Origin of the sequence: Sphingobacterium olei (genome assembly GCF_005048855.1) — a bacterium.
Lineage (GTDB): Bacteria > Bacteroidota > Bacteroidia > Sphingobacteriales > Sphingobacteriaceae > Sphingobacterium > Sphingobacterium olei.
This window is the reverse complement of the sequence record NZ_SUME01000001.1, coordinates 862,632-977,974: the sequence shown is the minus strand read 5'-3', so window position 1 is coordinate 977,974 and position 115,343 is coordinate 862,632. Positions and strand designations below refer to the sequence as shown.

Here is a 115,343-nt window from a genome sequence, read left to right as displayed (position 1 = left end):
CGCTTTTGCGGGAACAGCCAATACCGGGGTTTTGATGTTTCGAATTACATTGACCGTATTCGATCCAATAAATTCTTTTCTAAAGCCGCTTGCACCATGTGTTCCCATAACGACTAGTGCAATATTTTCTTGCTGTACTGATTTCTTTACAGCCGCTACTACAGTCCCCTCCTCAAACAAAAAAACCATTTTGGAGTGATCTAAATTATGTTCTTGTGCCAGGTCATGTAATTGCGGAATTTGCTTTTTATAATAATCAAATTTTGTTAATTCAATTTGTTCATACACCTGTCCTAATAATTCAGGTTGACCGGCATGTGTGGCAGATAATACTGGAGAAATATAGGAATATAAGACATACAATTTGGTGTCCAATTGATTAGCTAATTGCAATGCATATAGAAAGGCATTGTTGGCTCCGTCAGAAAAGTCCGTTGAAAATAATATATTTTTCATCTGTATAAAATTGTTTTAAAGGTGATGAAGCTATCATGATTTTATTTATTCCACTATGTGATTTATTCGTGTTCGATGAATACTTGTTCATACTCATGGGTACTAACGGGGTTTGAAAAATCTTGATGGTTTCATGGCTCAAGGTTTTATTTTAGCTAAAAATACAAAAAATGAGAGATAAATAAGATGATTATTATCACCTAAAATAATAACAAAAATGATTAGACGTGTGTAGCAAAACGGCAAACAAACTCGTTTTCTGAAAAATATTATAGATTGTATGGTGATAATTTCGGCTATTGAGCATAAATTGCTTAACTTAAATCAATGAACGGATAATACCCGAGTGAAGATTTTGCCAAAATACTTGAAAAAAAACACACCGTTGTCTTTAAAGAAGGCCTTGGAGGAGTGCGTTGTGTCGGATACAGAACGGAGCAAATCTTTTATTTATAAAAAGTTTTACGGTTATTTGATGGCCGTGGCCCTCCGATATATACAAGAAGAAATGGACGCGGAAGATATAGTAAATGAGTCTTTTGTGAAAGTCTTCAGAAAGTTAAATGCTTTTAGTTTTCATGAAGAGGAGGAGGTTTTGGAAAAAACATTTAAAGCTTGGATAGCCCGAATTACTGTAAATACCTCAATCGATAAGTTGAGAGCAAAAAAAGAAATAGAGTCTATAGATGACGTTTCTGATAAAGAGCTGGTCCATCATGCTGTAATGGTGTCTACTAAACTCGAAGAACAAGACATACTGAAGCTACTTTACGAACTGCCCGAAATTCAACGTTCTATTTTCAATTTATATGAAATAGAAGGTTATTCGCATGAAGAGATCGGGAAATTACTCAATGTCCCGGAAAGTACTTCCCGGACTTATTTGACTCGTGCGAAAAGCAAATTACGAAAACTATACATGGATCAAGTGAGTGAATTACAAAATATACATCATTCTTAATATAATAATAGAATGAAAGAAAATAAAGATATAATAGATGAAATTGTAAATCGTTTACGATCCCAAAGGGATTACGATTACAAAGAGGGGGCTTGGGAGAAATTTCAAAGCAACCAACAACTCACGTCGGTTTCAAAAATGAGCGTGTACTATCGGTTAAGTGCTGCTGCTGCACTTATTATACTGGGCATTGGTGCTGTCTTATGGTTGAGAACTGCCCCCCCCGTTGCAGTAGACACGATTAATACAGTTGCAATGCAGCAGGATAATAATCTTACGGACATCCCGCTTACAAATAATACAACGTCAACACCAAAAGAGGCATTAGGTAATTTAGAAAATACCACACAAACTTATAGAGACAACGCATATAGTCTATCGGAGCCGGATGGCTTTGAGGGTAATAATAAACTAGTTTATATCCCTCAGCAGTATGAAGAACGGATTGAAAATATAATCGATGGAATCGATTATAAACATTTACCGAATACAGATTTGAACATAAAGTCGATTTCATATAATAGCAAAGAATTTAGTTCGAGTAGTTCTGTACCTACAGATAATATGATATTAGTATCGTCGTCCGCTCCACTCATAAATCTAAGTTTAAAGGAAGTTGAGAACAGACCTAATCAATCTTTCATGCGACTCAACGAAAGATTTGATTTGGGATTATTTGTCTCTCCAAATTCTACTGCGGATAAAATGAATGTAGGTGGAGGTTTGTTGGTGGCCTATAACTTAAATAAAAAGATAAGTCTTCGTACGGGAGCATCTTATAATACGTATGAAATGGGGGTTTTAAAAAATCCTACTGTTGAAAGTAGTGCGGAAACCGTTGCAGTAAGTGAAGAGAAGAATTCATTAGCCGGAGCGAGTCAATCCAGTTTACAAAGAAGCGTGGTTCTTCCTAATGTGAATGCCGTCACCGGAAAAGTCCAATCTTTAGATATTCCAGTGGAATTGAAATATAATTTTAATACTTCTTTATATGCAGCCGCGGGCGTTTCTTATTCTGCTATCTTGAATCAGGAACGTAGTGCGCATTATGTAGAAAATATTAATAACGAGACATTTGCTAATGGTTATCCGGAAAATAGAGAACAGATTTCCAAAAGTACACAAGCGGTGACACGCACCGTCAAATCTGCTGAAACGAATGTGAATTCCAACGGTTTTAATGGGTTTGTGATTATGTCTGTCGGCAAGAAAGTAAATATCGGCAACAAATTTGGTGTCTCTGTAGAACCATATTTCAAAATTCCGGTTGGCGAATACCGTCGTGCGGATATGGACTACACCAATGGTGGAATCCGATTAATGACAACGTTTTAAATTTGATCGATTCGGACCCAGCTCATTCCTGCGGCGATAGCACCCTGTACTCCAGGATCACCGTCTTCCAAGACGATACAGTTTTCGGGTGCTATACCTAGATTTTGTGCTGTGAGGGTAAAAGGTTGATGGGAGGGTTTCCCCAAAGAGGTATCACCTGCACATACTAAAGTTTCATATCGACCGACTACATCAATTACATCTAACGTAATCGCTAATGTGCTACGCGTTCCCCCGGATACTATTCCAATTTTTTTAGTATGCTCAAAATCCAATAATATTTGGCGAACAAACTCAATCGGTTTAGTTTTTGAAACGTATCTTTCGATGAAAATGGCCGATTTTCTCTTGGCAAATACAGCAAAGTCAAAATCTACACCATACCGAACTGATATTTCTTTTGCGACAGCTATAGTCGGCCATCCTGCCGTTTCATCAATTAAATCCGGATCAAGAATAAGTCCGTATTCAAGTGCTGCAGCGACATAGGACGCCTTATGGGCATCTATATTATCCGCTAATGTGCCATCTACATCAAATAAGAGTGCTTCATAGGGTTCAACGATTTTTTTTAGGGTATTGTACTTTTCTATTTCCTGGTGTGTCATGTAATACTATTTTTTGTGTCAATGCCTCTAAACCTTAAGATTGCCGCGCCCTCGCTTCTCGGGCTCGCAATGACGCTACCGTTAATACTAACACGTCACTGCGAGGAGGCACGACGCGGCAGTCTCCACCCACCTGGTAAATGTTATTTCGTTGTACTACGGCGTTTCTTTTCTTTTATAATCAAGCTAAGTTCTCTACCAGTTTGACCTTTGGCAGATGAATTTTCCTGTGCTCTCCTAAATAAATAAGGCATTACGGATTTCACCGGTCCATAAGGCATATATTTTGCGACATTATAATTTGATGCCCCTAAATTAAAAGATAGATTATCGGACATACCCAACAATTGGGCAAAAAACACATTGGGATGATTATGAGGGATATGACGTTTATCCATTTCTTCGGCTAATAGCAAACAGCTCGCATCGTTATGTGTGCCGGCCATTAATCCTATACGATCAATATGATCAAGGCAGAATAGGATTGCTTGGTTATAATCTATATCACTCGCTTCTTTTGTTGGTTGAATAGGAGAAGGGTACTCTTTTTCTGTGGCACGTTCTCTTTCGATTTCCATATAAGCTCCTCGTACTATTTTGGCTCCAATATGAAAATTTTGTACCTCAGCATATGCAAAATCAGCTTTCAGCGATGCAAGTTTGTCGTGTCTATACAATTGGTATGTGTTGTATACGATGGCATTTTGTTTATTGTATTTTTCCATCATATCGCGTGCGATATCGTCGATGGTATCTTGTATCCAGGAATGCTCTGCATCTATTAATACCCGAATACCAGCTTCATAACAAGCTTTACATATTTGATCGCATCTATTTAATAATCGTCTATATTCAGCAGTTTCTTCCAAATTTAATGTCTCTTTAGCATCTATTTTTGCTAATAAATCAAATCTTCCTACACCTGTTGGCTTGAATACGCAAAATGATATCAGTGGATTTTGTTTAGCATACGCTACTGTTGATAAAATTTCCTGACAGGTTGCATCAAAATTTTCTTCTGATTCTTCACCCTCTACAGAATAATCTAGAATTGTCGTTACATTTCCTTTTCCCAATTCCTGGATTGAATCTGCACAACCGCGAATAGTTTCACCTCCACAAAATTGTTTATAAATTGTATTTCGGATAATTCCTTGAATAGGAAGACCGATACGCAAAGAAAAATTTGTTATTGGTGTTCCTATTTTTATAAGCGTACTATTGGCGACCATTTTAAAAAGCCAGTATGCTCTTTCTAAATCTTTATCACTCTTATTTTTAAAAGCGATTTCGGTATTATCGAAATTCAGTTTCGCCTTGTTTTCTTGCGCTATCATTATGAGTATAGATTATTTTGCAAAAGTATGGATTTATCATCTTAATATTTCTTAAAAAAGCATTTTTTATACGATATAAGTGTACTTTTGTCTATGCAAACGTTTACATTAGAAGGGGAATTTATTCCGCTGATTCAATTATTAAAAGCGCTCAATTGGGTAGAACACGGAGGAATGGCTCAACGCATGGTGGAAGAAGGGCTTGTAAAGTATAATGGAGAAGTTGATTTTCGAAAAAGACTGAAGGTCCGTCGCGGAGATGTGATCGAATTCGAAGGTAGGCAAGTTGAAATCATTTAAAAATTATATCTTTATCGCTCAATTTTAATTTATGCAAACTTTAGAAAGTTTAGGTTATACAGTTTTTTTTGAAGAGGATCTTTCTTCTTTAGAAAATTTCATTTTTCAACGTCAATATTCTCAGATACTCATCTTAGTAGATCGGAATACGAATGATCATTGTTTACCTGTTTTACAGGCTGCAATACCTTCTATTACAGATTATGATATTATTGAAATTGATCCAGGAGAGGAAAATAAAAATATTGATTTTTGTATTGGTGTATGGAAAACTATGTTAGATTTTGGAGCAGACCGCAAAGCATTGATGATCAATTTGGGGGGTGGTGTAGTAACGGATATGGGCGGATTTGCAGCCTCTACGTTTAAGCGGGGGATTGATTTTATTCAAATTCCGACGACACTCTTGTCTCAGGTAGATGCCTCCGTAGGTGGTAAGACAGGTATTGATCTTGACAATGTAAAAAATATCATCGGTACCTTTACGCAGCCTCAAGCGGTATTTATTAGTGCTAAGTTTTTAGAGACATTAGATGAGCGACAAATACGTTCAGGATTTGCTGAAATAATCAAACATGGACTAATTCAGGACAGCGGTCTTTATGAGAAATGTAAGGATGTAAATTTGAATGATATCGACACATCGTTGATAAAACGCTCTGTAGAAATTAAGAATAATGTTGTCCTTAAAGATCCTACTGAAAAAGGACTTCGTAAGATATTAAATTTTGGACACACAATAGGGCATGCTATCGAGGGGTACTCCTTGTACAATGATAGCAATCCGCTGCTGCACGGAGAAGCAATTGCGATTGGGATGATCTGTGAGGGTTTCTTATCTTATAAATTAAACGGTTTGTCAGGAGAGGAGCTGGAGGATTTAACGACTTTATTCTTAGAGAGATATACGCCTTATACTTATACTTCAGATCAATATGATAGCTTTATCGAACTCATGAAAAACGACAAGAAGAATGAAGACAATAAAATAGGTTTTGCGTTATTAAAAGAAATCGGTCATGCAGAATACAACATCTATGTAAATAGGGATGATATCGTAGAAGCATTAAATTATTATCTTTCTAAAACCAAATAAATGATGGCGAGAATATATTCACTTTGCACATTACTTTGTTGTTTTTTCCTTACGGATGCTTGGGCTCAAAAAAACAAGAAAGTATTGATCTTTTCAAAGACCACAGAATTTAGGCACCAGAGTATCGAGAAGGGTGTGCTGACCGTGGAGAAATTGTTAAATGATCAGCATATTGGAACTTTTCATAGCGAAGATGAAAGTATTTTCAATGCAAAAAACTTAGCTAACTACGATGCGATTTTATTTTTGAGTACTACCGGGAATCTTTTTAACAGTCAACAGAAGGAAGATATTCGAAATTTTATCCGTTCGGGCAAAGGTTTTGTGGGAATTCATGCCGCATCGGATACGGAGTATAATTGGCCTTGGTATGGAGGGCTGGTTGGTGGCTATTTTGCGAGTCATCCAGCTGTACAAGAGGCTAAAATTGATGTTCTAAATCGAAAACATTTATCTACACAGCATCTGCAAAAAGTATGGTTTCATAAAGACGAATGGTATGATTTCAAGGATGTGAAAGAAGGCCTTCATATTTTGATGGCCTTAGATGAAACCAGTTATAAAGGAGGGAAAATGGGAAAATTCCATCCTATAGCATGGTTTCAAGAATATGACGGTGGAAGATCATTTTATACGGGATTAGGCCATACGGAAGAATCTTTTGATTCCGAATTATTCCAAAAACATATTTTGGGTGGTGTGCAATATGTGCTCAAATTAAAATAAATGCCATATTCGCAGATTTGCAAATCTGCGAATTGGCGATATGTAATTCTAATGTTCTAATTGGCTATTAATCAATTCTTCGGCTTCTAATAGAATTCGTTTCTTCTTTACATTATCAGCTTGGATATAGTTTAAAAAGCTTGGATCCCGTACGATATCTTTAACCAGTATACATTGATTTTTTAGTAAAACAGCTTTATCTTGTTGATTGAGCGTGGTAAGGCAAGTAATTGGATATTCCCCATTACTATCTACCCGAGCTTTAATGCTACTTTCCTTTGGGTAATCCCAAGACAGTAAGTTTAATTTATAATATTCCCCAAAACGTATAGAATCACTGGTGAGGTATGCGTTTGTCACGAGCCAACCTTCGGCAATTTCATGCTTTTTATTGAAAAAACTATAGGTTAATCCAGATATATCTTTTAGACGGGACATAAAATACATAGGAGTCGTCACGGAAATCTTTGCATTGGTATCGTTTCTAAATTTGCACTCCACTGCGAGTAGATTTTCATTCCGAAGAGCTATTACGTCTATTTCGTGTGATACGGCATGACCTCTCAAAGTTTGACCCGTCATTGTCTGACAGCCATCTTCTTGAAATAGGCGAGCTATCCATTTCTCAAAATAGAAACCTTCAGGCCCCAACTCCCGCAATGCATTTTTTAAGCTGTATCTTGCAGCATAAGACTGTCTTAGATTTTTCAAAAAATCAAAAGCAAGTTGGTAAAGTTTTTTCGTAGGAATTCCATCATATAATTCGTTATTGATCGCTTTAAAAACGTTATCTACTTCGTCGTCATTGGCACCCGAACGTGAAAGTGAGTTTCTCAGGCTATCTGGATCAAAAGAAACTAGTTCGCCGGAATGTTTTTTTACTTGCATAAGTCTTTTTTATAAATTTTGTAACGCCTTTCAAACATAATGATTTTCTTGTTGTTTATTAAAAAAAGGAATGTTGATCATGAATGGTATATTAAATTTAGCTTTTGATAAAATAAAACGAAAAGTAGAGGATAATTGTAGCGACGGAAATGTCGGAGCCTCTGAACGTGTCTTATCTGTAATATCTGGTGGGTTAATATTGGGTATAGGGGTAAAGCAACTGTTTAAAAGTCCAATTTCTGCAATTTCTGGAATTACACTGGGAGGTGCTTTAGTTTATAGAGGTGTTACCGGACATTGTACAGTGAAGAGCGCGATTGAAAAAGTAACGGAAAAAGAGGACGTAACTGTTATCGAACATCGGTACTTTGTGAAGTAATTAAGTCCAGATATTTTGTGAAGTAATTAAATTATCATAATTTAGTGATTGTAGAGTTGACATTTATTGTTAGCTCTATTTTTATTTGCTATAATATCCATATATTTAAATTATGTATCCTGAAACTTGTAAGTCCTTTGTTGCCATCGATTGTATTATTTTTGGTTTTGACGGGGAAGATGTTAAATTATTACTAATTCATAGGGGATTTGAACCTCTTAAAGATCAATGGAGTTTAATGGGGGGCTTTATCGAAGAGACGGAGAGTCCCGATGAAGCAGCAATTCGGGTTCTTAAAAAATTAACTGGACTCGAAGATGTATATATGGAACAAATGGATGTGTTTGGTAACCCTAATCGTGATCCATATGGCAAAACTATTAGTATTTGTTATTTTGCATTAATTGACATCCAGAAATATAAGCATCAGATTATCAACGATTATAGAGCTGCTTGGTTTTCTTTAAAGGAAGTACCTAACTTAATTCTTGACCATAATGATATGGTGGCTGCGGCACGCAATCGTCTTAAATATAAAGCAGCTCTACATCCGATATTATTCGAACTATTGCCGGATAAATTCACAATTCCCCAAATAATGTCGTTATATGAAGGTGTGTACGATATTATTTTGGACAAACGTAACTTTAACAGGAAGCTCATTTCAACGAAACTGTTAGTCAAGACAAGTGAAAAAGATAAGTTGAATTCAAAAAAAGGAGCCTATTACTTTAAACTTAACGCTGATATTTACAAAGAAAAATTTAGTGCTTTTATAAACTTTATTCCCAATCCTAATTAAAATTTTATAGATAATATTTGTATGATGACGTATTAAACGTTATCTTGACACGAATTAAAGTAAACCTGTTATTTTAACATTTAATAGAATGATTTCAAATTATGTGATTGGAGTGGATTACGGTACAGATTCTGTACGATCGGTATTCGTTGACGCTTCCAATGGAACGGAGCTGGCGGCTTCTGTTTTTTACTACCCGAGGTGGAAAAAAGGGTTATACTGCATGCCTATTGCAAGTCAATTCAGGCAACATCCGCTTGACTATATAGAAGGGTTGGAAACAACCATTAAAGATTGTATAAAGCAAGTTGGTCAAGATGCGGCACATGCCGTCAGAGCGATCTCTATCGATACAACCGGTTCAACTCCCATAGCGGTTAATAAAGCAGGCGTACCACTGTCTTTAATGCCCGAATTTGGTGAAAATCCAAATGCCATGTTTGTATTATGGAAAGACCATACCGCGATAAAAGAAGCGGATGAAATAAACAGCTGTGCACAGGAATACGGCGGTGATTACCTTCGATATGTGGGGGGGATTTATTCTTCTGAATGGTTTTGGTCAAAGTTTTTGCATGTATTGCGAGTTGACGAGGAAGTGAAAGCACACACGTATACGTTTGTAGAGCAATGCGATTGGATACCTTTTCTACTAACAGGTGGTTCAGATGCGGATGAAATCAAACGAGGTGTATGCTCTGCAGGCCATAAGGGGTTATGGTCGGCTAATTTTGGAGGCTACCCACCAAATGATTTTTTCAAGAATATCGATCCGCTATTGGATGGTTTTGTTGATCGCATTTCCGAAAAGACGTATACAGCGGCGGAATCCGCGGGAACTATTTCTGCCGAATGGGCTGATCGGTTGGGGTTACCTGCAACTGTACAGATAGGAATAGGAGCTTTCGATGCCCATATGGGTGCAGTCGGAGGCCAGATTGAACCTTACTATTTAAGTAAGGTCATGGGAACATCGACTTGCGACATGATGGTTATTCCTAAAGAGGAATTTGGCGACACGTTGGTAAAAGGTATATGCGGTCAAGTTGATGGATCCGTTATTCCAGCTATGGTGGGTTTGGAGGCCGGTCAATCCGCTTTTGGAGATGCCTATGCCTGGTTTAAAAATATATTAATTCAACCACTGCAGTTGATACACGCGGACCCGAAGATTATAGACGAATTGAATGCGAATTTGCTTGTCGAATTGAGTAAGAAGGCCAGTGAACTGGAAGTAACGTCCAATTTACCTTATGCTATTGACTGGTTTAACGGGCGCCGTACACCGGACGCCAACCAAAATCTAAAGGGAGCTATCTACGGTTTACATTTAGGAACTGACGTTGTACAGATTTTTAGAGCTATTGTAGAATCTACCTGTTTTGGCGCGAGAAAGATTGTAGACAGATTCCGCAGTGAAGGGGTAGAAGTCCGCGGACTAATCGGCCTAGGTGGGGTTGCCCGGAAGTCTTCTTTTATCATGCAAATGATGGCAGATGTGATGAATATGCCCATCAAAATACACAGATCGGAACAGACTTGTGCAATTGGCGCTGCGATGTTTGCTGCTACGGTAGCCGGAATTTATCCTAATGTGGAGAAAGCGATGCAACACATGGGGCAAGGTTTCGATAAGGAATATTTTCCAAATGCGGACTGCCATGATATCTATGAGAAACGGTATAAAAATTACCTGGATACAGGCAGTTCTTTAGAAAAAATATAAAATTAATTTGAGATATGAGTGTTTATCAAAAGATAAAACAGGAAGCATTCGAATGCAATATGCAGCTCCCCAAACTAGGTTTGGTTTTGTTCACTTTTGGAAATGTAAGCGTCGTAGATCGGGAGCGGAAGGTGTTTGCTATCAAACCAAGCGGCGTACCGTACGAAGACCTTTCGCCGGAAAAAATGGTTATTGTGGATTTTGATGGAAATGTGATCGAAGGTGAGTTGAGACCCTCTTCCGATACACTTACGCATGCCGTATTATATAAGCATTGGGAGGGAATAGGTGGAATCGTACACACCCATTCTACCTATGGTACAGCTTGGGCACAGGCGCAGCGTGATATTCCGATATTTGGTACAACTCATGCTGATCATCTAACAACAGATATCCCGTGTGCACCACCGATGGCAGATGACATGATTGAAGGAGATTATGAGTACCAGACAGGTTTTCAGATCATGGACCATTTTTCAGCAAACGAATTGGATTATAAGGAAGTGGAAATGGTATTAGTCGGTAATCATGCACCATTTACTTGGGGAAAGGATGGTCACAAAGCTGTCTACAACAGTGCTGTTCTGGAAACCGTGGCGCAAATGGCGCTGCTAACGGAACAAGTTAATCCCAATGCGCCTCGTCTGAAAGATTCTTTGATTAAAAAGCACTTTGAACGTAAACACGGTCCTGATTCATATTATGGACAATCTTAATTAGTAAAATTTTTAGTAAAAATGACAGAAATGAATAAATTACAAGTTTGGTTTATCACAGGTAGCCAGGACTTATATGGACCGGAAACTTTGGCACAAGTTGCAAAGCATGCGGAAGAAGTTGCAAATTATTTTAACGATTCACAGATCATACCTGTTCAAGTAATCTATAAACCTATCGTAAAAAATACAGAAGAAATTTACGATACGATTCTTGCTGCAAATACAGATAAAAATTGTATTGGTATCATCACTTGGATGCATACATTTTCTCCGGCTAAGATGTGGATCCGGGGGTTAAATATCTTAAATAAACCATTGTTGCATTTACATACGCAGTACAATAGGGATATTCCGTGGTCTACTATGGACATGGATTTTATGAATCTTAATCAATCCGCGCATGGTGACCGTGAGTTTGGCTTTATCGTCTCCCGCCTCCGCATTAACCGAAAAGTGGTTACCGGACATTGGCAGGATGAGGAGGTGTCTAATAAAATCAATGTCTGGGCGAGAGCCGCGGCCGCTTGGCATGACTGGCAAGGTGCAAAATTCGTGCGTTTTGGTGATAATATGCGGTACGTCGCCGTTACCGATGGAGATAAAGTGGAAGCGGAAAGTAAATTTGGTTTCTCTGTAAACACCTATGCCGTTGGTGATTTAGTAAAAGTGATTAATGATGTGACCGATCAAGAGGTTGCGGCGCTCGTGGCAGCCTATGAAGCGACTTATATTTTAGCAGAGAATGTAAAAGAGGGTGGAGTTAATAGACAAAATATTCTTGATGCAGCAAAAATTGAATTGGGGCTCACTAAGTTTTTAGAATCAGGTGGTTATAAAGGGTTTACAGACACATTTGAAGATTTGCATGGCTTGATACAATTGCCAGGTCTTCCTGTACAGCGATTGATGGAAAAGGGGTACGGTTTTGCAGGGGAGGGTGATTGGAAAACTCCAGCTTTAGTACGTGCCTGTAAAGTAATGGCGGAAGGCTTTGAAGGTGGCAACGCATTTATGGAAGATTATACCTATCACTTTGACCCGAATAATTCCATGGTTTTGGGATCGCATATGTTAGAAGTGGATCCATCTCTATCATTAGAGAAGCCACGGTTAGAGGTACACCCTTTAGGAATCGGAGGGAAAGCTGATCCAGCCCGTCTGGTATTCAATGCTAGCGCTGGCCCCGCCTTAAATGCGTCTTTGATCGATATGGGTAATAGATTTAGATTAGTTGTAAATACGGTTGACGCCGTTGAGGTAAAGGAAGACTTACCCAAATTACCGGTAGCTCGCGTTTTATGGAAGCCTCTTCCGGATATGAAAACAGCTTGTACGGCTTGGATTTATGCCGGGGGAGCTCATCATACCGTTTTCAGCCAAAACTTGACGATGGAATATTTTGAAGACTTTTCGAGAATGGCGGATATTGAATTGGTGAAGATTGATGCGAATACATCACTTGCCAATTTTGAAAATGAACTAAAATGGAGTGAGGTGTATTATAAAACGATCAAATAACTAAGTAATTTATAAACCTAATGGAAAAATTTGCATTAATTGATTATGTAATTTTCTTTATCTATTTCTTCGTAGTAGCGGGCTATGGGTATTGGATTTACAGAAAAAAGACCAGTAAGGATCAAACCAGTCAGGATTATTTTCTGGCCGAGGGTTCTTTGACGTGGTGGGCGATAGGAGCGTCTCTCATTGCTTCTAACATTTCCGCAGAACAATTCATCGGGATGAGCGGTAATGGCTTTGAGGTGGGGATCGCTGTAGCGGCTTATGAATGGATAGCGGCCATAGCGTTAATTATTGTAGCGGTATGGTTTATTCCGGTTTATCTTAAAAATAAGATATTCACTATGCCCCAGTTCCTCAATAGACGATATAATGAGACGACAAGCCTTATTATGTCTATATTTTGGTTATTCCTATACATTTTTGTCAACTTAACCTCCATCCTTTATTTAGGTGCAATTGCAATCGATAACCTAGCTGGTGGAGGTAGTTTTCATTTAATAATTATTCTTATTTCAATTTTTGCAATTGTCATTACATTAGGTGGAATGCGTGTAATCGGTTTTACTGATGTAATCCAAGTGGTGGTGCTTATTATTGGTGGCGTAGCTACGACTTACATTGCGTTACAACTTGTAAGTCAGCATTTCGGTTTAGGGAATGATGTCTTGGCCGGTTTTACGCAGTTAATGAAAGATTCACCCGAACATTTTAAGCTAATTATTGATAAGCCAACTGAAAATTCCACACAGGAGGAGATTAACAAGTATTTAATGCTTCCGGGTATTGGGATGTATTTGGCGGGTATTTGGATCGTTAACCTCAATTATTGGGGATGTAACCAGTACATTACGCAAAGAGCCTTAGGCGCAAACCTTAAAACGGCGCGTACAGGTATTTTATTTGCAGGTTTCTTAAAGCTATTCATGCCTGTGATTGTGATGTTGCCGGGTATTGCAGCGTATGTATTGTACAAAAATGGCGCATTGCAGGAAGAAATGGCGCCTAATGGTGTTTTTCGTGCAGATAATGCTTACGCAGCGATTCTAGGTTTTCTGCCGGATGGTATCAAGGGATTGTCACTAGCGGCCTTAACAGCAGCTATTGTTGCCTCCTTAGCGGGAAAAGCAAATAGTATTGCTACTATTTTTACTATGGACATCTACAAGAAATACATGAACAGAGAAGCATCCGATAGAAAGTTAGTAAACATAGGAAAGGCAACCGTCATTGTTTCCATTGCCGTTTCCGTAATATTTACTTGGGATGATCTGTTGGGTATCGGCGGTGAGGGAGGCTTTACGTTTATCCAAAAATATACAGGATTCATCAGTCCAGGTGTACTGGCAATGTTCTTGCTCGGTATGTTCTGGAAAAGGACAACCGGAGCTGCAGCAATTACAGGCTTGATTATGGGATTCTTACTCTCTGTTTTGTTTAACAACTATGCGCCGGCCCTGTTTGGTAATGATACATTACTATATACAGCTTATCCAAATTCCAAAGGTGGATATGAAATACCGTTTCAAATCTGTATGGGCTTAGCTTTCGCGTTTACAGTGCTTACGATGGTAATTGTAAGTTTAGCCGGACCGAAGATAAATCCTAAAGCATTTGTGATCGATACTAAGATGTTCAGAGTCGAGCCATCTGTTATGGTCATGATTGTATTGACAATTCTCATTATCGGTGCGCTTTACGTAAAGTTCTGGTAATTGAAGAAATATTGATATTTTTAACGGGTAGCATATAAAATGCTACCCGTTTTTTATTCGTAAAAGTTTAGTTAAAGTATGCTAATGAAAAAGAAAGTAGTTGTTTTTACGGGAGCCGGAATTTCCGCTGAAAGTGGTTTACAGACGTTTCGTGGTCAAGATGGACTGTGGGAAGGATATAATCTGGAAGAAGTAGCTACTCCAGAAGCTTGGAATCGTGATCCAGCGCTCGTGCAGCGCTTTTATAACTTAAGAAGATCTGCTTGCCGGAAGGCACTTCCGAATGATGCACATAAAGCTCTAGTGGCCTTAGAAGATAAATATGACGTAGTAGTCATTACGAAGAATATCGACGACCTACATGAAAGGGCAGGTAGTAGGAAAGTACTGCATTTGCATGGCGAGATCATGAAGTCTCAGTCTTCAAAAAATCCAAAACTCGTTTATCCTATTACTGGCGATAGCCTAGAAATGGGGCAGCTTTGTGAGCTTGGTACACAACTTCGTCCGCATGTCGTTTGGTTTGGTGAAGCCGTTCCTAATATTGAGCCTGCTATCAGGCTTGTTTCAGAGGCAGTTATCTTTATCGTAGTGGGCACCTCACTCCAGGTTTATCCCGCAGCGAATCTGGTATACGAGACAAGTGAGAATTGCGAAATCATAGTAATCGATCCAAATGCAGATAACTTTAAGGTCCCTTCTAATACGCGCGTTATTAAAGTTAATGCTTCGATAGGCGTGCCGGATTTGGTAAAAAAACTGACCAAATAAAATTTGGTTATTATATATAAATATTTGAAGTTCAATTGTCTGTGCCATTTATGTCAATGGCAAATATAAGCGCTTTTAAAGATGCTTTTTTTATAAAAGAGGTATAACCAAATTAAATTTGGTTATACATGAATTTTAAAAATAATAAACTAGTTATAAGTCGTTTATGAGTTTTGAGTGAATTATTTATTCATATCGGTTATATGCTTCAATGAAATGCGTTCGCATAGCCGAAAAATTCTCCAACACCTGGTCTATAAAAGTTTCATCCAAAAATTCGAATACTCCATTTACGCCTCCGATCACATCTGTTTCTGCTAATTTATACGATTGTTCGAGAATGCCCTGTTCGAATTTGATAATAAATTTTTGATTCATCCCGAAGATTGATATTTTGCAGTCGGGGTGAGGAAGTTCGGCAAGTATACGCATATGTTTATTTTTTTTTAGACAACACCTTGTGACTTCATTGCTTCCGCAACCTTAATGAAGCCTCCGATATTAGCGCCTTTTAAGTAATTGATATAACCATTCTCTTCGTTACCATATCGAACACATGTCTTATGGATATTTTGCATAATCGTTTTTAATCGACCATCCACCTTTTCTGTATGCCACTGAAGGCCTATCGAGTTTTGAGACATTTCCAATCCTGATACAGCGACGCCGCCGGCGTTAGCCGCTTTTCCCGGACCAAAGAGAATTTTAGCTTTATGAAAAGCTTTGATGGCACCAGTAGTAGAAGGCATATTCGCACCTTCAGCTACTATTTTACAGCCGTTTTTTATCAATCTTGACGCATCGTTATCATTCAATTCGTTTTGTGTAGCGCATGGTAATGCGATATCACATTTAAATTGCCAAGGGGTTTCTTTGGGATAGAAAGAAGCTGATTTATATTTTTTTGCAAACTTCGCCAAATCTCTTCCCAGTATACTGATATAATTAAGTTTTTCAATTGTGAAACCTTCTGTGTCATAAATAGTGCCTGTACTATTTGATAGCGTAATGACTTTGGCACCAAGCTGAATTGCTTTTTCAGCGGCATAATATGCGACATTACCTGCTCCAGAAATTGCTACCAATTTACCAATTATACTTTCTTCTCTGTGAACTAGCATACATTCCACAAAGTATAAGAGACCGTATCCTGTCGCCTCTGGCCGAATATAGGAACCACCCCAATTGATGCCTTTACCTGTCAATACGCCTGTAAAATTATTCTGAAGACGTTTGTATTGACCGAACAAATATCCTATTTCACGTCCGCCTACACCAATATCCCCAGCAGGAACATCGGTATCAGCTCCAATATGACGGTATAACTCTGTCATAAAAGATTGGCAAAAGCGCATGATTTCGTGATCAGACTTACCTTTTGGATCAAAATCAGAACCGCCTTTACCACCGCCGATAGGTAGACCCGTTAAACTATTTTTAAAAACTTGCTCGAAAGCCAAAAATTTTAAGATACTCAGATTAACGTTTGGTGCAAATCGCAAACCTCCTTTATAAGGGCCAATAGCACTATTCATTTGGACACGATATCCTCTATTAATTTGAATCTGATTGTTATCGTCCAACCAGTTTACCCGAAACGAAATCACTCGTTCTGGTTCAACAATACGTTCTAAAATTTTTAAATCTATTAACTCGGGATGATCTGTATTAACATAGGGTATCAAATCTTCCGTTACCTCTGTTACAGCTTGTAAAAACTCGGGCTCATAGGGATTACGTTCTTCTACGTGCTTGATAAAACTTTTAAGGGTTAGCGACATTTTTTAAGGAATTTTTATTAAAATACAGGCGAATTTACTAAAAATTCATTTTATAAACTAACGTTTGGTGAACAGTTAATTCGTTGTTATTGGTAGTCTGCTAAACGTTTAAGACAACCAGGAGGGGACTGATCACTAAAAGGTTCGATATGAACGAATACGTTGCCAATATCTGGAAGATTCTGCATTAAGTAATCTTTTAAGGCATGGGCAATGTCATGGCCTTCCTTTACGCTTATATCTGGCGAAACGACCGCTTGCAAATCCACCAGATATTCCATTCCGATTTTCCGCACAAAACATTTATCTGTCGCCATTACACCAGCTACGTCAAGCGATTTTTTCCGAACGTCATCGACAATATCTTTGTGTAGATTTTCATCCATTATTTCGCCTAACGCGGGTCTAAATATTTTATAACAGTTGTATAAAATTAGGGCAGAAGCAAGCAAAGCGGCCCAATCATCGGCGTGTTCATATCCATCTCCGAGAAATAAGGCTATAGAGATACCAATAAAAGCGGCAACAGAAGTAATTGCGTCTGCACGATGATGCCAGGCTTCGGCCTTCAGCGTTGAACTATTTAACTCCTTTCCCTTGCGTGCAATAATTTGATAGGTTGTTTCTTTCCAGATAATAATAATCCCTAAAACAATCAAGGTCCAGGCTTTTGGTGGTTCGTGGGGGGTTCTTAAATTGATTATGCTTTGGTATGCGATAACGGTAGCAGATATAACCAGAAAGATAACCACTATGAAGGTAACTAGTGGTTCGATCCGGCCATGTCCATAGGGATGTGTCTCATCTGGGGGTCGTTTAGAATACCTTATACCCAATAATACGAGCATAGATGAAAAAATATCTGCGGTTGATTCTATGGCATCAGCAATTAAAGCAAAAGAATTCCCAAAAAAACCCGCAAGCCATTTTACAATCGCTAAAAGCAGATTCACTAAAATACTAAAGTAAGTCGTTTTAATTGCGTTATCTGCTTTTGATGACATTTCGCGTTTGGATTAAGATCAAAAGTAAGGAAAATGATGTAACTTAAGGATATAGATAAGGTTTAATTTTGTAAATACAGCATTCCATCCGGGTCTTGTAGTTTACAGTCTTATATTTGTAATAGAACTACAATAGCAACTGCGTATGAAACAATTTGAAGCTACTCTGGAAATTATTGGCATTAATCCATTTGTGTATGTGCCAGAAGAAATTCTATACTATATTTTTGAAAAAGCTGAAAAAGACAAAGGTCAATTGCCGATATGCGGCATGATCAATGGTGTTCCATATCAGCAGACACTCGTACGTTACGATGGGGATTGGCGATTATATATAAATACATCAATGCTCAAAAATTCTCCGAAAAGAATAGGCGAGCGCGTCACGATGACAATAGACTACGACACTTCTGACCGTAGCGTTGTCGCTCATCCCAAATGGATAGAAGCTTTGTCTAACAACCAAGAAGCACAGCATGCATTTGAAAAATTAAGTCCATCACTCCAAAAAGAGATTGTTCGTTATTTTACATTTCTTAAAACGGAAGAGAGTATAGACCGTAATATTGTACGGGCCATAAACTTTTTATTAGGCAAAGGGAGGTTCGTTGGAAGAGACCCAATACACCAAAAATAATATCTCCTATGCTCGTTTTTGACAAATATAAGAGATACTGGCAAAAGAAGAACTAGGGAAGTGGTTTGTCATCAAATATCTCTACCTGTTCAAATAAATTGCCTATTTCCTCATTCAAATCTGAATATCTTTCTATGAGCTCGTTCATGGCTTCAACGTATTTTCCTTCCTGCTGTTTTACGAAATGCAATGCTCCTTTAAAATCCTCTAGATCGCTATCAAAGGATACCATGTCCAGCGAACAGACTTGATAATTGCCAAATATTTTGTCAAACTGCGGAAAAGCAACTTCGTTCATCCACTGTTCATGCTGTACTCTGTCTATCTGAATAGGATAGGGGGACAGATTTTAAAATGTTAGTTTGCTGTTGTTCATATTGGGCTCGCAACAAGGGGAATTCGGTCAATAATTGCTGTTTGGACGCTCCGGATATGCCCAAAAATAGCGCCCAATGTTTTTCGGAAGGAAGCGTCAGACATTGATTATCGGTTGTTGATATAAACGAAAATAAAGTATCAGGTCCAGTGACTTTTCCGCTGGAGAATGTTGATTTTCCATGAAATTGAAAACCAAGCCACAGGATTTCCATGTCTTTTGTAGGTAAAGAGAGGCTTGTGATGGATTGTAGATGTCCTTTTGATTCGTAAAGAACAAAATCTTGTATGTCAAATTGAATGAGAAAAAGTTGTTCGGTTTGCTTTTGTTGTAAAGCTTGATGCAATATCGCAAGATGCATGCTTTTGAACGTATCTTTTGATATGGGTTTAGCCGATATGGTTTCTTTCCATAAATTGAAGATATTTTTCTGTGGCATTTTTTAAGCGATAATTTATGATACCGGAAGATACGATTTTTTTTGAAAAATAAACCGTACCAATAGTTATGTTAAATAAGATTTTACATTTTTATATGTAAAGAATTCGTATTTCAGTACGAATTCATGTTAACGTTTCAGTAAACGCCCAGAACGTTCATTTTGGCGTTCCTATTTTAGTCTTATAATTTATATTATGTTAAATAAAATTCTGTGACACACAAATCCCCTATAGACACAAAAAGAGATTCTACAAAGAATCTCTTTTTGTGTCTTATATTCGATAAGCCTTTATGCTACATCTTCTATCATTAATGCACCGACTGTGATATTTGTACGTGGATCAATGATAATGGCTCGCGAATTTTCAGCGTGCTCTTTATGCAAATCGAAAACCACTTCGTTAGCTGCTTTTACGAAAACCTTACCAATATCATTTAACTTAATTTCCGAGTCAAATAATTGCTCTTGGGTGTTGACATCGTATTTAAACAATACTTCTTGAATTTTAATTTTTGTGATATGTGTATGATTTTGCAGCAAATATACCTGATTGGTATCCAGTGGCTTGTTGTCAAACCACGAAATATTTGCTTCAAAATTACGCTCAGTTAATGCTGGATGTGCTGCGTTCACAATAAAATCTCCACGCGAAATATCGATATCATCTGCCAAATGAATAATAACGGATTTTCCGCTTTCGGCTGAATCGATGTGCTCCTGGTTAAATTCGATTGCTTTGACAGTAGTCCGTACACCACTTGGTAGTACCAATGCCTCTTCTCCTACTTTTAACCCTTCCCCTAACACGCGGCCTGCATATCCTCTATAGTCGTGTAAATCGTCTGTTTGCGGACGTATTACCCATTGTACCGGAAAACGCCACGCCTGTGATTTATCTTCCGGAAATTCAATATTTTCGAGATATTCTAAAAGAGAGGTACCCTCATACCAAGGCATTCTATCTGAAGCAGTAACAATATTATCGCCTTTTAAAGCTGATACGGGTATAAAATCGACATCTTCTAGATTTAGATTTTCAGCCAGTTTCAAATAGTCGGCTTTGATATTTTCATACACAGCTTGCTCAAAATCTACCATATCCATCTTATTGATACATACCAATACCTTTTTAAGGGACAGTAGTTTAGATAAGAACGAATGACGTTTGGTTTGTTCGATCACTCCTTTGCGTGCATCAACTAATATGATAATCAAATCAGAATTGGAAGCACCTGTCACCATATTACGTGTATACTGTATATGTCCGGGCGCATCTGCAATGATGAATTTGCGCTTTTCAGTTTGAAAATACTTATACGCTACATCAATTGTAATTCCTTGTTCACGTTCTGCTTTTAGACCGTCTGTTAGTATGGCTAAATCTACTGTTCCATCATTATTTTTGCGATTGGCTTTTTGGATAGCTTCTAATTGATCGTCTAAAATAGAATTCGTATCGTACAGCAAGCGGCCTATCAATGTGCTTTTACCATCGTCGACCGATCCTGCTGTTATAAATTTTAGTATATTCATTTTGTGAGATTTGAGATTTGAGATTTGAGATTTGAGAAACTTTGCCCAATACTACTTTCTCAATCTGTTTTTATATTTTACTATATGGACTGAAAAATCTAAGGTCTAACATCTGATATCTAATGTCTCATATCTATTTTAAAAATAACCCTGTTTTTTACGTTCCTCCATCGCTGCTTCAGAAACTTTATCATCCATGCGTGCTCCGCGTTCGCTCACGGTAGAGGCTTTTATTTCGGCTATGATATCATCCAATTCAATTGCTATTGAATCTACAGCTGCAGTGCAAGTCATATCTCCTACTGTTCTAAAACGCACTGATTTATGTTCTACTATATCTTCCTCGTCAATCTGTAGTGCGGCGGCGGCAGCCATCCATTGCCCATTGCGGAATACAACATCACGTTCATGACTGAAGTAGATTGAAGGAAGATCAATTTTTTCACGTTTGATATAATTCCATACATCCAGTTCGGTCCAGTTTGAAATAGGAAATACACGTACATTTTCTCCCTTGTGGATCTTACCGTTAAAGATGTTCCACAGTTCTGGACGTTGTCTTTTGGGGTCCCATTGACCAAACTCATCGCGTACCGAGAAAATACGTTCCTTTGCCCGAGCTTTTTCTTCGTCTCGACGCGCTCCGCCTATACAGGCATCAAAACCATATTTTTCAATGGTGTCTAGAAGGGTAACTGTTTGTAATGCATTACGACTCGCATTTTTACCTGTTTGTTCGACTGCCTTACCTTGATCTATACTGTCTTGTACCAATCCGACAATGAGCTTCTCTCCTGTCTGTTCAATTAGCCAATCACGGTATTCAATGGTTTCCGGAAAATTATGTCCGGTATCGATATGCACTAAAGGAAACGGAAATTTACCCGGTCTAAAGGCCTTTTTGGCCAAATGCACCAACGTGATAGAATCCTTACCTCCAGAAAACAACAATGCCGGGTTTTCAAATTGTCCAGCAACCTCACGTAATATGTAAATTGCTTCAGCCTCTAAATGATCTAAATAATCCATTCTCTCTCTTGTCTTTTCTTTATTTTGTCGTTACGTGTAAACCACACTCTTTTTTACTTTTATCTTCCCACCACCATCTTCCTGCACGGAAATCTTCACCTTTTTGCACTGCACGTGTACACGGTTGGCAACCTATACTTGGGAATCCCTTATCATGTAATGGATTGTAAGGGATAAAGTTGGCTTTCAAAAAGGATTCCACATCGGCCAGTGTCCAATGAAAAATCGGGTGAATCTTAATAATCTGATTGGCTTCATCCCATTCAACGATATCCATATCTTCGCGGTTTGCCGATTGTTCCGCCCGAATGCCGGTGATCCAGACCTTATAACCTTGGATAGCGCGCTGTAAAGGTTCAATTTTACGGATGAAGCAGCACTCCTTTCTATTTTCTACGGATTCATAAAAACTGGAAGGACCTTTTAGACTCACCAGCGATTCAACCGCTTGAGTGTTGGGGTAATATGCTTTTATGGGGAGTTTGTATTTCTCCAAAGTACGATTCCAAACATAATATGTTTCTGGAAATAGACGACCTGTTTCCAGTGTAAATATAGAAGCTGGAGACCCGGCTTCTGCAAGCATATGGGTAATCACTTGGTCCTCAATCCCAAAAGAAGTTGAAAATACGACTTCATTTTTAAACTTTTGGTCCACGTAGCGAATGACATCCATGGCGTTCAGCTCTTCGGTCTCGTTCTTAATTTGCGCTATCATTAGATGTATTAGTTAATAAATCTTTAGTATGTGCATTGAGCACTTTTATTTTTTCCTGAAAATCACCTTTGAGCGAATTCCGCATGGTCTGCATTAAGTCCAATGTTTGATCGATCTCTTCCGGTAATAAATCATTTAGAAATTCTTTTAAACGTTTGGCAATGGTTGGTGATTTTCCATTAGTAGAAATACCAATTTTTAAATTTCCTTTTTGTACAACTGATCCTAAATAAAAATCACAAAGACTGGGTTTATCTGCTACATTCAATAAAATATGATTTTGAGAAGCCAATTCGCGGACTTGATTGTTAAATTCTGGATTATTTGTTGCCAGAATAATTAGGTCTACCCGTTCCATATCGCGTAGTTCGAATGCACGCTGACTTAATCGAACATTTGTTTTATCTGCAATGAATCTCTCAAATTCCGGTATGATCTCTTTTGCCACCACGTGTATATTAGCTTTCGGGGAATTGCCAATTAAGGCTTCCAATTTTTCTAAACCTACTGGGCCAGCACCAACCACCAAGGTCTGGATTTGATCCAACTTAACATATATCGGGAAAAGCTCGTTCATTTACGCTTCGATATCTTGTAATTCAGATTTAATCGCTTCAAATCGTTGATGTTTTGCAACAACCTCTCCTAGCACAATGATGGCTGGGACGCCTAGAAGATTTTTATCTGCTTCTTCTAATATTGTATTTATTGTTCCTAATGCAATCCGTTCATTAACCAACGACCCGTTTTGGATAAGTGCTATTGGTAAGTCACCGCGACCATTTTCTTGATAAAGGGCAACTATTTGTTTTAATTTGGAGAACCCCATTAGGACTACGATAGTCGCAGCCGTTCTCACTGCAGTGTACAGATCATCCGACAGTCGCCCATCTGAAGTAGAACCAGTAATCACCCAAAAACTTTCACTAACGCCTCGATGGGTCAACGGGATTTGTTGCAACCCCGTTAAACCGATAGATGACGAAATACCCGGAATCACAGCAGTCGGGATACCGTACTGGTGGACAAATTCTAATTCTTCACCTCCCCGCCCGAAAACAAAGGGATCACCTCCTTTCAGTCGTACAACGTGTCCATGTGTCAAAGCATAGTCAACCAATAATTTATTGATTTGATCTTGCGATGTAGATAGTCGTTCCGCACGTTTTCCAACATATATTTTTGTGCAAGAGGGTTTGGCATAATCCAATAGCTCCGCATTTACTAGTGCATCGTATAATATAACATTTGCAGCTTTGATTGCTTTGATGCCTTTTAGGGTAATCAAATCTGCATCACCAGGCCCTGCACCTACTAACGTTACAAATGGTTTAATCTCTAACATCTCTTCTCTCCCTTCTTTTTTATTGATTTATCAAGCGTAGTTCATCTCTTCTCTCTGCTCCTTCTAAATAAAATGCAGTTGCCTGTAGCAGAAATGCTTCAGCAAATTCTTTGGAAGGTTCATATTTGTTGATCTGTAATACGCGTTCTGTAAATGTAGTGGGGAACGTAAATAGTCCTTCTTGTACATAGTGTTTGTCAAATTCGGCAATGACAGCTGCCTGCGTACTGGCGTTCACGCCTTTGTCTAATAGTAGAGCTTTTGCAGTCCAGACAAATGCACTATATGCATGATAGATCGCGTCGGCATACAATGCATCGCTTAATGCCTTTTTGGACCATTCGATCTTTTCTTCTACTTCAGAAAGTAAAGTTGCGACTAAATCGATGACGACACCCGCACATTCTCCTACACCTATAGCGGTTGCAAAAGTTTCTTCGTGCCCCCAATCTATGAACTCATCGGAAGTAAGATTGGTTAAATCGGCTAATGGTTTCAATAGACGATAAAAATAATCTTTTGTTTGTCTATCGTAATATGCGTGGAAGTTTTCGGCTTCCAGACGATTTGCCTTATAGTCTGTTAATACTACGTCGACAACTTGCAAAACACGTTTAGTAGGTACTTTGGTAACACGCTCTGCCACACGCCCTTTTCCATCTCCAACTGTACCTCCACCTAACATAACTTGAGCTGCTGGCACTACTTTTCCTTCTGCTTTTACAGAGCTGCCATGAAATCCAATGTGTGCCAGTCCGTGTTGGCCACAAGAATTCATGCATCCTGATATCTTTATTTTAAGATCTTGTTCGTATACAAATTCGGAATGAAATTCGTGGATATATTTTTCTATTACACGTGCCATTTCAGTCGAATTTGAAATGCCTAAGTTACAGGTATCTGTACCTGGGCAGGTGGTCACATCTGACGTGCTATTATATCCAGGTTTAGCATAGCCCAATTCGGTAAGCACATTGAAAATATGCGGTAAAGATTCTGCCCGTACGTATTTAAACAATAAGTTCTGATCTTGTGTGATACGGATATCATCAGCAATGTGATCACGGACTGCATTGATCAGGATGCGCGCTTTAGCAGTAGGAATATCACCTGTTAGTATTTTGATATAAACTCCATAATATCCGTGTTGTTTCTGTTCGAATACATTTGTCGTTCTCCATATTTCATATGCCAAGGCATCTACAGGAGCTACTTCGCTAACAGGCGTAGTAGGCGGTGCCGGTTGTTGGATTTTAGTGCGATCGATCTCCACAATTTGATTTTTGTTGGCGATCCTTTCTTCATCAATAAGACGGAGAACCTCACTTAATCCTAATTTTTGCACCAAGTATTTGAAACGAGCCTTATTTCGGTTGTTTCTTTCACCATACCGATCGAAAACACGTAATGTTGCCTCCATATAAGGTATAATTTGATCCTCTGGCAAAAAGTCATAGACTTCGGATGCGAGTATGGGTTGAGAACCAAGGCCGCCACCTATCATCACCTTAAAGCCTCTTACTTCCTGTCCGTCAACATGCTTTATCTTTGGAATAAAGCCAAAGTCGTGGATATAAGAGAAAGCAGTGTCCTGCTCGCTGGATGAGAAAGAAATCTTGAATTTCCGTCCCATATCTGCACAAATTGGATTTCTTAAGAAATACTCAAAGGTTTTTTGCGCATAAGGTGATACGTCGAATGGCTCATTCGGATCAATGCCCGCTGTCGGAGACGCAGTAACATTACGAACTGTATTACCACAAGCTTCACGAAGTGTGATATCATCTTCGGCAAGTCTAGCCCATAACTCAGGTGTACGATCCAAACTTACATAATGTATCTGTATATCTTGACGTGTCGTAAGATGGAGGTTCTTACTAGCGTATTCATCGGAAATATCCGATATTTTAAATAGTTGCTTGAAGGTAATCTTTCCAAAAGGAAGTTTGATGCGCACCATCTGAACTCCTGGCTGGCGCTGACCATATACCCCTCTAGCCAAACGCAAGGAGCGAAACTTTTCATCGGTAATAGTACCCTCTTGGTACGCCCTAATCTTTTTTTCTAATTCTATTATTTCCTGCTCTACTACCGGATTTTCTAGTTCTGTACGAAAGCTCTGCATATTCTTCTTCTCCCTAATTATAAAAGTTGTAACAAATATCGCTTGTAGATAAAACATTATCAACAATGATTCTGCAAATTTATAAAATAAATATCTATTAGTTACACAAAATCTATTGATTTAGTATATATTTTTTAATTGCAACCTACTTAACCGTTTGTACGATGTGCTCAGTACAGTTAAAATGTGTCCATTTAAATTATCGCCGCCCTTTCCAATTCGATTTCCATTTCCTGTTGCAATTTTATCGCTTCTTCCCTAGCCTTTTCTGCAAAGTCTGTACCGTTGGAAGCGTATATGATGCCTCTCGTACTGTTAACTAATAGGCCACAGTCTTTATTCATTCCGTATTGACAAACATCTTGAAGGGATCCTCCCTGTGCTCCGACGCCCGGCACCAATAAAAAATGATCTGGTGCGTGTTCCCTTATTTTAATAAATCCTTCTCCACGAGTCGCTCCAACCACATACATCAGATTATCTTTGCTGCCCCAACTATTCACCTTGTCAATAACCTCCTCAAAAAGCTGCTTTCCGTTTGAATTGGTAAAGTTTTGAAAATCCAGACTCCCTTCATTCGATGTGAGTGCAAGTACAATCGCCCATTTACCTTCAAAGTCTAAGAACGGTGTGACCGAATCTTTTCCCATGTAAGGTGCAATAGTAATCGAATCAAAGCTCATTCCAGATATGGATTGATCAAAAAACGCATTAGCATACATCTTGGAAGTATTACCAATATCGCCACGTTTTGCATCAGCAATACTTAAGCAGTTCTTCGGAAGTACTTCCCAGGTCTTTTGTAGGGAATTCCATCCTTTTACCCCATAGCTTTCGTAAAAAGCGATATTGGGTTTATAGGCTACACAAAGATCTTCCGTAGCTTCTATTATAGCCTTGTTAAAAGCATAGATGGGATCTTCTTCTGCTAAGAGGTGTTGAGGGATTCTGTTTATATCGGTATCAAGACCGACACATAGAAAACTTTTCTTCTGTTTGATCTGTTGAATCAGCTCAGTTCTTGTCATTCCAGTAATTATGAAGCGTTGTTGATTAAATTCGCAATAAATTCTTCTACCTCTTTAGTCGAATAGTCGTACATTCCCTCTTTACGCACGGCTATTTTACCTGTTTTATCAAGAATGACAGTGGTTGGAATTGAACCTCCTAGCCATGCAGAAGGGATTTCACTATTTGGATAGAAAATAGGTAAAGACAATTTTTGTTCAGACAGAAATTTTTTAGTTCCGTCCACATCATTTTCTATTTCGACAATTAAGAATACAATTTGGTCATTGTTTTCGAACTTTTTATAGAGTTTCTCGATAGATGGCATCTCTGCACGGCATGGTGGACACCATGTTGCCCAAAAATTGATGAATACTACCTTGCCTTTGAGATCTGCTGTATTGATAGGTTTATTATCACTATCCATAAAAGATGCCGAAACAGGCGTATATTCCGACACTTGCTCTTCTGTTACTGTAGGTGCCGTTTTTTCAACAGAAGTTTCTACATCTGGTTTGAAAAAGCCTAATCGGGTTAAGCCCTGTTTTATAAACGGACAACTGTTAGGCCAAAGTAGTACGACACATACTATAGTTAGTATAATAAAGATGAAAATACTGATTTTTTTTTTCTTCGTCATGTGCTGAGATTTAGCTGTCAAATTTTTCCAACTGCTTTAACAAAGTAGCAAAATCTTTTGGATATTGCGCTTCGAATGCATAATTTTTGCCGTCTATCGTAAATTCTACTGCCCTGGAGTGTAATGCAAAGCGCTTGATGATAGGCTGTTCGTCTTGGTCTTTAGAAAGGGTAAATCCCCTTTTTTTGATCTGCGACAAATAAACTGGTTTCCCTTTGTACATGGTATCTCCTACAATTGCGGCATGTTGTGTTGCTAAATGAATGCGAATCTGATGCATTCTGCCCGTTATAGGCTTACATTCCACCAGTGTGTAATTCTTAAAGTATTGTAAGGTGTTAAAGATAGTTACTGCTGCTTTACCATTCGCTCTGTCGATAGAAACATTTTTGTTTCCCTGATTTAGGATGGGTAGATCTACTTTTAAATCTTCGAAAGTATGCGTACCCCCGATAATCGCGTGGTATATTTTATTAACTCTTCTTTTTTCGAATTCTATACTTACTAAGCGGTACGTCTCCGGATTTTTTGCGATCAATAGGATGCCGGAAGTATCTTTGTCTAGTCGATGACACACCTGAGCGTCATCATGGTATTTTTTAGCCAATCGCAAGATGTTAATATCCCCTCCTTCCCTTTCATCCAAAGAGGCCACAAAAGGTGGCTTATTGATAACAATCAAATTGTCGTCCTCATGAATAATTAAATCTGCGAATTTGGGAAATTTAAATAAACGTTGTTCATTTTGAATCATAATACAAAACTACAAAATCAGGATGACTTTGTTAAATAAAGCTTTTTAGGAATTAAATCGGAAGTTTGTTTTTTAAATTCCTAATTTTGGGACGTAACAATGAAATTATGTCTGTAAATAAAGTGATAAAAAGGGTAACTACCTCTACAATTAAGGAAATGAAATTAAGAGGTGAAAAAATAAGTATGCTTACGGGGTATGATTATTCTATGGCACGTGCCCTGGATGACGCTGGATTGGATATAATTCTTGTGGGAGACTCAGCGGCTAATGTTTTTGCAGGTTACGACACCACCTTACCTATCACGTTAGATCATATGATATACCATGCATCAGCCGTTGCTAGAGCAGCTACCCGTGCAATGGTATTGGTAGATCTGCCTTTTGGTGAATATCAAGGATCAGTCGAAAATGCATATCATGCAGGCGTTAGAATGATGAAAGAATCTGGCGCGCACGCCCTGAAATTAGAGGGGGGGATAGAAATTATCGATAATATCAAAAAAATTATCCAAGCCGGAATCCCCGTCTGCGGACATCTGGGACTTACTCCTCAGGCAATTTATCAATTTGGGGATTTTGGTGTTCGAGCGAAAGAAGAAGCCGAAGCTGAAAAGTTGAAATCAGATGCTCTAGCATTGCAGGAAGCGGGCTGTTTCGCCGTTGTATTGGAAAAAATACCGTCAAAATTAGCAGAAGAGGTAACTAAATCCCTCAGAATTCCTACGATAGGTATCGGTGCAGGGAATGCATGTGACGGACAGGTGTTGGTAGTTAACGATATGTTGGGTTTGACGAAAGACTTTAAACCTAAGTTTTTGCGTCAGTATCTCCATCTATATGAAGAAATCACGAATGCAGCTGCACAGTATGTAGCAGATGTAAAGTCAGCAGACTATCCAAACGAGAAAGAACAATATTAATCTGTATGGTTAAAGTAATTTTAGTAATTACGCTATTGGCATTTATCTTGTACTTTATTGTGCGTAGGCTTCGTATGTTTGGCACACAGATACGTAACAATTACGGCAAGATACAACCTTCCCTACGTATTATTGAAATTACAGCACCCGCTAACGTTCTTAAAGCTATTGTTCAGAAAACCTTATTCAGTGTATTCACAGGGATACTCTTATTGGTCATTATTTTGGTTTTGGCAACAAAATTTAAAATCGCTTTAATCATGCTCCCGATCAGTTTATACCTGATCGGTCAGTTTCTTATATTGAACAACCATATCCGTCATACGCGAAATCAACGCATATTCTATGACAAAATAAATGATGATCTGACTATAGAATCATTGGAGGGTAATAGAATAGTCTTCAATTTGATTACGGATGTTAAAACGTATAAAGAAATTAAATCCGTTCAAAAAAATAATGGCATATTATTTGGTTATTACGAAATGATATTAGCCAAACAAGAGATAACGATTTCTTATTTGTTAAAGGAAAATATTGAAAATAAAGTCCTTTTCGATAAACTGGCGCATTTTCCAACGGAGGTTGAAACAAAATTGTTTCCTGTTATATGAGGGTGCGTATAATCAACACGAGTCTTGTGACAATTAACTAAAAACGATATTAAACAATTATTAACGCACGATATATGAGATTAACCTTTCTTCCGGTTTTATTATTAGTAATGTCAATAGTGGTTTCTTGCAACAATAAAACCCGGCAGGAAGCAAAAGAGAGTGCTAGAAGGGATTCGTTAGAACGCGTTAAAAAGGACTCTATAGAACGTATTAAAAAAGCGGAAGAAGAGGAAAGAAGACGTCCGATAACTGCGGCGGACATTAACCTATCAAAAGAGTTGACATTTGATAAATACACGTTGGAAGATACTTACCCTTATAAAGATACGGTTAGGGTATTTCAATGGGAAAAGATAAAAGAGAAACTGGCGATTATTGAAAATTTTCAACGTCAGGACATCAATTACGCTGTTCTTCAAAATTATAAAAATAAAAACCGCGAAGCGCCAGTCGTTGCAAATTTCAAACGAAATGCCTACAAACGTGTTTCCGATACATTGGGCGTTGAAAGATACCAATCTACTCCCCTATACGCTGTCGGTGACGCAAAAGTGCCCTTAATATACGGAAGAGACGGTTCCTTGGTGAAGCTGTTGAGCAGCGATACACTGGATATGGTCAAAGTAGAGGGGTTAACAAACGTTGAAGGAGCTTGGGAAGTGCCGAGGCGATATGTCAAATTAATAGGCGATACGGTTGATTTTTATCATGCTGTTGTCGTTGATGTTACAAATCAAAACATTTGTACACTGGAGAAATCGGGCAAAGGTTGGATTGTCCGAAGTATGAATCCTGCGACAACGGGAAGGCATCTCCCACCTCATGCGATGGAAACCCCTGTTGGTATTTTCTTGGTTCAAGAACAAAAAAGCAAAATGTATTATGTAAAAGACGGCACAAAAAATATCGAAGGATTTGCCCCATATGCAAGCCGATTCACGAATGGAGCCTATGTACACGGCGTTCCGGTTAATAATCCCAAGGGAAAGATCATCGAATATAGTTGGTCATTAGGGACGATTCCACGATCGCATATGTGTGTGCGTAATGCATCTTCCCATGCCAAATTTGTGTTCGATTTGGTGAAGCCAATGGCTTCATTGGTAATTGTCATCGATTAGACACAAACCTATTCTTAACATTTCTTAACACTTTCCTAAAAATAGGGTTTTTACCTTTGTTTTGTGAATCAGTGAATAGATAATGTGCGCCTATGAAAAATCTACTTTTTATTTTAATTACAACTTGGTTTTTTACCAATTTTGCTAATCAAAATAATTCTTTAAAAACAGTAAATACCCCCACCCCTACAGATACTATTATTGGAAACACAGATGATAGTACAGAAATCGAAAAACTTTATTCAGCAATTAAACTCGAAGGAACATTAAAATTTGATGCTTTTGAGCAAGCCATGATAGGATACGAAAACCTTCCTATTAAGAATAAAAATATCATTACGGTGATTGATTTTACACTTCCGTCGACCGATAAAAGAATGTATGTCATTGATCTTAAAAACAAAAAGCTTCTTTACCATAGTATTGTTTCGCATGGAAGAAATAGCGGAGAAAAATATGCCAAATCCTTTTCGAATAAACACGGCTCTTATCAAAGTTCTTTGGGATTCTATGTTACTGAAAATACATACCAAGGAGGAAATGGTTATTCTCTAGTCATAAATGGGCTTGAACGTGGAATTAATGATCAGGCTAAGCCAAGAGCCGTGGTGATACATGGTGCAGATTACTGCAGTAACGCGGTAATAGCTTCTACCGGTAGATTGGGTAGAAGCTACGGTTGTCCCGCTTTACCGAGAGGGGTAACAAAGCCCATAATTAATACAATTAAAGAAGGTACCATGCTCTTTATCTATGCCGATAACAAAGATTATATTGCACAATCTAAGGTGCTCCATTCGGTAAAAAGAGGTTTGTTAGCACAACACGAAATAGAGCAAACAAGGAATTCCAATATATCTTTAAACTAATATTTAGCTATTAATGAAATAAAAAAGGGATAAGGTATGTATATATCTTATCCCTTTTTACATTTAGCCATCCTTATTTATTGTAAATAATTCGTATCTTAGAATAACCGAACATCCCTTTGCATGAAAAGAATATTGTCTATTGACGGTGGCGGCATTCGCGGTATTATACCGGGAATGGTCGTTGCAACCTTGGAAGATAAAATAAGAAAATTAAGCGGAGATCCTCAAACCCATATATGCGAATACTTTGATTTTTTTTCCGGAACAAGTACCGGAGGGATTTTCATTTCCCTGCTATTATTTCCTTCGCCAGACAATCCTCAAAAGCCAAAGTTTGGCGCGCGGGAGGCATTAGATATTTATTTAGAACATGGAGAGGAAATATTCAATGCGCAAAAATGGAGAAAGTTTTTGGGTAAATTTGGTCTATTGAGCGAATTGTACGATGAAAAGGTTTTAGAAAAAGTACTGCAAGACTATTTTGGTGACACCAAATTGAGTGAACTGATCAAGCCCTGTATTATTACAGCCTATAATATAGAATTACGTAAAAATCATTTGTTTAGACAGCAAAAAGCTTTAAGTCATGGTGATGCCAGAGACTTCCTGTTGCGGGATGTATGTAGGGCAACATCTGCAGCTCCAAGTTTTTTTTCGGTGGCAGAAATTTTCTCTTTAGCGGGAACGCGTTATACATTATTGGATGGTGGCCTTTTCGCACATAATCCAGCCATAGCGGCGCTCCTTGAGGTTTTGAAAACGTTCAATACCTTCAAGATAACCGATATGAATATTCTATCCTTAGGAACAGGTGTAACTAAAAATGCCTATAATTACGAAGACTTTAAGAAAAAGTGGGCTATTTCAATAAGTCCAGCTCTGGTAGACATTATGACGTCCTCTTCCTCTGAGAGTAATGATTATTTTATAAAACAGCTTTTTAAATCGGTAAAGAAACCAAATAATTACCTGCGTATAGAGCCTACAAACCTCTCTTCTATTAATCCCGCGATGGATGCCGCCAGTAAATCCAATATCCATAAAATAGTAACCCTAGCCGATAAAGTTGTAAGCGAGAATGAAGCAGTTTTAGATGCTTTGGCAGCGGAGCTAATACAGGATAAAAAGGAAATTGAACGAAGGGAGAAATCCGTATGGCATTTCTTGAAAATTAAAGAATAAGCGCTTCGATACCTCTCCCCCAATCCCCTTTCCTTAAAATTTAATCATCGCCTTTATCACCTTTTGTGGGTTCTTAGCTAATCCATCAAATTTATCTGCGATATCATCAAAAGAAACATCATGTGTAATATAGTTTTCAGCTTTGACACTACCGTTTTTCAAGCTCCCTAACACAAAGTCGAAATCGCTATGGAGTGCATTTCTGCTACTCATTAATGTGGCTTCACGTTTGTGAAACTCTGGATGACTAAATGATATCTCTCCTTTTTGCAAACCTATCAGAATGTATTTTCCGGTATGCGCCAAATAATAAAATGAGCTGTTAATTGCTTTTAAATTTCCTGTGGCGTCAATAACAACATCACACATATCACCATCTGTTATCCGTCGAATAGCTTCCACTGTATTTTCTTCCAAGGAGTTAATGGTATATTCTACGTTAAATTTAGTCTTGCATAGATTTAATCGTTCTTGATTAATATCTACAACAATGATTTTAGCTCCTTTAATCTGTGCAAAATTAATAGCCGCTAAACCAATCGGACCAGAACCGATTATTGCCACATAGTCGTCTGCTTTGACATCCGCATTATTTACGCCATGCGCACCTATTGCTAAGGGTTCGACCAATGCAAGCTCATTAAAACTTAGCTCATTATCGACAAAAATGTACTGCTCCGGGACTTTAATGTATTCGCACATACCACCATCGGTATGCACGCCTAACACTTGAATGGAGGTACAACAGTTGGGTTTTCCTTTCCGACACGCCACGCAGTTTCCACAATATAAATACGGCAATACGCATGCTTTATCTCCCAATTTCAATCCTTTGGCATTCTCCGATAAGTTAAAATCATCAATTACGCCCGATAATTCATGTCCTAGCACACGTGGATATTGAAAAAAAGGTTGATTTCCTTGGTATGCGTGGTAGTCTGTACCACAGATACCTATACGTTTTATCCGTATCAATACTTCACCTTCTGTAAGTGTAGGAATGATACTTTCTTTATAGACGAAGCGAAGAGGTTCTTCGCAAACTAACGTTTTCATCATTATTCTTTAATAAGAGCTCTGTCTAAATGCACATATCCGCCATCTACATGAATTAGTTGACCTGTAGTATGGCTTGAGCGGTCGGACAATAAAAATACGGTCGTGTAGGCAATCTCTTCGGAGGTTGTCATTCGGTGTTCCAGCGGAATACGATTGGTGATTTTTGTTAAGGTCCCTTCCGGGTTATCCAATGTTTGGATCCATTTATCATATTGAGGAGTTGATGCCTCAGCAACTACAATTGCATTAACACGAATGCCATAAGGTAAAAGTTCGACGGCCCATTCCCGTGTTAGTGCATTACGTCCACCATTGGACGCAGCATACGCTGAAGTGTTTCCTTGTCCTGTTTCGGCCGTTTTTGACGTAATATTAAGAATAGTACCTTTCGATGCCTTTAAAGCCTCCAGAGAATGATGAGCCATTAAATAATAGTGAATAAGATTGCTATGCAAAGATTGCACAAAGCGTTCATAATTCCCAGATTCTAACCCTACACCATCGTTAACACCTGCGTTGTTTACTAAACCGTCAATGCGGCCAAATTGGGCTAATGTCTCTTTAACAGCATTTTCACAATCTTGGGGATTTGATAATTCTGCTTGTATCGAGATCGTCGTAACTCCTAATTTCGCCACTTCGTCTTTCACCGTGTTGTTGTCAGTTTGGTTTCTTCCCACAATAACCGGGATTGCACCTTCTTCGGCCAAAGCGACTACAATAGCACGGCCAATACCTTTGGCACCACCCGTGACTACAAAAACTTTATCTTTTAAATTTAAATCCATTTTCTTATTTTAAATTATAGAATTTAGTAGCATTTCCTCCCCAGAAAGCATCCAGCTCCATTTCTGTAAGAGGTGCCATGTGCTTATTCAGTATTTCTATTCCTTGTGTATAGGAAGCTGCTAACAACATGACAGGCCAGTCTGACCCAAACATAATTCTTTCTGCACCAAAGGCACTAATTGTGTGAGCAATATAGGGTACAAAATCATCCACTTTCCAATTTTTCCAATCTGCTTCTGTTACCAGGCCAGAGATCTTACAGCTTACATTTTTATATTTAGCTAGCTCCGTAATAAACTCGAACCACCCCTGTGTACCTACGTTTTTTATATCTGGTTTGGCCATATGATCTAGAACAAATTTCTGTTCAGGATTGGCCGCGACGCAGGCTAACGTACTATGGAAATGATGTGGTCTAATCAAGAGATCGTAAGTATAGCCATATTTTGTCAACGCCTTAATACCACGTTGAAAAGTTTCGCGCAAAATAAAATCCGGATCCTCTTCTCCTTGGATAATATGTCTAAATCCTTTGATGATAGGCTCTTTTCTGTATTCTTGCAATTGTTCATCGATATTTTCAGCTTGCAAGTCGACCCAACCAACTACTCCTTTAATTAATGCATAAACCTTAGATAGATCGACCAAAAAATGTGTTTCTGTGGCACTTTGACTCGCTTGTACTGCCACAGTTCCATCAATTTTACTCTCCTTCAAAATAGCCGAAAGGTCGTTAGGTAGGAAGTCCCGCTGGATAACAGCCATATCATCCGTTATCCAACTGTCTTTTACCTTATCATATATCCAAAAATGTTGATGAGCATCTATACGCATACTATTTTCCTGAATAAGCTATGACTTCTTGTTTCTGAACTCCTAAATAATCTGCTCCTAATTCTATCGTGTCACCTGGTTTTAAATAAATTGGTGGGTTAAAACCTAAACCAACTCCGGCCGGAGTGCCCGTAGAAATAACATCACCTGGAAGTAAAGTCATAAACTGGGATACATATGAAATAACATGCTGAACAGAAAAGATTAGGTTGCTGGTATTTCCATCCTGATAGGTTTTACCATTTACTTTTAACCAGAGACGCACGTTATTGATATCCGGAATTTCGTCTTGTGTTGTTAGGATCGGTCCCATAGGTGCAAAGGTGTCGCATCCTTTCCCTTTATCCCAAGTTCCACCTCTTTCCAATTGGAATGCACGCTCGGATACATCATTATGCAATACATATCCTGCTACGTAATCCAAAGCTTCAGATTCTTCTACATACGAGGCTTTCTTACCAATGACAATCCCAAATTCCACTTCCCAATCGGTTTTTTCCGAATTGCGGGGAATCGTAACGTTGTCATTCGGCCCTACCAATGATGAAGTCGATTTCATAAAAATAATAGGCTCGGCCGGGATCGGAGAATTTGTCTCAGCAGCATGATCCTTGTAGTTTAGACCGATACAAACAATCTTAGACGGTCGGGCAAAAGGAGCACCTAAACGTACATCGTTAGGAATTTCAATTAATTTACCTTCATTGGCTTTAACAAACTCATCCAGTCGAGCTAAGCCATTATTCGCAAAAAAATCTTCTGTATAGTCTCCCCCAAAGGCCGACACATCATAGCTTTTGCCATCGATTTGAACACCTATTTTTTCTTTTCCTGGTTCACCAAAACGTATTAGTTTCATCGTATTTTAATTTATTAGTTATGGGTCGATGAGAGCTCAATGTAAATCATTGTCTTATTTATCATAATTTACCTCTCGGTTTCATCGTATTTTAATTTATTAGTTATGGGTCGATGAGAGCTCAATGTAAATCATTGTCTTATTTATCAATAATTTATCTCTCGGTTTCATCGTATTTTATTTATGTTGTTAATTATTCAGTTTAATAAATCCTCCATCAATGGGATAATCATTACCTGTAATAAAACCCGCATCATCACTGCAAAGAAATAAAGCGAGCTTTGCTATCTCCTCTGGCTGTGCCATACGGCCAATTGGTTGTGATTTTGAGAGCTTCTCAAACATTTCTTCCTCTTTACCAGGATAATTTTTGGCAATAAATCCATCCACAAAAGGTGTATGTACACGTGCAGGTGAAATACTGTTGCAACGGATATTGTCTGCTATGTAATCCCGGGCTACTGATAGGCTCATGGCAAAGATGGCGCCTTTGCTCATGGAGTACGCAAATCGATCCATAATACCTACCCATGCAGCAATAGAAGCAAGATTTAAAATTGCTCCGCCTCCATGTTTCTTCATCGATGGAATTACAGCGTATAGGGCATTATAGGCACCCTTCACATTTACATTGAAAATGCGATCAAAATCGTCCTTACCACAATTTTCTATATTACCTACATGTGCTATCCCCGCATTGTTTACCAAAATATCTATGCGTCCTATTTTTTCAATGACGGAAGCTACTTCTTCTTGGTTCGATACATTACATTTATGTGCTTGACCGCTTCCTTTTCTTTGAAGTATTCCCTCACACACCTGTTGTGCTTCTTCTTCATTTAAATCCAAGATGTGTACTGAAGCACCTTCTTTCGCAAACAGTTCACTGATTGCTCTTCCGATTCCGCTTCCGCCACCGGTTATAACAGCTACTTTATGGGCTAACTTTGACATCACTATTTATTTTCTATATTTTAATCCAATAACCATTTCGCCAATTCTTTGGCAGCTTTAAAGTTTTCAAATTCTTTAGGCAATTTCCGTCCATCTGTATATTCGTTATACAACCAAGGATCCCCCACGGCAAAAACTTTTCCTTTACCATAAGTACTGATAGCAATCATATTCTTACCGTTTTTAAATGCTATAGCCTTAGCAGAACCCTTTAACTGTAGCGTACTTACCTCCTTAAGGTAAAATTTAGATGGATTTGAAAAAACAGGGTTTTCTTGATCAATAGATAAGGAACCCATTTCAAATTCACTTCCTGTTACGGTATTTTCTAAGTCTTTATTGAACTTGATGCCAAATACTTCAGACAGTTTGTTCATGTGATCAAGCTCAGCATTGGTATAATCATTTGTCATTAATAACAAATTTCCACCTTCCTTGACCCAATTTTTAATCACGTCAATAGATTTTTTGTCCATGAAATTAGGGTTTTCCGTCTCTTTTTTCGTGTCCGGATCGACGATGATGTACACGTTCGCATTTGATAAAGTTTCTTTAGTTGGAGCGGTTGTTAAAGTTGAAATTTCCGCTCCTAAATCTTGGAACTGTTTTCCGAATAGATAAAAACCATTATTATCTTTTTCATCCCAAATATAATGATACTTAATCTTCTGATTCAGAACGTTATTTTGGTATTCATTATTGAAAAAATTATCTAATACGACCTTCTTATCCTTTCCAGGAAACCCGTTCAATCGTTTTTCCATTTCTACTGCAGCCAATATGAATGCACCTAAACCTTTTGGGTCATCTTGCACCACCTTTTCACTCATATAATATTCATAACTTCCATCTCTATAGTTGGGCTTTCCTCCCAATCCACCTACCGATACGGTTCCATTAAGATGAAAAATGCCATCAGCACCTTTTACGATAAAATTTCGAATCAGATGATCGTATGCTTTGAATAATTCCTGAGAGTAGTCCTTGCGAATATATTTATGCTCCATCGCTTTAGAAATAGTATAGATAAACATGCTAGAAGCGGAAGTTTCTAAATAATTCTTGTCTTCACTAGGCATATCCAAAATTTGGTACCACAATCCTGTCTTTGGATCAGCAACCCGGACGATCGATTCGACAAAACGATCTAAGATATCCAGTAGTTCTTTTCTTCTGGGGTGATCTTGTGGGATATTTTCTAATACATCAACTAGAGCCAACCCATACCAGCCCATTGCCCTACCCCAAAAATGTTTGGAATTACCCGTTTCTTTGTTCGCCCAAAGCTGACTTTTACTCTCGTCCCAAGCATGATAGATCAGCCCTGTTTTCGAATCTCTCGCTTTTTCTTCAATGTGAACAAACTGATTAATAATATCATCATAAAGTGCCGGTTCGTTATATAATTTAGCCCATTCTGCCAAGAATGGCAGTCCCATATATAGACCATCTAACCATACCTGCTGCGGGTAGATTTTCTTATGCCAAAAACTAATGCCATCGCTTGTTCGTGGATGTGTTTTTAGTTGATCACGTAGTTTTTGTGCAGCATAAAAGTATTTTTTTTGTCCGGTGACGTTATGCAACAATAGCAATGTTTTCCCCGTCTTGATATTATCGATGTTATAGTCATCGTGTTTGTACGTCAATATATTTCCTTCTTTATCGACATATGTATCCATTGCGTCCTTGATATAATTGAAGTAATTCCCATCAGCCGTCTGATACCATACGGAGCGGATACCTTCCAGGAATACCCCGGTTTCATATGTCCACTTCGGACGGTTACTTATATCCTTATAAGGGAAAGGTCTAGACTTGAAAACTGCTTTCGTTAATTCTGCAGCATAAGATATAGGTTGATTATTCGCATCAACTTGCCATTTGTAATTACTATTCTGTCCGACGGAAACATCATAAGCTATTAATAAGAAAATTAGCAGAAAAAATTTGTTCATAAGTTTACTGTTTAGGTGTTGTCTATTTTTTTTATTTCACGTCCAATGTTAAAATTAAGAATTCTTTATCAATTGGTTTGGGAAGTGATATTTCCAATCCTAAATCTGTGTGCGCGTACGACACTGATTTATTGTCGTCGTAATTTGATATGTTCCTTATCTCTGGAACAAAATCTTTGATTAGCACTTTTTCTTGATTCGGATTAAAGATATGAATATAAATTTTGTTTGCTTTTCTTGTCAGCGCATACTCATCTGTAGGAGTTACAAAGCCGCCCGTTGTTGCGTAAATCGTTTCACCATACTTTCTCAGCCAATTTCCAAGATCAAGAAGTCTATCCTGTTGATAATCTTGTATTTTACCATTTGGCATAGGTCCAATATTCAACAAGAGATTAGAGCCATACCCTGCGGCTTTGACCAAGTAGGTAAGTACCTCTTTGAAGTTTTTTTGCTTGCGGTCTTTAATATCAAATCCCCACGATCCAGCGATTGTACCGCAAACTTCTTTAGGAAGATTTCCTACCTGATCGGCAGAGGTGCCGAATCCTGTAGTATTCTGACCCGGTAAATCACGTTCAAACATCTGAAAATCTTCTCCTTCAAATGTCGCTAAGTGATGATTATTTCCAATGAGACATTGTGGTTGCAATTGATGAATCAAGCTGTATATTTCATTATATTTCCAATCTGCTTCCGGTTTGTCCCAATGACCATCAAACCAGATTCCATCAATTTGGCCATAATTTGTTAACAGCTCTGTCAATTGATCTTTCATAAACTGAATGTAACTATCCCAGTTACCTTGGGTGCTGTCGCGACCAATTATTCCCTTCCCTGTTTTTCCAGTAGGTAAATAATCATCTCTGCTCCAATCTAAAAGAGAATAGTAAAACATCACCTTTATACCCTCTTCCCGACAAGCCTCTACCAATTCTTTTACGATATCTCGCTTAAAAGGTGTCGCTTTTACGATATTATAATCTGAAACCTGAGAATTCCACATAGAAAACCCATCGTGATGCCTAGAAGTGAACGTGATGTACTTCGCACCCGAATCTTTAAAAAGCTTCGCCCAATTAGCCGCATCAAATGCGATAGGATAAAAAAAATCAGGTAATAAACGATATTCATTTAACCCAAAATTTTGGTTATTCATTACCCATTCGCCATCCCCTAAAACGCTATAAACGCCCCAGTGGATAAAAACTCCAAAACGAGAGTCTTCAAACCATGCTCTATTTTTTAGGTTTTCTGAAGAAGGAACATAGTTCTGCTGTGCGCTAACCGAGTTCATGCTAACTAGTACTAGAAAGAAGAAAACTAATTTTTTCATGCGTTCAAATTTATAAAGATACACCTCTGCGCCAAGGAATAAAATCATCCTGGCCCAATTTAACTGCTTTAGGTTTCACCTCACCACTTGCCACTTGAATGACAAAATCCAGTATACGATATGCGGCCTCTTCAATGGTTTCCTCTCCGTCTATAATGGTTCCGCAATTTAAGTCGATGATATCCGACATTTTTTCAAAAATCTTCGTATTTGTCGAAATTTTAATTACCGGAGCAATGGGATTACCGGTGGGTGTTCCTAAGCCTGTTGTGAAAAGAACAATATTTGCACCAGACCCGACTTCCGCGGTCGTACTTTCTACATCATTCCCCGGTGTGCATAGTAGATTTAAGCCCGGTCGATTGGCCAATTCAGGATAATCCACAACAGCGGTAACTGGTGATGTACCTCCCTTTTTAGCAGCTCCGGCAGATTTGATCGCATCAGTAATCAAACCATCTCTTATATTTCCAGGTGAAGGATTCATATAAAAGCCCGATCCATTGGCTTCAGCTTTAGCATTATATACTTTCATCAACGACATAAATTTTTCTGCCGTTTCTTCATCAATACACCGATCACTTAACTCTTGTTCTACTCCACATAATTCCGGAAATTCGGCCAATATAACAGAACCTCCCATACTGACCATCATATCGGATACATAACCTAGAGCGGGATTTGCAGAAATACCCGAAAAGCCATCTGATCCGCCACATTCTAGTCCAATGCATAATTTGTCTAGCGTAGCAGGTTGCCGTGTTTGCTTGTTAGCCTCTGCTAGGCCCGCAAAGGTAGCTTTGAGCGCCTTTTGCATTAAATCTTGTTCTGTACCTTCAAACTGCTGTTCGAAAATATACAGTGGTTTATCAAAGTATGGATCTCTTTTAGCAATTTCTTCTTTCAGAATAGACGCTTGTGCATGTTGACACCCTAGACTTAATACAGTAGCTCCTGCTACATTCGGGTGCGAAATATATCCTGCCAACAGACCACACAACGCGTCTGAATCTAAACGTGTGCCGCCACATCCCATGTCGTGGTTCAAAAATTTAATACCATCTACATTTTCAAATAAGCGGGTAGAACCCTTTTTTTCTCCCGCTGGAGATAAATCAAGTTGTAATAAATCTTGTGCTGAAGCACCATTTTTATATTTTAAAATTAATGCATCAACTTCGTCAGCGTAGTCTTTAGATTCAACTTGATAGCCTAGTTTCTCTTCTAAAGCGGATTTTAATGTTAGAATGTTACGATTTTCACAAAATACCAACGGTATTACTAGCCAATAATTTGCGGTTCCTACTGTACCGTTGTTCCTGTAAAACCCATTAAAAGTCCGGTTTGCAAATGCAGAGATATCGGGTCTACTCCATTGAGTTTTTCGCTCTGAAAGCCTAAAATCATCTGATGCGTGTCTTAAGTTGTCTACTGTAATTAATTCTCCTTCATGAAGTTCTGAATTTGTTTTTCCGACTAGAACACCATACATTAACACGTCACTATTTTCTCTTAACGTTGTTATTGTAAATTTATGTTTCGATTGCACATGTTGCTTTAATTTGATTTCCATTCCGGCAAAATGCGCAATATATCCAGCCGGCAGATCACGCAGGGCAACCAATACATTATCATCGGGATGAATCTGTAGAAAATCCTGTCTCAATTTTTCCATTTTATATTATAACTCAAATATCTTATCCATTAACACCCACTTCTCGCCTTCCTTTGCTCCTGGAATTGCGGATTGATATTTCCACATCAATTTCTCCCATTCTTGTACTTTAGGATTTGACGCATCCATATTTGCTTTCTTTTCAAAAGAAAAGAGAGCATTAACTTCCATTATCATAAACAATCTATTCTCAAATCTATAAATTTCCATGTTTAAGATGCCTGAGGCTGAAATAGAAGTTTTTATTTCAGGCCATACATTCTTATGGAAATCGACATATTCTTGAATCAACTGCGGATCATCTATCAGATCCAATCCCAAAGCATATTTTTTCATCTCTAATGTATATTATCTTTTACCTCGACTGTAGTTTGCTTATTTCTAAATGCAAATAATAATACTACCGCAAAACAGATCAATACAACATAATATCCCAATTGCAGGTTACCTGTAATATCTGATATCAGCCCTAATACCGGAGGAATGATGGCACCGCCCACTATCGACATAATGATAAGGCTTGACGCAGATTTGGTATCTGCACCAATGCCTTCTACACCAAAAGCAAAAATCGTCGGAAACATAATCGACATAAAGAACGCAATACCGATCATGGCATATAAGGTCATAACACCCGATCCGTAGATGACGGCTACAGTCAGCAAAATAGCTGAAGCAGCAAAAATTGAAAGCAACCTCGCCGGCGATATATAACGCATTAAAAATGTTCCTACAAAACGACCGATCATAAAGGCGAGCCCCGCGATGCCAGCATAATACTTGGCACTAGATGGGGTTACATCTGCAATCTCTGTCGCATACATGACGATGAAACTCAATACACTCACTTGTGCACCTACATAGAAAAACTGTGCTATAACGGCTGAACTTACATTTTTATGCTTTAGAGCGTGAAAAAATCCTTTCTTTTGATCTGTTTCGTTATCCTTTATATCTGGCAGCTTGGTAAAGAAAAATATACAGGCTACAATCAGAATGATAATTCCTAAAATCACATAAGGTCCTTTTACTGCTGACGTTTCAGCTTGAATATAAGCGGTTTTTGCCTGCTCACTTAAAGCGGCTATTTTATCGGTACTTAGTGGTTCTTCAGACAGGATATATTTACCACCTATAATAGGAGCAATAAAAGCTGCCAACCCGTTAAAAGATTGTGCAAAATTAAGTCGTTGTGTCGCTTTCGACGGATCTCCAAGTACCGTTATATAAGGATTAGCTGCCGTCTCCAATATAGTAAGTCCGCAAGCAACGACAAATAACGCGCCTAAGAAAAATGGATAACTTATCGTATTGGCAGCGGGGACAAATAAAAAACAGCCTATTGCGAAAAGCAGTAATCCGATTAATATACCTGTTTTATAACCATACTTTTTCATGATTAATCCAGCCGGTATTGCGAGTAAGAAATAAGCAATAAAGACCGAAGAGTCTACTAAGGAAGCTTGCACAGTCGTGAGACTAAATGCATTTCTAAGATGCGGTATCAAAATCGGATCAAGATTATGAATAAACCCCCAAAAGAAAAATAACGACGTGATTAAAATGATCGCTAATGTGTATTTTTTTTGTTGTGACATATAACAAGATGTATAATTGATAATTCGAAATACGGAATAAATAATGAATAAAGTATTAATTATATTACCCATTTTATAAATGATATTACCATTATTTTAATTTAATTTGCAAACTGTCTGAATATATAATACAAAATGCGTCTAAAACAACTAACTCATCAAGGGAGCAGTTTTCAAAGTTTTCATGTACGGCACGATACCTATCCTAAGAATCATAACGTATGGCATTACCATGAAGAATTGGAGTTCATTCAAGTTAGAAAGGGCTCAGGTACGCTTTTTATCGGAGATTGTATTCGAAAGTTTGGTCCTGGAGATGTTGTTCTCATTGGTCCTAATATTCCCCATTACTGGTTTTTCGATCCAGAATATTTAGATGCGATCAAGCCTATTGCTACAGATAACTGTGTCATACATTTCCAAAAAAGTTTTGCCGGCGAAGATTTTTTTTATTTACCGGAGATGACTGGCATTAAAGATTTACTTTTAGAAGCAAATAAAGGATTATGGTATAGATGTGATTCGACGGATCCGTTAAACAAACTTTTTGAACACATTTTGATTGCTGGCGGATTTGAACAGCTCTTAATTTTATTGCAGGCATTGTATATTTTTCATCAAAAGAATAAGATAATGCTGGTAAGTGAGAATTATGCGATCTTAAATCATTCAAGCGATCATAAGCGTATGAATGATATCGTAGATTACATTCAAACCAATTTTAAACAACATATAGAGTTAAGCGATCTAGCAAATTTGGCTGGCATGACAAACAATTCTTTCTGCCGATATTTTAAACAAAAAACGGGTAAAACGCCATTAGAGTTTATTACTGAACTTCGGGTCGCATCCGCCTGCAAATTTCTGTCAGATACTAATACGCCCCTGAAGGAAGTCTGTTTTGAATGTGGATATAATAATTATGTAAGCTTTCATAATGCTTTTAAACGTTTTACCGGCCTAACTCCGAAAGGCTATAAAATAAAAGCGAAGCTTATCTAGGGCCCCGCTTTTATTTTATATTTCTCTAACTTTAAATTACTGATCGTCTTTGCTTAACGAGAAAGGTAAATCGGCTTTATTTACGCCGCGATTTTTATTAGGGACGACATCCATATCAAAAGATAAAGTTGTTCCCTTCACCAGTTCACTATGTTTAATGTAATTTTTGGTATAGTTCTTACCATTCCATTTTAAATTTTTAATATAGCGGTTGGTATCTGAATTATTCTGAGTTTGAATGTTTACTTTCTTGCCATTACTAAGATGAAGTGTCACTTTATCAAATATTGGAGATCCCAATATATATTCATCTGTGGCAGGTGTAACAGGATAAAAACCCATCGCAGAGAAAACATACCAGGCGGATGTTTGCCCATTATCTTCATCACCGCAATATCCATCTGGATTAGGCGAATACATTCTATTCATGGTCTCGCGTAACCAATATTGTGCCTTCCAAGGAGCTCCAACATGGTTGTAGAGGTATATCATATGTTGAATAGGTTGATTTCCGTGGGCATACTGTCCCATATTTGCAATCTGCATTTCACGAATTTCGTGTATAGGAAATCCATAATAGGAATCATCAAAAATTGGCGGAATAGTAAATACGGAGTCCAATTTTATTTCCATCGCCTGGTGACCGCCCATTAATTTAGCAAGTCCTTCAAAATCCTGGAATACCGACCAACTGTAATGCCAGCTGTTTCCTTCGGTAAAAGCATCTCCCCATTTAAAAGGATTAAACGGAGATTGGAACTCTCCATTTTTCTTTTTTCCACGCATCAATCCCGTAGACGGATCAAATAACTTTTGATAATTATACGCTCTACTTTTATAGAGTTGTTGATCTGACGCTGGTTTGTCCAACGCTTTTGCCAGTTGATAGATTGCAAAATCATCGTATGCATACTCTAAACTTCTAGCTGTATTTTCGTGAATCTTTACATCGTATGGAACATACCCTAACTCTTTATAATAATCTGCTCCAGCTCTTCCTACAGCTGTTATTGGACCCGCATTATTAGCTCCTTTTAATACAGCTTCGTATAGCGTGCCAATTTCTTTCGAACGAATTCCTTTAATCCATGCATCAGCCACGACAGATGCTGAATTATTTCCCACCATTATATTTCTGTAACCAGGACTAGCCCATTCGGGAAGCCATCCACCTTCTTTATATGCATTTGCCAATCCCTCTTGCATTTTTTCGCTCATTTCAGGATACATAAGATTTAAGAACGGAAATAAACAACGGAATGTATCCCAAAAACCAGTATCTGTAAACATATAACCAGGTAACACTTCTCCATTATATGGCGAATAATGTATGACTTGTCCCGTTGCATCGATCTCATAAAACATACGAGGAAATAGTAAAGAGCGGTATAGGCAAGAGTAGAATGTACGCAGTTGATCAATGGATCCGCCCTGCACCTCTACCTTACTTAATTCCCGATTCCAAATATTTTCTCCCTCGGCAACACGTTGATCAAAATTTTTGCCATCCAACTCTTTCAAGTTTAGGGATGCCTGCTCTGGACTAATAAAAGAAGACGCGACTTTTGCCATCAATTGTTCGCCTGGATTAGCAATTTGAAAGCGCACTAATGCTCCCACATGGTCAGCTTTGACCAAATAGCGATTATCGGTTAAGACTGAATCTGCAAACGTCGCAACGTTGGCAAACGGACGGTCAAATTGCATAACAAAGTAATTCTTGAAATTAGTTGGAACACCACCGCTATTCTTTGTTGTATAACCGATAATTTTATATTCTTTTGGGATAACTTCGACATAGGAACCTTTATCAAAAGCGTCTATTAAGACAAAAGCCGAATCCGTTTTTGGAAATGTAAATCGAAAATAAGCAGCTCTTTCCGTCGGTGTAACTTCCACTTTTGTATCATAATCCGCAAGGTAAACGGAATAATAATGTGGTTTGGCTACTTCTGCCTTATGCGAAAAATAGCTAGCCCGTTTATCCTGGTCAAATGTCTTATTGTTGACCATAGCCATAACCGAAAATTGGCCGTAGTCATTCATCCAGGGAGAAGGTTGATGGGTCTGTTTAATACCCCGTATTTTTTCCGCTGTATACGTGTACATCCAGCCATCCCCCATTTTACCGGTCTGCGGACTCCAAAAATTCATCCCCCAAGGCAAAGCGACTGCGGGGTATGTATTTCCACTCGATAAAAAATAGGTGGATTGCGTACCGACTAACGTGCTTACATAGTTTAGCGGTTTGTCAATTTTACCAGCAATTTTTTGCGCGTTTAGATTAAGGATACATAGTATCCCCATAATAGATAATGTAAAATACTTAAATATTGTCATAATATATAGGTTTATTCTTAGGACGAAGATAAGGAATAAATGTAAATGCTAAAACTATTTAGCCTTAAAATTTAAAACTATTTTTCCCATAAAGTCTCCATCTTCCATCTGTTGATGTGCTTTGACTACTTCTTCCAATGGAAAAACCGCATGGACATTGGTTTTGAATTTACCATCCACGAGCAACGGGATTACTTTTTTTTCGATTTCCCGAGCTAGCTTAGCCTTAAAGTTCTCATCACGTGCACGAAGTGTACTGCCGGTTAGATAGATCCGCTTCTGCATTAATTTTAATAAATTCATTTCAACCTTGGCTCCCTTCATCGCATTGATGTACACCAAGGTTCCATCACTTTCGAGAAGATCGAAATTTTTTGCGAAGTAGTCGCCTCCTATACTATCTAGAATTATATTTATTTTTTCATTGCTCAATGCTTTTTCAAAGGCAATGTTATGGTAGTTTACAAAATCAAACGCACCCAAGGTTTTTGCAAAAGCACCCTTTTCTTCAGATCCAACTGTTGTATATACTTTTGCTCCAAATAGAGCCCCCAACTGTATTGCTGTAGTTCCAATACCACCAGATCCACCATGAACCAATAAGCGATCTCCATTCTTTAGCTTTCCTCTTTGAAAAACATTGTGCCATACTGTAAAAACAGTTTCGGGCAAACTTGCGGCTTCAATAAAACTAAGATTCTTGGGTATCAGAATACAACTGCCAATGTGGACAACGGTATATTCAGCATATCCTCCACCACCTAGTAAAGCCATTACCTTATCTCCTATTCGCGAATCGTCTACTCCTTCTCCAACAGCAGCTATTTTACCTGCTACTTCCAATCCGGGAATATCTTGGACTGCTTCAGCCGGAGCAGGATAATTTCCTCTGCGTTGGAAAATATCAGGACGATTAATTCCCGCAGCATATACCTCTATCAATACATATCCTGCTTTTAACTTTGGAATATCACGCTGCTCAATTTTTAAAACTTCAGGTTCACCAAATTTACTTATTACCGCTGCCTTCATCATTTCTTTTTCGGGTATTTTTGTAAACGCATGTTCAGTGAAAGCATGAAATATCTACCTAGCCTGTTATTGCGCGCTTCATATACATCATTTCCGATATATTCAGAGGTAAAGCCCATACTTTTATTCTTATCAAATAAATCAAACCCTTGGATACGTAGTAATGCTAGGTTGTTTGGTAAAAAGGTGAATTCTACAAATGCATTCATTATCGTAGGATTAATGTTCATGAATGTGCTTGTATATCCGTCATTGAACCGTTGAGACATTTCCATTCCTAACGAGATATGATCATTAAAATAACCTTTTGCGCCTACCCCTACCAAAAAGCTATGTGCGTTGATTTCCGTACGATAAGGAATATCATATTGTGCGTTATTAAGCATGTAGTTTGCATTTACAACAGATTCAACATAATCGGACCATTGATAACGCACCTGTAAAGCCTGATTAAAAAATAGCTGTCTTGTCGTTCTTTTCCGGTCATCAATAAAAGAAAGATTGTTATAATAATCAGTATTACCCGTTAAATCTAGTTGTATGTCATCTGTAAATAGAGGGGTATTAAATATATAGTACCAACGCATGTCGTAATATCCTCCTGTGTTCTTAAAGGAGGTTTCTTGTATTGTTGAGTTATCGATAGACCGTTTATCGCTAACAATCTTATTGATTGCAATGTTATACGCTAAATTAGATTCTAAATATTGACCCGTAGACGCCATTGTCTTACGAAATGTAGTAGAAATACGATGCGAAAACTCAGCTTTTAACTCCGGGTTACCGACTATAATATTACGTGAATTGGTATTATCAGTAACTGGGATAATTTGATGAAAATTAGGTTGATTGTTTTTCCCTTTATAATCGATTTGCCAATCCATCTCATTACTGAATCTGTAAATAATATTTGCAGAAGGGATTAAATTTACATTCTCATACTTATATTCGACTTCTTCCCGAGGTAATTTCCCCTGCAATAACAGCGGTTGTACGGCAAATCCTACATTTAATCTAAACTTATTATTAGGAGCGAATTGATAATTTAGGCTCGTACGGTTGCTTCTGAAAAAATAATTGTAATCAACTGTTAATGAATCAATATATTTAATTGAGTTAGATGGATTGTTTACTAATCTATCTTCAACAAGACGAATCGCATCGATCTGTGTTATATCGAAAGAATAGCTAAATTCAAATAAGCTTTTCTCAAAGAACGGTTCGACAAATGTTACTTCTGCTTTTGAGCTACTGGTAATATTCTTAATATTGATAAATTGATTTTGTGAGAATTCTGTATTAATCGGTGTATTGTCAGACAGATCATACACTTGGTAATATTCTCGGGCTACTTCTTTTCTGCTATTATCATTTGAACTCAAGTGTAGGTTTCCGATCAGTTTACGTCCCTTTTTGTCAAAGTATTTAGAATATAGTATTTCCAGTTCTCCATTTGGATTCTCCTGCGTCGTCGAATCTTGATATGTACCTAAGTTTTTCGAATCGTAATTCCTTAGTTCGGTATCTTTTGTATTCGTTGCTATTTGTTTATTAAACAATAGATTTCCTCCGACTTTCAGGGCATCCTTATTTTTAAACCTCGTTTCCATGTCGAATTTAATCCGGTGGTTTAAATCTACCGTATTGATAGCATAGTCTTCTATCCTTCTAATCGTATTGCCGATATAGGTAGATGTCAGTTCAGAATGTCCTTCGGTAGAATTTTCCTGGCGGATAAAGCTATAAGAAGCATTTAAGTTGGTGTTACTCCCGATCTTTCGGGATGCATTTATTCCTATGGAATTGACATTATTAAGGCCATCTGTTGGATCAGAATAATCTCCAATTTCCAATAAAGATCGATCTCTTTCTCCGCCGGTTAATGAACCGAAAGAAAAAAGATTTGTATTGGTATTATTGATGGATCCGATGATGGAAACTTCTTCTCCATCGTTAAACTTGTTAATACCAAAACTACCGATATACCGTTCATTCGTGCCACCACCTGCGGTAAGTTGTCCAAAATATATTTTTTTACGATCTTCTTTTAGCGTTATATTGATTATTTTTTCAGAATCTCCATCCTTCATCCCGGTTTGTTGGGCGCCATTACCATAAAAGTCTATTACCTGAATATTTTGAACAAAGTCTGCAGGCAGGTTACGTGTAGCCGTAAGAACATCCCCTCCAAAAAAAGGTTTGCTGTCTACTTCAATTCGATTTATAGTCTTGCCATTGAAATATACCGAACCATCTCTTCCTACTTGAAATCCAGCTAAACCTTTTAATGCTTCTTCCAATAATGCTCCTTTTCTAAACTTGTACGCGTTAAAATTAAATTGGGTAGTATCTTGTTTAAACACAATGGGTATAACCTTTACTATATTAATATCCTTGATCAAGAAACTGGAGGGTATTAACTCTATCGTTGGCAATAATATTTCACTACTGGCCTCGATAGAAAACAACGATTTACTGGCCATCTGGTACCCCAACATACTATACGTAATGTATAAATTATTACCCTTTATATTTTTGAATCGGTATTGACCTTTTTCATCTGTCATCTGAGTGACCGTATCCAGGTTGGTGCTGAGCCTTACACTTACAGATTTTAGCGGTGTACCCGTGCTATCCACCACAGTACCGTAGAAAGTCTTGTTAGCGGACTGTGCCAATCCATTATTGGTAGTCAGTATACCAATAATTGTCAACAAGAAACACGCTATTTTTTGGTGGAGCAAATGCACTTCAATAATTAAATTTTCTAATTAGTTCAATATACAAAATATTATCATTTAGTATTGTATTACAATAACGATAATAAAAAAAATATGGTATAAAAAAAACGGGTTATTAATTATAATAACCCGTTTCCTATTAATAATTTAATGACTATTCGCCATCAAAAACTACTTTCACCAAATGTCTGTCAATCTCCCATCGACCTGTTCCCTCTTCTCCAATTACATCGAACAATTCTAAAATACGACGAGCTACGTACTCTTCTTCTACCTGCTCTTCTAAGAACCACTGCACAAAATTAAATGTAACGTAATCTTTTGATTTGGCACATTGATCTGCAATATTGTTAAACTGTTCCGTTACGAACATCTCTTGCTCTAACGTTTGTTCGAAAATGCCACGGAAAGATTCAAAGTCAACAGGAATATTTGTTATTTCCGGTGATATCGCCCTTCCACCTCGGTTACTTACATAGTTAAATAACTTCAGCATATGTGTGCGTTCTTCATCTGATTGTTTTGCAAAGAATTTGGACGCATTATCTAGTCCTTGATCGTCACACCAAGCCGACATAGCCAAATATAGCGCAGAAGAATGTGCTTCTACCTTAATTTGAGCATTTAATATAGTTTCGATATTTTCAGATAACGATGATTTTAATTTTAATAAGTCTTTCATATACCCTATACTTTAAAGATTCATTTATATAACAATAATATTCTTGTATTGTTTATACAAATGTAAGGTATAAGTCTCATCATGGAACTAAAAAACTGCAATACAAATTCAGTCTAAATTAAGGAGTGAGAAGTGTAACTTATTTAGAATCAATATAATTATAAAGAAAGAAATTAAGCGACAATTGCACTGTAGTGGCCATGTCTTAGGAATTGTTTGATGGAACCATTGAGCTCTAGCATGAATTTAGCACCCGAAAGTATCTCCCTAAGATTTAAGATGTCTTGAGGTGAAAGAATAAAACAACGTTCGGTACGAAAAGGCATTACTATTTCAAAATCTGAAGAACGAGAAGAGTCATTAAGCATCGCTTCGATATCTATGCAATCTATCCTTTTCTTAAACATGAATAAGTCACTTACCTTAAAAGCAGTCGTTGTGCAATTAAAATCTAACCAATAACAATTTTTGCGACTACATTGGTAGACAGCCCCACGTTCAGTTTTAAAAACTTCTTCTACATTTGCTAATGGACAGATCATCTTATAAATTCTTTTTATATCAGATTGAAATATTCGATTTGTGTCACAAAAGTAAAACTTATTAAGAATTAATCCAAATAAATAATAAAAAAAACGGTCTAAAAAATAGACCGTTTCAAAAAATTACATTAATACTAAATATATTAAAATTCTTCTCCCTCTGTCGTAAGCAATTCCTTATGATTACTCGCATTGGTGCGTGTTTTCGTTTTGTGTTTATTAATCTGTCTCCTCAACGATTCTACCGCAATATCAGTAGCTTCTTCAAAGGTCTTTGCCTGAGATTTGGCAAACAGTTGATTGCCGGGAATATTTAACTTCAATTCTACTATCTTATTGGCCTCATCTTCTACATTTTCTAATCGGAGATAACATGCCCCTTCAATGATATTATCTAAGTATTGGTCTAATTTGTTAGCCCTTTTCTTGATAAAGTCTACCAATTTTTGATCTGCATCGAATTTGATTGATTGCACAGTAATATTCATTTTTCCTCCTTTTTTAAGCCTTTGGATGGGCTTGTTTATAAATTGACTTTAAACGCTCAGCCGAATTATGCGTGTACACTTGTGTAGCTGCTAATCCTGCGTGACCTAATAATTCCTTTATAGCATTCAAATCTGCGCCATTATCTAATAATGTCGTAGCAAAACTGTGTCTCAAAATATGAGGACTTCTCTTCTTCTGGGAAGTAATCATACTAAGATAATTTTTTACAATTCTGTAAATCAATTTTGCATACGCAGGCTTTCCTTCTTTAGTAACGATAAGGTATTCTGTTTTGTTTTCAAAATTTTGATCTACTTTCTTTACTAAGTACGATTTAAGTTCCGCCAATAAGGTTGAATGCAAAGGAACAAAACGCTCTTTATTCCTTTTACCGAATATAAGAATTTTTTTGTTGAAAATATCAACATCTTTCTCTTTTATTTTTAATAATTCTGACAGGCGAATTCCCGTACCAAATAACAGTTCCATTATGACATAGTCCCTTTGACCTTCGAAACTCTCTGTTGTATATTCCATATTCTCCAAAAGGGCTACTATCTTATCTTTTTCCACGACAATAGGTAGCCTTTTTGGTGTTTTTAGTGCTTTAATGAGACGAACAGGATTTTGGAGTACAATGCCTTCACGCTGTAAGAATTTATAATACGATTTAATAGCAGATATGGATCTATTCACAGATATTGCCTCCTTTCCTACTTCCTTGAGTGTTGAAAAATAGTATCTCAACAATTTATAATCCACCTCTTCAAATTTGACATCTTCTCGAATTATAAAATCCAATAGGCAGTCGATTTCTTTTGCATAAGCACTTATGGTATGTGCTGAAAACCGTTTTTCGAACGTCAAAAAATTTAAAAATCGTTCCTTATACATATTGCTGATTGAACTATTGTCAAGGTAAAGAAAAAAAAGCACAATGAATTATTTTCTCATTGGATATTTAATAAAATTTACATAAAATCAAGATCAAGGAAATTACCTGCGGTGAAGATACTTGGTTTAATTTTCTAATGAGGATTTTGCTATTGAACCTTCCATTTTGGATTACAACTACATTTTAAAATTAACCTTAAAATGAAAGAAGGAGAAACAATCGCTTCTCCTTCTTTCTGACGGTAGTTGTATGTATCTCCTACAATTTACTATTCACGTCAATTGCATTCAATTCTTCGAAAGCCTGTTTAAGCCGGGTAACAAATGCTTCTTCACCTTTACGTAACCATACACGAGGATCATAGTATTTTTTATTTGGAGAATCTGCCCCTTCAGGATTACCAATTTGATCTTGAAGATAGTCGTGGTTTTTAGCTTCATAACCTTTGATACCATCCCAAAATGCCCATTGCATATCTGTGTCAATATTCATTTTGATCGCACCGTATGAAATTGCTTCCGCGATTTCTTCAGGAGAAGAACCAGAGCCACCGTGGAATACAAAATTAACTGGCTTCTCTGCAGTCAAGCTGTATTTTTCACGAATATAATCTTGTGAATTTTGAAGAATAATAGGTTGCAGCTTTACATTACCTGGCTTATATACACCATGTACATTACCAAAGGCTGCTGCTACTGTAAATTTGTCAGAAACTTTAGATAATTCTTCATATGCATATGCTACTTCTTCAGGCTGTGTATATAATTTAGAACTATCTACATCTGAATTGTCTACACCGTCTTCTTCTCCTCCCGTAACACCCAACTCAATTTCCACTGTCATACCGAGTGGTTTCATGCGTTCCAAATATTTTTTAGATATCTCAATATTTTCCTCGATAGATTCTTCGGAAAGATCAAGCATGTGAGAAGAAAATAATGGTTTACCATTTTGAGCAAAGAATTTTTCACCTGCGTCTAATAAACCATCGATCCATGGTAACAGCTTTTTAGCAGCATGATCGGTGTGCAGGATAACAGCTACACCGTAGTGCTCTGCTAATAAATGCACATGGTGAGCAGCAGAAATTCCGCCTAGAATACAAGCTTTCAAACCATCATTATTTAATGTTTTTCCAGCATAAAATTGTGCTCCACCATTTGATAACTGTATAATTACAGGAGAATTAACTGCCTTTGCCGTTTCCATTACAGCGTTTATGGAATTTGTTCCGATTACATTTACAGCAGGCAACGCAAACTTATGTTGTTTTGCTAGTTCAAATAATTCTTGTACTTGATCACCTGTCAATACACCTTTAAAATCTTTTAGGCTCATATTTTTGTTTGTATTTTAATTGCTTTTTGTTTTTGAAGTTTAAAGATAGTGATTTTTTTATTCTTTAAAAAGAATAGTGTAAAAAATACACTAAGAAAAACACAATACATTTATTTCTTATTTAATAGTTATTGGTATCTTTAGAGATACTTACATATTAATTACTACATAATAATGGTTGAGATTTACGGCATAAAAAATTGTAACACGGTAAAAAAAGCTTTAGACTGGTTGAAAGAACACGAGATTGCATATACATTTCATGATTTTAAAAAGGAACCCGCCAAGGAAGAGAAATTGACTGAATGGGCAGAAAAAGTATCATGGGAACAACTCGTTAATAAGAAAGGGACAACCTGGCGCAAACTAACGAAGGAAGAACAAGACAGTGTAAAAGACACATCATCTGCAATACGGGTTTTATCGGTTAATAATAGTATGATTAAACGACCTATCATAGAATACAACAATCTCGTTCTTTTGGGATTCGATGACAATATTTATTTAAGCACACTAAAAGTTCCTCAATAGTATGATAAAAAGATTATATTTTACAGCATTAACAACGGCTTGTCTATTCGTTTTCGCTTCTTTAGGAGCTCAGGAAAAAAGTTTATATAATTATACAGAAGCTTTTGCTACGGATTTTTACAAAAGCAACGGTACATTATATCGTTCCGCAAGCGGTAAGCCAGGTCCTTCCTATTGGCAAAATTCAGCAAGCTATAGTATTAAGGTCAAGCTGGATGATAAAATAAATCGCATAACCGGTTCGGTCACTACAACTTACATTAATAATAGTCCTGAAGATCTTGACTTTATTTGGTTACAGTTGGATCAGAATCTATTTAATAACGATTCGAGAGGTCAAGCCACAATTCCGCTTCAAGACAGCCGCTACGGGAATTCTAAGAACACCTTTGATGGTGGTTATACAATTCGAAATGTTAGAGCAGACTCGCAGTCCGATGTTACTTATAGCATCAGCGATACGCGTATGCGACTCAATTTACCTACGCCATTGAAAGCCAATGGAGGTAAGGTGTCATTCAGCATGGATTTTGAATTTACCGTTCCAGAATATGGAGCAGATCGCACGGGTATTTTGAACACCTCGAATGGCAATATCTATGCGGTTGCGCAGTGGTATCCAAGAGTATGTGTTTTTGATGATATTCTTGGATGGAATACACATCCTTATACCGGACCTGGCGAATTTTATTTGGAGTTTGGGGATTACGATGTGGAGATTACCGCTCCTGCAAATCATATCGTGGTTATGGGTGGCGAACTGCTTAATCCGGAAGAAGTTTTTACCAAAGAACAGTTGGATCGTTACCATCAAGCGAAGTCTTCAAACAAAACTGTACTTATTCGTTCGGAAAGTGAAATAACCAAAGCTTCGTCTAGGCCCAATAAAAATGAACTGACGTGGAAGTATATGTTAAAAAATGCCCACGATGTCGCTTGGGCTTCATCTACTGCCTTTATTTTAGATGGTGCGAAGATTAATCTGCCTAGCGGCAAATCCGCATTAGCTTTGTCAGCCTACCCAAAAGAAAGCAACGGAGGGAATGCCTGGGAAAGATCGACCGAATATACAAAAGCGTCCATTGAGCATTATTCAAAAAAATGGTATGAGTACCCTTATCCTGTAGCTGTTAATGTTGCTTCCAATGTAGGAGGAATGGAATATCCTGCGATTTCTTTCTGTGGCCATAAGGCTAAAGCGGCCAATCTTTGGGGGGTTACTGATCATGAATTTGGGCATAATTGGTTTCCAATGATTGTTGGTAGCAACGAGAGATTGCATGGATGGATGGATGAAGGGTTTAATACTTTTATCAATGATATTTCGACTGAGGTGTTCAATAAAGGTGAATACCATATAAAATATGGACAACGCAATAGCATGACCCCCGTTTTGTTCAATTCCAATTTGGAAGCCGTTATGAACACGCCTCAAAACATGAAAGAACGTAATATTGGTATTCTTTTGTATTATAAGCCAGCATTTGCACTTCATTTATTGAGAAATGAGATCATCGGTAAAGATCGTTTTGATGCTGCGTTTAAAAAATACATTGAAGTATGGGCTTACAAACACCCCGCCCCTGAAGATTTTTTCCGATTGATAGAAAATGAAACTGGAGAGAACCTAAACTGGTTCTGGAGAGGGATGTTTCAATATAATTGGCAGATGGATCAGGCGGTTACCGATGTACGATACATGGAATCCGACCCATCAAAAGGTGCGATCGTGAGCGTAGACAATTTAGGTAAATTGCCTATGCCGGTAGAAATCGAGGCAATTACCGAAAGTGGTAAAAAAATTACGGTAAAATTACCTGTGGAAATTTGGGAAAGAAACACAAGATGGACATTTAAGATTCCTTCAACAGAAAAATTGACCACAGTCAAATTGGATCCACGAAATGTATTCCCTGACATCAATCCAGAAAATAACACTTGGAACACAAAATAGCATGAACAAAATAAATTACGTAGTGGCCCTAATCGTATTTCTGTTAGCAGGGATTGCCACGCCGATACAGGCACAAGATTATACGGGAATCGTATACGAACTAGAGAGTAGCCATACACTATGGAACGTGACGGTTACTAATCTACGCACCAAAGAACAGGTCAATACCGATCGGGAAGGAAGGTTTAAAATCAGTGCTAAACTTTACGATTATTTGGAGCTCGAATTACCGGGCTATCAAAAAGATACGGCATTTCTTTATGAGGAAGGTGTACGGAGAATCTATTTATTGCGTGATGACAATACCATTCTTATTAATGAGGTATTGGTGACTCGTTTAACAGATAGCCGCTTGATCGCAGAAATTGCGCGGGCAAAAAACGAAGGCAAGGTAGTCGATGCCAGTCAACAACAAGGGGGATTGCGTGTTTCCCCTTCCCGTCTCTTTGGTCGCAAGGCAAAAGAAGCGCGTAAAAATCTCGACCTATTAATTACCGAGCAAAATAATCGCCAGATCGATCGTAAATTTACCAATCAGCTTATTGCATCTTTGGTTCCCCTTTCAGAAGATGAAATACCCCTATTTAAAGAACGGTACCGTCCTAAATTAGAATTCGTACAAATTGCTTCTCCGCAAGATTTACAGGTTTACATATTGGATTCTTACAAAAAGTTCAGAGCAGAAGATTAAACTTTTAGGCACTACAAATCTGATATATTGGATTGTAGTGCTATCGTATTACCATAAAGACGAGGAATATTTGATTTTCATATCTCGTTTAGGATGTAAAAAAATATAATGTAGTATCCACTAAACTTTTACCAGCATCATCTGTTTTAGTACTGTTATATTAATCACAAATAGCTTGAAATGGTAGACACCGATAAACAAGCAACTCTAAAATAACACTACAGGTATGAAAGTAGCATTAATAGGTGCCAGCGGGTTTGTTGGTTCAGCCATTCTTAAAGAATTAAAAGAAAGAAGACATGAAGTCACCGGTATTGTTCGTGACCCTTCAAAAATTATACCCCAGACTAATGTGCTTGCCGTACAAGCTGATGTAAATGACACGAATGCACTAAGTGCTGTTATTAAAGGCCATGATGCCGTGATCTCTGCATTCAGTGCGGGCTGGACTAATCCAAATCTCTACGATGATTTTAAACGAGGGGCACGTTCTATTCTAGAAGCTGTCAAAGAATCGGGTGTTAAGCGATTTATTGTTATTGGTGGGGCAGGTAGTTTGTACGTTGATGAAAATATACAACTCGTCAATACTCCCGATTTCCCACAGGATTTCAAGCCAGGCGCACTAGCTGCGGCTGAATATTTAAAATTCGTAGAATTAGAAAACGGATTAGATTGGACATTTTTTAGTCCTGCCATTGAAATGAATGCGGATACTTCAGGTATACGGACGGGCAAATATAGAACTGGTTTGGATAATCCCGTGTTCGATAACAAAGGCCGATCGTCCCTCTCTGTAGAAGATTTAGCTGTCGCTATAGTAGATGAATTGGAAAATGGACAATTTATCCAAAAAAGATTCACTGCTGCCTATTAGAATCTTGAAAGTCAGTATTTATTCCATGCTAATGGATAAATATATATAAAAAGCTTAGAATTTATTCTAGGCTTTTTATATTTACAATCTAAATAATTAGTTTCATGATGAAATACCCCCTATTTTTGATATTAAGTTTATTGGTAAATATGCTTTCAGCCCAAAAAAATGATAAAAAGCTTGAAGATAAGCTTAAAAATGAAATACAAAATTTTCAAGGTGACATTGGCATCTATGTACAACACGTAAGGCAGAACAAATATGTTGCTATTCAAGCAGACACCATATTTCCTACTGCTAGTATCGTGAAAGTTCCCATTTTAGTAGGTGTATTTCAAAAAATTGCGGAGGGGCAACTGCAACTAAACCAGTCCTTCCGATACGATGAAAAAAGGGTTTATGGAGGCTCGGGTCTGATGCAATTTTATAAGGATAGCGCACAAACAGATCTTTCTACTATGATCTCTTTGATGTTAACTTATAGTGACAATGTTTCCTCTCTTTGGCTACAGGAATTAGCTGGTGGTGGAACAGGTATTAATCCACTTTTAGAAAGATTAGGATTACAGCAAACTAAAATTAATTCTAGGACTCCCGGAAGAAAAGAGATTTGGAAAAAATATGGTTGGGGTCAAACTACGCCAAAAGAGATGGCTACCTTATTCTTATTAATCAGGAATGGTCAATTGATAGGTCAAAAGTATTCAGATAAGATGTATAGATATTTGAAAAATCAGTTTTACAATGAACGATCTTTATCTCAAATTCCACCTTATATCAATACTATTTCTAAAACAGGGTCAGTAAACGATGCCCGGGGTGAGGTTGTGCTAGTAAACGCTCCAAGCGGTGATTATGTATTCTGCATATTGACGAAAAACAACAAAGACCAAAGCTGGAACGATCAAAATGAAGCTGAGGTGCTGACTCGAAAAATTTCGAATATCATCTGGAACCACTTTGAGCCCAAGCAACCCTTCGTCCCGTTCGAATCGATCAAATAAAAAAAAGAATTAGGCAATTTGCCGTTGGTGGCTGCTCCGTTTTCGAGGAGTTAATCTTTCAAAAGCAAGGTCTAAAAATCAGTTAATTTTTAGACCTTGCTGTATTATTGAAAACCGTAGGAGACTATAAAATTGCTTCTCTCAATCGTACTAATTTTGTTAACATACCTTCCAAATGATCCAGATGAAGCATATTAGCACCGTCTGATTTGGCATTTGCAGGATCTGGATGTGTTTCAATAAAAAGTCCGTCTGCGCCTACGGCGATAGCCGCTTTTGCGATGGTTTCGATTAATTCGGGTTTGCCGCCCGTCACGCCAGACGTTTGGTTCGGTTGCTGCAAAGAGTGTGTACAATCCATTACTGTGGGCACATTGAACGCACGCATTGTAGGGATTCCCCTGAAATCAACGACTAGGTCTTGATAACCGAATGTATTTCCACGATCTGTAAGGAATACTTTTTCATTGCCGGACTCTTTCACTTTATCTACGGCAAATTTCATCGATTCGGCCGATAAAAATTGGCCTTTTTTAATGTTGATCACTTTTCCGGTTTCAGCAGCGGCAACCAATAATTCGGTCTGACGACATAAAAAAGCAGGTATCTGCAATACATCCACATAGGCTGCAGCCAACGCTGCCTCATGGCTTTCGTGAATATCTGTCACCGTAGGAACACCAAATTCTTTACCTACTTTCTCCAGAATCTTTAGCGCCTTTTCATCTCCTATACCTGTAAATGAATCCACACGGGAACGATTTGCTTTACGGTATGAACCTTTAAAAATATAAGGTATATTTAGCCTGTTCGTAATGGTAACGATTTTTTCGGCAATTCTTAACGCGATATCTTCACCTTCGATGGCACACGGTCCGGCCATTAAGAAAAACTGATTGGATTGCCCACTTTTTATTTGAGGCAAATATGTATTAATCATTTGTAAATATTAATTTCCTAATTCTGATATAAACTTAATGCGCATCAATTGAATATCTTCATACGTATAGTCCGCTTCACCCAATTCTTTCAGTGCTTCTTTAATAGAATCTACTTCAGCCGATTTGAAGTAATCATAAACTTCATCCTGTAAATCCTGATCAATCATTTCGTCGACAAAATAACCTATATTCAATCTTGTACCTGAGTATACAATAGATTCCACTTCTTTGAGTAGATCCTCATAGCTTATGCCTTTTGCCGAAGCAATATCATCCAGTCCTATTTTACGATCTATATTTTGAATTATAGACACTTTCAATGCAGACTTATTAGCTGTGCTTTTCACGACAAGATCCTGAGGTCTATCAATGTTGTTATCCTCTACATACTGTTTAATAAGCTCAATAAAAGGTGCGCCAAATTTCATCGCTTTACCCGACCCAACGCCATGGATTTGCTTAAGCTCCTCCGATGTAATCGGATAATGTGTACACATTTCGTCAAGCGAAGGATCTTGAAAAATAACAAAAGGCGGTAAAGATTTTTGTTTCGCTATTTTCTTTCGGAGATCTTTGAGCATCTTAAGTAACTCGGTATCCAACGCTGCCGAGCTTTGTGTAACATCATCTCCGCCATCCTCGTCGGTGAATTCCATTGGTTTATTGATGATGAATTTTACCGCATACGGATTATTTAGGTATTTTTTACCCGATTCCGTTAATGTCAACAATCCATAGTGATCAATATCTTTTTTGATGAAATCAGCCAATTCCGCCTGGCGGATCACCGAATTCCAATAATTTACACCCTCTTCTTTTCCTGAGCCAAATAATTTGTGTTCATCGTGTTTGTAGGATGAAACGGGTTGATTATTTTGCCCCATTAACACATTAATAATATGATGATCGTCAAATTTATCGCCTTGTTCTTTAATAAAACCTAAGACCTTAAATAATGGTTCTTCCGCATCAATGTGTGTTTTAGGGGCTCTACAATTGTCACACATATTATTGCATCCCGTCTCATCAAATTTTTCTCCAAAATAATGTAAAATTTGCTTACGACGACATACGGAAGATTCAGAATAATCGATTACTTCTTTTAAGATCTGTGTACCTATTTCCCGTTCGGAAACAGGCTTATCTTTCATGAACTTCGTCAGTTTTTCGACATCCTTCTTAGAATAGAAAGCCACACAGAGGCCTTCGCCCCCATCTCGACCGGCTCTGCCTGTCTCCTGATAATAGCCTTCCATTGATTTCGGAATATCATGGTGGATCACATATCTTACATCGGGTTTGTCTATTCCCATTCCAAAGGCAATAGTTGCAACAATCACTTCCACATCTTCCATCAAAAACTTGTCCTGTGTATCGGCACGTGTTTTTGCATCCAAGCCAGCATGGTATGGTAGTGCTTTTATTCCGTTAATATTAAGAACTTCGGCGATCTCTTCTACTTTCTTACGGCTAAGACAGTAAATAATCCCCGTTTTACCGCTATTGTTTTTAATAAATCTAACGATCTCTCTGACAACTTTATTCTTAGGTCGAACCTCATAATACAAATTAGACCGATTGAATGAAGACTTGAATAATGTAGCATTATTCATCTGCAAGTTTTTTCGAATGTCTGATTGCACTTTTGGTGTTGCAGTAGCCGTTAGGGCAATGATAGGGATATTTTCGCCGATACCATTTATTATCTGACGTATCTTTCGGTACTCAGGACGAAAATCATGTCCCCATTCAGAAATACAATGCGCTTCATCGACAGCTACAAAAGAAACTTTTATCGATTTTAAGAATAACACATTATCCTCTTTTGACAACGATTCTGGAGCCACGTATAACAACTTTGTTTTTCCTGCAGAAACGTCTGCTTTCACTTTGGTAATGTCGCCTTTTGTCAAAGACGAGTTTAAAAAATGAGCTATACTTTCATTCCCCCCAAATGCACGAAGCTGATCCACTTGATTTTTCATTAACGCAATCAACGGCGATATGACTATTGCCGTTCCATCGCTCATTAATGCAGGTAACTGATAACAAATTGACTTCCCTCCGCCAGTCGGCATAATTACGAACGTATCTTTCTTATTTAATACATTTGTAATAATTGCCTCCTGATCTCCTTTAAAAGTATCAAAACCAAAAAATTCTTGCAGATTATCAAACAGTGATTTTTCTATTTCCATCGACGCAGACACAAAATTAGATAGACTCTTAAGTTAACTAAGTTAAAAAACTTATTTTTGTAAATATTAAAGTAAAAATAACATTTTTTCGGTGAAAAACAACATTGACATTAAAAAAGAGGCTATACGGGTTTTAGAGCTTGAGGCTCAAGCAATACAGGCACTGGTTTCTAAAATTGACACTGACTTTGAGCAAGTAGTGGGGGAAATATTGGCGTTAAAGGGTCGTGTTATATTAACAGGCATCGGCAAAAGTGCAATCATTGCTCAGAAAATCGTAGCAACGTTAAACTCTACTGGAACCCCTGCTATTTTCATGCATGCGGCTGATGCTATACACGGTGATTTAGGCATTATCCAGAAAGATGATCTGATTATTGCTCTGTCCAAAAGTGGTAATACACCAGAAATAAAAGTATTAGTGCCGTTTTTAAAACATAGCCAAAATAAGCTTGTCGCATTGGTGGGTAATACGGCATCGTTTCTTGCCGACAAAGCAGATTATATTCTCGATACGACAGTGGAATGCGAAGCATGTCCGAATAACTTGGCTCCCACCACCAGCACAACAGCTCAATTGGCAATGGGCGATGCACTCGCGGTTTGCCTCCAATCTGCACGTCAGTTCACAGATAAAGATTTTGCTAAATATCATCCGGGTGGTGCTTTAGGCAAGCAACTCTACCTTAAAGTGGCGGATTTATCAGATGCAAATGGCAAGCCACTTGTATCACCTGAGGATCATATCCGAAAAGTAATTATTACTATTACGAAGTATAGACTAGGCGCTACTGCAGTTATTAATAATGACGAAATTATTGGTATTATTACCGATGGTGATATACGTCGTATGCTGGAACGATATGATAGTATTTCCGATCTTACTGCTAAAGATATTATGGCACTGCGACCTAAAATGATTGACTCCGCCGAGTTAGCTGTGAACGCGTTACATAAGATGCGTGAGAATAACATCTCGCAGTTGTTGGTAACAAGAAATGGCGATTTTGCGGGTATTATACACATTCAGGATTTACTGAAAGAAGGAATTATTTAATCTTTCGTAGTTCGATAATTTGTAAAAATATTGTTAATTTAAGCACGTGAAATCATTTCCAGTCCAATTTGTAGTACATTTGGTACGTATATTGAATGTACAAGTAGATTGAAAATAATATTTAATGTAATAACTATGAATAAGGTTTTAAATGTAGTAGCGGTAGTGGTAGCTTTTATCTCATTAACAGCTATGAGCGTAGCCATCGGCGAATTTAAGTTTGAAAAAGAAACACATGATTTTGGAGGTATTCCTCAAGGGACACCTGTTTCCCACGAGTTTAAATTCACAAATGCCGGGGATGCTCCGATCATTATATCGGAAGTAGCGCCATCATGTGGTTGTTCTGTAGCAGATTTTTCGAAAACACCAATTAAACCAGGAGAGACCGGCACGATTAAAGCCACGTTTAATGCAGCTGCAAAGGGTCCATTTACAAAATCTTTCACTGTAAAATCTAACACAAAGACACCTGTAAAAACCCTTACTGTTAAAGGAACAGTTCAATAATTGAAAACAGATATTGTTAAAGCCACACGAAAACGTGTGGCTTTTTTTTGTCCAGCAGTTTCTTTTTTTTGTATTAGGCATTCGTGAATGCAAAGCATTTTATCTAAGTTTGCACACAACAAAAATGATTACTTCATGCCAAAAATTTCACAAAAAGGCATCAATATGCCTGCCTCACCGATTCGAAAATTAACACCCTTTGCAGATCAAGCTAAAAAAGACGGTAAAAAGATTTACCATTTAAATATTGGTCAGCCGGATATTCAAACTCCTGAGGTGATGTTGAATGCCCTCAAAAACATCGACTTTAAAGTATGGGCGTACACTGCATCTGAAGGGACAGCATCTTACAGAGGTAAACTAGCCGAATATTACAATAAATTGAATTATACTATAGCTCCAACGGATATATTAGTTACGAATGGAGGTTCGGAAGCTATTACCATTGCAATGCAGTCTTGCTTAAACCCCGGTGAAGAAATTATTATTCCCGAACCATTTTATGCCAATTACAATGGCTTTGCCTGTTCGTCGGGTATCGTCATTAAGCCAATCATGTCATATATTGATAGCGGATTTGCTTTACCTTCTATTGCCGAATTCGAAAAAGTGATCACTGAAAAGACAAAAGCTATAGCCATTTGTAATCCCAATAACCCTACAGGTTATTTGTACTCTCGGGAAGAGTTAGAAGCTTTACGCGTTTTATGCCTTAAATATGATTTGTATCTATTTTCTGATGAGGCCTACCGCGAGTTCTGCTACGACGGTCGGGAATTTATCTCGCCGATGCATTTGGAAGGTCTAGAAAATCATGTCGTTGTTTTAGATACTGTGTCCAAAAGGTATTCGGCCTGCGGCGCACGTATTGGTTGTTTAATCACCAAAAACAAAGGGCTATATCAAACCGCTTTAAAATTTGCACAAGCGCGTTTAAGTCCATCCCTGGAAGGGCAAATTGCAGGAGAGGCTGCAGTAGACACACCGGATTCCTATTTTGAAGCTGTTTCTAAAGAGTATACGACTAGAAGAGACACCTTAGTAAACGGTTTAAATAGCATTAACGGCGTGTTTTGTCCAAACCCCGGAGGTGCTTTTTACGTTGTCGCTAAATTGCCAATCGACGATGCAGACAGATTCTGTCAATGGATGCTAGAAGATTTTAATTACAACAATGAAACAGTTATGATGGCTCCGGCAACAGGATTCTATAGCACAGTAGGATTTGGAACGAACGAGGTGCGATTAGCTTATGTCTTAAATCAAGAAGATTTAAGGAAGGCTTTGATTTGTTTGGAGAAAGCTTTGGATGTATATCCAGGGAAAATGGCTTAAAAAATTCTTTTCACGATAGATGAAAAAGTGGATGTCTACATATTCGAAATGACAACGATTTCGTGATCTTTTGACAGTCTCGTTTTTTATTAAAACAATTTTGTATTCCATTGGTTCTTTATGTAGAAACAAATAGATAAGACTATGGATAAATTAAAGCAATTTGATTTAATGGCGAAGATTTCACGGGAATTAGAAGACGTGAGAAATAGTCAACAGGCGGTATTGGAAAAGATCGGTAAAATAGAAGTTGATAATATTGAACTCGGTGATAAAATGATAGAGAATAAGATGCCAGATATTTATCAACGTACAGCAGACAATTCTGATGCAATAAAAGAAATTTTGGAGTCATTCCAAAATAAAACAGAGGAGTTTGGTGAAAAGAACAATGTTGACAAACTGCGAGAGCAGGAAGAAATTAAGAATCTGAAGTAAAAAATAATCAGATCCCAAAGAGAAGAAAGGCCATTGTATAAATGGCCTTTCTTTGTCATAGGCTATTTTGATTACCTAGCCTTCTTACCAGATGATAATGCGTTTCTCTTTAGGTACATAAAGCTTATCGCCTTCCTTTGTGTCCCAAGCATCGTGAAAACCATCCAAGTTAATGATAGGCGCAAATGCGCGATATTGAGCTGGCGAATGTGGATCCGTTTTCACTTGATTCACTACAAATTCATCGGTTGTTTTTGTCCGCCATATGGTTGCCCAAGACAAGAAGAAACGTTGCTCTGGTGTAAATCCATCAATTTTACCAGGATTTCCATTGTCTTTTAAATACATTTTTAATGCATCGAAAGCTACCGATGATCCTCCTAAATCACCAATATTTTCACCCAATGTAAAACGACCGTTTACAAATACACCAGGAACAGGCTCATATCCTTCAAACTGAGCTACCAAAGCGTTAGCAGCTGCATCGAATTCCGCTTTATCTTCTTCCGTCCACCAGTTGTTCAAATTGCCATTACCATCATACTGCGATCCCGAATCGTCAAATCCATGAGATAGTTCATGACCGATAACGGCGCCTATTCCACCAAAGTTAACTGCGGCATCTGCCTTATAATCGTAAAATGGAGGTTGTAATATAGCCGCTGGAAATACAATTTCGTTAAACAACGGGCTATAATAAGCGTTTACCGTTTGTGGTGTCATACCCCATTCTGTTTTATCAACCGGTTTGCCCTGTTTTTCTAAATTCTGTTGAAAAGCCCACAAGTTGATACTCTTTACATTATCATATAGCGAAGTACCCACATCTATTTGCGAATAATCTTTCCATTTGTCTGGGTATCCTATTTTTACTTTGAATTTTGCTAACTTTTCCAATGCCTTCTCTTTCGTCACAGGAGACATCCATACCAAATCGTTAATGTGCACTTCAAAGGATTTGATTAAATACTGTACCAACTCCTCACAAGCTGCTTTTGCTTCTTCCGGAAAATGTTCTTCCACGTATAATTTCCCCAACAGATCGCCTACTGTTCCATTTACAAATTCCAAACCGCGCTTATCCAATGCGCGTTGTTCTTTTTGTCCTTTCAATTTACGTCCATAGAAATCAAATGACAATTCATCAAGTTCTTTTGTCAGGTAACCCGTCGCACCATTGATAATATGGAATTTCAGATATTCCTTGATCTGCGGAAGGTTTGTTTGATTTAAGATCTGATCCAAATTTTGGTAATATTTTAGTTCGCCAATAATTACGGTATCTGCTTTGAAACCTAGATCGGCTAAATATTGTGCAACATCTATATTTTTTACCAAATCTTTTAGGTCTTTAACCGCTACCGGGTTGTACCTTTTTTGTGCATCACGTGATTCCTCGATCGTTTTTAGATTAGCTGCTATCGATTTTTCGAATTCAACAATTTTAGGGCCTTTCAGATCTCTTGTTTTTTGATCCACTTTGTTGTACAGCTTTGAAATAAAATCACTATAATAGGCTAAGGTTTCTGTATTCTTTTCGTCAATCTTTTGATAATATGAACGACCTAACCCCAAACTTTCCCCCCCAAGGTACACCGCATTCATATTACTATTTTTCATGTGGGCATATACATATCCTCCAAAAAATGGATTCCCCCCGGCTGGGCCATATTTAACAAAGTATGCATATAGCTCGGTTAGACTATTCACTTTATCAAGAGCCTGTAGCTGATCCTGGATCGGTTCTAAACCTATTTGATCACGTGTTGTGAAGTCGATATACGATTTGTATAGATCTGCTATTTTTTGTCCATCCGACCCCTTTTCAAATTTTGTATCTAACGATTCTTTCAGAATTTTTAAACTGGCAATATCTGTATTTTCACGAAGTTCGTCAAAAGATCCCCAACGTGCTTTATCCGAAGGGATTTCTACCGTTTTCATCCAATTTCCATTCACATAATTATAAAAATCGTCTTGAGCACGAACAGTTTGATCCATAAGCGATAGATTGATTGCTTTACCGTCTTGAGCAAAAGAATAGGCCGAAGTCGATAATAATACGGTCAATACAAAAATTTTCTTCATATTTATACTAAAATTATTATATGCAAACATAATAAAACCTATGCGAAATGTTAAGTAACTATTTTATATAACTATTTTATACAAAATATCCATGTTTTGGAAACACAAAGAATGAGGACACGAAGTAGCATGAGTGATATGAAAACAAACAAAAAACGAATAAAATATTATGGATATTCCATGTGGGTATTAAAGAACCTAGCTTGCGAGCTCGTGAATGCCATTGAAAAAATATACTAATCAATAACAATTACACATGAAATGATTATAGAAGTAGACGGTAGCACATATAACATTGTCATTCAATCCTCCTCCAAGGCTATTGCGATCGGAGCCTATAAAAATCAGATGATTCATCTGCATGTACCGTACACAGTACCTACAGCAGAACTATATGCGTATATACGCGCCAATAGCCGACTCATCAAAAACTATATAACACAAATCAATTCAGAAAAAGAGATCAGTTCTTTTCAGATTTTTGATACTACGTTTCCCCTCGTAATCAAATCGCAAATACCTATTCCCTATCTTTATCAAGATAGAATATATGCATCTGCATATCCCACCCATAAAAAAGCTATCGATAATTTACAACTCAGTCTTTTACTGCAACAGCTTACCCTTCAGATTAGTGCATGGGAAGAACACTTGGATATACTTCTTTTCGAGATTAAAACACGAAAATTAAAAACAAATTATTTCACTATTTGTACTAGGAATAAGCGCATCACATTTTCATCAGATCTTATCCAAAAGTCAATCGGATTTATTTCGTTTATTTGTGGAGAAGCTGTTATGTGTTTAGCGCATACTGATGCCCAAGAGCGACCCCGTCTCTTGGACAAATTTGTAAAAGATTGGAAACAGTACAAAAAAATAGTATCCTATGAACGAGAGTATACAGATTGACATGACTATTGCTGTAGCTGATTTGGATATACTAGATCGCTACTTTGATCCCCAAACTCTCATTTCCGTGCTAACTCAGCCGGACCTGAAAGCTCTGAAGGAATCGTTATTGGAAGTCGTAGAAGATAAAGATGGCGGACCACAGATAGGTGATTTACGTATCAGTAACTGGCAATACGACCTAAGCAAAAATACAGGCAAGTTTCGATTACATTTTGCAATAGATCGACAATTTTGTTGCAGCGACACGCAATCCTGTGTAGCTGATTATGTGGATTTTTCGTTTGTAAAACAACCCGATGATCATCTGATTGCAAGCGCAACATATTTTAATTGGTCTGTCAACAATTAATAAAAAAATGACGCGTATCCCCTATCGTTTTAAGTATAATAACACTTCGTTTGCCCACTATTGGTCGCAAGGTGTAGGCAAAGAGTTACTCAATCAGTTGGGTTACGTGCCCGATTTGACTATTGCGGAAAAATTTATTCCACTATTGTATCAGTGGGATCGTCCGGGCGATCAAGTTGTAATTGATCTTTTCGAACAGGTGGGTTTTTCTATCGGCAATGCATGTCTTTTCGATTATATCGATCAAAATCCACTTACTGATAATCAGAAAACCGTATTCGATAATTTTTTTAGACACATCGATACAAATCCCGATTGGTTAGACCGAAAAAAGCTACAGGTTGGAGCAGAATTAAGCAGACGACCAGGGTTAACTTCTCTTATCGTCCTTCGTGACTATTGTTTAATGGGAGGATATGAATCTGCGGCTATAAATAAACCTTTGATCTATACGGGGGCCTTAAAAAAAGGAGCAGCTAAGCGGTTAACTGAAACCGTAGAATTTTGGGTGCAGATTGTGAAAGAAAGTGCGTTGGAAACTCCTAATATGGGATTCAAACATGTACTCTCTACCCGTATGGTACATTCTTTTGCACGTGTCAATATACTTGCAAAGACAGATTGGGATAGCGGTAAATGGGGCGTACCACTTAACAGTTGGGATATGTTGGCTACTAATTTAGGATTTTCGCTCGTATTCTTGGTTGGCCTCCGACGTATGGGTATACAACCGAGCGAAGAAGAAATAGCTGGCCTTTTCCATCTTTGGAAATATGTCGGATACCTATTAGGTATACCGCTAGAGATTATTCCTGAAAACGAAAATGAAGCTATTGAAGCTTTATTCTATTGGACTATGACCCAACGCGAAGGTGATGAAGATACTGTAGCATTAGCTACAGCACTAAAAGACGAACCTATACATGCTCATTATCCGAAGCAGCTACTTATGCGACAGATGATGCGTGAAGTTCATCTCTATTACAATCGCTATTTGTTGGGTGATTATTCCTGCGATCAACTGGGGTTACCGTCTACTACGATTGGTAGACTGGCAGTTATTAATATCTGGAAAACCAAAAAGCAGGAAAAGAGGATGGGCGAAATAGGTTTTCGAGAAAAAATGATTATTGAGGGCGCGACCGAGCAGGAAAATGTACGGTTAATCTATCAAGACTTCAATAGGCAATAACATACATATTGACTACATTATATGCTATGCTAAAACCTTTTATAATAATCTCTTGTGCATTTTTATTTCTTTTTGTATCTTCGGATGGAAACCTACATACAAATGAAGAAACTATTAATTACTCTCTCTTTTGCAGCTAGCCTTACGGTACAAGCGCAACAAAATCCTATCTTTGAAGGTTATTATGCAGATCCGGAAGGTATCGTTTACAATAATACTTTTTGGGTCTACCCTACCTTTTCCGCGGCATATGAAGATCAGATCTTTTTTGATGCCTTTTCGTCCAAAGATCTTAAAACGTGGACTAAGCATTCCAGAATCTTAGATACGACCGAAGTAAAATGGGCCAAACGTGCGATGTGGGCGCCTGCTGTTATCGAAAAGGACGGAAAATATTATTTATTTTTTGGCGCTAATGATGTCCATGAAGGCCAAGTGGGCGGCATAGGTGTTGCCGTTGCAGACAAACCCGAAGGACCTTACAAAGATTTATTGGGTAAGCCATTGATCAATGAGATCATTAATGGAGCACAACCCATCGATCAATTTGTATTCAAGGATAAAGATGGTACGTATTATATGTATTATGGAGGCTGGAAACATTGTAATATGGTAAAGCTCAAACCAGATTTCACGGGTATCCTGCCTTTCGAAGACGGAAGTTATTACAAGGAAGTGACACCTAAAGATTATGTAGAAGGTCCATTTATGTTTATCCGGAATAATAAATATTATTTTATGTGGTCCGAAGGCGGATGGGGTGGCCCACATTACAAAGTTGCCTACGCTATTGCAGATTCTCCTTTTGGCCCTTTTGAACGCATCAATACAGTCCTTGAGCAAGATCCGGAAATTGCTACAGGTGCGGGACACCATTCGGTCATTCAGGTGCCTAATAAGGATAAGTTCTATATGGTTTATCACCGCAGACCACTTGGAAAAACAGGTGCTAATGAGCGTGTAACCTGTATAGACGAAATGAAATTCGATAAAGATGGTTATATTCTGCCTGTCAAAATGACATTTGAAGGGGTAAGTTATAAGCTGAAATAAAAAAATAAATATTATCTATATAAACAATAAATCCCGCGACTGCGGGATTTATTGTTTATATAATGATCACTAACACTTATAACTTATCAATAGCATCATTCAACGTTTTTGAAGGACGTAAAGCTTCGGTAGCCAGTTCATCATTAGGAAAATAATATCCACCGATATCCTGTTTTTTACCTTGTGCTCCGATCAGTTCTTCGTTGATTTTAACTTCATTTTCAGATAAAACCTTTGCCAACGGTGCAAATTTAGTGGCTAGTTCCGCATCTTTTGTTTGTGCTGCCAATGCCTCTGCCCAATATGCCGTTAGATAATAGTGGGAACCACGGTTATCGATCTGACCAACTTTACGTGCTGGTGATTTGTCATTTGCCAGGAATTTTTCTGTAGCTACATCCAATGTTTCCGCTAATACTAGTGCTTTAGGATTGTTTTGTGTTTGTGACAGGTGCTCCAAGGAAGCTCCTAGAGCTAAAAATTCACCCAACGAATCCCAACGAAGATACCCTTCTTCTAAGAACTGTTCAACGTGTTTAGGGGCCGAACCACCAGCACCTGTTTCGAAAAGTCCACCACCATTCATTAATGGAACGATAGATAACATTTTCGCTGAAGTTCCCACTTCAAGAATCGGGAATAAATCTGTTAAATAGTCACGCAATACGTTACCGGTCACAGAAATTGTATCTAAACCTTCGCGGATACGATCTAAAGAGAATTTAGTCGCTTCAACAGGATTCATAACGAAAATATCTAATCCGTTAGTATCAAAATCTCCCAAGTATTTCTCAACCTTTTTAATGATTTCTCTATCGTGCGCTCGATTTTCGTCTAACCAGAATACTGCTGGAGTAGCTGATAGGCGAGCACGATTTACAGCGAGTTTAACCCAGTCCTGAATAGGTGCATCCTTTGTTTGGCACATACGGAATATATCACCCTCTTCAACAGCTTGTTCCAATAAAACATTTCCATTCGCATCTACCACACGGATTGTGCCTTGAGCGGCCGCTTGGAAAGTTTTATCATGCGAACCATACTCTTCTGCTTTCTGCGCCATTAAACCCACATTGGGAACAGAACCCATTGTCGTTGGATCTAATGCTCCGTTTTCTTTACAATCGTCAATTGTAGCTTGGTAAACACCAGCATACGAACGATCTGGAATAATAGCGATGGTATCTTGCGACTTACCATCTTTATTCCACATCTGTCCAGAGGTGCGGATCATGGCCGGCATCGAAGCGTCCACGATCACATCTGAAGGTACGTGGAGGTTGGTAATTCCTTTATCTGAGTTAACCATGGCTAGGTCCGGGCCGTTTTCGATAGCGGTTTCAATAGCTGCTTTTACTTCAGCTTCCTGAGGTTGTCCAGCTATCCTAGCGTATACTTCTCCTAGTCCATTATTCTTGTTTATGCCCAATTGGTTAAATAGTTCCCCATATTTTGTAAAAACGTCTTTAAAATATACTTCCACAATGGCCCCGAAAATAATAGGATCGGAAACCTTCATCATTGTTGCTTTCAGATGCGCAGATAATAGTACGCCTGCCGCTTTCGCTTCTTCGATCGTTGCCGCTACAAATGATTTTAACTTTCCTAAATTAAGAACGGATGAATCGATTACTTCGCCCGCTTTTAATTTTGCCAATCCTTTTAATTCCTTAACTGTACCATCGTTGGCAACGAACTCTATTTTAAACTGCGAATCGTTTTTTACAGTTATTGATTTTTCGGTTGCGTAAAAATCACCATCTTGCATAGAAGCAACCTTAGTTTTGCTTTCGGCAGACCAAGCGCCCATGGAGTGTGGGTTGGCTTTAGCATAGTTTTTCACGGCTTTAGGTGCTCGGCGATCCGAGTTTCCTTCACGTAGCACGGGGTTTACGGCAGAGCCTAAAATCTTAGCATAGGTAGTTTTAATATTTTGCTCTTCTTCTGAGCCTGCGTTATCGGGATAATTAGGTACATTATATCCTGCTGTTTGTAATTCCGCAATAGCTCCTTTTAACTGTGGAATAGAAGCCGAAATATTTGGTAATTTAATAATATTTGCGTCAGGTTGAGTAGCCAATTGGCCGAGTTCAGCTAATGCATCAGCTGTTTTTTGTTCAGCAGTTAAGTACTCTGGAAAATTTGCGAGAATACGCCCTGCTAATGAAATATCTCTTAATTCAACATCGATATCAGCTGTTTTAGCAAAAGCCTGAACAATAGGTAAAAACGAATATGTCGCCAGTAAAGGAGCTTCATCCGTTTTAGTGTAAATGATTTTAAATGACATAATTTTTATTGTGTATTATTAATTTTCATACGTATTTTATTACTTCGTGAACTCGCGAGCTCGATTATTTTCATTCGTATTATCGGCGTTAGTGTTCATGGACAGTTCACTGAGATAACGTTAAATTTCACCCATAGAAGTGTGCTATTTTTAAAATTCGCCTAAAGATAAGAAAATCAAATTTAAATCGCCATAAAAGGGTTAATTATGACCTGGGTAGATAAAAAAGAGAAGAAAAAGTATAGATTCTCCTAAAATAACAGATCTAATTTTTAGAAGATCTGCTATTTTGGGAAATCAATTTTCAATCATCGGGAATTACGTAAACAATACATCCCGGATATGGACATCCCGATCGAATGAAGCTTTGGCAAAAGGACACAGGGGAAGCACTTTAATGGCATTATCCCGAGCATACTCTACTGCCTTATACAGCATAACATGCCCTATACCCTTTCCCTTCTCTTGAGGGTCAACTTCTGTATGATCGATGATGATTTTGTCAGGTCCGGCAACGGAATAGGACATCTCTCCGATCTGTTTTCCGTCTTCTAAGGCTACGAAGCGACCTTTGCTTCCTTCTTGTTGGTGTTGGATTATCATGTGTTTTTCTCCTTTACTTTTTTATTTACCTAAACGTATTTGTTCAATGATTTTATCCTCTTGAAGCGCTTTAAGTGGTACTATTTTATCCACCATATCATTAGGTATCGTCATGGAAAGTACGTAATGTTTAATAAGCCATTTGTCCTCTTCCATAACTAAAACACCCGAGCCCCGACAGATTTTCATCTGGGTATCTAACAATTCATCTACCCAAGCTGTTTGACCATCTGTCGAAAAATTTACAAAACGGGCTAACGACTTAAAATCCCAGGCACGGCCTTTATCAAAATGTGGCTTAGCGTATACCATGAATTCGGATTTATTCCAACGTTCTGTCGCATCGGTCCCGATAAATATCGACTCCGTGTGCAATAAATCAAAATAGGCCTTAAAATCAGCCCTTGATGCCGAAAAATGCCATTTATCAAGTGTGTTGGTAATGGCAGTCGTATCCCTTACCTGTGAAAAACATAACTGAACTGACAAGAAAGAAAGGAAGATCACTGTGTGTTTTTTCATGGTTTTGAATTTTAATTCGGAATCCAATTTACATTATTTTTAACAGATCTGCATATATTGCAACTATATTATCCACAATTGGGGCTGAGTTTAAAAAACTATTCTTTATTTTCGTGCGTTTAAATCACAGCATGAGATATTTATCTACCGTCCTATTATTATATTTCGCTTATCTGCAAAATAGTACTGCACAATTCGTTACTATACAAGATTCTAGCCTCATTATACGGGATACTTCCCAATTCGTAAATAGTAAATTATATGACGTAGTGGATCTATTTCAGGATATTAATCCCTTTAGAAAGGCAGATACCACTTCGATACAGAAAACAAGATCCGGGATTTCCTATTTACCCAACATCAACTATAATCCGAGCATTGGCTTTCAGATCGGTTTGAAAGCTGTCGGAGGCGTGTATCTAGGTGATAAAAAAAACACGAGCATGTCTATTTTCGCCACCTCTGTCAATTATACGACCCGGGGAATATTTTATGCTTATTTAGCACACGATACCTACACTAAAGATAACAAGTGGAATCTGAAAGGAAATTTAGTAGGTGCAAAAATGGTCGGACTCGATTACGGACTCGGCATAGGAGCCCCGCTTGATCACCCAGAAGCAGACGAAGTTATTATGAATAATCCAGAACGTAACCGATATGTCAATCATTATAACATATATGGATTTAGTGAACGATTATATAAACAGTTATTACCCGGTATGTTTGTAGGCGGGGGCATATTTTTTGAATTAAAACGAGATATCCGGACTTCCAGTGAGTTTGAAACCTCACCAAATGAGATTTACGGGGAATGGAATAATTTTAACTCCACACAAAATAATAACAATGGACTTATGTTTAACCTCCAGTATCTCACCCGCGATAATCCGAATAGCGCGTACAAAGGCATTTATACAGATGTGGTGTTGCGTATGAACCAAACTTGGCTTGGCAGTCAAAAAAGTGCATATCAGCTGCAGACCGATTTTAGAAAATACTGGCAATTATCCGAACAACGGCCCAATCACGTCCTGGCTTTTTGGAACTATGGTTCCTATAATCTAGGCGGTACACTCTTTTATCTGGATTTGCCAGGGACAGGTAAAGATCCCTATGCACGGAGCGGTCGTGGATATACCAATGGATACTTTAAAGGCATATCGTTTTTCTATTCCGAAATGGAATACCGATTCCCAATTCTCAAAAATCAGTTTTTGAGCGGTGTCGTGTTTGCTAACGTGCAGACTGCTAACGATCAAATGGGTACCGAACTCTTTCAGCAATGGCAACCTGCCGGAGGTGCCGGACTCCGCGTTCTATTTAATAAAATGACACGGACCAATTTATGTATTGATTATGCTTTCGGAAAGTTCGGACAACGCGGACTGTTCTTAGGATTAAACGAGGCATTCTAACGCCATTATTAAGTTCTATAAAATGAAAAATATCTTATTGGCAATATGTATTATCGGTATACTGCCCGCATGGGCACAAGATGTATCCGATTCAACGACGATATCCATTGTACCCGTTAAAATTAAAGCCTATTTCGTCAATCAACCTCTTCTTTCGTTGACGGCGTCGGGTCAGGTAATTTCTGCTAAACAGATACAAAATCAGAGTACCGCTACACTTATACCCGCACTCAGCACTGTTCCGGGTATCCGTATGGAGGAGCGTTCGCCCGGCAGTTATCGTCTCGCCATGCGGGGAAGCCTGATCAGATCACCATTTGGGATACGGAACGTAAAAATATATATTGACGATTTTCCGCTAACAGACGCAGGTGGAAACACATACCTTAATCTTATCGATCCTGCTGCCATAGCAGATATTCATGTTATCAAAGGACCAGATGGTTCATTATACGGTGCAAATTCGGGAGGTATAGTTCGTATTCAACCCAAAGGGTTTGATGTTCAGGGACACCGAGTGGAACTATTGTTGGGTACAGGGTCATATGGTTTATTCCAAGAGCAGTTGAGCTTACAGCGAAAAGTTAATGAAAATTATAACTTTTCTTTTGACCAATCATTTACCCGATCTGATGGTTATCGGAACAATACTGCGTTAAATAAAAAGACATTTCAAACCGCACATCAGTGGAAATACAGCATCCGCAACGAGATAAAACTATTTTTATTGTACAGTGATCTGGGGTATCGTACACCTGGAGGATTGACATTGGCGCAATACGAAGACGATCCTAGGCAATCGCGGCCAGCTGCCGGACCGAATCCGGGTGCAGCTGAACAACAGGCTGGAATTTATAACAAAACGCTATATACAGGACTTGCACATAAGGCACTCATCACCGATAAATTATCACATTCAGTAAGTCTATTTGGATCTTTTACCGATTTAGAAAATCCTTTTATTACCAACTACGAATTCCGTAACGAGAAAAATGCGGGTATTCGTACCTATTTCTCGTATACAGATGAGGACGAAACCAACGTTAAATGGCAAATGCATTTTGGATTAGAAGCTCAAAAGGGCTATTATAAAATTGATAACTACGACAATGCCGGCGGCTTAGCAACAGATATCCAAGCTAAAGACGAACTGAATAACGGACAATATAGTTTCTTCTACCGTGCAATGGCCCAGCTTTTTGAAAAATGGACAATAGAAGGTTCTGTCGGCTTAAACAAAAACAGCATAGATTATCGTCAGCGATTCCCTGAAACCGCCGATTCAGATGGAAGTATTGGTTTTGGAAATATCTGGATGCCCCGTATTGCGACATCTTTTTTGATCAGCAATCAGGTTGCGCTTCGTGCTTCAATTTCCAGGGGCTACTCTGCTCCCACCATTGCTGAGGTACGCCCGTCAGATATTACCATAAATACGGTGCTAGATGCCGAAACTGGCACAAATTATGAAATGGGCATGCGATGGAATACACAGAATAGGCGTTTCATTGCCGATATTGCATTATACGATTATCGTATGAATAATGGTATTGTGAGACAAGTACGCGACAATGGTGCAGATTATTATATCAATGCGGGTGAAATGAATCAGCAAGGAATTGAAGCCGCGGTATGGACCTCTCTATTGATGCCTAAAGCAGATCAATTCGTCAACGCCTTAGATATCAACAGTAGCTTGGCTTATAATCATTACCGCTTCGGGGATTATCAAATTGATGAAAACAGTTATAGCGATAACAAAATTACTGCTGTACCGGATTGGGTGTGGGTAAATACAATTAATTTAGGGTTGTTAAAAAACTTCGGTCTTAACGTGCAGCATCAATATACCTCAAGTATTCCACTAGATGATGGAAATATTATTTTTGCAAAGAAATTTCATCTTTTACAAGCTAAGGTAAGCTGGACTATAAAATTTGTCAAATCAACTAGCGTACAGTTTTTTTTAGGAGTTGATAATCTTCTCAATGAACAGTATAGCCTAGGAAATGACATAAATGCGTTTGGTGGACGGTTTTTCAATCCCGCCCCTATGCGTAATTACTATGGTGGTTTAAAGTTGAATATATAGAAAGATTAAGGTGGGAAATAAAGAAGCACATTGTAGCACTTCTTTATTTCTTAGAAAATTTTCTAAAGTTTTTCTTATTATTTGATTTATTTCTGGGAGGTCTCTTTTTAGGATCATAAATCGGAGCCTCGGTAAATCCTTCCGGTAGTGATACTTTTTCAATATCAGCACCTATCAACTCTTCTATTTTGGAAAAGCGAATTTGATCCTTCACATTTATAAAGGTAATTGCTGTACCTGTTGTCGCTGCCCTAGCAGTTCGTCCAACACGATGGACGTAGTCTTCCGGATCAGGAGGTACATCGTAATTTATTACCAAACTAATTCCCACAACATCGATGCCTCGAGATATTACATCCGTACCCACTAATACATGCAGCCTTTTTGCTTTAAACCTGTTCATCACATCTTCTCGTTGCGCTTGTTCCAGATCGGAGTGAAAAGCTTCAGCAGCTATCCCACCTTTACGGAGTTCGGTGGTCAGTCGTTTCACAATTTCTTTCTTTGAAGCAAAAACGATAATGCTGGTAAAAGACGGATCCGAAATCAAGGCTTTTATCAGTTCCATTTTTTGTTCGTCATAGACAAGATACGCTTGCTGCTTAATACCCTCAGAAGGTTTTGACAGGGCAATATTAATCTCAACGGGATCCTGAAGAATTTTTTTTGCCAAAGACCGTATTTTAAACGGCATCGTCGCTGAAAACAATAAATTCTGTCTCTTAGCCGGTAGATAGCTGATAATTTTTATGAGGTCATCATAGAATCCCATGTCTAGCATTCGATCCGCCTCGTCTAAAATAAGATGTCTAAGTTTAGAAAAATCAAGTTTACCCGAAGCCATATGTGCGATTAAACGTCCTGGTGTGGCCACAATAACATTTACGCCCTCTTGTATCGCCCGCTTTTGTTGTTCGTAATCCATACCACCGCCCCCTCCATAAACCGTGATGGAGGTCGTTCCCGTAAAATACGATAATCCCATTATTTGCTGATCGATCTGCAAGGCTAGTTCTCGTGTTGGGACAAGAATCAAGGTGTCTACGTGATTAGTCTCACGAAGTGCTATTTTATTTAGGATAGGTAAAAGATACGATGCTGTTTTACCAGTACCGGTTTGGGCACAAGCTATTAAATCTTTTTCTTGGAGAATCACAGGTATAGCCTGTTCTTGTATAGGGGTAGCGTCAAGATATCCCATGCTGTCAAGTCCTTCCTCCAACAGAGGGACTAGACCAAATTCAGTAAATTTCAATTTTCGATTATTTCATTAATATTATAAAAACAGCATAATGTAAGCTTTTTTTTCTAAATAACATAATCAATAATGCTGAAAACATTACAAACCGTCTAACACTGGGGTAAAACGACAAATAAAATTTTTAAATCTAGAATGAGATTGTTAATTAAAGCTTCCCTTGTCTAAATAATCAATTAATTCCTTCAAACATTCTTTTGGGAATATCCGTTGCGCACCGGCATCAACCATCTCCTGCTTTTCACGGTCGTCACTTGAGGATGTAAAGCCCAGTAAAACAATATTTGGAAAGAATCTTTTTATTTGTCGACAGGCGGCTATCCCATTCAGAACAGGCATATGTAAATCCAATACGCAGACGTCCGGAATAACGGCGCTATGAAAAATATAATCAACTAAATGCTTTCCATTTATTACACAATGCATCAAATTAAAGCGGTGCTTGCTTTCAAGAAGCGCTTTAAATAGCAGGTGATGTATTTCCGAATCATCTGCGAATAATACGTTTATACGTTTACATTCGATCATCAATAAGGTAGACATAATAAGTAGATACAATCTAATATCGAACAATTATTTTAAATTCCAAAGCTTATTTACAAATAATAAAATCCCATTGTCCTAACTTTTCCGGCGCCTCTAAATCCAGCGGATTTGTCCGGCTGTTGTCCAATAGCTGACATCCCAAAAGCAAACAGAACAAACTTTTCGATCTCTTATACGTTATAATTTGTAATGAAAAACAACAAATCCTATGTCTGATTTTTTTGCATATTATGTCAATACCAGTAATAGTCCGTTTTGGTCTTTTGCTATTCACGATGGTAGTCGGATAAATCCTGTTTTAAAAGATTATCTTAAACTTAATGATGCCGAACGGTTTAGAGAAGAAGACCCATACACCGGCACGATAGCCGAATTGCCAATTAATAAATTTATAGTTAGTACATCCCGTTTTCAGCTGGATATGAATAGAACACTAAAGGATGCCATTTACTTGCATCCTGAACAAGCTTGGGGATTATCCGTTTGGGCAGATCTTCCTGAACACCATATCACAACCTTACAAAATGAATATTACAACGTATTTAAAGAAATAGAAACCCTGATCCAGCGTACAATTGATGACCATGGATATTTTGTGGTACTTGATATCCATAGTTATAATTGTAGGAGATCCGGACCGCTTGAGGAAGTAGACCATGAAGCAAATCCTCAGATAAATTTGGGCACGATATACAATCATCCGAAATGGCAGTCGCTCGTTCAATATTTCAAAACGTCTATACATAATCAGACTTATCTCTCTAAACCGATTGATATTCGTGAAAATGTAAAATTCAAGGGAGGATACCTTTCTAAATTTATCAATGAAAAATTCGGAGAAAAGGGGTGCGTGCTATCCATTGAATTTAGAAAAGATTTTATGGATGAGTGGACGGGAGAACCATATATTCAACATATCATGGCCTATAGACAAGTTCTTATGAATGCCTTAACCGATTTACAAGAATATAATTTTAATGATGCAACAGGATAAGACCATTCAGCAGATCATGCAGGCTATAAAAGAAAAAGAGCCTTTCCATCAGCAGATACCAAATGTTGGCAAATTGGTTTTTAATAAGATCGTCCCTTATCTCTTTATTTATCGTATACCGATAATGGGGAAGGATCGAATGCTGACGGAACTAGCCAAATCCGAGACGGCTAGTATTATCTATAAAACAGATTTTACACGGGAAGAATGGATAGGTATTATAGCAGAGGCACTAGCAAAAGAATTCGGATCGTGTCTCGTGATAGAGGTGTGGAACGCACCCCAAGATCAGGTGCAGGATATATCCATTCAATTATCGCAAAAAAATGCTTTGCAACTTGCCGAGTACTTCGCTAAAAATATTGTACTTGAGGCTCCCGACATCACCGTAGCTCTCGAAAAATTGAGTAAAGTGCCTAAGCCAGATGGACATTCTGATCTATTCACCTTAAAAGAATTACAAGAAAAGCAGATCATGTCGTTAGGAATATCTATAAAACAAAGATATATCGATCGCCAAGGCCATACTCTTCCTATCCTGCTACGTCATTTTCGAGAAACATTAGGAAAAAGCCTATCCCGGTTATTTTTTGAATTTCTACGTATCCACACCACGGTCAAGGCTGCTGAATTTAAATTACAGACCCATGAGGAACTTTCTAAATTTGTATTAGAAATAGATAAGAAGTTGGCGCAGGAAAGTCAGCGCTTTGATTTTCTTCTCCTCGTTACCCCGATTAATGCCCATGAAGCTTGGCTGCAATTTAAAAAAGACAAATTTTACCGCACGCCTAAGTTTATTTATCGTCCTATGCCTATAGATCCGGATTTGGTAAAACGAAATTTGTATAATTTGCGGATTGAAGATCTATACGATCCTACTATTGCCTATCTATTTAGAGACAAAAGAACCGAACTGGATGCGATGATGTCCATGCTGAGTGACCGAGGAAAAGACGATTTTATGCATGGAAGCTTACAGATATTTGGAGCCGTGAGCGATAAACTCCTGAATACAGCAAAAGCACTATTGACCGTTATTGACTCCGGCGATCCCACCAGTGTCGAAGAAGATACGAAACTAGATGCACATGGGTTTGCAAAAATGGCCCGAGAGGAGATACAATATCTACAGGCTCAACGTCCAGATTTTAACACTACTGTACGTGTTAGGGATGATATATCTGGCGTCATGGTAAATCGTGGGGTGCTCAATATAAGTAAAGAATATCAAATAGGAATCGAACGGGCAAAGGCATTGATTCAGCATGAAGTGGGTACGCATATCGTCACTTATTTTAACGGGAAAACACAGCCATTAAGCCTGTTTAGTCTTGGTGTGCCAGGTTATGAGCAACTTCAAGAAGGATTAGCCGTATTCGCTGAATATCTAGTCGGAGGACTCAGCAACGATCGTCTTCGCATCATCGCGGGACGTGTCTTGGCTGTACGTCATATGTTGATGGGTCATTCCTTTATCGATACATTTTCCATGCTCGCGGAGGAGTATCATTTTACAGAACAAACGGCTTTTCAGATGACCATGCGCGTATACCGTGGCGGCGGACTTACCAAAGATGCCCTTTACCTTCAAGGTTTGATCGAATTGATTCAATATCTTAAAGAAGGCAAAGATATTCGTCTCTTAACCGTTGGAAAAATAAGGGAAGATTACCTGCCTATTGTAAAAGACCTGATGCAACGTGGTGTGCTACAACCTCCCGCACTGATACCCCGTTACCTCAATACAGAAAATCTGGAAAGACTTACGGATGTAAATAAAATCGGGAATATTTTTAAACTTATTAATTAACACATCAATTTATAATCCCGCACCGTCACTTAAGTAATATTGAAATGCAACGTAGCGGTAAGATGAGATCGATTTAGAATTTCCTTAAATAACAAAAACAGACAAATGAAAATAGCCTTTTTAATCAATCAAACACATAAAGAAGAAGTGGTTTTTACAACTACGGTATTAGCCCTTACCGCCTTAAAACGTGGTCATACGATCATTTATATCGGGCTTGCCGATTTCATTTATCAAAATGAACGAAATATCGGCGCACATGGTCGTGTAGCAGAGCCGGATTCAGGTATTGACGATGGAGAAGATTTATTGAATACCCTTCGAAGTAATAAAAAACAAACTATTAATTTACAGGAAATAGATGTTTTGTGGCTCCGTTTTGATCCGGTACTAGACATGATTAATAGACCTTGGGCTGCTGCAATGGGCATCCAATTTGCGCAACTGGTGAAAAATAACGGGCGTTTAGTTGTCAACGATCCAGACACACTTATTCAAGCAAGCAATAAACTGTACTTAGAAAACTTTCCGAAAGAAGTACGTCCGAAGACCATCGTAACGCGAAACCATGAAGATGTCGTTGCTTTCCTGGAAGAACAACAAGATAAAATCATACTTAAACCCTTAAAAGGTTCGGGTGGAAAAAATGTGTTCTTAATCCCATTCAAGGAGCGTCAAAATTTAAAACAGATTGTAGAGGTGATCAGTAGAGACGGGTATGTCATCGCACAGGAGTATCTGCCGGAAGCCGTTAACGGCGACATACGGTTTTTCCTACTGGATGGAAAACCCATCGTGATAGACGGAAAATATGCAGCTGTAAACCGAGTACAGCAAGCAGACGAAATCCGGAGCAATATACACCAGGGTGCTAAAGCCGAACAAGCCTTCATCGATGAAAAGGTTCTTAGCCTTGTTAATAAAGTAGCCAACAAACTCGTAGAAGACAATATGTACTTTGTCGGGCTAGATATTGTGGGTGATAAAATCATGGAAATAAATGTCTTTAGTCCAGGTGCATTGGGACAAGCATCGCGATTAAATAGAGTCGATTATAGCACTGCCGTAATCGAAAATTTAGAAGATAAAATCAAAAAATTCTATAAACTGTAAAGCAAAAAAGCCGGTCGATGGTAAACGCATTCGATCGGCATTTTTTATTGGCTTTTAAACTGTTAGATTTTTGGATCCTCATCCGGATCTTTTACTTCGATCACTTGATCTTCCTGTTTCAAAGGAGCGGGGGGTAACTCATCTACATCCTTTTCTAATTCCTGTAATTCCACATGTACGGCGAATTCGGAAGGTTGTATAGGAATCCCTTTCAGCGTAGCATATTCCCGCGTAAACACTGCGCCGAAGTATAAAATAGCGGCCGTATAATACACCCAAAGCAAAATCAAAACGATAGAACCTGCAGCGCCATAAGTCGATTCAGTTCCTGAAGTTTTCAAGTATAACCCTATCAGCAATCTTCCTATTACAAAGAGTACCGACGTAAATAGCGCCCCTGATCGTACTGTACGCCAGGTAATATTTACATCCGGTAGCACTTTGAAAATCACGCTAAATAATACGAAGATCACTCCAAAAGTAATAAAGAAATTGATTGCATCCATCAGGAGTACGGTCATATCGGGAAAATGGCGCTGTAACCTATCAGTAAATGCCAAAATAGCTCCGTTTACAACTAACGTCACCACTAGAAGAAATCCAAGACCTATTACTAAAGATGAAGATAATACCCTATTTTTTATCATCTTTAACCAGCCTTTTTTTGGTTTTGCCCGTACATGCCATATTTTATTAATGGAATTTTGAATATCACCGAACACCGTAGTAGCTCCTAATAATAAGGTGACAATACTGATAATAAGGGCAATTGTAGATTTGCCAGACAACTCTAGATTTTTGATAACTTCTTGGATCTGCCGCGCCGCACTCGCTCCTACTAGCCCATTTAATTCACTAAAAACCTTTCCTTTAATAGCTTCTTCCCCAAAAAAAATACTTGCTAAGGATATCATTAGTACCAGTATAGGTCCAAGAGAAAAAACAGTATAGTAAGCAAGTGACGCACTATACTTCATACTGTCTTCGTTTGTGAAACCCATTACTGAATTTTTTAAAATGGTAAATGTATCTTTTAAAAAAAAACCTTTTTGTTTTTCCATAGCTTCGAAATGGTTCTGTTATTAGGAATAAACAACCCGCATAGGGAAAAGTTTATCTTTTGGAATGCGGGGAGACAGATCATAAACAACAAGGGCTCCGAAAATCGGAGCCCTTGTTGTTTATGATCTGTCGTTAGAATTTTAACGTATTTAATTTGCTGTCTACTAAAAATCCATCTACTGCTTTCAGTTTGAATCAACAGGACGTTTTGCTTTAAAATCGTTTATTTTAAATACTATGTAAATGTAGCAAAGACTTTGCATAAAAATTATGTCGATATAAAATAGTTACAATTTAAAACACCCCAATCCTCTATCCTATGATTATTGTATCACCATCCAACTGATAATTACCATTTACCGAAAAAAAACTGGCATTTACCGAGTTTTTACCCCTATTCATCTTTTAGCGCTATTGCCGTTTTTCATTTTCGTTTACTTTTGATATAACGATTAAGGATTACAAACTCCAAACACAATAATATTTAACAATTTAACACGTATGGAATCATGGCCAAGTTAATTTCAGCATTAGTGGTATTTATATTTACGCTTCTATCATCTAATACCTTTGCGCGTAATAAACCAGATTCGTCAAAGCACTATAAATTGGAAATCATTGTGGAATCGCATACTGAACCCCTCATAGAAGATAGCCCCTATCCTAGTGAATATGTTATCTGATTCATTATGAGATAGTATTACTGTTGGTTTATATATTAGACCCTGCTATGATGGCAGGATTTTTTTTATAAGAATAACGGTATGATGTTTGGTTTGTGAATGCAAAGCATTTTATTTAAGTTTAGAAGATAATGTATAAACAATTCTATTCGAATGAAAATATTAGCTTTCGCAGCGAGCAACAGTTCAAAATCTATTAATAAGAGACTGGTGAGCAGTATCAGTAAGTATTATAAAGAGTCTCAGGATGTTATTGAACTAATAGATTTAAATGATTACGAAATGCCTCTTTATTCCCGTGATCGCGAAGTTCAGAATGGTATTCCGCAATTGGCAGCAGATTTTGCGAACAAAATAGACTGGGCAGATTTTATACTCATTTCCTTCGCCGAGCATAACGGAAATTACGCTGCCGCATATAAAAATATCTTAGATTGGGTGTCCCGTATCAAAGCGAGAAAACCTTTTCCTAATAAACCTATGTTTTTAATTGCAACCAGCAATGGAGCACGTGGCGGACAAAGTGTGCTCGATATCGCGACAAATAGAATGCCTTTTGACGGGGGAATCGTATTAGAAACTTTCTCACTTCCTGAATTTAATATCAATTTTGAAGAAGGAAAAGGGGTAATCAACATACTTCACCGAAGTCAGTTGGAAGCGAAGGTGCGAAAAACGAAACGGGAATTAGCAAAAATTCAATCTGGAACAAACTAATGCTCCACCAACGGGTTATATATTCAATAAGAAAATATAAGATTAAATACACATTAATATGGCAAAGAAAATACTACTATTAGTAGGAGATTATGTTGAAGATTATGAAGCTATGGTACCTTTTCAGGCGATGGGCGCAATAGGCATCGAAGTGCATGCGGTAGCTCCAGATCGAAAAAGAGGAGATCTAATACCGACTGCTGTACATGATTTTACCGGAGATCATACCTACAAAGAACTTCGTGGACACAATTTCGCTATAAATAAAGATTTTGATACAGTCAACCCGGCAGATTATGATGGGTTATATATTGCTGGGGGTCGTTCGGCCGAATACATCCGTCTTAATAAACAGGTAATTGAAATTGTAAAATATTTCTTCAAAGCAGATAAGCCGGTGGCGGCCATTTGTCACGGGATCCAAGTGCTCACGACAGCACAGGTGTTAAAAGGTCGGACGTTGACGGCTTATGTTGCCGTAGGTCCGGATATTGAATTAGCAGGAGGAACATGGAAAAATATCCCAGCCGATCAATCTGTAGTAGATGGTAATTTAGTAACTTCGCCAGCTTGGCCTGGACATCAATCCATTTTGAAAGAATTTTATAAACTTTTAAATATCACGATAAGCGTATAATGAACAGAAGAAAATCTAAACGCATATGGTTCATTGCCATACCTGTTACCTTAATACTAGGTTATCTAATCTGGCAGACGTACAGCCAACCAACTTTGAAAGATATTCCGGGAAATTTCGAAGAGGTTGCATTTGTGCGAAACGAACAAAATAAAGGAGGAATTGTACGGATCTATGCTGTTACGGTGGATGATGCTTCAGTCGCAAATTATGATGCTTGTGCCGATTTATTCCCTACAAATGATTTCAATAGTATAACAACTATTTATTTTTTCGACAAAAAAAAACCATATCCTACCGTGTTGACATTGGAAAGTCCACACTATGATACAGAGAAATATTCAGCACTATACATCGCGAAAAGAAGAGGGACGGATTAATTTTGTGTTATTCATATTATTTTAACATTAAGCTAACATCAATATTATAGATTTGAATCCAATATATTCGTTTAATAATGGCAAGAAAATATATACCTAGAGATATTAGCTGGTTGAGTTTTAATGGAAGAGTGTTACAGGAAGCGGCAGATGAGACAGTTCCCCTGTCTTCCCGTTTAAAGTTTTTGGGTATATTTTCCAATAATCTGGATGAATTTTTTCGTGTTCGGGTAGCCGGTCTTAAGAGAGCACTTGCAGTAGATGAAAAAGAGGCGAAAAATATTTTCTTTGAAAAACCTCAGCTGATATTAGATGAAATTCACGATATCGTGATCAGCCAGCAAAAAAAATTTAATGATGTTTGGGAAGCTGTGCAAAAAGAGATGGCCAAACAGCATGTGTACATCAAAACGAGTGAAAATCTTAACGAAGAACAGCAAAAATTTATTCATCAATACTATCAGGATGAGATAGAATCTAATGTGATTCCTCTTCTGCTAAATGATGAGAATCCAATGCCCTACCTGAGAGACAAATCTTTGTATCTGGGTGTAGCAATGATGAAGAAAGATTGGCAGTATGAAACCAAGTTTGCTATTATAGAAATCCCTTCCAGTCAGTTGGGCCGTTTTACAATATTACCGTCTTCTAAAAACCAAGTCCACGTCATTTTATTGGAAGATATTATTAAATTCAACCTGCCTTACATCTTTTCATACTTCGGATTCGATGAATTCACGGCGCATGCATTTAAGATTACAAAAGATGCCGAGTTTGATTTAGATAATGATATCAATACCAACTTCGCCGAGAAAATAGCAAAAGCTGTAAAAAGTCGGCGAAAGGGCAAACCCACCCGCTTTGTATTTGACAAAGAAATGGATGAAAGGTTACTGGAATTTCTTATCAAGAAGCTCAATATTTCCAAGAAAGACAGCATCATACCCGGACAGAAAATTCATAATTTCAAACATTTTATGGATTTCCCCAATGTATTTAAAAAGTACCATCAGCCAAAAGAGAGAACCTCTTTCACACATCCCCAGTTTGCGAATCAGCAACGCATTACAGATGTAATTATAAAAAAGGATGTGCTTCTCTCCTTCCCATACCATTCCTTTCGCCCTTTGATCGACTTACTACGGGAAGCTGCAATGGATCCAGATGTCAAGACCATCCAAATTACCGCTTACCGATTAGCTAGCAATTCTAAAATTGGAAACGCTTTAGTAAATGCTGCACGAAATGGAAAAGACGTGACCGTGATGCTCGAATTGCGTGCAAGATTTGATGAAGAGCACAATTTGGAATGGAAAGAGCGATTCGAAATGGAAGGCATTCGTGTTTTGATTGGTATCCCACATAAAAAGATACACGCGAAGCTATGTGTAATCAAAAAGAGGGTAAATAGCAAAACCGTACAGTATGGTTTTGTCAGTACAGGGAACATCAATGAAAAAACCGCCAAGATATATGGTGACTATTGCCTAATGACGAGTAATAGGGCTATTATGGCCGATATAAATAAGGTGTTCAATGCGTTAAAGCGACCGAAGCTGGATTTACAGGAAACCTTAAAAATGGGAACAGGCCTATTGGTTTGTCCTACCGATATGCGCAATACCATTCTCTCTTATTTAGATACGGAAATTGCAGAAGCGAAAGCCGGACGCAAAGCACATGTCATCATCAAGGTTAATTCATTGAGTGATAAAATTCTAATTAAGAAAATCTACGACGCAGCAGAAGTAGGTGTAAAAATTGAAATGATTGTGCGCAGTATTTATTGCGCGGTTAATCAGAAAACTTTTCAAGAACCTATCCATGCAATAAGTATTGTAGATGAATACTTAGAACATGCACGTGTGATGTACTTTTACAACGCTGCTAAAGAACACGTCTATATTTCCTCTGCCGATTGGATGACCCGCAATTTAGATCATCGTGTGGAGGCTGCAGTACGTATATCCGATAAAAAACTTAAAACAGAACTAATCGATATGCTTAAAATTCAGCTTAAGGGAAATGTTAAAACACGGATATTAGATAACATATTGAGTAATGATTACGTAAGAAATGGGAAGCCAGAGTACAGATCTCAAATCGAACTGTATAAATACCTAAAATCAAAAACATAAATCAATCTCTATTATTTGCACTAATATTTTTAGTAATTTTATCCTGTTATGCAGGAGAAAGATTATATAAAAGGAAGGGGCGCACAATACAACCCACAGAATATCTATAAAAAAGATAAATATACTGTAGACTACATAGAGGCTATAGATGATTGGGAAGTAGAAAATAATAAGACTATATTTATTCCTTCTGATGCCAAATCTTTAGTACATAAGGTGGACAGCCCCGATGTCAGTATGATGTACTCTGCTAACCCCTATCAGGGATGCGAGCATGGTTGTATCTATTGTTATGCACGCAATTCTCACCAATATTGGGATCTGAGTTCAGGTCTGGATTTCGAACGGAAAATTATAGTAAAAGAAAATGCACCACAGCTTTTTGAAAACTTCATTTGCAGAAAGGGATGGCACGTCACTCCTATCCATCTATCTGGAAATACAGATTGTTATCAGCCCGCAGAACGAAAATTTAGACTTACCCGACGAATATTGGAAGTTGCACTTCGTTATAAGCAACCTATCAGTGTAATCACCAAGAACAGTCTCATTCTACGGGATGCAGACATTTTAGAGGAAATGGCCAAACATAATCTGATTAAGGTATTCGTGTCTATTAATTCCTTAACAGAAGAAACCAGGTTGCGATTAGAACCCCGCACAGCTACGGCATCCCAGCGCTTTCGTGTAGTAGAAGAATTGAGCAAGAGAGGTGTACCTATGGGCGTAAATGTTGCACCTATTATCCCTGGGTTGACAGATCATGAAATACCAGCGGTGTTGAAAGAAACAGCTGCACGAGGTGCGAAATGGGCAAGTTATATCATTGTACGACTAAATGGGCAGATTGGAGAAGTGTTCAAAGACTGGTTAACGCATGCTTATCCACACCGAGCTGATAAGATTTGGCACAGCATCGAATCCTGTCATGATGGTAAGGTAAATAACAGCAATTTTGGACTTCGCATGAAAGGGAGTGGGAAAATCGCAGAAATAATTCGTGATAACTTTCGCTTACACTGTGCTAAAAACGGTTTAAATAAAGAAATTTTTGAATATAACTGTGCCGGACTTCCCAAAGCAGTATCGACCCAACTCACCCTATTTTAAAAAAAAATTATACATGCTGATTTACTCCTGTTTTTAGCAGCCCCTATTCTGCTACGCTTCAATCGGAATGACGCTGTTAAAGGTAAGCATTCTTCAAAAATAATATCACCCTGAGCGGACCGAAGTGAAGTCGAATGGGTTTAAACATGTGTAAGGGAGCTTAGGATCAATCACATTATGTGCTCATGATTTTAAATCCAATGTTATCTAAATGTTAACAAATGTTAAAACCAGAAGTCATACATGTGCCGATATAAGATTTGAGTTGTTGTAGTAGAAAAGGTAATATTAAAACACACAACATTATGAAAAATTCTATCAAAATTTTAAGTCTTCTCTTTGTTACACTTTTTGCATTTAGTGCATGTAGTAAAGATGACGATCCAGCAGATAATGACTTATTCACAGGTAGGTATGAAGGCAGCGTCGGCTTCACAAGCACCAACGATGATGAAGAAGACGTGGCAACCACAAATGGCTCGGTAACTGTCATAAAGGTCGGTAATAATTATACGTTCAATTTTTCTGATGGTATCCCTACTTTAAGTGGTATTGAGATGAAAAAAGGAGATAATAATACGATTATAATTGGAAATGAAGAGCTCGGTTCGATAACCATTACAGAAAGTACTTTAAGAATAAACTATCTTAATGATGGAAGAGCTTGGACGGCCGACTGTGATCGATAAGCTTACATGGTAATTAAATAAAAAAGCTCAACTTTTGTTGAGCTTTTTTATTTTGGAGCCTCCTATCGGGATCGAACCAATGACCTACTGATTACAAGTCAGTTGCTCTACCAGCTGAGCTAAGGAGGCGTACTTAAATTTAGTATTGCGATGCAAATATCGCAAGCTTACTTTAAAAAATCAATCTTCTTTTCGATTTTATTTCCCATTTTTTTATTAACTTTTTGAAAATCAATGAAATTATTTCATGTATTTTTGAAAGAACAAGAAAATTTGTCTCTTTTTTGAACCTTAGACAGACAAAATTTCAGGGAATTAACCACAAAAAACACCGAGGCATTTTATTTGTTAACTTTTCAATAAAAATCAGAAAGGAGCTAAAATAACATATGAACTTTAATAATTATACCATCAAAGCACAAGAAGCGGTTCAAAAAGCCTCTGAGATAGCTAAGGGCAATCAACAGCAATCGGTTGAGCCCGCACATCTGTTGAAAGCATTGCTGACTGTGGATGAGCATGTTGTCAGCCATTTGCTAAAAAAGTTAAACGTAAATATTTCCTACGTAACCGCGGAGGTAACTAAACAAATCGAGGCCTTACCGAAGGTAAGTGGAACCAATATATATATCAGCAATAATTCTGTGGCAGTATTGCAAAAAGCACAAAGTTATTTAAAAGAATTCAATGATGAATTCGTTTCCATTGAACACATTCTACTAGGACTTTTGTCTGCCAATGACAAAGTATCCAGTTTATTGAAGGATCAAGGAGTGAATGAAAAAGATCTCAAATTGGCGATCAAAGAGCTGCGTGGTAGTTCGCGGGTTACAGATCAGAATGCCGAAGCGACTTATAACGCATTAGGCAAATATGCAAGAAACCTGAACGAATATGCCGAATCCGGAAAATTAGATCCGGTGATCGGGCGTGATGATGAAATTCGTCGTGTGATACAGATTTTATCGCGACGCACCAAAAACAACCCTATTTTAGTTGGCGAACCAGGAGTGGGAAAGACCGCTATTGCGGAAGGTATAGCGCACCGCATTATTAAAGGCGATGCACCCGAGAATTTAAAAACAAAGACCGTATATTCTTTGGATATGGGAGCTTTAATCGCTGGCGCAAAATATAAAGGTGAATTTGAAGAACGATTAAAAGCCGTTGTAAAAGAGGTGACGGAGAGCGATGGCGAAATTATTCTTTTTATTGACGAGATCCATACCTTAGTGGGCGCCGGTGGTGGCGAAGGAGCCATGGATGCGGCCAACATATTAAAACCTGCATTGGCAAGAGGCGAACTGCGTGCTATAGGTGCTACCACATTAAACGAGTACCAAAAATATTTTGAAAAAGACAAGGCACTAGAACGTCGCTTTCAAAAAGTGATGGTCGAGGAACCCGATACACAGGACGCAGTTTCCATTCTGCGTGGTCTAAAAGAACGTTATGAAATGCACCACAAGGTACGGATTCTGGATGAATCTATTATTGCTGCGGTCGAACTGTCGCAACGCTATATTACCGATCGCTTCCTCCCGGATAAAGCTATCGATTTGATTGATGAAGCTGCTTCCAAGTTGCGACTTGAAATGGATTCTGTGCCCGAAGCTGTTGACGAACTAGAGCGTCGCATTATGCAATTGGAGATAGAGCGTGAAGCAATAAAACGTGAAAATGACAACAAGAAAGTTGCTGAATTGTCCGAGATTATTGCTAACCTTTCTAACGAGCGGGATTCATTAAAAGCAGCTTGGCAGTCTGAAAAACATTTGGTCGATCGTGTAAATCAGGAGATTCAAAACATCGAGGATTACAAGTTGGAAGCCGAGCAAGCTGAGCGTGCCGGAGACTATGGCAAGGTAGCTGAGCTACGTTACGGTAAAATCAAGGATGCGCAAGATGCTACCGAAAAGTTAAAAGCCGAATTAGCGGAAAAGCAACAAGGTAGCCGTATGCTTAAAGAAGAAGTAACATCAGAAGATATAGCAGATGTTGTATCACGTTGGACGGGTATTCCAATGAATAAAATGGTTCAATCCGAACGTCAAAAATTGTTGACACTTGAAGAAGAATTACACAAACGTGTTGCAGGACAGGATGAAGCCATTGAAGCCATTTCAGATGCCATCCGTCGTTCACGCGCCGGATTGAGTGATGCCAAACGTCCCATAGGTTCATTTATATTCCTGGGGACTACGGGAGTCGGTAAAACCGAATTAGCGAAAGCACTAGCTGAATTTTTGTTCGACGATGAGCAAGCATTGGTACGTATTGATATGTCGGAATATCAAGAGCGTCACGCGATATCACGTTTAATTGGGGCGCCTCCGGGATATGTAGGCTATGATGAAGGAGGTCAGTTAACAGAAGCCGTTCGCCGTCGCCCCTACTCCGTTGTTTTGCTGGACGAAATCGAAAAGGCACATCCCGATGTATTTAATATCTTACTACAGGTGCTTGATGATGGGCATCTGACGGACAATAAAGGTCGTGTGGTCAACTTTAAGAACACCATTATCATTATGACTTCTAATACTGGTTCTCATCTTATTCAGGAAAACTTCAGCCATTTAACGGATGAAAACAGGGATAATGTGATTGCTAAAACGAAAGACGAAGTATTCGAGCTTTTACAGAAATCAATTCGTCCAGAATTTTTGAACCGTATAGATGAATTCATTATGTTTACTCCGTTGAGCCGGAATGAGATTGGAGATATCGTTCGGATGCAATTTAATCGTTTACAGCATCAACTAGCCGAACAAAGTATATTTTTGTCCGCTACGGATGAGGCATTGGATTGGTTAGCACAATTAGGATATGATCCCATATATGGGGCACGCCCGTTGAAACGTGTTATTCAGAAACGGATACTGAACGAATTGTCGAAAGAGATCCTCTCCGGAAAAGTGACAAACGATTCTGTCATTCAATTGGATACGTTTGATGGGCAATTTGTTTTCTTAAATAAAAGTGAGTAAACGATTTGTATAGTGGCATATTACTTTTAAATATTAAAGCCCTTACCTCGAGAGAGGGCTTTAATATTTAAAACTACTGGTCATCAGCAGGAGGCATTGCTGTGTCTTCGTTGTTTCGTACCACCCTGTAGTGTGGCGACATAATTTCAACTCCCGCCGTGTGAAATTGGTCCAGCAAATTTTTATGCAATTCAGAATATATCAATGCCTGCTTGTTAGGTTGCTTCGTGTAAGCATTAATTTGGTAAGAAACATAATAGTCGTCTAGACTTGTCTGCAGGACAAAAGGATGGGGTTCAACTTCAATATATTGTACCGTGCTTGCCGCTTGAATAGCAAGTTTATGTACAGTCTGCCATGGCACGTCGTAACCGATTGTAATTGTTGTATGTAAGATTAAACCTTTATCGGGAGCATCGGTGCTGTAATTAATCGTATGAGAGTTCATAACCTGAGAATTGGGGACGGATATAACTTCATTTTTAATTGTACGTATGCGTGTAACTAACAATGTTTTTTCGATGATATCGCCCTGCACATCGCCAATTTTTACACGATCTCCTATACTGAATGGTCGCATATAGGTAATTACTAATCCTGCTATAACATTGCCCAGTGCCCCAGCGGAACCGAATGTAAACAAGATACCTATAAAAACTGATACACCTTGAAATATTGGAGATTTAGATCCTGGGAGGTAAGGGAAAATTACGATCAACATAAAGGCAGTAAGAAGTACGCGCAATATTTGGTATGTGGGTAATGTCCAATCTGCGTAGAATCCAGGGATATTTAATGCACCACGATGCAATTCATTAGCAAAATATTTTAGAATTTTAAAGATATAACGAAAGATGATTACGATAACTATAACCGTGATTAGATTCGGTAAATAGTTGATAACTGCCATACTAATCTTCTTAACCGGATCTAAAATATAACTAAGCAATACGTTGGCAAATCCCTCCGTTGCGGGAAATAAATTAAAAACTATCGGCAAGGCAAGGTAAATAACCATTAAAATAAACAACCATTTCATTAAATTAAATAGCGTCCATATAAAGCGAACTTGCTTTGTCGCTGAAACTAATTCATAACCTCTTATTCGTATACCGGTTAATTTGTTTCCCTTATTTCGTAATACGAGGCGTCTAGTGTAACCTGCTAGTTTATTGATACCATATACAATTAACGATACTAAACACAATACGAGTGCTGCCAGCCCGATACCCTTCAGCAACTTCGTAATGCTCGTATCATCTCTATATTGTGTAATGCTCCCTTTAATCTTATTTGCAAATAACATTGCTAGCGCATTAGGTGTAGCGTTCATCCAGAGTGCATCTTCCTCACTTACACTCATTATCATGTCATTTGCTCCTGTTATATACCACATATTATCATTTTCGACTACCCGTATTGAATCCGCATGAAAAGAATACAGATCAGCCAGCGTTTTTATTCGGGTTTGCACTGCATTCGCTCGCTCGTGGATCGAGAAGCCCCCAATCCCACGATATAAAGTAAACAAAGTATCTTTAAAAGGTCTAACAGGTATCCCTGGATTTAGAACACGCATGGAATCTACTTTTCTCTTACGCTCAACTAAAGCCAGTGAATCACGACTTTTTAGAAAATATAGTTCAGTCAGTAAGGCCTGCTTTTCTTTTGTATCTTCAAGTTCGTCAGAAAACAGTCTATTTTCTAATTGTAACCTCCTTAGTGAATCCTGGCTTTGTTGTTCCTTTATTTTCTGTAGGCGATCCGCTTGCTCAGTTAGTTTTTGTTCGGTTACTAAACTATCCACATTTTGCGCTAAACAAGGTTGGATACAGAATAATAAAAAAATGAGATAAAAGAATTTCATAAGCAAAATAAAAATGCGTTTATTATTGCCTTAAGTTATTAAAATTTGTAAACTAACTCTTATTTTTATGGAAATAATAAAAAAAATAATATGAAATTCGGACAAGTAAAAGACCCTTCCGTTATCGATTTCAGGATTCCAAAGACGCCAAGAGAGACATTAGATTTACTCCGTGATAACGAATCCAAGAAACCTATGGATGTATACGTAGGTTGCGCAAAATGGAATAAAGCGGATTTGAAAGGGTTTTATCCCCGTGGTACAAAAGACGAGCTGGTGTATTATTCAACTCAATTTAATGCCATTGAGTTGAACGCGACGTTTTATAATTCACCTTCCAAACAACAGGTAGAGACCTGGAAGGAAAAGACCCCTAAAGATTTCAAATTCTTCCCAAAGGTGCCACAATCGATAAGTCACTTCAGCAGATTGTTGAATGCCGAAGAGAAAGTAAAGGATTTTGTTGATTCAACGGTGTTATTTGACGAGAAACTGGGTATGGCCTTTCTCCAATTGATCGATAACTACAAACCGAAAGATTTTGATCGATTAGAACATTTCCTAACCAACTTTCCATCAGGCTATCCCTTAGCCGTCGAAGTGCGCAATGAAGAATGGTTTTCGAATCAAGAAGTTGCCAAGAAGTTTTATAAATTATTAGAAGAGACAAAAACTACAAATGTCATCGTCGATACTGCAGGAAGACGTGATATGATGCATATGCGCTTGACGACGCCTACTGCTTTCGTTCGCTATGTCGGAGCAAATCATCCGTCCGATTACACCCGCCTCGAGGAATGGGTCGAGGTAATCAAAGCATGGAAAGACGCAGGTTTACAGCATTTGTATTTTTTCATCCACCAAAATGTGGAGCTCGAATCACCGCTCTTAGCCGCCCATTTTATTACAAAGCTCAATGAGGCTATAGGAACTGAATTGACTATCCCAAATAAACCTGACGATGGAAAATCAGGTACGCTAACTCTATTTAAATAAGAGAAAAAATGAGAATAAAGTCCGTCCATCATATTGCCATTATTGCCAGTGACTACGAAAAATCCAAAATATTTTATACAGAAGTATTGGGGCTCCGTATCTTAAAGGAAACATACCGTGAAGAAAGGGACTCCTATAAATTAGACCTCGCATTGGGCGATCAATACCTGATTGAACTATTTTCATTTCCAGCGTATGTACCCCGTCCCAGTCGTCCGGAGGCTACCGGACTACGGCACTTAGCCTTTACTGTTGCCAATGTCGAAGAAGCAGCTGAAGAACTGCGTTCTAAAAATATAGCCGTCGAAGACATACGCATAGACGAGATTACCGGCAAAAAGTTTACATTCTTTTCCGATCCCGATCGCCTTCCTTTGGAACTCTATGAAGCGTAATGCGTTAGGAAGTAAGTCCGCATAACCGTTCCAGGTAATGGTATCCTATCCCAAAATAAGCTTTAGTCTCCTGAAGTTGTGCTAAGATCTCCTGTTGTCTTTTTAGATTTGGTGTTTTCTTAACGCCTACTATCATCACATTTTTAGGTGTATGCGCGTCTGCTACAAACTGTAACACTTTGGTTTGGTAGCCATAATATTCTAAAATTAATGCGCGAATGCCATCCGTCAACATCTCCGCATGACGTTCCAGGAAGATACCATATTGCGTCATGAAATCCAGGTCATTCGTTGCTTTCACTTTTTCAAGCTGCCTCCTTACCTGTTTATGGCAACACGGAGCGACAACGATGAGGTCAGCCTCCTTTGTTATTCCTTTAAATATAGCGTCATCCGTAGCTGTATCACAAGCGTGCAATGCAATCAATACATTTAATTCCGGTGAAGGATTATAATCTTCAATTGTTCCCTGTACAAAAGATAAGGCATTGAAATTAGACTTGTCTGCAATATCGTTACAAAGTGAGACTAAATCCTCCCTGTATTCCACCCCAACGACAGCCGCCTGCTTATTCAGTTCATTATTCAGGTAATCGTAAAGTGCAAAGGTCAGGTATCCTTTTCCAGCACCCATATCGACCACATTCAACTCTTTTTCGGCAGGCAATTCTTTCAACATGGAGCTTAGCAATTCGATATAATGATTGATCTGCCGCCATTTATCCTGTGCATTTTTAAATACCTTACCCTCCGAATCAGTCAAACGCAATTCCGCCAGGTACTTTTTTGAAGTCGAACCAATCTTACGTTCTTTTTGATGATCATGTGCAAGACTGTCCGGCTTAGAAGCGGTTGGCTGTTCCGATTTAAGCATCCATTCTCTCTTCTTATTCCATTGACAAATCGTATTTTCTTTCGTCGTGAACAAAGTAGCCACACGAAACCCATTCTCCTGTAACAGCGTTTGAATTTGTTCGATCGCCTCTTCCACCATAAAGTTTTTAGTAATATCCCGTGTTTTGTAGCGATAGGTAAACGATAATTTGAACACACGTTTTATTAACACGGGCTTGATGTATATGTTTTTCAGATCCGGTTCTCCGCCTTTGTAATCACCCAGCGACAACTTAATGAAATTGCTTGCTTGAATACTGGACTGAATATGTGTTATAAAATCTTGATATGTGGTCATATTATTTTTTTCAAAGATACGATTTATGGAATTAAGATTTTACCTTTGCCATTATGCGAAATCCGAATATAAAAGCTGTTTTTTTTGATATTGACGGTACTTTACTCAGTTTTAAAACCCATGAAGTTGCAGCGTCTACAGAAGAAGCAATAGAACAATTACAGACTAAAGGAATAAGGACTATACTTTCGACGGGTCGGTCGATTAATAGCATCGATCATGTAAAATATCTGAATTTTGACGGATATATTACTTTCAACGGAGGTTATTGTGTGACGAAGGAAGGACATATCCTGTTTCGCCAAGCAATTGATTCGGCTGATATTCAGTCCGTTTTGGATTATGCCAAGACAAATCCATTGAGTTTTTCGTTTATGTCCGAAAAACACATCACAATACACGATGTAACGCCAGAGATTGCGGGAATGTATGCCCATCTCAATTTACCTGTTCCGCCATTGGTAGATATGGAAAATGTGGATTTGAATGGCGTATTGCAGACAAATATATTTCTGGGACCGGAAGACGAGCAAGCATTCATGGACAAGGTAATGCCTAATTCTCTTGCTTCAAGGTGGACGCCGCTTTTCGCTGATGTCAATCCAAAAGGGCAAAGTAAGAAAGTAGGGATTGATATTTTCTGCAATCACTTTGGTCTTGATATTCAGGAAACGATGGCATTTGGAGACGGCGGAAATGACATAACGATGTTGCAGCATGTTGGATTGGGGATAGCGATGGGAAATGCCAATCCAGAAGTGAAAGAAGTTGCCGATTACATTACCGATGATGTAGATAGTGACGGCATCTGGAATGCATTGAAACACTTTGATATATTATAGAAGAAAAGAAGCTTAATTTTTAAGCTTCTTTTCTTCTATAATATTCATTCAATACAATTTCTAACTGTTGGTCTTGTGTTAGGTCGGAGTTGTCCAGTATAAAGGCATCGGCTGCTTGTCTTAAAGGGCTCTCTTCCCGCGTGCTGTCGATATGATCCCGATGACTAAGATTTTCCTGAATTTCCTCCATCGTCACGTTTTCCCCTTTAGCCGTTAACTCAGCATATCTTCTTTCGGCCCTTACACTCGGACTTGCCGTCATGAATATTTTCAAATCGGCATCCGGAAAAACAGTAGTTCCGATATCTCGACCGTCCATTACAATATTTCGATGGCTGCCTAATTTTTGCTGTTGAGCCACCATTGCATGACGGACCTCTTTAATGGCACTTACTTCACTCACTTGTTCAGAAACAGCCATTTGGCGAATTTCTTCCGAAATATCTTCGCCATTGAGTAAAATCTGTGTTTGTGCTGTATTCGGAATGAAGTCAATATGAATGTCGGCTAATGCCTGTACAACAGCTGCTGTATCATCGAGATCCACATTATGTCTAAGAAAATAAAGTGTAACCGCGCGGTACATAGCACCACTATCTATAAATACGAAATGTAATTTTTTCGCTAAGGCCTTAGCCACAGTACTCTTGCCACAACTTGAGTAACCGTCTATTGCTATAATGAAATTCGGTCTTGTCATTTTTAATTCATTCCTCCTATGAGAACACCGGGTTTGTTTACTATCGGAACTTTAGATAGATTTTCATCAACTATACTTTCCGGAAGGAAAATATATTTTTTATCGTAAATCGTACCATTAATATAATAGCTCAACCAGTATTCGTTGGTCAGTCCAAAGACTTCTTCATCTATTGCTTCAATTTTAGTCGATGTTTTCCCTTCGACATCTCCTATAAAATGACTTAAAGTCGTTGTCTTAACCTGTTTTCCGTTTTTCTCCCCATAACCCTTGGAACTTACCAATACATTGTTAAGTTGTACATTCTTATCATTAATAAGATATACAATCCAGTTTTTAACATCAGGCGTTTCGCCTTCTAAAACAACAGCAACTGAAATGTCCTCTACAATATTTTCAGGAAGATCTTTTTTCATCGATATAAACTTATCTTCAATGGTGATGAAGCTATCAGATTTATTACTATTTCTTTTTAACCGTTTTGGTAGCTGTTTTACGCGTCGTCGTTTTCTTTGTCGTTTTACCCGATTTTGCTTTTGGATCACTCGCTGCCCATTTCAAAACCTCTTCATAGGTAATCGCACTTACATCTGTTCCTTTGGGGATTTTAAGGTTCTGTTTTCCGAAGCGAACAAATGGTCCCCAACGGCCATTTTCGATTCGGGCTTCCGGATTTTCATCAAATACCCGTATTATTTTTTCGATATCCTTTTGACGTTTTTCGTTGATGATATCGATCGCCTGCTCCTGTGTCACATCCAACGGATCAATGCCCTTCGGTAACGAATAAAAAGAAGAATTATGACGTATATAGGGTCCAAACCGGCCTATCGCTACGGTCATTTCCTTTTCTTCATATTCACCCACCTTCTTAGGCAACTTAAAGAGTTCCATTGCTTCCTCGAACGTGATGGTTTCTATCATTTGTCCCTTACGTAAGGACGCAAAACGAGGTTTTTCTTCATCTTCAGCGGCACCAATCTGTACCAAAGGTCCAAATCTTCCCACACGCACACTTACCGGTTTACCGGAGACAGTATCTACCCCCAATTCCCGTTCATGGGTAGCACGTTCTGCGTTTTCCAATGTGTCTTGCACCTCACTATGGAAAGGAATATAAAAACCTTCCAACATATCTGTCCACTCTTTATTTCCCTGTGCAATTTCGTCGAATTCCTTTTCCACTTTAGCCGTGAAATTAAAATCTACAATACCTTTAAAATGTTCGACAAGAAAATCATTTACCAAAACACCAATATCGGTCGGGAACATTTTGTTACGCTCTGCTCCTGTCACCTCTGTTTTGATCGCTTCCCGAATCTCGCCGCTATTTAATGTCAAAACCGTGAATTCACGTATTTTTCCTTCTCGTTCCTCTTTTACAACATATCCCCTATTTTGGATGGTCGAAATCGTTGGTGCATAAGTAGATGGTCTACCTATCCCCAGTTCTTCCAATTTCTTAACCAGTGAGGCTTCCGTATAGCGCGCAGGAGGGCGAGAAAAACGCTCAGTAGCCGTCATTTCGTTCAACGTAAGGTGCTGACCTTTTTCCAATGATGGCAATAATGTGTTGTCTGAATCATTATCCGTACCCGTTTCCTGATCTTCGTCGGTCGATTCAAAGTATACTTTTAAGAATCCATCAAACCTCATTACCTCGCCGGATGCAATTAATTCCTCCGATCGTGTCGATATCCCCACCTTAGCAACTGTTTTTTCGAATTCTGCTTCACTCATTTGAGAAGCAATAGCTCGCTTCCAAATCAATTCATAAAGCCGTTTTTCTGATGCATCGCCTTCAATGGTATGTTCTGAGAAATAAGTCGGACGAATTGCCTCGTGTGCTTCTTGAGCGCCAGCCGATTTTGTTTTATATTTACGTAGCTTATGGTATTTTTCACCATAAGCTTTCAAAATTTCCTGTTCTGCAGCTTGAATTGCAGTATCCGATAAGTTGACCGAGTCGGTACGCATGTAAGTGATACGCCCCGCTTCATATAATCGTTGCGCAACTTGCATGGTCCGGGCAACCGAAAAACCTAATTTGCGACTGGCCTCTTGTTGTAACGTAGAAGTTGTAAAAGGTGCGGATGGTGTTCTTTTAGCCGGTTTTTTCTCTAGGCTATTGATTACAAAGGATGCATTTAAACAATCTTTTAAAAAGATAGAAGCCTCTTCCTTTTGCTCAAACCTTTTGGAAAGCTCAGCTTTAAAAATTTCTTTGCCTTTTCCGGTATAAAATATGGCTACTATTTTATAAGCGGCTTCTGCATTAAACTTATTAATTTCACGTTCGCGGTCTACGATAAGACGCACGGCTACCGATTGTACACGCCCGGCAGATAAGGAAGGTTTTACTTTCCGCCATAATACCGGAGAAAGTTCAAATCCGACTAAACGGTCTAAAACACGACGTGCCTGCTGCGCATTTACCAGATTATAGTCTATTTTACGCGGACTGTCTATTGCTTTTAGAATTGCAGGTTTAGTAATTTCGTGAAAAACAATCCGTTTTGTGTTATCTTCTTTTAATCCTAATGTTTCAAATAAATGCCATGAAATAGCTTCCCCCTCGCGGTCCTCATCGGACGCTAACCAAACCATCTCTGCAGCTTTAGCTAATTTCTTCAATTCACTGACTATAGCCTTTTTATCAGACGGAACCTCATACTTTTGTGTAAACTTATTTTCCGTATCTATAGCATCATCACCTTTCACCAAATCACGGATATGTCCGTAACTAGACTTTACTAAAAAGTCTTTTCCAAGATATCCTTCTATCGTTTTTGCCTTCGCCGGCGACTCTACTATCAGTAAATTTTTAGCCATTTAGTTGTTAAGATTTCTGCAAACTTAGATAAAAATGCTTTTATATGCAATTTAATAACGATTGCATATAAAAGCATTTTTATCGATCTCTCCTCTACCGTTTAAAATATTCTATCGAGGACCTATTAATATTTCAAAATGGAATGGCAATAATTTTTAACATTAATTATTTAGAACAGCTTTAAAAACGCCAATGTTCGAATACCACATCTAACAAAAAGAACAAAGCAAAGACAACCGAGGCGACTCCATTCGTAGTCATGAATTCGCGGTTCACTCTGCTGAGATCAGGTGGATTTACCAACCGGTGTTGAAAGATTAAAAGAAGTGCATAAAATATAACCCCTAAATAATAGAATATACCTAGTTCAATAAACCACACTGGCAGTATGATAAACACGAATGAAAACAAGTGCAGTAGCTCCGAAATTCGCAAAGCTTTTTTCGCACCGAAATTTGCCGGAATAGAATTCAATCCATTGTCACGATCAAACGCCTCATCTTGCAAAGCATATATAATATCAAAACCTGACACCCACGTTAAAACAGAAAGTCCAAAGAAAACGGGGACAATTGAAAAACTGCCTGTTACCGCCAAATATGCACCCACGGGTGCTAATCCCAATCCCAACCCCAAAACCAGATGGCACAGCGGTGATATCCTTTTCATATACGAATAAAACAACACCACAAAAAGTGCAACGGGAGAAAGCGCCAAACACAACGGATTAATAAAGTAGGTAGCCGTCATAAACAGCACGCAGTTTACAACCGTAAAAACGAGTGCATTCGTAGGGCTGATTTTTCCCGCAGGAATATCCCTTACCGCTGTCCGCGGATTTAGCGCATCTATATCCCTATCCAGATACCGATTGAATGCCATTGCCGCATTCCGTGCACTCACCATACAAAGCAGCATCAGCAAAAATAATTTCCATTCAAATTGATAATTTGTCGTGTGCACGGCTAAGAAAAAACCTATAATCGCAAAAGGCAGGGCAAAAATACTGTGTGCAAACAGCACCAAAGACATGTACTTTTTCATATGTATATTATTACTTCGTGAGCTCGCAAGCTCGGTTTGACTTTTAATGGTCATATGGAATATTGTTCATGTCATGTCCATTTTTAAATGCATTCACGCTACTGCGTGGTCATGCGTGTTTGTGCTTTCGGAAACATGAACATTTCATGTATTCAATAAAAGTCTATTCAGGAATATGGGTCGGTAAAATAAAATTTTGATTGATGTCATGAATAGCAAGCAATATCTCTTCAGTACCCGTTTTCTTCTCAGCAGAAGTCACGAAGTGAGGGGGCACTTCTTCAAACCAGCTCAACAACGCTTTTTTGAATTTGGCTACATTTTGATCCGACTTTACGCCCGATTGCTTGTCAGCCTTTGTAAATGCGAGCATAAACGGCAGCCCCTTTTCGCCCAACCAACAGCAGAAGTCTAGATCAATCTTTTGCGGCTCATGTCTGCTGTCGATCAGCACAAATACACATTGCAAGTTTTCGCGGCGTGTCAGATAGTGGCGGATAAACTTACTCCACTCGGCTCTATTCTTTTTTGACGTCTGCGCAAATCCATAACCGGGTAAATCCACCAGATACCAATTGTCATTAATGATAAAATGATTTATTAACTGTGTTTTTCCAGGCTTTTGGGAAGTCTTTGCCAACCCCTTTTTATTGGTCATGGCATTAATCAACGAAGATTTTCCGACATTCGATCGACCAATAAAGGCGTATTCCGGAAGATTTGATTCCGGCAATTTACTTACTTCTGTATTGCTACATACAAATTCTGCGGATTTTACAAGCATAAACAAAGGTAAGATATTATAAGGAATTTTATTTATTTTAGCTCACTAATCGTTTTCTTGATGTTGGACATAAGGAATATTACCAAACAATATGCAAATCATCTGGCGCTGGATGATGTATCTTTATTTATACCCAAAGGAATAATATTTGGCCTATTGGGGCCAAATGGAGCCGGAAAAACTTCGCTCATCCGTATCATTAATCAAATTACAGCCCCAGACTCGGGAGAGGTATATTTTAATGGCGAGAAACTGAATCCCAATCATGTCAGTGCTATCGGATATCTACCAGAGGAAAGAGGATTGTATAAAAAGATGAAAATCGGAGAGCAAATGATCTATTTGGCGCAATTGAAGGGACTTAGCAAAATAGAAGCCCGGAGAAGAATCCAATATTGGTTTGAAAAATTAAATATCGAATCCTGGTGGGATAAAAAGGTAGAAGACCTAAGTAAAGGGATGCAGCAGAAAGTACAATTTGTTGCCACCGTATTGCATGAACCTGAATTAATTATTCTAGACGAACCGTTTTCCGGATTTGATCCTGTGAACGCACAGATTATTCAAGATGAAATTTTAGAACTCAATAAAAAAGGTACTACCGTGATCTATTCGACACATCGTATGGAAACGGTAGAAGAATTATGTGATCATATTGCCTTAATCCATAAATCTAAGAAAATACTAGATGGATCGGTAAAGGAAATTAAGAGCGCCTATAAAAACCAGACCTATAGCATAGATTATAGTCCGAAATATGCCGATGAGCCTTTTGTAGAAAGTAATTCGTTATATGAGGTGCTTTTTCACAAAAACACAGAAGAGCATCAGCTTAAATTAAAGTTAAACGAAGGTGTTCATTTAAATGATATTATTCTATCACTTACTGATCAGGTGTTTATAAATCAAATACATGAGATTATTCCATCTATTCATGATATTTTTATTGAAAAAGTAACTTCTCCATTATTAGCAGCTCATGCATAAGATACGATTAATCATCCAACGGGAGTACATCACGCGCGTTAAAAAAAGATCCTTTTTACTGACGACATTTCTGGTACCCTTATTTTTTATCGGCATGTATATAGGCGTCATCTTTCTCACCAAAAAGAGTTTTGACGACACCCATGCCATTGTATATGTATTCGACGAGGAAGGCACAGTCGCTCCAAGTTTAGAGAACACGAAGAATTTAACGTACACGCATTCAAATCGCGCACTACAACATCAAATTGATAGTTTAAAAGGATCCGAAAAGAATACAAATATACTGGTGATACCGGCAAATTTCTTTGAAGCGCGTAGAGTAGAATTTTTATCTTCCGGAAAACCCAATGTGGTGACTCAAAAAGAAGTAGAATCGCAATTGGGAGAAATTGTCAGAGATCATGCCTATCAAAAATTAGGTGTCAATACCGACAGTATTAAGAACATCAATTCCTCGGTATCCGTTAATGCCAAAGAAATAACCACTGATGGAGAAACGCGGGACAGTAATACCGAAATCGCAATGGGAATTTCATTGGCGTTGTCTATATTGGTATACATTTCCCTATTTTTATATGGTTCGCAAGTAATGAGAGGTATTATTGAAGAGAAGAGCAGCCGTATTATTGAAGTTATTATATCTTCTGTCAAGCCTTTTCAGCTTATGATGGGGAAAATTATTGGTATTGGCATGGTTGGGCTTACCCAGTTTGTCCTTTGGATCTTCTTATCGCTTATTCTAGCGGGCGTCGCTTCTACATTTTTGGTATCCAAAGAAGATTTGATGAGCCAAATGACGCAAAATGAATCGCTGTCACAAGCTACCTCCAGCTCTTCTCAAATGGAACTCTATTCAGCTCTGCAATCCATCAATTTCCCCGAACTCATTATTTGTTTCTTTGTGTTTTTCATCGGCGGATATCTTATTTATAGTGCTTTGTTTGCTGCTGTAGGATCTGCAGTAGACAGCGAAACAGAAGCTTCTCAGTTTACGATGCCAATTACCATGCCCTTGTTATTAACTTATGCCCTGTCGTTTGGTGTACTGATCAATGATCCACACGGTAGCATATCCACCTGGCTAAGTTTTATCCCCTTCACCTCTCCTATAGCCATGTTGGTACGGGTACCTTTTGGCGTTCCGACCTGGCAATTGATAGTATCTGCCTTATTATTGATAGGCGGATTTGTACTTACAACCTGGTTTGCTGCCCGTATTTACCGAGTGGGAATTTTAATGTACGGAAAGAAACCTTCCTACAAAGAACTTTTAAAATGGTTTCGTTACAAGAATTAATACATGAATAAACGAATAAACTTACGCTCCTTTAAACAATTTTTAGCCTCTAGCACAGGTGGTGGTATAATTCTATTTATATGCGTGATCTTAGCGCTGCTAATAGCTAATTCGCCAATGGCAGAAGGATTGAATAGCCTGCTTTCAACCCAAATAGGTTTTGAAAATGAGAGTATCCAATTAAATTACAGTATAAAACAGTGGATAGACGATGGTTTAATGGCCATATTCTTTCTTCTTGTTGGTTTGGAGATCAAACGTGAACTGGTGGAAGGCGAGCTGTCCTCTCCCCGACAGGCGGCATTACCGATCTTTGCCGCGTTCGGAGGAGCAATATTACCCGCTTTAATTTATATTGCCTTCAATTTCAATCAGCCACTTACACAACATGGCTGGGGGATTCCAATGGCAACCGATATTGCATTTGCACTAGCAGTGATTTCGATGCTAGGTAAAAAGGCTCCAGCTAGCTTAAAGATATTTTTAGCCGCTTTGGCTATTGTAGATGATCTGCTAGCGATTTTAGTCATCGCCATATTCTACTCCTCTGATTTACATTTCAGCTACCTACTATATGCCGGCGGAATTTTTATGTTATTGCTTATTTTTAACAAAATAGGTGTAAAAAACCTTCTTGCATATATTATTCCGGGGCTGTTTATGTGGTATTTTATCCATCACTCTGGTATTCACGCCACTATTGCCGGTGTATTGGTTGCCATGACATTACCGACGACCGATGACGACAAAGAATCTGCATTAGAAAAATTAGAGCATCTTTTAGCAAAGCCAGTCAACTTTATCATCATTCCGATTTTTGCTTTTGCCAATACGGCGATTACACTTCATGGTGAGATGGTTGGCGGATTGACTTCCACTATGGGATTGGGTATCATTGTCGGGTTAATTGTCGGAAAATCGCTTGGTATATTAGGAACAAGCTGGATTTGCATTAAATCAGGTTTATCAAGATTGCCTGAGGGTGCCGGTTGGAAGCATTTATTTGGTGTTGGACTTCTGGGAGGTATCGGATTTACAATGTCTATTTTTGTAGCCATGCTATCCTTTGACGATCCTATTCTTGTGGAAGAAGCCAAATTAGCAGTGCTCATTGGCTCCCTCGTATCGGGATCGTTAGGGTACTTTTACTTATCGGGTTTAGCGATGAAAAAAGATTAAAAAACTATTCTATAATCAAATCCCCGAAAAATTCAGGACGATGAAAATTCGGAGTAGGATAATCAATGTTATTCCATGCGATAAAATGAGGTTTTGGTAGCTTGTCACCACATTTATAAAAATTAGCGTGTATCGTTCTACCGCTCCATTCCGTAGTATCAATAATGGTTTTTGGTATTTGTAAAATCAAGTTCCATTTCTTTTGTCCATCGACTTTGCGAACGGAAGTGTATGTATTCACGGCGTCAATCACCGCTCCATCCAATCTTTTCCGCTCAGATTTCACGGCAGTACCGTATCCAATAAGTCCAGTACCCAAAACATTAAATTCGAAGTTAAAATAAGACTGCTTATTATCCAGAGATATAAAAAATTCGACACAGCTGTCTTCCCATATGTTTTCATTCGATCTAATATACTGGGCCTTCAAAAATTCCTCTTCTACCGCATAGTGCAAGATCACAAAAGAATCGGTATGCGCGATTTGAAACTCAACAACCGGACTGTATGGAAAGTCCGCCTTCCATGGAGATGCAGCGATCGAATTCCAAGAAAGGTTTTTTATTTCATCCTGGATCGAAAAGAAATCATTTCCTTTTATTTCGTGTATTTTTTTTAAGACAAGTGTAGACATAAGCTAGCATTCATATTTTTTACTGAGCGACAAGGCTAAGTTCCAAAATATTTCTCAATTCTTCTTCATGTTTTTCCAGTTCATCCACCAACTTAAATTGCGCTTTTGCACGTACTAAGTTGTGGTCTGGATAATGGACTTTATAGTACGTATCTCCGTCGATATAATCCGTCAAAAAACGAACAGCTTGCATGTAGGGAAGCAATAGCACACCGTACATCAAAGATTCAATTTCCTTATTTGTCAAAAACTCTTTTGCTTCACTTAAATAACCTTCTGCATAAGCCTTAAATAACGGGATATTTAATACAATCTTGTCAACATCAATTTCATCTTCGGCAGCGGAATTGATTATTGTACGTATTGCATCTCCAAAGTCGTATGCCACATAGCCCGGCATCACTGTATCTAAATCGATGACGCATTGCACATTGTCATTTTGATCCAATAAAACATTATTGAATTTCGTGTCATTGTGTGTAATTCGCAACGGTAAATCCCCATTTGCTGCTAAATCCAATATCCGACGCATCTTCGATTCCCGCTCAAATACATAATCCAATAAATCTTGCACATGTTCTACGCGATCGACATTGTTATTTAAGATTGCCGCTTTTAAATTTTGGATCCGGAAGTCTATATTATGGAAATTTGGCAAGATTTCTACCAGTTCAGTAGCATCTAGATCAGATAGCTGCTTTTGGAACTGGCCAAATGCCTGTCCGCCAGAATACGCCTGCTTTGCCGTTTCCACGATATCATAGCTTTTTGTGTCCGACAATAAAATAAATAACCTCCAATAACTTCCTTCGTCATCCTGAAAATAGAGTTTATCGTCCTTAGTAGGTATAATTGTCAATGTATATTTATCGATATCGGAAATGCCTTTCGTTTTGAACTGATTCTTTAAATGAGTAGTCACCAAATAGATGTTATTCATTAAACCAGGTATATCTTTAAAAATATCATGATTTACCCGTTGCAACAAATACGATGTCCCTTCCGAATTTTCCGTCGTCAATTTAAAGGTATCATTTATATGTCCAGACCCAAACCGCTTAGCATCAGTTATTATTCCGTTTAAATCGAATCGTTCCGCTATTCCTATAATTTTATTAAAATCGTAAATTGACATCGAATTTATTAAGGTTTAAAATTTCTTAATTTCATTTTGCAACGCAATATCACGAATTACAGGCATTATCAAAAACAATTTTTTCAATCAAACGATTGCACATTTTTTTGGGTAATATAAAAAAATCAGATACTCTAATATAGATTTAGTAAATTAGTGGAGTTGAATCAACTTTTACATACCATATGATTACTGAGATAGTTATTATCCTCGTTTTAATTTTATTTAATGGTGTCCTATCTGCTTCGGAAATCGCTATCGTTTCAAGCAGGAAGGCGCGATTGCAAGCCGCAAGTGCTAAAAACCCGGGTGCCAAAGCTGCACTGAAACTGAAAGAAAGACCCAATCAATTTTTATCTACCGTACAAATTGGAATCACATTAATCGGGATTCTAACCGGATTCTTTTCCGGCGGATCCATTTCTTCGTATCTGTCTGAGATATTTAACCAAAACACCTATTTAGCTCCATATAGCGACCAACTATCGGTAATATTGGTTGTATTGGTCATCACCTATCTCTCTTTAGTTGTTGGCGAATTAGTTCCCAAGCGCATTGGTATGGCTATTCCAGAAAGGTACTCGGCTATCATCGCTATTCCGATGACCATATTGAGTCAGATCGTCAAGCCGTTCGTATGGTTATTAAGTATATCAACCGATTTCCTTGTTAAATTAATGAATATTAAAGTATCTAAAAATACTGTAACAGAAGAAGAAATTAAAGCATTGGTTGATGAAGGTGTTGATAGTGGTGTAATAGAAGGATTTGAGCACGATTTGGTGGATAGATTGCTTACCATCGGCGACAAGCGGGCTATCAATATGATGGTACACCGAAGTGACATCACCTATTTAGATTTAGAAAACACCTTTGAAGAAAACAAAAAGACTATTGTGGAAAGCGAGCATACAGAATATCCGGTATGCGATGGCAATTTTGACAACATTAAGGGTATTGTACACACCAAGACCCTACTGACAAATTTTATTAATGGCACCGAGATTCAACTTGAAAAATTAGTTCAACCTATACCATTTGTCAATGAAAATAGTAGTATTTATACTGTATTAGAGGTGCTTAAAAATGCTCAAGTGCTACAAGCCATCGTGATAGACGAGTATGGTAGTCCTCAGGGTATCATTACCATGAAAGATATATTAGCAGGACTTGTTGGGAGCTATGACGCCGAAAATGAACCGAAAAATAAGTTATTCCGCCAACGGGAAGATGGGTCCTATATGTTAGATGGTCGTTATCAGTTAGACGACTTCTTCGAGAAATTTGAAATTGTTCTGTCGGAGGAGGACGAGGAAGAGATTGGAAATATCACCACTGTAGCCGGATTAGTTTTCCTATTACTGGATCACGTACCCGCCGAGGGGGAGATCATTAACTTTAAAGGTTATCAGTTTGAGGTGATCGATATGGATGGCAATCGGATTGACAAGATTGCTTTTACGAAAATTGAAAATGAAGGTGATACCGAAGCCTTCAACATTGATTAATCCAGTCGTTTCTCAATAATCGCGATAAGATCCGAACGTAGCAACAATCCACTTTGGCGCCATATCTGACTACCGTCTTTAAATAATATTAATGTGGGGACACCCTGAACCTTGAAATTTGCAGCCAGCGATTGGTTTCTATCGACATCTATTTTAATTACCGATAGCTTATCGCCAAAATGCGCCTTCACCTCTTTCAGAATGGGCGCCAATGTTTGACAAGGGCCACACCATTCGGCAGAAAAATCGACCAATACGATTGTGTTTTTTTGAATTATTTCACTAAAACTAGCCATTTCTATCCGTTTTCTATGAACGATTATATATATCAATTATCGAAAGGAACACACAACTGTTCCAATTGTTCAATGTTGCCGTCAAATAAATTTAAATCTACATTTCCTCTTATTCCCGTCACACTTCCTTTTTCAGAAAACTGCCAAAAATTCCAATGCTTTTTTGGGCGTTCCACCCAAAAATTATAGTTGGCGATCCATAGCGTATAATCGGTAAACTCATGCTCCAGAAAGTCGGTATAATAGCTATCTCCCGAATAGATAATCGGTCTAACTTTATAATGTGATTCTATGGTTTCTAACCATCTCTTTAGCCCTACTTTTAGACTATCCATCGACTGTTGTCGGGGCCGTTCTTCGATATCAAGTACCGGAGGAAGATCTCCCGGTGTCAATTTTACGGTTTTAATAAAGTTCCTAGCCTGCTTTATTGAGTTTTCATTTGGACGAAAGTAGTGATATGCACCCCTCAGTTTAGCGCGGCTTTCGGCGCTTTTCCAATTCGACTTGTATCTTTTATCTACGGCTGTTGTCCCCATGGTAGCACGAATGAAAATAAAATCAATGGGAAAACGATCATTAATTGTATTCACGCTCACCCAGTCGATGTTGCCTTGGTATTCACTAATATCGATACCAAATATTTTGTCGTCGAATTTAGACATCAGATAAATATTACGTTCATTGTGCTTATCTATCTCTTTGCTGTCACTAGTATATCCACTTTCAAAAATATTCTTCACAAAGAATCGGATTCCCCCACGATAATAGTAGGCCGCGAACAGGATAATAAGAATAGCCGGAATTCCAATACTCCAGAATAAATAAATCCGTTGTATTTCCTTATCAGATTTTTGTTTTCTCTTGACAGTTCTTGTACTTTTCGTCATATTGCAGTGAAATTAGTGTATTTCTAATTTATTGACAAACTATAATTTTAGAATGAGAATTTATAATCCCAAGGACTGGCTAAGTACCACTATTTATTTACACACCTCCGTTATCTTCAGAAGGCTACTTCCTTTTCTGATTGTCAGTGCACTATTTTCGTGGGGTATAGCGTACTGGGAACTGGAATACCTCAAGTTGTCCGATAAAAGCTGGATTAAGAATATTACCATAGTACATAGTTTATTAGGCTTTGTGCTTTCACTTCTGTTGGTGTTCCGCACCAATACCGCTTACGATCGTTGGTGGGAAGCACGCAAGCAATGGGGAAACCTAACCAACATCAGTCGTACATTAGCTTACAAAATGAATGCAATGCTTGATACGGACGATAAAATCAGCCGAAGCTTCTATCGTAAAGCCATACCCCTATATGCAGAAACGCTGTACAATTTCTTGCGTTCGGATTACACAAAATTTATGTTGGACGAAGTCGATCATCCGGAGTTAAAGAGTCTGGATGACAAAAAGCACGGTCCGAATCAAGTTGCGGCTTTGATCTTTAAAAAAACTAATATGTTATACACCGAAAATAAGATCAGTGGTGACCAATTTATTATTATCAATCAAGAACTGACCAACCTGACCAATATCTGTGGAGCCTGTGAACGTATTAAAAACACACCCATCCCGATGTCTTACAGTTCATTTATAAAGACATTCATTATTCTATATACCGCAACCTTACCGATAGGGTATGTTTTTTCAATCGGTTATTTTGTAACGGCGGCTGTACCCTTTATTTTCTATGTACTGGCGACACTAGAAATGATCGGAGAATCTATTGAGGAACCGTTTGGGACAGATACCGACGATTTACCGATTGATAAAATCTCGGCTAATATTAAAAAGCATACATACGAAGTGTTACTGCCTTAGCTCAAAGGTCATTATTACAAAAATAACTCAACGATATATATGCTGTCAAAAATTAATTAAGCTCATTTT

At 38.1% G+C, this 115,343-nt stretch carries 108 protein-coding genes and 1 tRNA gene (1 of these 109 only partly in view); 52 read left to right on the top strand and 57 right to left on the bottom strand.

The annotated features are described in order from the left end of the window. Window positions 1–456, bottom strand: the 5' portion of a protein-coding gene (locus FAZ15_RS04215; protein ID WP_136900036.1) for a universal stress protein. Its footprint begins 393 nt before the window's first position; the window shows 456 of its 849 coding nt (coding positions 1–456); its start codon is at window positions 454–456; the stop codon falls past the left edge of the window. A 385-nt stretch (window positions 457–841) separates the two neighbouring features. Between FAZ15_RS04215 and FAZ15_RS04210 the strand changes: the two genes are divergently transcribed. Together FAZ15_RS04210 and FAZ15_RS04205 are read left to right on the top strand one after the other, a co-directional pair. Further along, a complete protein-coding gene (locus FAZ15_RS04210; RefSeq protein WP_238387147.1) occupies window positions 842–1,417 on the top strand; it encodes an RNA polymerase sigma factor in 576 nt (191 codons plus the stop codon). A 12-nt stretch (window positions 1,418–1,429) separates the two neighbouring features. Then, on the top strand, window positions 1,430–2,752 hold the full coding sequence (locus FAZ15_RS04205) for an outer membrane beta-barrel protein (RefSeq protein ID WP_136900034.1): 1,323 nt from the start codon (window positions 1,430–1,432) through the stop codon (window positions 2,750–2,752). Here the strand turns inward: FAZ15_RS04205 and FAZ15_RS04200 are convergent. After that, on the bottom strand, window positions 2,749–3,360 hold the full coding sequence (locus FAZ15_RS04200; RefSeq protein WP_136900033.1) for an HAD family hydrolase: 612 nt from the start codon (window positions 3,358–3,360) through the stop codon (window positions 2,749–2,751). The genes FAZ15_RS04205 and FAZ15_RS04200 overlap by 4 nt on opposite strands. A 143-nt stretch (window positions 3,361–3,503) precedes the next feature. Beyond that, window positions 3,504–4,697 (bottom strand): proline dehydrogenase family protein, encoded by a 1,194-nt coding sequence (locus FAZ15_RS04195; protein WP_136900032.1) that lies wholly within the window; start codon window positions 4,695–4,697, stop codon window positions 3,504–3,506. A 93-nt stretch (window positions 4,698–4,790) separates the two neighbouring features. Between FAZ15_RS04195 and FAZ15_RS04190 the strand changes: the two genes are divergently transcribed. From FAZ15_RS04190 to FAZ15_RS04180, 3 genes are read left to right on the top strand one after another with little or no spacing between them, the layout of a single operon-like run. After that, window positions 4,791–4,997 (top strand): RNA-binding S4 domain-containing protein, encoded by a 207-nt coding sequence (locus FAZ15_RS04190; RefSeq protein ID WP_136900031.1) that lies wholly within the window; start codon window positions 4,791–4,793, stop codon window positions 4,995–4,997. A gap of 31 nt (window positions 4,998–5,028) precedes the next feature. Continuing rightward, complete coding sequence (gene aroB, locus FAZ15_RS04185; RefSeq protein ID WP_136900030.1) at window positions 5,029–6,093, top strand: 3-dehydroquinate synthase; 1,065 nt, start codon at window positions 5,029–5,031, stop codon at window positions 6,091–6,093. After that, the gene (locus tag FAZ15_RS04180; RefSeq protein ID WP_238387146.1) at window positions 6,094–6,819 is read left to right on the top strand and encodes a ThuA domain-containing protein; all 726 of its coding nucleotides are present in this window, start codon (window positions 6,094–6,096) and stop codon (window positions 6,817–6,819) included. A 48-nt stretch (window positions 6,820–6,867) separates the two neighbouring features. Here FAZ15_RS04180 and FAZ15_RS04175 read toward each other — a convergent pair whose 3' ends face one another. Next, window positions 6,868–7,707 carry an ATP cone domain-containing protein gene (locus FAZ15_RS04175; RefSeq protein WP_136900029.1) on the bottom strand — a complete coding sequence of 280 codons (840 nt, stop codon included), beginning with the start codon at window positions 7,705–7,707 and terminating at the stop codon, window positions 6,868–6,870. Window positions 7,708–7,786: 79 nt separating this feature from the next. Between FAZ15_RS04175 and FAZ15_RS04170 the strand changes: the two genes are divergently transcribed. The 7 genes from FAZ15_RS04170 (at window position 7,787) to FAZ15_RS04140 (ending at window position 15,340) form a co-directional block, all read left to right on the top strand. Then, entirely contained in the window at window positions 7,787–8,086 is a 300-nt protein-coding gene (locus tag FAZ15_RS04170; protein WP_136900028.1) for a YgaP family membrane protein, read from the top strand. 112 nt (window positions 8,087–8,198) lie between these two features. Beyond that, window positions 8,199–8,888, top strand: coding sequence for an NUDIX hydrolase (locus FAZ15_RS04165; RefSeq protein ID WP_136900027.1), 690 nt, complete (start codon window positions 8,199–8,201; stop codon window positions 8,886–8,888). A gap of 88 nt (window positions 8,889–8,976) precedes the next feature. Then, entirely contained in the window at window positions 8,977–10,614 is a 1,638-nt protein-coding gene (locus FAZ15_RS04160; protein WP_136900026.1) for a ribulokinase, read from the top strand. Between the two features lie 14 nt (window positions 10,615–10,628). Further along, complete coding sequence (locus tag FAZ15_RS04155) at window positions 10,629–11,330, top strand: L-ribulose-5-phosphate 4-epimerase (protein WP_136900025.1); 702 nt, start codon at window positions 10,629–10,631, stop codon at window positions 11,328–11,330. Window positions 11,331–11,360: 30 nt separating this feature from the next. Then, a complete protein-coding gene (gene araA / locus FAZ15_RS04150; protein WP_238387145.1) occupies window positions 11,361–12,851 on the top strand; it encodes an L-arabinose isomerase in 1,491 nt (496 codons plus the stop codon). Between the two features lie 20 nt (window positions 12,852–12,871). Beyond that, window positions 12,872–14,569 (top strand): sodium:solute symporter family transporter, encoded by a 1,698-nt coding sequence (locus FAZ15_RS04145; RefSeq protein ID WP_136900023.1) that lies wholly within the window; start codon window positions 12,872–12,874, stop codon window positions 14,567–14,569. Window positions 14,570–14,653: 84 nt separating this feature from the next. Beyond that, entirely contained in the window at window positions 14,654–15,340 is a 687-nt protein-coding gene (locus FAZ15_RS04140) for an SIR2 family NAD-dependent protein deacylase (protein ID WP_202912306.1), read from the top strand. A gap of 186 nt (window positions 15,341–15,526) precedes the next feature. Here the strand turns inward: FAZ15_RS04140 and FAZ15_RS04135 are convergent, their stop codons facing one another. From FAZ15_RS04135 to FAZ15_RS04125, 3 genes are all read right to left on the bottom strand, one after another. Then, window positions 15,527–15,772, bottom strand: coding sequence for a hypothetical protein (locus FAZ15_RS04135; protein ID WP_136900021.1), 246 nt, complete (start codon window positions 15,770–15,772; stop codon window positions 15,527–15,529). Window positions 15,773–15,786: 14 nt separating this feature from the next. After that, entirely contained in the window at window positions 15,787–17,121 is a 1,335-nt protein-coding gene (gene gdhA, locus FAZ15_RS04130) for an NADP-specific glutamate dehydrogenase (RefSeq protein ID WP_136900020.1), read from the bottom strand. 86 nt (window positions 17,122–17,207) lie between these two features. After that, window positions 17,208–18,125 carry a cation diffusion facilitator family transporter gene (locus tag FAZ15_RS04125; RefSeq protein ID WP_136900019.1) on the bottom strand — a complete coding sequence of 306 codons (918 nt, stop codon included), beginning with the start codon at window positions 18,123–18,125 and terminating at the stop codon, window positions 17,208–17,210. 145 nt (window positions 18,126–18,270) lie between these two features. Here FAZ15_RS04125 and FAZ15_RS04120 point away from each other — a divergent pair, with 145 nt between their 5' ends. Continuing rightward, window positions 18,271–18,762 (top strand): YdeI/OmpD-associated family protein, encoded by a 492-nt coding sequence (locus FAZ15_RS04120; protein ID WP_136900018.1) that lies wholly within the window; start codon window positions 18,271–18,273, stop codon window positions 18,760–18,762. A gap of 52 nt (window positions 18,763–18,814) precedes the next feature. Here the strand turns inward: FAZ15_RS04120 and FAZ15_RS04115 are convergent, their stop codons facing one another. The 11 genes from FAZ15_RS04115 to FAZ15_RS04065 all read right to left on the bottom strand — a co-directional run bounded on the left by FAZ15_RS04115 (window position 18,815) and on the right by FAZ15_RS04065 (window position 28,732). Further along, window positions 18,815–19,060, bottom strand: a complete 246-nt coding sequence (locus FAZ15_RS04115; RefSeq protein ID WP_136900017.1) for a hypothetical protein — start codon at window positions 19,058–19,060, stop codon at window positions 18,815–18,817. Window positions 19,061–19,067: 7 nt separating this feature from the next. Continuing rightward, window positions 19,068–19,577 carry a hypothetical protein gene (locus FAZ15_RS04110; protein WP_136900016.1) on the bottom strand — a complete coding sequence of 170 codons (510 nt, stop codon included), beginning with the start codon at window positions 19,575–19,577 and terminating at the stop codon, window positions 19,068–19,070. A gap of 291 nt (window positions 19,578–19,868) precedes the next feature. After that, window positions 19,869–21,113: a sulfate adenylyltransferase subunit 1 gene (locus FAZ15_RS04105; protein ID WP_136900015.1), complete on the bottom strand. Its 1,245-nt coding sequence runs from the start codon at window positions 21,111–21,113 to the stop codon at window positions 19,869–19,871. 138 nt (window positions 21,114–21,251) lie between these two features. Further along, window positions 21,252–22,142 (bottom strand): sulfate adenylyltransferase subunit CysD, encoded by an 891-nt coding sequence (gene cysD, locus FAZ15_RS04100; RefSeq protein WP_136900014.1) that lies wholly within the window; start codon window positions 22,140–22,142, stop codon window positions 21,252–21,254. A 19-nt stretch (window positions 22,143–22,161) separates the two neighbouring features. Then, on the bottom strand, window positions 22,162–22,860 hold the full coding sequence (locus tag FAZ15_RS04095) for a phosphoadenylyl-sulfate reductase (protein WP_136900013.1): 699 nt from the start codon (window positions 22,858–22,860) through the stop codon (window positions 22,162–22,164). After that, window positions 22,844–23,437, bottom strand: coding sequence for a precorrin-2 dehydrogenase/sirohydrochlorin ferrochelatase family protein (locus FAZ15_RS04090; protein ID WP_136900012.1), 594 nt, complete (start codon window positions 23,435–23,437; stop codon window positions 22,844–22,846). Before FAZ15_RS04090 ends, FAZ15_RS04095 begins: the two co-directional genes overlap by 17 nt. Then, window positions 23,438–24,205: a uroporphyrinogen-III C-methyltransferase gene (cobA, locus tag FAZ15_RS04085; protein ID WP_136900011.1), complete on the bottom strand. Its 768-nt coding sequence runs from the start codon at window positions 24,203–24,205 to the stop codon at window positions 23,438–23,440. A gap of 19 nt (window positions 24,206–24,224) precedes the next feature. Further along, window positions 24,225–26,330, bottom strand: a complete 2,106-nt coding sequence (locus FAZ15_RS04080) for a HEPN domain-containing protein (protein ID WP_136900116.1) — start codon at window positions 26,328–26,330, stop codon at window positions 24,225–24,227. Between the two features lie 194 nt (window positions 26,331–26,524). Continuing rightward, window positions 26,525–27,358, bottom strand: a complete 834-nt coding sequence (pyrF, locus tag FAZ15_RS04075) for an orotidine-5'-phosphate decarboxylase (RefSeq protein ID WP_136900010.1) — start codon at window positions 27,356–27,358, stop codon at window positions 26,525–26,527. Between the two features lie 8 nt (window positions 27,359–27,366). After that, window positions 27,367–27,978, bottom strand: coding sequence for a TlpA family protein disulfide reductase (locus tag FAZ15_RS04070; protein ID WP_136900009.1), 612 nt, complete (start codon window positions 27,976–27,978; stop codon window positions 27,367–27,369). A 10-nt stretch (window positions 27,979–27,988) separates the two neighbouring features. Further along, window positions 27,989–28,732, bottom strand: coding sequence for an RluA family pseudouridine synthase (locus FAZ15_RS04065; protein WP_136900008.1), 744 nt, complete (start codon window positions 28,730–28,732; stop codon window positions 27,989–27,991). A gap of 107 nt (window positions 28,733–28,839) precedes the next feature. On the opposite strand from FAZ15_RS04065, the gene panB reads away from it, so the two are divergent. The 5 genes from panB to FAZ15_RS04040 all read left to right on the top strand — a co-directional run bounded on the left by panB (window position 28,840) and on the right by FAZ15_RS04040 (window position 33,447). Beyond that, the gene (panB, locus tag FAZ15_RS04060) at window positions 28,840–29,655 is read left to right on the top strand and encodes a 3-methyl-2-oxobutanoate hydroxymethyltransferase (protein WP_136900007.1); all 816 of its coding nucleotides are present in this window, start codon (window positions 28,840–28,842) and stop codon (window positions 29,653–29,655) included. Window positions 29,656–29,660: 5 nt separating this feature from the next. After that, on the top strand, window positions 29,661–30,269 hold the full coding sequence (locus FAZ15_RS04055) for a hypothetical protein (protein ID WP_136900006.1): 609 nt from the start codon (window positions 29,661–29,663) through the stop codon (window positions 30,267–30,269). 74 nt (window positions 30,270–30,343) lie between these two features. Then, on the top strand, window positions 30,344–31,393 hold the full coding sequence (locus FAZ15_RS04050) for a L,D-transpeptidase (protein WP_238387144.1): 1,050 nt from the start codon (window positions 30,344–30,346) through the stop codon (window positions 31,391–31,393). 92 nt (window positions 31,394–31,485) lie between these two features. Continuing rightward, window positions 31,486–32,262: a murein L,D-transpeptidase catalytic domain family protein gene (locus FAZ15_RS04045; RefSeq protein WP_136900005.1), complete on the top strand. Its 777-nt coding sequence runs from the start codon at window positions 31,486–31,488 to the stop codon at window positions 32,260–32,262. A 123-nt stretch (window positions 32,263–32,385) separates the two neighbouring features. Beyond that, complete coding sequence (locus FAZ15_RS04040; RefSeq protein ID WP_136900004.1) at window positions 32,386–33,447, top strand: patatin-like phospholipase family protein; 1,062 nt, start codon at window positions 32,386–32,388, stop codon at window positions 33,445–33,447. Window positions 33,448–33,480: 33 nt separating this feature from the next. Here FAZ15_RS04040 and FAZ15_RS04035 read toward each other — a convergent pair whose 3' ends face one another. From FAZ15_RS04035 to fucP, 10 genes are all read right to left on the bottom strand, one after another. Beyond that, window positions 33,481–34,506 carry a zinc-binding alcohol dehydrogenase family protein gene (locus FAZ15_RS04035; protein ID WP_238387143.1) on the bottom strand — a complete coding sequence of 342 codons (1,026 nt, stop codon included), beginning with the start codon at window positions 34,504–34,506 and terminating at the stop codon, window positions 33,481–33,483. Continuing rightward, window positions 34,506–35,294 (bottom strand): L-fucose dehydrogenase, encoded by a 789-nt coding sequence (locus tag FAZ15_RS04030; protein WP_136900003.1) that lies wholly within the window; start codon window positions 35,292–35,294, stop codon window positions 34,506–34,508. The genes FAZ15_RS04035 and FAZ15_RS04030 overlap by 1 nt, the downstream gene beginning before the upstream one ends. A 4-nt stretch (window positions 35,295–35,298) precedes the next feature. Then, on the bottom strand, window positions 35,299–36,129 hold the full coding sequence (locus tag FAZ15_RS04025) for an amidohydrolase family protein (protein WP_136900002.1): 831 nt from the start codon (window positions 36,127–36,129) through the stop codon (window positions 35,299–35,301). Between the two features lies 1 nt (window position 36,130). Beyond that, window positions 36,131–36,988, bottom strand: coding sequence for a fumarylacetoacetate hydrolase family protein (locus FAZ15_RS04020; RefSeq protein ID WP_136900001.1), 858 nt, complete (start codon window positions 36,986–36,988; stop codon window positions 36,131–36,133). A gap of 189 nt (window positions 36,989–37,177) precedes the next feature. Beyond that, entirely contained in the window at window positions 37,178–37,942 is a 765-nt protein-coding gene (locus tag FAZ15_RS04015; RefSeq protein ID WP_136900000.1) for an SDR family NAD(P)-dependent oxidoreductase, read from the bottom strand. Between the two features lie 20 nt (window positions 37,943–37,962). Further along, window positions 37,963–39,900, bottom strand: a complete 1,938-nt coding sequence (locus FAZ15_RS04010; RefSeq protein WP_136899999.1) for a glycoside hydrolase family 88 protein — start codon at window positions 39,898–39,900, stop codon at window positions 37,963–37,965. A gap of 31 nt (window positions 39,901–39,931) precedes the next feature. After that, a complete protein-coding gene (locus tag FAZ15_RS04005) occupies window positions 39,932–41,236 on the bottom strand; it encodes an alpha-L-fucosidase (protein ID WP_136899998.1) in 1,305 nt (434 codons plus the stop codon). A 10-nt stretch (window positions 41,237–41,246) separates the two neighbouring features. Beyond that, window positions 41,247–42,911, bottom strand: a complete 1,665-nt coding sequence (locus FAZ15_RS04000) for a UxaA family hydrolase (protein ID WP_136899997.1) — start codon at window positions 42,909–42,911, stop codon at window positions 41,247–41,249. A 6-nt stretch (window positions 42,912–42,917) separates the two neighbouring features. Beyond that, on the bottom strand, window positions 42,918–43,247 hold the full coding sequence (locus tag FAZ15_RS03995; RefSeq protein ID WP_136899996.1) for an L-rhamnose mutarotase: 330 nt from the start codon (window positions 43,245–43,247) through the stop codon (window positions 42,918–42,920). A 2-nt stretch (window positions 43,248–43,249) separates the two neighbouring features. After that, window positions 43,250–44,509, bottom strand: a complete 1,260-nt coding sequence (gene fucP / locus FAZ15_RS03990) for an L-fucose:H+ symporter permease (RefSeq protein ID WP_136899995.1) — start codon at window positions 44,507–44,509, stop codon at window positions 43,250–43,252. Between the two features lie 135 nt (window positions 44,510–44,644). Between fucP and FAZ15_RS03985 the strand changes: the two genes are divergently transcribed. Further along, window positions 44,645–45,511, top strand: coding sequence for an AraC family transcriptional regulator (locus FAZ15_RS03985; protein WP_136899994.1), 867 nt, complete (start codon window positions 44,645–44,647; stop codon window positions 45,509–45,511). Between the two features lie 36 nt (window positions 45,512–45,547). Here the strand turns inward: FAZ15_RS03985 and FAZ15_RS03980 are convergent, their stop codons facing one another. From FAZ15_RS03980 to fbaA, 8 genes are all read right to left on the bottom strand, one after another. Further along, complete coding sequence (locus tag FAZ15_RS03980) at window positions 45,548–47,851, bottom strand: GH92 family glycosyl hydrolase (protein WP_136899993.1); 2,304 nt, start codon at window positions 47,849–47,851, stop codon at window positions 45,548–45,550. 54 nt (window positions 47,852–47,905) lie between these two features. Beyond that, complete coding sequence (locus FAZ15_RS03975) at window positions 47,906–48,886, bottom strand: NAD(P)H-quinone oxidoreductase (RefSeq protein ID WP_317130482.1); 981 nt, start codon at window positions 48,884–48,886, stop codon at window positions 47,906–47,908. After that, window positions 48,883–51,600 carry a TonB-dependent receptor gene (locus FAZ15_RS03970; protein ID WP_136899992.1) on the bottom strand — a complete coding sequence of 906 codons (2,718 nt, stop codon included), beginning with the start codon at window positions 51,598–51,600 and terminating at the stop codon, window positions 48,883–48,885. The genes FAZ15_RS03975 and FAZ15_RS03970 overlap by 4 nt, the downstream gene beginning before the upstream one ends. Before the next feature lie 178 nt (window positions 51,601–51,778). Further along, on the bottom strand, window positions 51,779–52,306 hold the full coding sequence (locus FAZ15_RS03965) for a ferritin (protein WP_136899991.1): 528 nt from the start codon (window positions 52,304–52,306) through the stop codon (window positions 51,779–51,781). Window positions 52,307–52,479: 173 nt separating this feature from the next. Further along, window positions 52,480–52,848 carry a DUF6686 family protein gene (locus FAZ15_RS03960; RefSeq protein ID WP_136899990.1) on the bottom strand — a complete coding sequence of 123 codons (369 nt, stop codon included), beginning with the start codon at window positions 52,846–52,848 and terminating at the stop codon, window positions 52,480–52,482. Between the two features lie 143 nt (window positions 52,849–52,991). Beyond that, window positions 52,992–53,336: a ribosome hibernation-promoting factor, HPF/YfiA family gene (gene hpf, locus FAZ15_RS03955; RefSeq protein WP_136899989.1), complete on the bottom strand. Its 345-nt coding sequence runs from the start codon at window positions 53,334–53,336 to the stop codon at window positions 52,992–52,994. A 13-nt stretch (window positions 53,337–53,349) separates the two neighbouring features. Next, window positions 53,350–54,231 (bottom strand): tyrosine-type recombinase/integrase, encoded by an 882-nt coding sequence (locus FAZ15_RS03950; RefSeq protein ID WP_136899988.1) that lies wholly within the window; start codon window positions 54,229–54,231, stop codon window positions 53,350–53,352. A gap of 259 nt (window positions 54,232–54,490) precedes the next feature. Next, on the bottom strand, window positions 54,491–55,570 hold the full coding sequence (gene fbaA, locus FAZ15_RS03945; RefSeq protein WP_136899987.1) for a class II fructose-bisphosphate aldolase: 1,080 nt from the start codon (window positions 55,568–55,570) through the stop codon (window positions 54,491–54,493). A gap of 174 nt (window positions 55,571–55,744) precedes the next feature. On the opposite strand from fbaA, the gene FAZ15_RS03940 reads away from it, so the two are divergent. The 5 genes from FAZ15_RS03940 to FAZ15_RS03920 all read left to right on the top strand — a co-directional run bounded on the left by FAZ15_RS03940 (window position 55,745) and on the right by FAZ15_RS03920 (window position 60,627). Continuing rightward, window positions 55,745–56,101, top strand: coding sequence for a Spx/MgsR family RNA polymerase-binding regulatory protein (locus FAZ15_RS03940; protein ID WP_136899986.1), 357 nt, complete (start codon window positions 55,745–55,747; stop codon window positions 56,099–56,101). Between the two features lies 1 nt (window position 56,102). Further along, window positions 56,103–58,055 (top strand): M1 family metallopeptidase, encoded by a 1,953-nt coding sequence (locus FAZ15_RS03935; RefSeq protein ID WP_136899985.1) that lies wholly within the window; start codon window positions 56,103–56,105, stop codon window positions 58,053–58,055. 1 nt (window position 58,056) lies between these two features. After that, window positions 58,057–58,746 carry a hypothetical protein gene (locus FAZ15_RS03930; protein WP_136899984.1) on the top strand — a complete coding sequence of 230 codons (690 nt, stop codon included), beginning with the start codon at window positions 58,057–58,059 and terminating at the stop codon, window positions 58,744–58,746. A 226-nt stretch (window positions 58,747–58,972) separates the two neighbouring features. Continuing rightward, a complete protein-coding gene (locus FAZ15_RS03925) occupies window positions 58,973–59,623 on the top strand; it encodes an NAD(P)-dependent oxidoreductase (RefSeq protein WP_136899983.1) in 651 nt (216 codons plus the stop codon). A 104-nt stretch (window positions 59,624–59,727) separates the two neighbouring features. Continuing rightward, on the top strand, window positions 59,728–60,627 hold the full coding sequence (locus tag FAZ15_RS03920) for a serine hydrolase (protein ID WP_136899982.1): 900 nt from the start codon (window positions 59,728–59,730) through the stop codon (window positions 60,625–60,627). Window positions 60,628–60,751: 124 nt separating this feature from the next. Here FAZ15_RS03920 and kdsA read toward each other — a convergent pair whose 3' ends face one another. Further along, window positions 60,752–61,567, bottom strand: coding sequence for a 3-deoxy-8-phosphooctulonate synthase (gene kdsA / locus FAZ15_RS03915; protein WP_136899981.1), 816 nt, complete (start codon window positions 61,565–61,567; stop codon window positions 60,752–60,754). Between the two features lie 9 nt (window positions 61,568–61,576). After that, window positions 61,577–63,766 (bottom strand): DNA helicase RecQ, encoded by a 2,190-nt coding sequence (gene recQ / locus FAZ15_RS03910; protein ID WP_136899980.1) that lies wholly within the window; start codon window positions 63,764–63,766, stop codon window positions 61,577–61,579. Window positions 63,767–63,857: 91 nt separating this feature from the next. Here recQ and FAZ15_RS03905 point away from each other — a divergent pair, with 91 nt between their 5' ends. From FAZ15_RS03905 to FAZ15_RS03890, 4 genes are all read left to right on the top strand, one after another. Continuing rightward, on the top strand, window positions 63,858–64,823 hold the full coding sequence (locus FAZ15_RS03905; RefSeq protein ID WP_136899979.1) for a KpsF/GutQ family sugar-phosphate isomerase: 966 nt from the start codon (window positions 63,858–63,860) through the stop codon (window positions 64,821–64,823). Window positions 64,824–64,958: 135 nt separating this feature from the next. Beyond that, a complete protein-coding gene (locus FAZ15_RS03900; RefSeq protein ID WP_136899978.1) occupies window positions 64,959–65,333 on the top strand; it encodes a DUF1573 domain-containing protein in 375 nt (124 codons plus the stop codon). Window positions 65,334–65,468: 135 nt separating this feature from the next. Next, the gene (locus FAZ15_RS03895) at window positions 65,469–66,668 is read left to right on the top strand and encodes a pyridoxal phosphate-dependent aminotransferase (protein WP_136899977.1); all 1,200 of its coding nucleotides are present in this window, start codon (window positions 65,469–65,471) and stop codon (window positions 66,666–66,668) included. Between the two features lie 144 nt (window positions 66,669–66,812). After that, entirely contained in the window at window positions 66,813–67,106 is a 294-nt protein-coding gene (locus FAZ15_RS03890; RefSeq protein ID WP_136899976.1) for a hypothetical protein, read from the top strand. Window positions 67,107–67,190: 84 nt separating this feature from the next. Here the strand turns inward: FAZ15_RS03890 and FAZ15_RS03885 are convergent, their stop codons facing one another. Beyond that, a complete protein-coding gene (locus tag FAZ15_RS03885; RefSeq protein WP_136899975.1) occupies window positions 67,191–69,194 on the bottom strand; it encodes a M13 family metallopeptidase in 2,004 nt (667 codons plus the stop codon). Between the two features lie 261 nt (window positions 69,195–69,455). Between FAZ15_RS03885 and FAZ15_RS03880 the strand changes: the two genes are divergently transcribed. From FAZ15_RS03880 to FAZ15_RS03865, 4 genes are all read left to right on the top strand, one after another. Continuing rightward, window positions 69,456–70,106 (top strand): YgjP-like metallopeptidase domain-containing protein, encoded by a 651-nt coding sequence (locus FAZ15_RS03880; protein WP_136899974.1) that lies wholly within the window; start codon window positions 69,456–69,458, stop codon window positions 70,104–70,106. After that, the gene (locus FAZ15_RS03875) at window positions 70,084–70,458 is read left to right on the top strand and encodes a hypothetical protein (protein WP_136899973.1); all 375 of its coding nucleotides are present in this window, start codon (window positions 70,084–70,086) and stop codon (window positions 70,456–70,458) included. The genes FAZ15_RS03880 and FAZ15_RS03875 overlap by 23 nt, the downstream gene beginning before the upstream one ends. 7 nt (window positions 70,459–70,465) lie before the next feature. Beyond that, window positions 70,466–71,650, top strand: coding sequence for an oxygenase MpaB family protein (locus tag FAZ15_RS03870; RefSeq protein ID WP_136899972.1), 1,185 nt, complete (start codon window positions 70,466–70,468; stop codon window positions 71,648–71,650). 102 nt (window positions 71,651–71,752) lie between these two features. Continuing rightward, window positions 71,753–72,703: a glycoside hydrolase family 43 protein gene (locus FAZ15_RS03865; RefSeq protein WP_136899971.1), complete on the top strand. Its 951-nt coding sequence runs from the start codon at window positions 71,753–71,755 to the stop codon at window positions 72,701–72,703. Between the two features lie 76 nt (window positions 72,704–72,779). Here the strand turns inward: FAZ15_RS03865 and FAZ15_RS03860 are convergent, their stop codons facing one another. The 3 genes from FAZ15_RS03860 to FAZ15_RS03850 all read right to left on the bottom strand — a co-directional run bounded on the left by FAZ15_RS03860 (window position 72,780) and on the right by FAZ15_RS03850 (window position 76,118). Then, window positions 72,780–74,993, bottom strand: a complete 2,214-nt coding sequence (locus tag FAZ15_RS03860) for an NADP-dependent isocitrate dehydrogenase (protein ID WP_136899970.1) — start codon at window positions 74,991–74,993, stop codon at window positions 72,780–72,782. Between the two features lie 318 nt (window positions 74,994–75,311). Then, window positions 75,312–75,596, bottom strand: a complete 285-nt coding sequence (locus FAZ15_RS03855; protein WP_136899969.1) for a GNAT family N-acetyltransferase — start codon at window positions 75,594–75,596, stop codon at window positions 75,312–75,314. Between the two features lie 21 nt (window positions 75,597–75,617). Beyond that, on the bottom strand, window positions 75,618–76,118 hold the full coding sequence (locus FAZ15_RS03850; RefSeq protein WP_136899968.1) for a nuclear transport factor 2 family protein: 501 nt from the start codon (window positions 76,116–76,118) through the stop codon (window positions 75,618–75,620). A 131-nt stretch (window positions 76,119–76,249) separates the two neighbouring features. Between FAZ15_RS03850 and FAZ15_RS03845 the strand changes: the two genes are divergently transcribed. Beyond that, window positions 76,250–77,536, top strand: a complete 1,287-nt coding sequence (locus FAZ15_RS03845) for a BamA/TamA family outer membrane protein (protein ID WP_136899967.1) — start codon at window positions 76,250–76,252, stop codon at window positions 77,534–77,536. 22 nt (window positions 77,537–77,558) lie between these two features. Continuing rightward, entirely contained in the window at window positions 77,559–79,628 is a 2,070-nt protein-coding gene (locus FAZ15_RS03840; RefSeq protein WP_136899966.1) for a TonB-dependent receptor, read from the top strand. Between the two features lie 43 nt (window positions 79,629–79,671). Here the strand turns inward: FAZ15_RS03840 and FAZ15_RS03835 are convergent, their stop codons facing one another. Then, entirely contained in the window at window positions 79,672–80,883 is a 1,212-nt protein-coding gene (locus FAZ15_RS03835) for a DEAD/DEAH box helicase (protein ID WP_136899965.1), read from the bottom strand. A gap of 147 nt (window positions 80,884–81,030) precedes the next feature. Continuing rightward, complete coding sequence (locus FAZ15_RS03830; protein ID WP_136899964.1) at window positions 81,031–81,429, bottom strand: response regulator; 399 nt, start codon at window positions 81,427–81,429, stop codon at window positions 81,031–81,033. A gap of 211 nt (window positions 81,430–81,640) precedes the next feature. Between FAZ15_RS03830 and FAZ15_RS03825 the strand changes: the two genes are divergently transcribed. The 3 genes from FAZ15_RS03825 (at window position 81,641) to FAZ15_RS03815 (ending at window position 85,352) form a co-directional block, all read left to right on the top strand. Continuing rightward, a complete protein-coding gene (locus FAZ15_RS03825) occupies window positions 81,641–82,426 on the top strand; it encodes an N-formylglutamate amidohydrolase (RefSeq protein WP_136899963.1) in 786 nt (261 codons plus the stop codon). Further along, the gene (locus FAZ15_RS03820; protein ID WP_238387142.1) at window positions 82,410–84,239 is read left to right on the top strand and encodes a flavohemoglobin expression-modulating QEGLA motif protein; all 1,830 of its coding nucleotides are present in this window, start codon (window positions 82,410–82,412) and stop codon (window positions 84,237–84,239) included. The genes FAZ15_RS03825 and FAZ15_RS03820 overlap by 17 nt, the downstream gene beginning before the upstream one ends. Before the next feature lie 105 nt (window positions 84,240–84,344). Further along, complete coding sequence (locus FAZ15_RS03815) at window positions 84,345–85,352, top strand: ATP-grasp domain-containing protein (protein WP_136899962.1); 1,008 nt, start codon at window positions 84,345–84,347, stop codon at window positions 85,350–85,352. A gap of 62 nt (window positions 85,353–85,414) precedes the next feature. On the opposite strand, the gene FAZ15_RS03810 is transcribed toward FAZ15_RS03815, so the two are convergent. Next, window positions 85,415–86,353, bottom strand: coding sequence for a YihY/virulence factor BrkB family protein (locus FAZ15_RS03810; protein WP_238387141.1), 939 nt, complete (start codon window positions 86,351–86,353; stop codon window positions 85,415–85,417). An 897-nt stretch (window positions 86,354–87,250) separates the two neighbouring features. Between FAZ15_RS03810 and FAZ15_RS03805 the strand changes: the two genes are divergently transcribed. The 6 genes from FAZ15_RS03805 to FAZ15_RS03780 all read left to right on the top strand — a co-directional run bounded on the left by FAZ15_RS03805 (window position 87,251) and on the right by FAZ15_RS03780 (window position 92,768). After that, window positions 87,251–87,814 (top strand): NADPH-dependent FMN reductase, encoded by a 564-nt coding sequence (locus tag FAZ15_RS03805; RefSeq protein WP_136899960.1) that lies wholly within the window; start codon window positions 87,251–87,253, stop codon window positions 87,812–87,814. A 58-nt stretch (window positions 87,815–87,872) separates the two neighbouring features. After that, the gene (locus tag FAZ15_RS03800; protein WP_136899959.1) at window positions 87,873–88,451 is read left to right on the top strand and encodes a DJ-1/PfpI family protein; all 579 of its coding nucleotides are present in this window, start codon (window positions 87,873–87,875) and stop codon (window positions 88,449–88,451) included. Further along, window positions 88,451–88,831: a hypothetical protein gene (locus FAZ15_RS03795; protein ID WP_136899958.1), complete on the top strand. Its 381-nt coding sequence runs from the start codon at window positions 88,451–88,453 to the stop codon at window positions 88,829–88,831. Before FAZ15_RS03800 ends, FAZ15_RS03795 begins: the two co-directional genes overlap by 1 nt. A gap of 77 nt (window positions 88,832–88,908) precedes the next feature. Then, window positions 88,909–90,969, top strand: a complete 2,061-nt coding sequence (gene ppk1 / locus FAZ15_RS03790) for a polyphosphate kinase 1 (protein ID WP_136899957.1) — start codon at window positions 88,909–88,911, stop codon at window positions 90,967–90,969. A 48-nt stretch (window positions 90,970–91,017) separates the two neighbouring features. After that, window positions 91,018–92,079, top strand: coding sequence for a PA0069 family radical SAM protein (locus FAZ15_RS03785; protein WP_136899956.1), 1,062 nt, complete (start codon window positions 91,018–91,020; stop codon window positions 92,077–92,079). Window positions 92,080–92,384: 305 nt separating this feature from the next. Continuing rightward, window positions 92,385–92,768 (top strand): hypothetical protein, encoded by a 384-nt coding sequence (locus FAZ15_RS03780; protein ID WP_136899955.1) that lies wholly within the window; start codon window positions 92,385–92,387, stop codon window positions 92,766–92,768. A gap of 53 nt (window positions 92,769–92,821) precedes the next feature. Here the strand turns inward: FAZ15_RS03780 and FAZ15_RS03775 are convergent. Continuing rightward, window positions 92,822–92,897, bottom strand: a tRNA-Thr gene (locus FAZ15_RS03775). Between the two features lie 260 nt (window positions 92,898–93,157). Here FAZ15_RS03775 and clpB point away from each other — a divergent pair. Next, complete coding sequence (clpB, locus tag FAZ15_RS03770; protein WP_136899954.1) at window positions 93,158–95,755, top strand: ATP-dependent chaperone ClpB; 2,598 nt, start codon at window positions 93,158–93,160, stop codon at window positions 95,753–95,755. A 73-nt stretch (window positions 95,756–95,828) separates the two neighbouring features. On the opposite strand, the gene FAZ15_RS03765 is transcribed toward clpB, so the two are convergent. Further along, on the bottom strand, window positions 95,829–97,562 hold the full coding sequence (locus FAZ15_RS03765; RefSeq protein WP_162304866.1) for a mechanosensitive ion channel family protein: 1,734 nt from the start codon (window positions 97,560–97,562) through the stop codon (window positions 95,829–95,831). 150 nt (window positions 97,563–97,712) lie between these two features. On the opposite strand from FAZ15_RS03765, the gene FAZ15_RS03760 reads away from it, so the two are divergent. Continuing rightward, window positions 97,713–98,618, top strand: coding sequence for a DUF72 domain-containing protein (locus FAZ15_RS03760; RefSeq protein ID WP_136899952.1), 906 nt, complete (start codon window positions 97,713–97,715; stop codon window positions 98,616–98,618). 8 nt (window positions 98,619–98,626) lie between these two features. After that, on the top strand, window positions 98,627–99,013 hold the full coding sequence (gloA2, locus tag FAZ15_RS03755; protein ID WP_136899951.1) for an SMU1112c/YaeR family gloxylase I-like metalloprotein: 387 nt from the start codon (window positions 98,627–98,629) through the stop codon (window positions 99,011–99,013). Between the two features lie 4 nt (window positions 99,014–99,017). Here gloA2 and FAZ15_RS03750 read toward each other — a convergent pair whose 3' ends face one another. Further along, a complete protein-coding gene (locus tag FAZ15_RS03750; protein ID WP_136899950.1) occupies window positions 99,018–100,205 on the bottom strand; it encodes a class I SAM-dependent methyltransferase in 1,188 nt (395 codons plus the stop codon). A gap of 53 nt (window positions 100,206–100,258) precedes the next feature. Here FAZ15_RS03750 and FAZ15_RS03745 point away from each other — a divergent pair, with 53 nt between their 5' ends. Further along, on the top strand, window positions 100,259–101,047 hold the full coding sequence (locus FAZ15_RS03745) for a Cof-type HAD-IIB family hydrolase (RefSeq protein ID WP_136899949.1): 789 nt from the start codon (window positions 100,259–100,261) through the stop codon (window positions 101,045–101,047). A gap of 19 nt (window positions 101,048–101,066) precedes the next feature. Here the strand turns inward: FAZ15_RS03745 and cmk are convergent, their stop codons facing one another. The 5 genes from cmk to yihA all read right to left on the bottom strand — a co-directional run bounded on the left by cmk (window position 101,067) and on the right by yihA (window position 106,408). After that, window positions 101,067–101,747: a (d)CMP kinase gene (gene cmk, locus FAZ15_RS03740; protein ID WP_136899948.1), complete on the bottom strand. Its 681-nt coding sequence runs from the start codon at window positions 101,745–101,747 to the stop codon at window positions 101,067–101,069. 2 nt (window positions 101,748–101,749) lie between these two features. Beyond that, window positions 101,750–102,163, bottom strand: a complete 414-nt coding sequence (locus FAZ15_RS03735; protein WP_136899947.1) for a hypothetical protein — start codon at window positions 102,161–102,163, stop codon at window positions 101,750–101,752. 46 nt (window positions 102,164–102,209) lie between these two features. After that, window positions 102,210–104,579, bottom strand: a complete 2,370-nt coding sequence (gene topA, locus FAZ15_RS03730; protein ID WP_136899946.1) for a type I DNA topoisomerase — start codon at window positions 104,577–104,579, stop codon at window positions 102,210–102,212. A gap of 181 nt (window positions 104,580–104,760) precedes the next feature. Continuing rightward, window positions 104,761–105,624 (bottom strand): 4-hydroxybenzoate octaprenyltransferase, encoded by an 864-nt coding sequence (locus tag FAZ15_RS03725; protein WP_136899945.1) that lies wholly within the window; start codon window positions 105,622–105,624, stop codon window positions 104,761–104,763. Between the two features lie 163 nt (window positions 105,625–105,787). Next, window positions 105,788–106,408 carry a ribosome biogenesis GTP-binding protein YihA/YsxC gene (gene yihA / locus FAZ15_RS03720; protein WP_136899944.1) on the bottom strand — a complete coding sequence of 207 codons (621 nt, stop codon included), beginning with the start codon at window positions 106,406–106,408 and terminating at the stop codon, window positions 105,788–105,790. 60 nt (window positions 106,409–106,468) lie between these two features. Here yihA and FAZ15_RS03715 point away from each other — a divergent pair, with 60 nt between their 5' ends. The 3 genes from FAZ15_RS03715 to nhaA are packed head-to-tail and all read left to right on the top strand — an operon-like array spanning window position 106,469 to window position 109,874. Beyond that, window positions 106,469–107,395, top strand: a complete 927-nt coding sequence (locus FAZ15_RS03715; protein ID WP_136899943.1) for an ABC transporter ATP-binding protein — start codon at window positions 106,469–106,471, stop codon at window positions 107,393–107,395. After that, window positions 107,388–108,695, top strand: coding sequence for an ABC transporter permease (locus tag FAZ15_RS03710; RefSeq protein ID WP_136899942.1), 1,308 nt, complete (start codon window positions 107,388–107,390; stop codon window positions 108,693–108,695). The genes FAZ15_RS03715 and FAZ15_RS03710 overlap by 8 nt, the downstream gene beginning before the upstream one ends. A 3-nt stretch (window positions 108,696–108,698) precedes the next feature. After that, window positions 108,699–109,874 (top strand): Na+/H+ antiporter NhaA, encoded by a 1,176-nt coding sequence (gene nhaA / locus FAZ15_RS03705; RefSeq protein ID WP_136899941.1) that lies wholly within the window; start codon window positions 108,699–108,701, stop codon window positions 109,872–109,874. A 4-nt stretch (window positions 109,875–109,878) separates the two neighbouring features. On the opposite strand, the gene FAZ15_RS03700 is transcribed toward nhaA, so the two are convergent. Next, window positions 109,879–110,508 (bottom strand): carbohydrate-binding family 9-like protein, encoded by a 630-nt coding sequence (locus FAZ15_RS03700; RefSeq protein WP_136899940.1) that lies wholly within the window; start codon window positions 110,506–110,508, stop codon window positions 109,879–109,881. A 19-nt stretch (window positions 110,509–110,527) separates the two neighbouring features. Continuing rightward, window positions 110,528–111,643, bottom strand: coding sequence for a phosphotransferase enzyme family protein (locus tag FAZ15_RS03695; protein ID WP_238387140.1), 1,116 nt, complete (start codon window positions 111,641–111,643; stop codon window positions 110,528–110,530). 185 nt (window positions 111,644–111,828) lie between these two features. On the opposite strand from FAZ15_RS03695, the gene FAZ15_RS03690 reads away from it, so the two are divergent. Beyond that, a complete protein-coding gene (locus tag FAZ15_RS03690) occupies window positions 111,829–113,151 on the top strand; it encodes a hemolysin family protein (RefSeq protein WP_136899938.1) in 1,323 nt (440 codons plus the stop codon). Here FAZ15_RS03690 and trxA read toward each other — a convergent pair. Further along, window positions 113,148–113,447, bottom strand: coding sequence for a thioredoxin (trxA, locus tag FAZ15_RS03685; RefSeq protein ID WP_136899937.1), 300 nt, complete (start codon window positions 113,445–113,447; stop codon window positions 113,148–113,150). The genes FAZ15_RS03690 and trxA overlap by 4 nt on opposite strands. A gap of 32 nt (window positions 113,448–113,479) precedes the next feature. Then, a complete protein-coding gene (locus FAZ15_RS03680; protein WP_136899936.1) occupies window positions 113,480–114,337 on the bottom strand; it encodes a glycoside hydrolase family 25 protein in 858 nt (285 codons plus the stop codon). Between the two features lie 52 nt (window positions 114,338–114,389). Here FAZ15_RS03680 and FAZ15_RS03675 point away from each other — a divergent pair, with 52 nt between their 5' ends. Beyond that, window positions 114,390–115,274 carry a bestrophin family protein gene (locus tag FAZ15_RS03675; protein WP_136899935.1) on the top strand — a complete coding sequence of 295 codons (885 nt, stop codon included), beginning with the start codon at window positions 114,390–114,392 and terminating at the stop codon, window positions 115,272–115,274. Window positions 115,275–115,343 lie beyond the last annotated feature (69 nt).

Coding starts and splice junctions, on each gene's coding strand:
- FAZ15_RS04205 (WP_136900034.1), top strand. CDS start 1,430: ATGAAAGAAAATAAAGATATAATAGATGAAATTGTAAATCGTTTACGA.
- FAZ15_RS04200 (WP_136900033.1), bottom strand. CDS start 3,360: ATGACACACCAGGAAATAGAAAAGTACAATACCCTAAAAAAAATCGTT.
- FAZ15_RS04195 (WP_136900032.1), bottom strand. CDS start 4,697: ATGATAGCGCAAGAAAACAAGGCGAAACTGAATTTCGATAATACCGAA.
- FAZ15_RS04190 (WP_136900031.1), top strand. CDS start 4,791: ATGCAAACGTTTACATTAGAAGGGGAATTTATTCCGCTGATTCAATTA.
- aroB (WP_136900030.1), top strand. CDS start 5,029: ATGCAAACTTTAGAAAGTTTAGGTTATACAGTTTTTTTTGAAGAGGAT.
- FAZ15_RS04180 (WP_238387146.1), top strand. CDS start 6,094: ATGATGGCGAGAATATATTCACTTTGCACATTACTTTGTTGTTTTTTC.
- FAZ15_RS04175 (WP_136900029.1), bottom strand. CDS start 7,707: ATGCAAGTAAAAAAACATTCCGGCGAACTAGTTTCTTTTGATCCAGAT.
- FAZ15_RS04170 (WP_136900028.1), top strand. CDS start 7,787: ATGAATGGTATATTAAATTTAGCTTTTGATAAAATAAAACGAAAAGTA.
- FAZ15_RS04165 (WP_136900027.1), top strand. CDS start 8,199: ATGTATCCTGAAACTTGTAAGTCCTTTGTTGCCATCGATTGTATTATT.
- FAZ15_RS04160 (WP_136900026.1), top strand. CDS start 8,977: ATGATTTCAAATTATGTGATTGGAGTGGATTACGGTACAGATTCTGTA.
- FAZ15_RS04155 (WP_136900025.1), top strand. CDS start 10,629: ATGAGTGTTTATCAAAAGATAAAACAGGAAGCATTCGAATGCAATATG.
- araA (WP_238387145.1), top strand. CDS start 11,361: ATGAATAAATTACAAGTTTGGTTTATCACAGGTAGCCAGGACTTATAT.
- FAZ15_RS04145 (WP_136900023.1), top strand. CDS start 12,872: ATGGAAAAATTTGCATTAATTGATTATGTAATTTTCTTTATCTATTTC.
- FAZ15_RS04140 (WP_202912306.1), top strand. CDS start 14,654: ATGAAAAAGAAAGTAGTTGTTTTTACGGGAGCCGGAATTTCCGCTGAA.
- FAZ15_RS04135 (WP_136900021.1), bottom strand. CDS start 15,772: ATGCGTATACTTGCCGAACTTCCTCACCCCGACTGCAAAATATCAATC.
- gdhA (WP_136900020.1), bottom strand. CDS start 17,121: ATGTCGCTAACCCTTAAAAGTTTTATCAAGCACGTAGAAGAACGTAAT.
- FAZ15_RS04125 (WP_136900019.1), bottom strand. CDS start 18,125: ATGTCATCAAAAGCAGATAACGCAATTAAAACGACTTACTTTAGTATT.
- FAZ15_RS04120 (WP_136900018.1), top strand. CDS start 18,271: ATGAAACAATTTGAAGCTACTCTGGAAATTATTGGCATTAATCCATTT.
- FAZ15_RS04115 (WP_136900017.1), bottom strand. CDS start 19,060: ATGAACGAAGTTGCTTTTCCGCAGTTTGACAAAATATTTGGCAATTAT.
- FAZ15_RS04110 (WP_136900016.1), bottom strand. CDS start 19,577: ATGCCACAGAAAAATATCTTCAATTTATGGAAAGAAACCATATCGGCT.
- FAZ15_RS04105 (WP_136900015.1), bottom strand. CDS start 21,113: ATGAATATACTAAAATTTATAACAGCAGGATCGGTCGACGATGGTAAA.
- cysD (WP_136900014.1), bottom strand. CDS start 22,142: ATGGATTATTTAGATCATTTAGAGGCTGAAGCAATTTACATATTACGT.
- FAZ15_RS04095 (WP_136900013.1), bottom strand. CDS start 22,860: ATGATAGCGCAAATTAAGAACGAGACCGAAGAGCTGAACGCCATGGAT.
- FAZ15_RS04090 (WP_136900012.1), bottom strand. CDS start 23,437: ATGAACGAGCTTTTCCCGATATATGTTAAGTTGGATCAAATCCAGACC.
- cobA (WP_136900011.1), bottom strand. CDS start 24,205: ATGTTAGAGATTAAACCATTTGTAACGTTAGTAGGTGCAGGGCCTGGT.
- FAZ15_RS04080 (WP_136900116.1), bottom strand. CDS start 26,330: ATGCAGAGCTTTCGTACAGAACTAGAAAATCCGGTAGTAGAGCAGGAA.
- pyrF (WP_136900010.1), bottom strand. CDS start 27,358: ATGACAAGAACTGAGCTGATTCAACAGATCAAACAGAAGAAAAGTTTT.
- FAZ15_RS04070 (WP_136900009.1), bottom strand. CDS start 27,978: ATGACGAAGAAAAAAAAAATCAGTATTTTCATCTTTATTATACTAACT.
- FAZ15_RS04065 (WP_136900008.1), bottom strand. CDS start 28,732: ATGATTCAAAATGAACAACGTTTATTTAAATTTCCCAAATTCGCAGAT.
- panB (WP_136900007.1), top strand. CDS start 28,840: ATGTCTGTAAATAAAGTGATAAAAAGGGTAACTACCTCTACAATTAAG.
- FAZ15_RS04055 (WP_136900006.1), top strand. CDS start 29,661: ATGGTTAAAGTAATTTTAGTAATTACGCTATTGGCATTTATCTTGTAC.
- FAZ15_RS04050 (WP_238387144.1), top strand. CDS start 30,344: ATGAGATTAACCTTTCTTCCGGTTTTATTATTAGTAATGTCAATAGTG.
- FAZ15_RS04045 (WP_136900005.1), top strand. CDS start 31,486: ATGAAAAATCTACTTTTTATTTTAATTACAACTTGGTTTTTTACCAAT.
- FAZ15_RS04040 (WP_136900004.1), top strand. CDS start 32,386: ATGAAAAGAATATTGTCTATTGACGGTGGCGGCATTCGCGGTATTATA.
- FAZ15_RS04035 (WP_238387143.1), bottom strand. CDS start 34,506: ATGATGAAAACGTTAGTTTGCGAAGAACCTCTTCGCTTCGTCTATAAA.
- FAZ15_RS04030 (WP_136900003.1), bottom strand. CDS start 35,294: ATGGATTTAAATTTAAAAGATAAAGTTTTTGTAGTCACGGGTGGTGCC.
- FAZ15_RS04025 (WP_136900002.1), bottom strand. CDS start 36,129: ATGCGTATAGATGCTCATCAACATTTTTGGATATATGATAAGGTAAAA.
- FAZ15_RS04020 (WP_136900001.1), bottom strand. CDS start 36,988: ATGAAACTAATACGTTTTGGTGAACCAGGAAAAGAAAAAATAGGTGTT.
- FAZ15_RS04015 (WP_136900000.1), bottom strand. CDS start 37,942: ATGTCAAAGTTAGCCCATAAAGTAGCTGTTATAACCGGTGGCGGAAGC.
- FAZ15_RS04010 (WP_136899999.1), bottom strand. CDS start 39,900: ATGAACAAATTTTTTCTGCTAATTTTCTTATTAATAGCTTATGATGTT.
- FAZ15_RS04005 (WP_136899998.1), bottom strand. CDS start 41,236: ATGAAAAAATTAGTTTTCTTCTTTCTAGTACTAGTTAGCATGAACTCG.
- FAZ15_RS04000 (WP_136899997.1), bottom strand. CDS start 42,911: ATGGAAAAATTGAGACAGGATTTTCTACAGATTCATCCCGATGATAAT.
- FAZ15_RS03995 (WP_136899996.1), bottom strand. CDS start 43,247: ATGAAAAAATATGCTTTGGGATTGGATCTGATAGATGATCCGCAGTTG.
- fucP (WP_136899995.1), bottom strand. CDS start 44,509: ATGTCACAACAAAAAAAATACACATTAGCGATCATTTTAATCACGTCG.
- FAZ15_RS03985 (WP_136899994.1), top strand. CDS start 44,645: ATGCGTCTAAAACAACTAACTCATCAAGGGAGCAGTTTTCAAAGTTTT.
- FAZ15_RS03980 (WP_136899993.1), bottom strand. CDS start 47,851: ATGACAATATTTAAGTATTTTACATTATCTATTATGGGGATACTATGT.
- FAZ15_RS03975 (WP_317130482.1), bottom strand. CDS start 48,886: ATGATGAAGGCAGCGGTAATAAGTAAATTTGGTGAACCTGAAGTTTTA.
- FAZ15_RS03965 (WP_136899991.1), bottom strand. CDS start 52,306: ATGAAAGACTTATTAAAATTAAAATCATCGTTATCTGAAAATATCGAA.
- FAZ15_RS03960 (WP_136899990.1), bottom strand. CDS start 52,848: ATGATCTGTCCATTAGCAAATGTAGAAGAAGTTTTTAAAACTGAACGT.
- hpf (WP_136899989.1), bottom strand. CDS start 53,336: ATGAATATTACTGTGCAATCAATCAAATTCGATGCAGATCAAAAATTG.
- FAZ15_RS03950 (WP_136899988.1), bottom strand. CDS start 54,231: ATGTATAAGGAACGATTTTTAAATTTTTTGACGTTCGAAAAACGGTTT.
- fbaA (WP_136899987.1), bottom strand. CDS start 55,570: ATGAGCCTAAAAGATTTTAAAGGTGTATTGACAGGTGATCAAGTACAA.
- FAZ15_RS03940 (WP_136899986.1), top strand. CDS start 55,745: ATGGTTGAGATTTACGGCATAAAAAATTGTAACACGGTAAAAAAAGCT.
- FAZ15_RS03935 (WP_136899985.1), top strand. CDS start 56,103: ATGATAAAAAGATTATATTTTACAGCATTAACAACGGCTTGTCTATTC.
- FAZ15_RS03930 (WP_136899984.1), top strand. CDS start 58,057: ATGAACAAAATAAATTACGTAGTGGCCCTAATCGTATTTCTGTTAGCA.
- FAZ15_RS03925 (WP_136899983.1), top strand. CDS start 58,973: ATGAAAGTAGCATTAATAGGTGCCAGCGGGTTTGTTGGTTCAGCCATT.
- FAZ15_RS03920 (WP_136899982.1), top strand. CDS start 59,728: ATGATGAAATACCCCCTATTTTTGATATTAAGTTTATTGGTAAATATG.
- kdsA (WP_136899981.1), bottom strand. CDS start 61,567: ATGATTAATACATATTTGCCTCAAATAAAAAGTGGGCAATCCAATCAG.
- recQ (WP_136899980.1), bottom strand. CDS start 63,766: ATGGAAATAGAAAAATCACTGTTTGATAATCTGCAAGAATTTTTTGGT.
- FAZ15_RS03900 (WP_136899978.1), top strand. CDS start 64,959: ATGAATAAGGTTTTAAATGTAGTAGCGGTAGTGGTAGCTTTTATCTCA.
- FAZ15_RS03895 (WP_136899977.1), top strand. CDS start 65,469: ATGCCAAAAATTTCACAAAAAGGCATCAATATGCCTGCCTCACCGATT.
- FAZ15_RS03890 (WP_136899976.1), top strand. CDS start 66,813: ATGGATAAATTAAAGCAATTTGATTTAATGGCGAAGATTTCACGGGAA.
- FAZ15_RS03885 (WP_136899975.1), bottom strand. CDS start 69,194: ATGAAGAAAATTTTTGTATTGACCGTATTATTATCGACTTCGGCCTAT.
- FAZ15_RS03880 (WP_136899974.1), top strand. CDS start 69,456: ATGATTATAGAAGTAGACGGTAGCACATATAACATTGTCATTCAATCC.
- FAZ15_RS03875 (WP_136899973.1), top strand. CDS start 70,084: ATGAACGAGAGTATACAGATTGACATGACTATTGCTGTAGCTGATTTG.
- FAZ15_RS03870 (WP_136899972.1), top strand. CDS start 70,466: ATGACGCGTATCCCCTATCGTTTTAAGTATAATAACACTTCGTTTGCC.
- FAZ15_RS03865 (WP_136899971.1), top strand. CDS start 71,753: ATGAAGAAACTATTAATTACTCTCTCTTTTGCAGCTAGCCTTACGGTA.
- FAZ15_RS03860 (WP_136899970.1), bottom strand. CDS start 74,993: ATGTCATTTAAAATCATTTACACTAAAACGGATGAAGCTCCTTTACTG.
- FAZ15_RS03855 (WP_136899969.1), bottom strand. CDS start 75,596: ATGATAATCCAACACCAACAAGAAGGAAGCAAAGGTCGCTTCGTAGCC.
- FAZ15_RS03850 (WP_136899968.1), bottom strand. CDS start 76,118: ATGAAAAAACACACAGTGATCTTCCTTTCTTTCTTGTCAGTTCAGTTA.
- FAZ15_RS03845 (WP_136899967.1), top strand. CDS start 76,250: ATGAGATATTTATCTACCGTCCTATTATTATATTTCGCTTATCTGCAA.
- FAZ15_RS03840 (WP_136899966.1), top strand. CDS start 77,559: ATGAAAAATATCTTATTGGCAATATGTATTATCGGTATACTGCCCGCA.
- FAZ15_RS03830 (WP_136899964.1), bottom strand. CDS start 81,429: ATGTCTACCTTATTGATGATCGAATGTAAACGTATAAACGTATTATTC.
- FAZ15_RS03825 (WP_136899963.1), top strand. CDS start 81,641: ATGTCTGATTTTTTTGCATATTATGTCAATACCAGTAATAGTCCGTTT.
- FAZ15_RS03820 (WP_238387142.1), top strand. CDS start 82,410: ATGATGCAACAGGATAAGACCATTCAGCAGATCATGCAGGCTATAAAA.
- FAZ15_RS03815 (WP_136899962.1), top strand. CDS start 84,345: ATGAAAATAGCCTTTTTAATCAATCAAACACATAAAGAAGAAGTGGTT.
- FAZ15_RS03810 (WP_238387141.1), bottom strand. CDS start 86,353: ATGGGTTTCACAAACGAAGACAGTATGAAGTATAGTGCGTCACTTGCT.
- FAZ15_RS03805 (WP_136899960.1), top strand. CDS start 87,251: ATGAAAATATTAGCTTTCGCAGCGAGCAACAGTTCAAAATCTATTAAT.
- FAZ15_RS03800 (WP_136899959.1), top strand. CDS start 87,873: ATGGCAAAGAAAATACTACTATTAGTAGGAGATTATGTTGAAGATTAT.
- FAZ15_RS03795 (WP_136899958.1), top strand. CDS start 88,451: ATGAACAGAAGAAAATCTAAACGCATATGGTTCATTGCCATACCTGTT.
- ppk1 (WP_136899957.1), top strand. CDS start 88,909: ATGGCAAGAAAATATATACCTAGAGATATTAGCTGGTTGAGTTTTAAT.
- FAZ15_RS03785 (WP_136899956.1), top strand. CDS start 91,018: ATGCAGGAGAAAGATTATATAAAAGGAAGGGGCGCACAATACAACCCA.
- FAZ15_RS03780 (WP_136899955.1), top strand. CDS start 92,385: ATGAAAAATTCTATCAAAATTTTAAGTCTTCTCTTTGTTACACTTTTT.
- clpB (WP_136899954.1), top strand. CDS start 93,158: ATGAACTTTAATAATTATACCATCAAAGCACAAGAAGCGGTTCAAAAA.
- FAZ15_RS03760 (WP_136899952.1), top strand. CDS start 97,713: ATGAAATTCGGACAAGTAAAAGACCCTTCCGTTATCGATTTCAGGATT.
- gloA2 (WP_136899951.1), top strand. CDS start 98,627: ATGAGAATAAAGTCCGTCCATCATATTGCCATTATTGCCAGTGACTAC.
- FAZ15_RS03750 (WP_136899950.1), bottom strand. CDS start 100,205: ATGACCACATATCAAGATTTTATAACACATATTCAGTCCAGTATTCAA.
- FAZ15_RS03745 (WP_136899949.1), top strand. CDS start 100,259: ATGCGAAATCCGAATATAAAAGCTGTTTTTTTTGATATTGACGGTACT.
- cmk (WP_136899948.1), bottom strand. CDS start 101,747: ATGACAAGACCGAATTTCATTATAGCAATAGACGGTTACTCAAGTTGT.
- FAZ15_RS03735 (WP_136899947.1), bottom strand. CDS start 102,163: ATGAAAAAAGATCTTCCTGAAAATATTGTAGAGGACATTTCAGTTGCT.
- topA (WP_136899946.1), bottom strand. CDS start 104,579: ATGGCTAAAAATTTACTGATAGTAGAGTCGCCGGCGAAGGCAAAAACG.
- FAZ15_RS03725 (WP_136899945.1), bottom strand. CDS start 105,624: ATGAAAAAGTACATGTCTTTGGTGCTGTTTGCACACAGTATTTTTGCC.
- yihA (WP_136899944.1), bottom strand. CDS start 106,408: ATGCTTGTAAAATCCGCAGAATTTGTATGTAGCAATACAGAAGTAAGT.
- FAZ15_RS03715 (WP_136899943.1), top strand. CDS start 106,469: ATGTTGGACATAAGGAATATTACCAAACAATATGCAAATCATCTGGCG.
- FAZ15_RS03710 (WP_136899942.1), top strand. CDS start 107,388: ATGCATAAGATACGATTAATCATCCAACGGGAGTACATCACGCGCGTT.
- nhaA (WP_136899941.1), top strand. CDS start 108,699: ATGAATAAACGAATAAACTTACGCTCCTTTAAACAATTTTTAGCCTCT.
- FAZ15_RS03700 (WP_136899940.1), bottom strand. CDS start 110,508: ATGTCTACACTTGTCTTAAAAAAAATACACGAAATAAAAGGAAATGAT.
- FAZ15_RS03695 (WP_238387140.1), bottom strand. CDS start 111,643: ATGTCAATTTACGATTTTAATAAAATTATAGGAATAGCGGAACGATTC.
- FAZ15_RS03690 (WP_136899938.1), top strand. CDS start 111,829: ATGATTACTGAGATAGTTATTATCCTCGTTTTAATTTTATTTAATGGT.
- trxA (WP_136899937.1), bottom strand. CDS start 113,447: ATGGCTAGTTTTAGTGAAATAATTCAAAAAAACACAATCGTATTGGTC.
- FAZ15_RS03680 (WP_136899936.1), bottom strand. CDS start 114,337: ATGACGAAAAGTACAAGAACTGTCAAGAGAAAACAAAAATCTGATAAG.
- FAZ15_RS03675 (WP_136899935.1), top strand. CDS start 114,390: ATGAGAATTTATAATCCCAAGGACTGGCTAAGTACCACTATTTATTTA.